The sequence below is a fragment of the Paraburkholderia sp. BR10936 genome (assembly GCF_040965735.1).
In the GTDB taxonomy this organism is placed as follows: Bacteria; Pseudomonadota; Gammaproteobacteria; order Burkholderiales; family Burkholderiaceae; genus Paraburkholderia; species Paraburkholderia nodosa_A.
Map to the genome: position 1 here is coordinate 1 of NZ_JBFRCM010000022.1, position 115,343 is coordinate 115,343.

The window sequence follows — 115,343 nt, forward strand, 5'->3', positions numbered from 1 at the left end:
GTGCGCCATGCCTATGACTGGAAATCTGCGATGAACCAGTTTGCCATCCTGTTTGGCGAGCGGTTTACGCGGGCGCGCGGGTAGCGTTTTTTTTAACCGCCTCGCCCACAAAAATGCGGACAGGTTCTCCGCGTCTGTCCGATCTGGCCGCAGACTGCCAAGTTGTTGCAGCGACTCGTCGAAGAACGCCCGTATCCGCTTAATGCAACCACAGCACTGTTGTCAATAATCGCGGCGACAAGCACACCCGCTTCGGGGTGTACTACCTGCTTCGCAAGCATCTGGTCGCCGCCGGAGCGACCGTACCTACCCTCCGGGAGAAACGCATCCACCCTCATTCTCTGAGGCATACGACAGCGCTCTCCTTGTTAAAGTCAGGTGTAGACTTCCCAGCGATTAGCCAATGGCTTGGTCACGCGAGTCTCGATACAACGATGCGCTATGCGCAATCAGACATCGACATGAAGCGCCAGGCACTCCCTCAAGTGTTTCCAGACATATTGACGAAGGTATCGGCCGACCGAGGAACATTCGGACGCTTGCCGATTATCGACTGGTTGAAGCGGCTCTGATACTTATGTGGAGTTCGAATCACGGCTTCCGACTATCACTATGCCTTGACCCACCGGACTCCACATAACGGTGCACTACACATAGATCGAGTAACGTTATGCAAAACGTTACTGGACGACCTGTCGTATGCTCGCAAGGATCAGGCCGAGGCCAGCGTTCTGTTCGAGCGGATTGCAGAGAGGTATGAGCGAAAAAGTCTTCCGATAACTGCAAACGAAACATTCTCGGACTGGAATGACGTGCTCCCCGACCCCGGCATGACATCGCCGCCATCGACCGGCTTGTGCATCACTCGACGACCTTCGAACTCAACGTCGAAAGCTACCGCCGCCGCAAGGCCGGCGACAAACAAAATGCACTGCGGCGTCAATTGCACGACGACAACCCTGCCAATCCGTTCAGCGCCCAGTTGCCTGACCACGACAACGTTGTCGCAGTAACGATGTGTGTCAACTACACGATCACGCAACGACAACTACGAAGGAGAAACGTCAAATATGAGCTGATATCGAACGACAACTACCCCGTTGACCGGCCAAAATAGTTGTCGCTGACCGGCCGTGCTGGTTGATGCTCTCTAACGCAAGGAATCCAGTACACCTGTCGCGGGACGTTGAGGGCTTCGAGCTGGAGTGTGAAGAATTGAACAAATAGGCGCACGCCTTGGAAACGAACTGCTCGCGACGGGTGCCCAGCCGGTCCAGCAGCGCGAGATTGAGCAGCCGTAGGGCGCTGAGCATGCGCTGGCGGCACTCGGCCGGTTCAAAAGGGTCTTTCGGGCGTGCCTGTCGATGGCGGCTTAATTCCAGGCTCGGGTGCCGTGAAATACGCATTGATGGCGCCGCGTTTCGCGAATCCATGCCATGCTGCGCGGCAACGCCGTGCGGAAAATTTAAGATGTGCTAACCTCCATGAGGTCGATGTTTTGGGCCACCTTGACCGGCGGGTCTTTTCCCAGATACAGGCATCAATGAAAAATGCAGCGACCATGAAAGACAAACCGTATTTAAAGCATCCTTCGCAGCACGTCGTTACGCGAGATCAGTTGGTGCTTGATTACCGCTACCACGTGCAACATGACCAGTCCAACCAGCAGTGCGCAACTTGCGCGATGCACCGCGAACAATTCGTCGGTTAGCGGGCCTTTCTGGAACGGAGTATGGATTTCAACCAGTCCGAAAAACGGATAGCCATTCGGCACCATCAGGAAGCCACTCGCCAGCACTGCAAAGATCATGACGTAAATCAAGAGATGTACTACGCGTGCCAGTAGTTGCTGTTCGACGGACACATCGGGCAGCGCAGGTGGCGCGATTCTGACCAGCTTCCAACCCACCCTCAGCGGAAAAAGCACAATCAGAACCGTTGCTATCGACATGTTCAGTCGCGACAGGAAATCATGCACAGGTCCATTGGCGACCCGGGTGAGCGAGTAACCCGCTACACTGGCGTAAATAATCCAGACAGCAAATGTCCAATGGAAAAATCGTGCGATACCGTCGTAGCGGCCCCGCTCGATCCCGGCCGCCAGCTCTGACCAGTCGCGCAGGCCAGATTGGCCGTCTTGCGGGATCGCGGTTAGCGGCTCACCGGCACGCGAACTGGATCGCTTAGCCGCTCGTGACATCCGGTTCATAACCTCTTCCAGTCCGAAGTCGTTAGGCTGTATCGGGACGCCGCCACGCGTTCCGCCCTTTGCTGATTCAATGCCGGGGTCGGGCGGGTTCTGTCGCAGTAAGACCGAGAGGCCGTCCAAGACCGGTATGGTATGGATTTCCTTATCCAACCAGCGAACATAACTGCTGTGCGGGAGTTTGTACCAACGCCGCCATCGTTCAATTTCCCTTGACGATCATGTGTATGACTTCGATGCCACCCAGGAGAATGCGGACGCAACGAGATTCTTAAACCCGAGCATCGGGCGGGTCCCGCGCTTGATCGCGCGGTGGTCCTGCTCGACGATGTTATTCAGATACTTCGACTGACGGATACTGATCGGCGTCTCCCGCCCGGCGTTGATAGACTCAAACGCAGCGAGATTTGCCCCACTCTTGTCGTTCGGTCTCCGCCTCGGGTGCGCCGTTGCGCTCGATCGATTTTTCAAAGTGGCGCTTCGCGGCAGCCTTGTCAGAAATCGATCGCGTCTCCCGCTTTGTCCACGGCCCGGTACAAGTACTTCCACTGTCCTTTGACCTTGATATCAGTCTCATCCACGCGCCAACTCCTGACGACTTCGCGCTTGCGACGCCAAATGGCTTTTCCCGAACGGGCAGCAACTTGACCGCCCACCGGTGCACGGTTGAATGATCGACATCGGTGCCGCACTCAGCCATCATCTTTTCCAGATTTCGCAGGCTCAGTCCATAGTCCACATACGAGGGCACGCACATCAGCAGCATGACATCGAGCGGATGGTGCAGTCGCTTCAGAACCTTCGCAACTTCTGGGGCAAGGGCCGTTCGTGGCGTCAGTGCCTTCTTATTCATCGGGTCAGTACCAGTTCGTCAGACGCGCATTCTAGCGTTCCGGCACTAACGCGACACAACCATATTCGCGTCGACAACGCCAATTGCGTTCAGGCAGGTCATGAAAATTTGCATTCGTGACGCCCAGTACATCGCCGAACGCACTATGCGGCATTTCCATGTCGACTAAAAATCGATTGTTTGGATAACACAGATCCACGTAACGAATGCATGCGTGCGAGAAATATGCGCGCTGATGGCTTCGCCAAATCAGCTTTCAGCCGGTAGCTTCAGCAATGTCACGTTGCTGACAGCGGCGTCGGGTGACAACTTGCAATGCAAAATACCGAACTGCTTTTATCACGGCGATCGCTTCTCCGCGACGGTAGGGTGCAATTTGGGTGCGCTGGTCTGTTACGCTCGGGATTTTGACGAGCACGAGCCAATGCGTAAGCTAAAAGACATTGACGGATTGCTCAACGGGCGCCACTTCGCTCGCGAAGTTATTGTCCTCTGTGTGCGCTGGTACCTGCGTTACAATCTCAGACTTCACCTCGCTGAAATGATTGCCAAGCGTGTCTGTCGATGTCGCACACGACGATCATGCGCTGGGCCCAGCGCTTCACGCCGGAATTCGTCAAACGCTGGAATCGGCTGGCCTTGAAAGCCGGTCAGTCAATCGACGAGACCTATGTGAAGATCCCTGCCAAATGTGTCTATCTTTACCGCGGCTTGACCGGGCGGGAAAACGATCGACTTTGACTCCCGCCAAGCGAAATGTGGCTGCGGCCCAGGCGTTCTTTGCGAAGACGATCAGAAGTCAGGGGCGCCCTCGGGCTACGATCACGCTGGACGGTTACGCGCCTCACCGCGCGGTGTGCGAAATGAATGCCGATGGGACCTTGCCTAAAGACGCGACGTTGCGGTCCTTGAGATACTTGAATGATCTGATCGAGCAAGATCAGCGCAACATCAAGTCCAGGGTCAACGCGATGCTCGGCTTCAAATGCTTCAGAAACGCGACCGTCACGATCTCGGGCATCGAGTTGATGCATCGCATTCGGAAGGCGCAATTTGACCTTACGAACCTGCGCCTCGAAGATACAAATGCGCCCGCTATTTGGAAGGCAGTTCTTTCTGCTCAATGAGGTCGCCGCAAACACGCTGCTTCTCACTGCTATTAAAATTGCACCAAAGCCGGAGTGTAAGGCCAACGCGCCTCAGGCGTCCGCGATCGAGCCGCGCGACACGCAGCTTTAATCGGCGACCGCCCGGCGTCGGACCACGGTGCTGCGGATCGAGAGCACTCGTCACAGGGTTCGCCAAAAATCGCTGCCGCAGCCGATAGGCAGTTGTCCGGACGTCAAGCAACTGTCCAGCGCGCTTAGACTGAACTCGAGTCAGCGGCCCCCTCCGAGCGGTCGCAACACCTAACACCGCCGCCACCTTCGCGGCACGGCTGTCTATCTCGTCAGAGGACGCCATGGTGCCCCCTCGCCCGCGCTCTTGATCGCGCTAGCTGAATTAGGGGGAGCGGACGAGGCCGGCGGGAGTCGACGGCAACGACTACACTGGACCGTTGAGCGGCGCTGGGGAGACGGTCATGGAACTACGTTGGAAAATCTATCTGGAGCGGCGGGGAAAGGGAGAAAGGGGCACTGTTGGTATACCGGCAGTTACGACGCCGTGAAGCGCATGCTGCGCCGGCTTGCGGCAGAACGCGTCGTCAAGGCAACGACGACCCTCGAATTCGCGCCCGCCGAAGCCACCCAGGTTGATTTCGGCGCCGGCCCCGTGCTCACGCACGAGTCCGGCATCCCGCTCAAGACGTGGATCTTCGTCATGACCCTGTGCTGGTCCCGGTATCAGTATGCCGAGGTTGTGCTTGACCAGACCGTCGAGACGTGGCTGGCCTGTCATCGCCGCGCCTTCGAATGGTTCAGGGGTTGTCCTTCCCGGGTGACGATCGACAACGCCAAGTGCGCGATCATCCGGCACTGCATGCATAGCCCCGAAGTCCAGCGTTCCTACGCGGGGGTCGCCGAAACGTATGGTTTCCGCATCGAACCATGTCCGCCGCACGACCCAGCCAAGAAGGGAATCGTTGAATCCGGAGTCAAGTACGCCAAGAAGTCCTTCGTACCACTACGCGAGTTCCGCGATCTGGCCGACGCGAACCGTCAGTTGCGCGAGCGGATCCTGCAGCAGGCCGGCGTGCGCGATCACGGCACCACGCACGAGCGGCCGCTCACGCGCTTTGCGATCGAGCGGCCGCTGCCCACGCGCCTGCCCGATGTGCCGCCAGTACTGGCCGTGTGGTCCGAGGTCAAGGTGTATACGGACGGCCACGTTGTCTACAAGAAGGCGCTGTACTCAGTGCCCTTCACGCTGGTCGGCAAGCAGCTATGGCTCAAGGCCACCGACACGGTCGTGCAGGCGTTCCACCGGCACGAGCTCGTCGCAACCCATCCACGGCTACGCAAACCGGGGGACCGCCACACCGTGCGCGACCACCAGCCGCCCGAGGCACAGGCCTGGCTCAAGCACGATCCCCAGTGGTGCCTCGCGCGCGCGAAGGACATCGGGCCAGCCCGCCACGCCGTCATCCTCGCGATGTTCAACAACACGGTGCTGGAAAACCTGCGCGGCGCAAAGGGCATCGTGCGCCTACGCGAGAAGGTGGGCGATGAGCGCCTGAACCCCGCATGCGAGCGCGCGCTCGCGTTCTCCGGTCCCCACTATCGCACCATCAAGACGATCCTCGACAAGGGGCTCGACAGCGAGGCTGCGGCGCCATCTACCGCAACGGCGCCCACCGATACCAACCTGAATGGTGGCCGATTCGGCCGCGACCTTCAATCCCTTCTGATCCATTAAGCCAGCCATGAATCCGAGTCCCGAACTGAACCCCATCCTCAAGCAGCTGCGCCTCTCGGGCATCCTTGACTCGCTCGAGCAGCGCAACCGCGAAGCCATTGACGGGCAGCTTGCCTACACCGAGTTCCTCGCAATGCTGCTGCATGACGAGATCGCTCGACGCGACACGAAGAAGTTGGGCGTGCGGCTTGCCCGTGCCGGCTCGAGACGTTCAACTTCGATCTGGGGCCCAAGCTCAACCGAGCCTATATCCACGATCTCGCTACCGGTCGCTCCATCGACGAGAAGGTCTGTGTCTTGCTGGTCGGCGGAACAGGCGTCGGCAAGTCACACCTGGCGCAGGCATTGGGCCACTGCGCGGCCCGGCAAGGGCGTGACGTGTTGTTCATCTCACAGACTGATCTGCTCAAGAAACTGCACGCAGCTCGCGCCACAGACCTGGACGAGCGTAAGTTCCAGCAGTTCGTACGTGTGCCGCTGCTCATCATCGACGACTTCGCAGTCAAACCGCTGCACCCACCCCACGACGAAGACTTCCACGACCTGATCGCCGCCAGGTACGAGCGAGCGGCTTTGACCGTCACGTCAAATTTAGATCTGAGTGAATGGGGCGACGCGTTCCCCGACAACCGCATTCTGGGCGCCGTGATGTGGACCGGCTACGACACGGTGCCTATCGCGTCGTAATCGAGGGAGAGAGCTTCCGCAAGCCCAAACCGATGCCGGCGAGCAGTGAAAACGCGGTTGCCAAATCGGGCAAAAAACGGCATTCTTGAAGCCGTTCGAATCTGCGCTTTACCCCCGCTTCCGCTGGCTCCATTACGCCGCCCATCCCCGGCTCGATTACGCCGCCCCGTGACAGCGAGCACCGGACGCCGACATTAGCGATTTGCTGCCGTTCAACTACGCGAAACGGCAAGCCGAAACGAGCGCGAACTGATCGGCCAATTGCGCGCCACCCATGAAGTCGGCGCGCAATACCCGAGTGCAGTCGTGGACATCGTCGGCCATGCCAGGCCGCCGCGATGCGGCCACGCTCGCCTCTCGGTTGCGAACGATTCTCCATCGGGTGTGGTGAATTTAGCGCTTACGGTTATCCCGCGTCGCCATCCCTCCAGCTTACTGCTCGGTTACGCGTGGAATTCGCGCTCGGGCAGGCGTGGAGTCAGCGTTCGGTTTGGCGTGGAATACGCCCTCATGGCCCATGGCAGGAGGTGCAATATGACTGCCGTCCAAGATTTTTTATGATCCTGGCGGGCGCGGCCATAATGGCTGAAAGTGAGCAGGCGTATGGAGGATATGCACAAGCCGGCCTTGCTGACCAAGAACCGGATGAGCTGTGACCCGCCCACTCTGATCGACCTCAATGGTCTGGATGCGTATGTCAAGGCTGCGCGCGAGCCTGTCCCCGGCCGCGTAGATGTCGATGAAGTCATGCTCATCGGCCAGGCCATCCGCGATCAGCCCACTTCGCAATGCCTGCGCCTCGAGTTCCCTCGTCTGCTCCGTTTCCACCCCGGGCTGTCGCCTGATGTTGCGCACGAACTGAAGAACTGTATCCAGCAGGCAGTTGTTTCCCACCCCGCTGGCCCCCCTTCTCCGCGCTCGATTGCGCCAGAAACTCGTCAAGACTGCCATAGCTGCGAGCAAACTCGAACTGCTGCAGGACGGGCGCCTAGGCCGGCGCGGCACCCGCCAGGGGGCGGGGAGGCGGCTGGGCACGTGCGGCGCGCGCAGGGGGCGCGGGGCCCAGCTACTGCGAAGCGCGTGGCCGGGATCCAGGGCCCGGGGCGCTACCGCAGGCGCGCTTCGCGTGGCGTTGTGCGGCCCGGACGGTGCGGCGTGCCGTTGTAGCTCGCGATCGCGTATTCGACCAGTTCCTCGAGCTCGTCGAGGGAAACATACAAACGCAGGCTACCCTTCGGATCAGCCAGCGCCCGCCGCAGATCGCGCGGATGCGAGCCGGTGTAGCCTAGCAGGCGCGACGACAGGCGGCTTGCGACGGTCCCGAAAAAACGCTCGATGTAGGGTCGCTCGTCCGGGCTGTGGCGCGGCCCCGCATCGACAAGGCACCCAACGAATTCACAAAGTGCCCTGATCGTGTCGTCGGCCAGGTTCGCTTTTGCGTTGTCGAGCTTCATACGTTCCCACACGGCATACGCGAGCTCCGGCATACGCTGCGACGCGAAACCCTCTTGCGCACCGTAGCCGAGTCCGGCGATCGTGAAGTCCTTCACGCGACGAGGCTCAAGCGCGTTTTCGATGGTCTTGATGACATCGTAGCGGCTGTACTCGCTCGCCAGCACGATGTGATAGCCCAGCACGACGCGCGTGTACACGTCGATGATCACCAGCAGCCAGACACGTTCCATTTCGAATTCGTGTTCAAATCACAGCGGATCGCGCACCACGGACTTGGGGCAGATATCGAGCCGGTGGCCGTCGAATTCGACGACCTGACAGGGACGAGTCGCCGGCACCTTCACGTCGTCATCAAAGCGCGGCCCCCCCTTTCAGGTGCGATGCACCGGCGGCGCGCGCGGCTGTACCAAAACTGCGCAGCATTTCCGCCTTCAGCCGGCACGACAGGGAACGGATCGCATGCCCCGCGATGTTGAACGGATAATCCGCTGCAGTCAGGCCCACCGAGCGGCACTGGCGCAGGAACTCGTCATGCATCGCCGGCAGGCACGCGAAGACGCGTGCGCAGGTGTTACGGTCGGGATTCGAAGTTTAGGAGGCGAAGTGACGAATTTAATGCGGACTTATGCGAATTGACGCTTTTATTACGATTCAAAGGTAAATAAAACCGTCACGAGGGGCGCGCTTTGGCTCTTGGTTACAGGGAACGGGTAGTGTCAAATTTATTGCGTCCTACGTCGAGCGTGCCACGTATGTCGACCTGCTCGATAAAGATGCGAAGCAGATCGGTTTCCGCGGCAGGGCGGCTCGTGACCCCATTGATCACCACGACGCCGCCACGTTTGACAGCCCTCAGGCTGTCCGCCCAGGTCACGGCCCCGATGTTGTCACGACTGCATCAGTGCGGCGCGGCAACTGATCGGCGTGGCGGAATATCCGGTTGGCGCCGAGGCGCTCGGCGATCGCGGCACCCTCGTCATTGTGCGACGTGGCCACGAAGCCGGCAGCACAATCCATCTGAATGAGCGCAGTCGACATGCCGCCCGAAGCGGCTTGCACCAGCAAGGACGGCGGACGCTGCGCTCATACTCCGCCGTTGACCGGGGCACTCTCGCGCACTTTTATCAGGTATCACATAAGAGTCAACGTGCCACGAGGGCTGGCTCTCGCAGGAACGGTGTACGTCAGCCAGAAGCCTGGCGTCGATGCGAGCCGGCCGATGGATAGCGTGACGTCGATCCAGGTCTGTCACAAATCCGGAAACAGGGGCAACCATCACCGCGTGCCAAGTCAAATTCTGGATGCTGGAAGACGTCGTGCTTCCCAAACCTAGTGCCCCTTCTTCCATCGCACTCGGGAGACCTGTCATGCAAACCGGACTCACCACTGGTTTTTCTCACGTCAAGCCGCAGGACACGTCACTCACGCGCGGTGGGCTGCGCGATTTCTTTGTCTATCGTGATCTGGAAATCGTCAGGGGCACAAGGTGGTCGCGCAATATTAGGGCAAATCTTGCGCCAAAGTCGGGCGCGGGCTGGCACCCGCATGAAGCAGATTTTCATATCGTCAGCATGCTCTAAGTCGGGGCGAGCTTCGTGTACACCGACAAGGAAACGCTCGTCGAAGCGGGTGATTGCGTGCATCAGGCGCCGTCCGTTTCGAACACGCGCCTGACATGGAGTACATCGAAATCGTGAGCCCTGCCGAATTTAAATCGGTAGACGCGGAAGCGCCGTGCCGGCGCCCAAGTAAGTATAAAGCGGCAGCAAGCGACACCCTGACGCATGCACAAGCTTGCCGCTGCACCTACAGTTGATATGTCCGTCGATTACTGTGGCGGGTCACGAAGCCACGAACACGACCGGAGAAATTCATGCGCATCACGCTCCATCTCAGCACCTTCGACCGCCTTGACCCGAATGCCTATGCGATCCTTTGGCTCGACAACGACACCCACAAGTGGTCGCGCGAAGGTCATGCCGGTCTCCAATTCCCCGACTGGGGAAAGCTGCGGGTCGATGCTCGCGGCACGCTGGTGTGCGACCAGCAGAATGCGCGCCCCCTGTTCATCCTCGACGGTCTCGCCGTGGAAGCCCAAACTGGCCCGTTCGAGGGGGAATCAGGCGAGGCACTCTGGTGCTGCACTGAATGCGAGAGCGGATCGGTCGTTGCAGGGCACTGGCATGTGCAGTGCGTCGACAAGGACACCGTGCTTGCCGAGCACAGCGTGTTTGCTGGGGACGAGGTCTGACCTCGGACGCGCCTTCGCCTCGTTGCATGCGAATCTTCGGTGAATCCCTGAAAGCCCGTGTCAGCGGGCTCGAACTATTCCAGTTCCGGAATGATGCGTCTGGTTAGGGACAAAGGATGCCGACGTCCAAATCGACCAACCGCTGCCGATGACACGAACTGGCTTTTCGAGCATCGTGTTCAACAACGGCCTCACCCCGGCGCAAGCTGGGTATTCGTACTTTTGGTGCAATTTCTGGCGATCTGATCGAAAAACCTTAAATACCACCACCTTGCACTCCTTCGGCTAGTCAGCAAAGCCTTGTAGCGTGGGGCTTTGAGGAACGCAAGCGCCAAAAATTGCACCAAAGATCGTGTCAGAGTGCAAGTCCTGCGGGCACAATTCTTTTACCCTCATCCCTGACCGACGGAGATACGACCACGTTTAAAGCTCCCACACGCCCACTTAGACGACCCCTGCATCGCTTGCAACGGGAGCCACACTCTGGTCAGCGGCCCTACGCTGCCAAACGACTTTTGCAATCGAGATATCGCTATACACCGCCCCCTTGAGCGCTCCGTTTGCGGAATTAAGGGTCGCCTCCGTACGCTTGCCGCCGGCGAGGAATCTGTACGGGGCGTCTTCACCGAGACCTGCGAGCTGTCCTTTGATGCCTGCGAAGCGCGCCGTCTTGCGATTTGACTCGTAGAAGCTCGTCTTCCTATCGATTACTCGCAAGAGGTGTCGAATGGCAAGCGACTTGGGTCGCCGCGTCCCTGCACCGATTTCAGCTGATCGGTACTGACCTTAAACCTCGGAAACTTCATTTCCACTCCCGTACGAAACTCCGCCGCTTCATCAGCCCAAATTTTCGGCAGATCAATGTCGGGATCCAGTGTTCTGTCCCAGAAATAATTTTGCATAGCCGAGCCACTTTCTGGAATTGAATCGGCGGTCTCGGTCCACACGAACGGCCGGCCGTGTTGGTTGTACTGCTCGATATATCGCTCGCTGGTGATGAGTTGCCGCACGTTCTTGAACGACCCTCGACGGATCGCCTGCTGTGTAATCAGGCCAAACCAGCGTTCAACCTGATTCAGCCAGCTTGAGTAAGTCGGCGTGAAGTGTATGTAGTAGCGCGTATGCCTGGCCAGCCACGCCCTGACCTTGGGATGCTTGTGTGTCGCATAGTTGTCGACGATCAGATGCACATCGAGATCGGCAGGCACCGCCTGATCCACATGCCTGAGAAACGCCAGGAATTCCTGATGTCGGTGGCGCGGCTTACATTGCGCAATAACTTCACCCGTTGCCGTATTGAGCGCGGCGAACAACGACAGATATCGGGCCACCGAACTCTTCGAAATCCCTGTCTGCGCAGCAGCGGAGCGCACGCTCCAGTGCGTTGCCCCATCCGGCTTCTCATGCAGCATCCTCGCAAGCAATTCCGCGACTGCTTCATCATCATGCGTGCGAGGCCGGCCTGGACGGGCTTCATCATGCAGACCGGCAAGTCCGTGGGCAACAAAGCGCTTCTTCCAGTGCGTAATTGCAGGCGGTGTTACTTCGCACTGCGTCGCAATCTCTTGACCGGTATGACCGTCAGCGGCCATCAAGATAATCTTTGCCCGGCGCACGAGAGAGTGAGGCAGCGAACGCGAGCGGCTCATTGAGAGCAATTGCTCTCGGCTCCAGCTCCGACACGACAAGCTCGATTCCTTTGCGTCCCATGATCGCCCCCAACTCACCGTGATTCGATCATAGAACAATCTGAATTTACGTAAAGTTATTTCTGGGACAGAACACTAGATCCTTCCAAATACCCGTGCAATATCCCGCGCGAAACTTCGTGTCAGGATTCTGAGGCGGCTATGTGATGGAGCCTGGGATCGACTACGACGAGATCGAGACCTTCGTGGTGCCGAAAAACACCACGTATATCGTCCGCGCCGAAATGGACCACTACGACGAAGACCCGGAGGACGAAGTCGGCGCTTCCTGCATCGTTGCGGTCACCATGCAGCCTCAAAGAAATGATAAGTATTGCCGTAGACGTGAACGACTTGATACCGGGGCCGGCGGCGACGTAGTCGATAGCCCTCATCGAGCCCCTTCAGGTTCCGCCGTTGGAAGGGACGGCTGTGTCGACCAAGGCCGCGCCACATGGGCTAGCCAGCCAATAAATGAAAGTACTGATTCGGCTCCAGCACGGCCGATTTGAGGCGGTTCTAGAGAAGAACGCCTGGCTCTACACGCGTTGCTGACTCCACAGATGTTGCCGTGTAGTGTGCTTGAAGGGCACGTCCGCCGCTGTATGAGCAGACGAATGAGTTGCCTCTCTTGATTGACGGGCACGAGCGCGACGATAAACTACGTCAGATGGACTCCCTACACGGTACCGACGTAAATCGCAGCGCCAGCATACTGCGCGAGGATGGCGAGTTCACGCTCTACCGGGTCCAGCCCACCGGCAGCACCGGCAGTGTGCTGGTGGTACGTCCCGCCGACGAACATCCCCCAACCGCCCTTCTCGAACGCCTCGCTCACGAGTTCGCGCTGAAGGACGTACTCAACAGTCAGTGGGCAGCGCGCCCTTTGAAGCTGGTGCGCGATGACGCACGGATGGTACTAGTGCTCGAGGATCCGCTTGGCGAACTGCTCGAGCGGCAAATCGGCGGACCTGGCGAGGTGGGACATGTGTTGTCCCTCGCTGTGGGCATTGCAGCGGCGCTGGGTAAAGTCCATCAGCACGGCCTCGTGCATAAGGACATCAAACCTGCGCATATTCTGGTGGACTGCGTCGACGGCCACGTGCGGCTCACTGGCTTTGGAAGCGCCTCTCGACGCACGTATGAACGGCAATCGCCGGAACCGCCGGAAACGATCGTCGGTACCCTCGCCTATATGGCGCCTGAGCAGACTGGGCGGATGAGCCGCTCGATCGATTCGCGCAGCGACCTCTACGCATTCGGAGTCACGCTCTATCAGATGCTCACAGGGACCCTGCCGTTCACCGCGGCCGACCCGATGGAGTGGGTACATTGCCATGTTGCACGCAACCCGGATCAGCAGATCCGCGGCAGTTGCTCGCCCGAAAGCCAGTCGGCAATGCGCCGGCCACCGAATTTCGTCTCAATCTGAACGAAGCCATGCGCGTCCTCGACCACTTCGCCGATGCGCGCCGCCGCCACGCCCAACGGATGCGCGCGCATCGCCGCGAGCAGTTGCGGCGCGTCGCCGCTTGCGCAGATCGCGACCAACTTGCCTTCGTTGGCGACATAGAGCGGATCGAGGCCCAGCAGCTCACACGCCGCATCGACTTGCGGCAGCACGGGAATCGCGCGCTCCTGAATGCGCATCCCGACGCGCGACTGGCCGGCGATCTCGTTGAGGGTCGTGGCAAGCCCGCCGCGCGTGGGGTCGCGCAGCACGCGCACGCGAGGCGTGACGGCAAGCATGTCCGCCACGAGCGTGTGCAGCGCGGCGCTGTCCGAGCGGATCTGCGTTTCGAAGCCCAGGTCCTCGCGCTGCGACATGATCGCCACGCCATGTTCGCCGATCGTGCCCGAGAGCAGCACGACATCGCCGGGCCGCGCCTGCGAGCCGTCGATATGAATGCCCGCGGGCACGACGCCGATGCCGTTCGTGGTGATGAACACACCGTCGCCCTTGCCGCGCTCGACGACCTTGGTGTCGCCCGTCACGATCGGCACGCCGCACGCGTGCGACGCCGCGGCCATCGACTCGACGATGCGGCGAAGATCCGCCAGCGGGAAGCTCTCCTCCAGGATGAAGCTCGCGCTGAGATACGAAGGCCGCGCGCCCGCCATCGCGACGTCGTTGACGGTGCCGTGCACGGCGAGGCTGCCGATGTCGCCACCTGGAAAGAACAGTGGCGAGACGACGTGCGCGTCGGTGGCCATCACCATGCGCTCGCCTGGGCCTTGCGCAAGCGGCGCGAACGCGGCCTGGTCGTTGCCCTGGCGCAGCCATTCGTTGTCGAAGGCCGCGACGAACAGCTCGCGGATCAGTTGCGCCGACGCGCGGCCGCCCGCGCCGTGGCCCATGTCGATGCGGCCGTCGCGAAAGTTCAGGGGCCGCACGAAGGCGGGCTTGACCGAAGATGGGTGGGCTGGGCTCATGCTGCGACAACCGGAATATCCTTGAAACGACCATAAGAGTAATGCGCGGCGCACGCGCCTTCGCTCGACACCATGCACGAGCCGATCGGATTCTCGGGCGTGCAGACCGTGCCGAACAGCGTGCAGTCGCGCGGGTGCTTGAGACCGCGAAGGATCGCCCCGCACTCGCACTTGCGATGATCGGCGACGGGCCGGTAGACGAGTTCGTAGCGGCTTTCCGCGTCGTAGCGCGCGTACTTCGGGCGAATGCGCAGCGCGCTCGCCGGGACCTCGCCCAGGCCACGCCACTCGAACGACTCGCGCGTTTCGAACACGTCCTGCATTAGCGCCTGCGCGGCCGCATTGCCCGCGCGCGTGACGGCGCGTGCGAATTCGTTCTCCACCTCGGCGCGGCCGTCGTTGACCTGGCACACGAGCAAGAGGATCGCCTGCAACACGTCGAGCGGCTCGAACCCGGCGATCACGACCGGCTTGCGATACCCCTGCGCGAAGGCCTCGTAAGGCGCGGAGCCGATCACGATGCTCACGTGCGCGGGGCCGACGAAGCCGTCGAGCGGCACCGCGTTCGCGTCGACGGACGGCGCGGCGAGCAGCTGAGTGATGGCGGCGGGCGTGAGCACGTGGCAGCACAGCACGCTGAAGTTCTCCGCGCCGCTGGCCGCCGCCTCGCGCACGACGAGCGCGGTGGGCGGCGTGGTGGTCTCGAAGCCGATTGCGAAAAAGACCAACTCACGCTCGGGATGCTCGCGCGCGATGCGCAGCGCGTCGCGCGGCGAATACACCATGCGAATGTCCGCACCGCGCGCCTTGGCACGCTGGAGCGACAGGCCGTCCGAGGCCGGCACGCGCATCGTGTCGCCATAGGTGCAGAGGATCACGCCGCGTTCGAGCGCGAGGCGAATCGCCAGATCGATGCGCCCGATCGGCAGCACGCAAACCGGGCAGCCGGGACCGTGGATCATCCGCACGTTTTGAGGCAGGAGATCGGCCACGCCGTAGCGGGAAATCGCGTGCGTGTGACCGCCGCAGAACTCCATGAACTGGTAGCGGCGCTCGATCTGCGTCTGCGCCTGGATGCGCCCGGCAATGCGCGCGGCGAGTTCGCCGTCGCGGAATTCGTCGACGTATTTCATTGCGCGGCTCCGGGTTGCGCGATGGGCGCGTCATGCGCCTCGCCAAGCGACTGGGCGACTTCGCCGAACAGCGCGAGCGTGCGCTCGGCCTCTTCCGGGTCGATCACGCCCAGCGCGAAGCCGACATGCACGATCACGTAATCGCCCGGGCGCGCGTCTGGCACGAGCGCGAGCGAGACCGTCTTGCGCACGCCCCCGAGATCGACGACGGCCGTTTCGGCGTCAGACCATTCGATGAGCCGTGCGGGAATAGCTAAACACATGGGCTAACTCCTGATTCTTGGCGCAGTCGCGAGCATCGCGCGTAACTGCGGATCGTATGCGGCAACCCAAGCTTGGCCAAGCGCGAGGCCGGCGTCACCACAGGGTACTGTGCCGGGCATGTGGGTGCGCACCCCGCGCGTCGCGAGAGACGTGCGCAGATGCGCGGCGAGCAGCCGGTTTGCGAAGCAACCGCCGCCAAGGAGCACGGAGCGACCTTGCGCGGCGAGCGTGGCCCAGTGGGCGAGCGCCGCAGCCAGTGCGAGATGAAAGACGGCGGCGCCGCGCGCGGCTTCGCCCGCGTCCGCGAGCGTCAGCAACTCGGCGAGGAGCGGACGGAGGTCAAGCTCGCCGTTGTCCGTGACTTGCCACAGGTCCGCCACATTGGGGGCCTCGTGCGCGTCGAGGTAGCCGCTCGCGAGCCTTTCGAGTGCGATGGCCGCCTCGGCTTCGGCGCGCTGGCGCAGGCACACGCCGAGCAGTCCCGCCGCAGCGTCGAACCACCGTCCCGCGCCGGTGCTCGGCGGGCAATTGCGGCTGCGCGCGAGCATGACGCCGACCGTGCGCGCGGCGCTATCGCCCACGGCGGCCGCGAAGCGCTGGTCGATTTCGTCGCTCCGCCCGAGCGCGTGCAGGGCGGCGGCGGCCATGCGCCAAGGCTCGCGCGCCGCGACGTCGCCGCCGGGCAGCGCGAGCGGCGTGAGACTGCCCAGGCGCCGCCAGCCGGCGGGCGCCACTTCCAGCAGTTCGCCGCCCCAAGCGGCGCCGTCCGTGCCGAGACCCACGCCGTCGAGCGCGAGGCCGACAACGTGCTCGCTCAACCCGTGCTCGGCCGCGACCGCGCCGATGTGCGCGTGATGATGCTGAACGGCGACGGTCGGCACGCCGAGCCGCTCGCCCCATTCGAGCGCGACGCGCGTGCTGTAGAAGTCGGGATGCAGATCGTGCGCGATCGCGCGCACGGGCCGCCCCGCGCGCGCGGCGGCCTCGACGAGCGCGGCCACCGACGTATCGAGCGCCACGCAGTGCGCCGGGTCGTCGAGATTGCCGTGCAGCGGCGACCAGTGCACCTCGCCGCCGATGCACACGCACGCGGCGTTCTTCAGCCACGCGCCGGTGGCGAGCACCGTATGATCGCCGAGGGCATGCGGCAGGTGCTGCACATGCGCCGTCATACGGCGTCTCCGGCGCGCCGCTGCTCAGCGCGCAACGCCGCAAGCTCGCTCTCCAGCACGCCGATGCGCTCGACAATCGGGTCGCGCGCACGCGCGATCCAGTCGAGCCACGCATCGAGGCCTTCGCCGGTCGTGGCCGAGAGCCGGATCACTTCGATCGACGGATTCACGCGGCGCGCATACGCGATGCACTGCTCGACGTCGAACTGCACATAAGGGAGCAGGTCAATCTTGTTGACGATCATGAGGCGCGCGGCTGCGAACATGTCGGGATACTTGAGCGGCTTGTCCTCACCCTCCGTCACCGAGAGGATCGCGACCTTCGCCTCCTCGCCGAGATCCCACACCGCGGGGCAGACGAGATTGCCGACGTTCTCGATGAACAGCACGCTGCGCGGTGCGTGGGACGCGAGGGACGCGTGCTCGTGAGCATGGTCGTGCAGCGACAGCCGCCCGAAGGCCGCCGTGACCATCGCCGCGTCGAGATGGCAGCCCTTGCCCGTGTTCACCTGGATCGCGGGCGCACCGGCCGCGCGAATGCGCTCGGCGTCGTTCGCCGTCTGCTGGTCGCCCTCGATCACGCCGACGGGCAGACCCGGCATCCGCTCGCGCAGCGCGGCGATCGACGCGCACAGCAGCGTCGTTTTCCCCGAGCCCGGGCTCGACACGAGATTCAGCGCACGCACGTCGTGTGCCGCGAATTGCCGCCGGTTGGCGGCGGCATGGCGATTGTTCTCGCCCAGCACATCCTGCTCGAGCTTGATGGTGCGCCCTTGGTCGAGGCCGGGCACCGTCACGCCCGCTGGCCCGAGGCCGTAGTCCAGGTCTTGGCCCGATGCGCCCGGGTGGGCGTGGGAATGAGAGCCGGAGTGGCCGTGCGCCTGCGCGCCCTCGTGCCCCTGAGCGGCGTTTTGCCGATCGCCGGGGCTGTCGCACCCGCATACCACGCACATGTTGCTTCTCCTTGCGCTAATCCGATGATTGTCAGGCATCGTCGACTGTCAGGTCGACGATGCGCAGCTCCGTGCCGCCGTTCGGCTGGAGCCAGTAGCCGCCGCAGTGTGCGCAGGGGTCGCCGCGCACGGCCAGCGGCACGGTCGCGTTGCAGGTCATGCACCACGCGCTGCCCGATGGTTCCTCGACCTCGACGCGCGCGCCGGCAAGGCAAGTGCCAGTGGCGATTGCTTCGAGGGCGAAGCGCAGCGCCTCGACCTCGACGCCCGCGAGTCGCCCGACTTCGAGCCTCAGCACCTTCACGCGGACAAAGCGCTCGCGCTTGGCGGCCGCTTCGACCGATGCCAGCACGTCGCCGGCCAGGCTTACTTCATGCATATCGTCGGTTCCGCCCGGTCGAGCGCATAGGCGATACACGGATCGAACGCGCCCATCCACACGCCTGCGTGCGCGGCGAACGCTCCATCGCCGGGCGCGGGGTCGAGTCGCGACAAGGCTTGCGCGAGCGTGCCCTGGCGGTGAAAATTCCACTCGGTCGGCGCGACCACGCGGTAGTCCTCGATGCGCGCCGTATCGTCCGGCGCGAGTCGCACCCAATGGACCAGCACGCCGCGCGCCATCTCGCACCAGCCGAGCGCCTCACCGGGCGCGCACGTCAGCGCGCCAAAGCGCAGCGCACGCGCGCCGTCGGCCGCCGCTAGCCGCACCACGTCCGCGACGCGCGCGCCAAGCCGCAGCCAGGGCGTATCGTAGTCCAGCGCGCACGGATCGTCGCTACGCGTCCACACGCCGGTCTCCGCGGGCTGACCGCGTTGCAGGGGAGCGTGCGCGAAAGCCGGACTCCCGGCAATCGCTGTGGCCAGTTCGCTCAACCGCGCTTCGTCGATCACGAGTGGCCGCGGCGTGGCACGGGTTGTATCGGCGTATGGACGGCAGTCTGCCAGCAACCGGGCCGGGAACGTCTTGGCCCGCGCGCTCCAGGCGCTAAGGCAGCCACGCGGATCGTCCGCCCAGTGTGCGAGCCATTTGCACCCAGGCATGCCGAGAACATGCCGCTCCACCCAGTCGGGCGAGCCTGCCGCTTCGACATCGGGCAGCCTATGCGGCGCGGCGGCGGCAAGCCTCACGGGCCAGTCGGTCCAGATGCAGCGCAGCTGCACGGCGAGCGTTTCGCGCGTAAGCATCGAGGTATGAGCCGCTTTGACGGCATCCTCCCGCTCGTGCACCGCTGAGCCGCCCGCCGCGCCGACGGCAAGTTCCGCGCAGAGTCGGTGCGCGAGTCCGCACAGCGCGAACAGCGCCGAAAGCCGCGACGCGGCGGTTGCCGCCGGTTGCCCGCGCAGCAGCGTGGCGGCGAGCGGCGGGCGGCCGCCCGCGATGCTGTCCTGCCGGCCGGGGCGCACCCGGTATTGCCCGGCCAGCGTCGCCGCATTCATGCAGCGCTCCCGAACGCGCCCGGCCGCAACAGGAACGCGCGCCGCGACGCGCGCGGCGCAATGCCCGCTGGGTCGCCGTTCCCATCGCCCTTCGCGCCGACTTCCCCGCCGCGCAACTGCGCGAGGACGGCCTGCGCGGTGGCGACGGCGCTCTCCTGGCCGGCGAATTCGAACATTGGCGAAAAGAGCGAACAGCACGCATACGCGCCCACGCCTTGCACGTGCGCGCCGATCCATTCGACGTTGCCTACGCGCAAGCGTGCCTTGCCGCACGGCCGCGGACATGGCACCGAATCCTGCATCGCGCCGGGCGGCCTGAGGAGATTCATGGACCACGGCGTGATCAGCACGCCGAGCCAGGCACCTCGCGCCCCGGCCTCCCCGGGCATCGGCGCGAAGCCGATTGCCTCGACGGGCAAGGCGCGATTCACGACCGGCAGATCGCGCATCGCACCGTTGGCGACCGTCTCGAAGTGCGCGACCAGCGCCGCCACCCGTGGCTCGCCGCGCGGGGTGTCTCGCACGATGGCGCGCGCGGTCAAGCCGCGTCCCCCACCACCATGAACTGGTCCGCCGCGCCGTCGCAAACGGGGCAGCGCCAGTGCGCGGGAAGCGCCGCGAACGGCACGTGGGGCGGAATCTGCCAGACCGGGTCGCCTTGTTCGGGATCGTAGATCCACCAGCAGATCTTGCATTCGAGGCGCGTATGAGCCGCGATGCGGCTGCTATCGCCGAGATAGCTGCCCTCGAATTGCATCATGCGATCGTTCATCGTCACGCTTCGCCTACCCACTCGATCAACTGGGCAAGGCGCTCGCACGAATCGGCGATGTCTTCCGGCGCGGCGCGCACGACCTCCGGCAGATCGGTGATCTCGATCGTGTTCAGGATCAGCGTATCCTGCGAGTTGAAATACGCAACGCGCCAGCAGTTTGCGATCGCCGTGCTGCCCACGCGGCAATTTCCGTAGCCGCGCGCGAGCACCTGCACGGAGCCCTCGCCCAGCATGGCGTCGATCAGTTGTTCATCCCCCGGCGACAACGGCAGGAGCGTCAAATTGACGACATGGGGCGCGTCCCCGGCACGCCAGCGCGCAACATGATCGCGCGCCTCGCTCAGGACCGACGGCGCGTTCATCACGCCCGGTGGCAACGACCCCGGCAACGGCGCCATCGGCTGCGTCCCCTCTGCGGGCCGCGCGAGGAGCGCCGGTGCTGCACCGATTTCGAGGCGGTCGGCCGCGCTCGCGCCACCGGGCTCGACCACGCGCCACAGCCCGGTTAACACCGTCTCCTGGATCAGGACGCTGCACCGCTGCGCATTGTCGATGCGCGCGCTGACCTCGCCCTCGCCCAACACGTCGTTGAGAATGCGCAGCGCCACCGCGTCGCAGGTCGTCAGGTCGATCGCTTCGGGCGGCGTGCCGGGTTCGTATGCCGCCAGCACGCGCAGTACATCGCGCAGCACGCCGCGCGCGGCGTCGAGCGCCCGCGCGTCGGCGCGCTCGGGCAGCGGCGGCGCTACATAGGTGCGCATGCCTTGCGGCATCGGCAGATAGTCGAGCACCGCATCGCCCTCGTCCTGGCTGCCGTGGCCGAATGGCACGACGGGAACGGGAAACGGAGTCATGGACATGGTTGGCAATCCCGATGATTGATCGATGTTCAATCGACGCTTGGTAACGGATAGTGACAATCCGCCGAAGCGCCGGCGGCGTTGACGGGAATGCCAACCGAAGGCACCCGCGTAGTCGGCTGCGCGAGCGCATGGGCGACGTTGGCCACGTAATCGTCCCAGTCCATCATGCCCGCGAGCGTCGTGACATAGCCGCCGTCGCGCAGCCACAGCAATGCGGGCCAGCGCTGAGAGCCGACGCGGCGCACGATCGCGTCCTCGCCTTCGCGCGTCGCCACAGCCACGCGCAATGGGCGGCCAAAGCGGCCCTCCGCGAGGCGCGCGAGTTCGGGCAGCACCACGGCCACGTCGAGGGATTCGGGAAAGCGCACCGGGTCGCCCGCAAGCAGCACGACGCATTCGCCGCTATCCGCCAGCCAGTCGTCGAGTGTGCGTTCGTCCACGAACTCGGCGTGTCCGTCGTCGATCAGCCGCTGCACCACGGGCGCCACCTCATGCGCGGCGCCGCCCGTATTTGTCACGTCGATTCCTTGGTGGACCGGTGAGTGCCGCGCGCCGCCAGTCAGCCGGATCAGGTCGTCCACGCCGAGCGCGGACGGCAATTCAAAATGCGCGCTCGCGCGGGCCATGGCGGCATCGCCCGCCAGCGCCCGCTCGACAAGCGAGAGCGTCGCGTCGATCTCCGCCGCGCGCGTCGCGTCGAGCTTCTCGCGCGCCGCGTCCAGAAAGACCAGCAGCCATTCACCGGCGCTGCACGGGCCAACCAGCGACGTGTCGATGCGGCGGCGCTCGCAGCGCCCGTCGCAGGACGCCTGCAAGCCCTGCACCTCGATTACCCGCATCGGCACGCCTACGCACACGACGGCGGCTCCTCGCGGCGCGTGCGCAGCAGCACGCGCTCGTCGCCGGTGCGGCACGCATCGGCTTCGCTCGGCCGCTCGCCTTCGTAGCGCGCGAGCGCGAGATGCGGCAGCGTGACCGCCTCGTCGGCGCGCAGCGGGGTGCGGCGCGGCGAGGGTTCACCGCACCATGCGGCAAGGCGCTCGACGCCCAGTTCGAGCGCGCGCTCCAGCGACGCCTTCATGGCGGGCCGCAAGCTGCCGCCGTAATCGTCCACTTCGTCGGGCTGGCAGCCGACCAGCAGCACGCGGCGCGGATACCGGCCGGTCAGGCGCGCGAGCATCAGCACCTCCTGGAAGCCGGTCTGGTGCAGGCTCATCTTGCGCACCCCGAGAAACGCCGGAACGTCGTCATCCTCAACGATCTTCAGCGTGCCGGGCGCGAGACCGTAATCGACCGCGTCGAAAATCAACAGGCTGTCGGCGGCCTGGACGTACTGGACCAGATACAGCCCTTGCGTGCCGCCGTCCATGAGGCTCACGTGCGGGGCGAATTCGAAGCGCTGCTGGAGCGCCTCGATGCAGCGCACGCCAAAGCCCTCGTCGGCCCACAGCACGTTGCCGATGCCGAGCACGACGATGGCGGGCGCGCCGCTTTGCGGGGAAGTCAGCATCGCGGCCTCACTTCTTGAACGTGCGGTGGCCCGAGATCATCGAGCCGACCACGCTCTGGCGGCCCATGATGTCCTCGCGAATCGCCGCATAGACATGCAGGATCACGAAGATCATGATCGCCCACATGCCGAGGTGATGCGTGGTGTGCACGCCTTGCGACTGGCCGAACAGCGGACGCACCCAGCCAAACGCAATCTGCTGCCACGAACCCGCCTGCGCGCCTTCGCCGTACAGCGCGAAGCCGGTCACGATCATGAACAGGGAGACCAGTAGGAACACGAAGAACATTGCGAGTCGCGACAACGGATTGTGCCCGCTGAACTGGCACGGCGTGGGCCCGACAAACGCGTAGTAACGCAGCATGGCGAACATGGCGAGCCAGTACTCGCGCGAGAACACCGGCACCCAGAACATCTCGCGCGCATGGTGATTGCCGACAATGGCCCAATAAGCGCGGCCCGCGAGTCCGATGGCGAACAGGTAGGCGGCGGTGAAATGCGCGAAGCGGATATAGCCCATCAGTAAATGCGCGCTTGCCTCGCCGGGCTGCGTGGGAAGCGGCGAGCCGATCAGGTAGCCGGTCACCGCGAGCACCACGATCGATGCCGCGTTGATCCAGTGCCAGACGCGCACCGGCGCTTCGTACACGTAAATCGCCTCGGCGGGCGGAACGGTGTCGCGCGCCTCTTCGCGTCGGGAATACGATTGCATCGTCATCATCCTTTCTTGGCCGCCACTGCGTCGGCGAGCGCAGGCGTCGCAGCGGCCTAGTGTTAGCGCACGGTCACGGCGGTCATTTCAGCGCCGTCCTCGCTCATCACGTGCGTCGAGCACGCCATGCAAGGATCGAACGAATGCAGCGAGCGCAGGATCTCGACAGGCTGCTCGGGGTTCGCAATGGGCGTGTTCATGAGGCTCGCCTCGAATGCGCCGATCTGCCCTTTAGCGTCGCGTGGGCCGCCGTTCCAGGTGCTCGGCACGACGCACTGGTAATTCTCGATGCGGCCATCCTTGATCCTGATCCAGTGGCCGAGCGCGCCGCGCGGCGCGGCGACCGCGCCCACGCCCTTCGCTTCGGCGGGCCACATCGACGGGTCCCACTTGTCGACGTTCGCGGTCGAGGTGTCGCCGTTGCGGATGTTGTCGATGAGGCTTTGCCAGTCGTCCGCCATCATCTCGGCGCAATACTCCGCTTCGAGCGCGCGGGCGAGCGTGCGGCCGATGGTGGTCGGCAACAGTTGTTTCGCGCCGTGCGAGGTTTCGGGCAAGCCGAGCAGCTTCGGCATGCCTTGGTTCACGGCGACGAGCGAGGTTTCGATCTGCTCCTTCGTGCGCCCGCAATGCGCATTGCCCTGCTGCGCGTGCGCGTAGCCCAGGATGTAGCGCGCGAGCGGTCCGACCTCCATTGCGTGCCCGCGCCAGCGCGGCGACTTGACCCACGAGTATTTCGCGCTCTCGTCGATCGACTCGATCGCGGTGCGCGTGCCCTTCGTGTTGGGCCCCAGTTCGTAATGCGGCTCGGTAATCCCGTCCCAGGGATGCAGCCCGCGGTCGTTGTCCGGGTATTGATACCAGGAGTGCGCAACGAACTCCTGCACTTGCTCGGGGTCGCGCGGATCGACCGGCAGGATCGTGTTCCAGTCGCCGTTGAGGATCGCGCCGCCCGGCATCTGGTTGGTGGATGGGTTGTAGTTGACGAGCGGATACGCGCCGTAGTCCATCACGTTGGTCGCGGCGAGGCCGCCGCCATACAGCCAGCCGCGCGCCTTGTAGATCGTGCCGATTGCAAGCAGATCGGGCACGTAGACGTTGCGACAGAACGTGATCGCTTCGTCGATGAGCGACTTGACGAAGTTCAGGCGCTCCATGTTAATCGGTGCACCGGCGGCGAGATCGCCGTCGATATTGATCGCGCACGGCACGCCGCCCACTAGGTAGTTCGGGTGCGGATTCTTGCCGCCGAAGATCGTATGAATCTTGACCCACTCCTTTTGCAGGTCGAGCGCTTCGAGGTAGTGTGTGACGGCCATCAGGTTAGCTTCCGGCGGCAGCACGTAGGCGGGGTTGCCCCAGTAGCCGTTCATGAACGGCCCGAGCTGGCCGCTTTCAACGAACTTGCGCAGGCGCGTCTGCACGTCGCGGAAATAGCCCCGCGACGACATCGGATGCACGGGCGAGACGCGTTGCTGCAACTCGGACGTGGGCTTGGGGTCGGCCTTCAGCGCCGATACCACATCGACCCAGTCGAGCGCGTGCAGGTGGTAGAAGTGCACCACGTGGTCGTGCACCTGCAATGTCTTCGCCATGATTTCGCGGATCAGGTGCGCGTTCGGCGGAATGCGGATGTCGAGCGCGTCCTCGACGGCGCGCACGGAGGCGAGTGCGTGACATCCCGTGCACACGCCGCAAATGCGCTCGACGAATGCCCACGCGTCGCGCGGATCGCGCCCCTTGAGAATGACTTCGAGCCCGCGCCACATGGTGCCGGTGGAGACGGCGTTGCGGATCACGTTGTTCGAATCGACATTGACCTCGACGCGCATGTGGCCTTCGATGCGCGTGACCGGATCGACGACGATGCGCCGCCCGCTGTTGTCGAGCTGAAACCCCTGGGTGGAAATGGCTGTCATGCTTGTTTTTTCCTGTATTGCTTCCTATGCTTGTCGGCGGCGCCCCCGCGCGGGGCGCTAGATGCGGCTATCGGCCGTCGCGGTCTTGCCTCGCGTCGCGCTTCGATTTGGCGCGCTGAATCGCCGAAGCGGCCGCATGCGCCGCGGCAGCGGCGCCCACCACGACGGCCGCGGTGCCACCAATTTTGTCGGCGTTCGCTTCGACGCCGAACTGGTTGATCTGGGTGAGCCGGTCGTAGAAGGAGCCCTTGTCCCAGAAGCCGTCCTCGGAGCAGCCGATGCAGCCGTGGCCCGCCTGAATGGGGAAGCTCGTGCCGCCGTTCCAGCGCACGGTCGAGCAGGCGTTGTAGGTCGTCGGGCCCTTGCAGCCGACCTTGTAGAGGCAGTAGCCGCGCCGTGCCGCATCGTCGTCCCACGACTCGACGAACTGGCCAGCGTCGAAATGGGGACGGCGGTAGCACTTGTCGTGAATGCGCTGGCTGTAGAACAGCTTCGGGCGCCCCTGGCGGTCCAGCTCCGGCATGCGGTCGAACGTGAGCATGTAGGTCATCACGCCCGTCATCACCTCGGCGATCGGCGGGCAGCCGGGCACCTTGATGATCGGCTTGTCGGTGATGACCTTATGGATCGGCACCGCCCGCGTCGGGTTCGGCTTCGCCGCCTGCACGCAGCCCCACGACGCGCACGAGCCCCACGAGATCACGGCCTTCGCGTCCTTCGACACACGGCGCAACTGATCGATGAACGGCTTGCCGCCGATAATGCAGCTCATGCCGTCCTGGTTCAGCGGCGGATTGCCTTCGACCGCGAGGATGTAGTTGCCGCGGTACTTCGTCATCACTTCTTCGAGGATCGCCTCGGCCTGATGCCCCGCGGAAGCCATCAACAGGTCGTCGTAGTCGAGCGAGATCATCGAGAGCACGACGTCCTTCGCCAGCGGGTGCGCCGAACGGATGAACGACTCCGAGCAGCACGTGCATTCGAGCCCATGCTGCCAGAGCACCGGCGTGCGCGGCTTGGTCTCCATCGCGTGGGCGATCTTCACCATGAATGCGGGGCCGAGACCGAGCGACGTCGCCGTCAGCGAGCAGAATTTGAGGAAGCTGCGGCGCGAAATCCCTTGACGTCGCATGACTTCATAAAACGTTTCGATCACTGTGTGGTTCCTTGATGGCCATCGGGTCAGCGACGCCGACATGCGGTTGCGTCTCGGGGCGCCCATTGTCGGCGTTTAGCGTTCTCAAATACAAGATTCGTGCCAGCTTCGTGCGCACCCGGTCCAAACCGGCCTCAGACATGGCGTTGATCTAGATATGCCGTTCACGTCATCAATTTTCAGTCGTCGCAAAACCAGTTGGGGGTCGCCTTCTTAGCACGTCCAGCTTCTCTGGCAACGAGCCTCAAACACCGTGTGGTTAGTGGTTATTGCCCACGCAGTACGCGCCAGTTTGTTGGCAAGCGCGCAAGCTACGACATTCGAGTGTCGCCTTGTCATCATTGATCGCACCCAGTCGGCCAGACGACCCGTTTGCTTATCGAGCCGGATCATGTAGGCGCGCACGAGTAACCGACGGATGTTTTTGTCGCCGCGACGACTGATGCCGAGCAGGTTATTTCGGCCGCCCGTACCGTGTTGCCGTGGTACGAGTCCAATCGCCGCCGCGAAATCACGACCACATCGGTACTGCTTGCCGTCACCCATTTCTGAGGACAACACACTTGCCGTGATGACGCCAATGCCGGGAATGGTCATCAGCCGTTGACCAACCTCATCGTCCGAGACTTGGCGCGCGATGTCTCTTTCGAACTGACCAATCTGCTCTTCGAGATACTTAACGTGAAGACGCAAACGCTCAATGATCGCTACGAGCTTTGGCGGCAACGGATGCTCCGCAAGGACAGCCGGTAGACGCCTGATCGTTGCAGATCCAATGGGCAAGCTAACGCCGAACTCGAGCAGGAACCCATGTATCTGGTTGACGGCCTTGGTACGATCCCTGACCAGCGATTCACGAACACGATGCAGCGTCGAAAGCGTTTGCTGGGATTCAGTCTTCGGTGTCACAAATGCATCGCTGGTCGGCAAGCGGCCTCACAGATAGCTTCTGCGTCGACGAAATCATTCTTGTTCGATTTGACGAACGGGCGCACGAATTGCGGCGAGATCAGCTTGACGTTATGGCCGAAAGAGGCGAGTAGGCGAGCAGTATGATGAGCGCCGGCGCAAGTCTCCATTGCCTCGGTGCACGGGTGAAACGTGGAGAAGAACTCAACCAGCTGCTTCCGGCTCAACTTCTTGCGGAACACGGCTTTCCCACGTTTGTCCTGCCCATGCAAGTGGAATCTGTGTTTGCCGAGATCTATTCCAACCAGCGTCACCGTGTCCATGATGGTATCCAAACGGTTTGGGATTTCGAAAGCTTACGCGCTCGAGGGGGCAGGAGGGACCATCCCATTAGTGTCACAACTTCGACGGTAAATGTGTCATCAACAACCACACCCGTCGCGGGGAAATCAACAAGATTCCGGATGAAATCCGTAGCTTGGCGCCTGCGAACTGAAAGTGTCACCTGAGAAACCGCGCGAACTGTCACCAAGGTGGTCCGGCCGCGGTGGTGCCGATAAGCGCCCCTTTCCTGGCCGCAAGGTAGCGCAATGCAAACTCTTGTTATTGGATGTTGAAGCGATCCGGGGCAAGCCGCCCGACGAGCCCCGCGCGCATCGCCATGAACACGCGCTGGCTCTATTCGATCGACTCCATGCGCGACTCACAACCGCGCTGGAAATGCTCTCGCACAAACCGACACCAGGACTACCCCTGCACCTTTAGAACCATGACCCCGAGCATTTCCGCCCGCTTGCTCGCATCCTCAGGCGTTGCGCAACAGTCAATCCAGAAGTCGGTTCCTTCCACGCGAATCGCATAGGGCGGCACATCGTCACGGCATTCGTCCTGTCTTTAAATGACCACTTGAGCAGAACCTTCTAGGTAGGGGTAATCGAATGAAAGATCCTATGAAGCCTGGCCGCCTCGACAACCTGGTCGACGCCTAAAATATGTGCGTCGACCCAGGCCGATTGGAGAGAATCATGCGCGCAGAACCAGCGTACACAACGGTTACAGAGCAAATCGTGCTTGCGGTGTCGCTTGAGCTTGCCGCGGCCAAATGGAAGGTCGCGCTACACGACGGGCAGCGTTGTCGGCCATCTGTGCATCTGTGACCGAGCGAGACGCTGCGGGGCGGCTGCAGGCCGTGCTGGACCTCATCGAGCGGCACAAGGCCACGTGGATTCTGGCGCCGGATGTGCGTGTCGTCGTCAGCTACGAAGCCGGCCCGGATGCGTTCTGGATCTATCGCACGCTGCGGGCTCGCGGGATCGAGTGTCATGTGATCGATCCCGCGAGCATCCCTGTTGAGCGCCATAAGAGGCGCGCGAAGACCGACAGGCTCGACGCCATCAAGCTGGTGATCAACCTGCGCGCATGGCTGCGTGCCGCCCGCCCCCGCGCTGCCGACCTCGGCTGGCAGCGCGTTCTTCATGTAGCCGGTCGCGGCAGGAACCGCCGGCGTCCTGAAGTCCGGACCGACCGCGCAGCCTGCGAGCGCAAAGGCCAGCACTGTCGCCGCCCCGCATTTCCCGTAGGGGTGGTTGAATGTGTTAGCCATGGTTATGCCTCTTCTGCGGCCGGTTTGTTCGCCGCGCGTTTTTCGACGAAGCGTTCGAGGACCAGGTAATGGGTAGGCAGGATATAGAGCGTGAGCAGCGTCGCGATCCCGAGGCCGCCGATGACGACTGTCGCAAGACCCCGCTGGACGTCGGTGCCCACCCCGGTGGCGAGCGCAGCCGGCAGCATGCCCACCGTCGCGACCGGCGCGGTCATCAGCACGGGCCGGAACTGTTCGAGCGCCCCGGTCGTCACGCGTTTCGCGTAGTGGCAGGCCCTTGCCCGCGCAACCGGTTGATGTTCGACACCATGATGATCCCGTTCTGCACCGCGACCCCGAACAGTGCGATGAACCCCACAGCGGTCGCGATATTCAGCGTCTCGCCGCGGATGTTCAGTGCGACGAGGCCACCGAGCGTCGCGAGCGGCACGACGCCGAGCACCAGCAGCGCCTGGCGCGAATTGCCGAAGTTCGCGATCAACAGCGTGAGCATCATGCCCATCACGATCAGGAATGAAACCGCGAGACGCTTCCGCGCGCGCTGCTCGTTCTCGAATGTACCCGCCCCATTCGAGGTGGTACTTCTCGTGGTCGAAGTGAACGTTCGCATCGATCTTCCGCTACGCTTCGGCGAGGTAGTCCGACAGCGCGCGGTCGCGGTTGTCGACGCGGATCGTGACCTCGCGTTTGCCGAACTCGTGCGTGATCGTGCTTTCGCCCATCTGCAGCGAGATCTTCGCGACATCACCGAGAGGGACCTTTGCGCCAGACGTCGACGGCAGCGTCAGTTGCTCGAGTGCTCCCCGGTTCGTCACCGAGGCGTTCGGCACGTGCAGTGTCAGGTTGTAGATACCGGAATGGCGGCCGCTATAGCGTCGGCCGGTATCCGCGCGACCTTTATTCTGCATTCCTAATTATCAACAACGACCGGATTGACCAGAACACGGCCAGCCTGCTACTTGCGCAGCGCCCGTCATTATCAATAGAGGCATGACATGAGCGTACCTGTCGCATCTTCCTTCCCTGACTATGCACGCGGTGGTGCCCCCCGTATCCGATGCGCAACAGCCATTGCGCGACCGGTTGATCGCAGCCGGCCTGCTCGTCGACACCGGCGAAAACGGCCTCTATGGACACAACCATATCTACGAAGGCATCGTCGAACGCCTGACTTGGCTGATATCCAGCATGGCTGCGGACCAGCATCCGGAAGTTCTGCGCTTCCCGCTAGCGGTGCCACGCAAGGACTTCGAAGACAGCGAATACTTGAAGAACTTTCCGCACCTCGCCGGCACGATTCACGCGTTCTGCGGTGATGAGCGAGTGACCACCGGCGTCTGTTGCGGGCGCTCAACGACGTGCCATCCGATCCCGGCGACGAGCGAAGCGACGCCTGGCTAGCCCAGCAAAAGCCAACGCGCGCTGTGCTCACACCCGCTGCGCGCTATCCGGTCTATCCGGTCATCGCGCGACGCGGCCCGCTACCAGAAAATGCGCTCACTATAGATGTGCTGTCGTATTGCTTCCGTCACGAATCTTCTCTGGACCCGACGCGCATGCAAATGTTCAGAATGCGCGAGTATGTGCGGATTGGCTCGCCAGAAGATGTTCAGGTTTTTCGCACGACGTGGATCGAACGCGGCCATGCACTTACAGGTATGTTACGCCTGCCCGCCGAATTCGACGTCGCGAACGACCCATTCTTCGGCCGCGGCGGCAAGATCGTCGCGGACAGTCAGCGCGCGCAGCAGTTGAAATTCGAACTGCTGATCCCGGTAACGGACCCGCAGCACAAAACCGCCTGCCTGTCGTTCAACTATCACATGGACCACTTCGGTCGGATATGGAAACTGCGTTGCGCGAATGGCGCCATCGCGCACTCGGCCTGCATCGCATTCGGAATGGAGCGGCTCGCACTTGCGCTGTTGTATCATCACGGGTGCGACGTCGATGCATGGCCCGACGACGTGCGTCAACTACTCTGGGGCGATAGTCACGAGCGCATTGCCGCTAAACTAGAATGCTGGCGACAGCCGGCTGACGCACCCGGAAGTGATGTCAACGGCGACGAAAAACAACGAATCTATTGATGACGCGGAGGCGCTCATCCTGCGGGCAGGTCACGATGATGAAAGCGTCCAGGATGTTCCAGGATCGCCTTCACGCTTGTGGCCGCCGGCGATTTTCGATGACCGAAATTTGTCGGCGAGGACGAATTCGCTCTCTCACAGTCGCCGGTTCCGTGCGGCCGGTCTAATCATGCGCTATTTGTAGGGAATCCAACATCATTGTTCGATAGCCGACGCAGGTGCGCGACGCAATTTGACTGACGCCAATGCGTCATTAGCGTCTGTACTGGCGGTTCCGGGCGTTTGCGCCCCACATGACCTGGAAGGTGCTTGGAGACGAATCGCGCGCAGTGAAAGTGCGGTTCATGGTTGCCTGCCGACAGTGGCGCGAGTCGCAGGACTGAAACCCTGGTAACTTTTCGGAAAGGATCAGGTCTTGTCCAAAATGAAGAAGGTGCTGTGTAACGGTGTGCTGATTGCTATGCTAATCGGGGTGGCGGAAAATGCCGCCGCCGCGCTGGAACATGAGTGCGTTCCGGTCGACGCGTTTAGTGCTGTCTTCTGCTCAATCATTGGGGACGGCGATAAAGGAGAGGCTTTCCGCAGCAAGAAAGTGAGTTACTGCAGTGGCCCCACCTAGCGGATGACGCAACAACCGGGTTCTGGCAAACGTTCGTCATAAAATGTTGGCCGTTCGGAAGGGGCCATGGATCTCTCGAGAAGAGTTCACCGGGGTCTGGTTCGCGCACGATTTCGGATAGCCGCCCAGGAACGCGTTCTCGAAGAAATGCGGAATGATGGCCATGCTACCGACATGACCCGTCCGATGAAGCTGTTATCGGTGGGCTTGCCCGGACGGCTGAAGTCGATCTGTACCTTGTAGTGGTACGCCCACATATCCAGCAGAACGGCCGGAGAACTCGCTGCCGTTATCGGCGAGCAGGCATCGCGGCGCCCGACGTTGGGCCACCAACCGGTTCAGCACGGACACAACGTCCTCTGCACGCAGGCGCTGTCCGACTTCAATGGCAAGTGCCTCACGGCTGAAGACATCCACGATCGTCAAGGCTCGCAGGCAGATGCCATTGGCGAGTTGATCGGCCACGAAATCCAGACTCCAGACCTCGTTGGGGCGCGTCGGCGCGCAACGCTGACGGCGCGACACCACCATCTTGCGTCGTTTGGGCAACTTCGAGCGTAACTGCCGCTGTTCTTCAGCGTAGAGCCGGTAGATCCGGTTGCGGCTCACGCGCCAGCCTTCGGGTTTGAGCAGTCGTGAACGCGTCGGTAGCCATACCGCACGCGGGTCTGGGTCAATCTCACGCATGTGCTGCCGAAGCGCCCTCTGCGGATCCTTGACGCTGCGATAGTAGTGCGTGCTGCGCGCCTGCCGCACCAGACGGCACGCCCGCTGCGTCGGAAGACCGAAGTGATGCATGACGTAGGTCACGGCCTCTCTCTTCAGCGCGTGCAGGGCCACTTTTTTGTGGCGATATCCTGCAGGATCGCCTTGTCCAGACTGAGCTCCGCAGCCAGCTTCTTGAGCCGCGCATTCTCGTCCTGGAGCTGCTTCAGCTCACGCACCCTAGTTCGACTCCTGGCCCAGATCTAGCTTCTTCCAGCGGTAATACGTCTGCTCGGATCTCCCCTGCTGCGGCCACGTTCTGCTCCACCGAATACTGATTGCGTTTCATCGCCAACCTCCCGTGTCATGGGGAAAATTGCTCCGAAACACTAACACTCATTTCTGTCCAGGATTTCGACGGCAGATCAGCCTCCCTGCCGAGGTATATCTCCCTGTCCGCTCGCAAATTCCTGTCAAGGAAGAATGCTCATGAAGATTGTGTTGATTGGCTACGGAACCATTGCATCTGCACTTATGCCAAACTTGCTCAGTGAGTTCGGGGGCGAAATTGAAAGCCTTAAGGTAATAGATCCATATGGCGCCCAGAGGCTCAGCGCTGATTTCGATTTCCCTGTAACTTGGGTGGCGGCGAGCGTCGCTAAGGAAAATCTTGAAGACTTGCTGAGCGACCTAGATTCCGACTCCTTTGTAATCAACCTGTCCGTCAATGTCTCAAGTGTCGACCTGGTTTCATTTTGCCAGCAGAAAGAAACAAAATATATTGATACATGCATTGAACCATGGGCCGGACATTATGTAAATGCAGATGCAGAGCCTGCAGAGCGTACCAACTACGCCCTCAGGGAAGCCATGCTTACGTTGAAGGCTAAATGTCAAGATGGCCCTACAGCTATCGTAGCGCACGGCGCAAATCCGGGTTTGGTGTCTCATTTCGTAAAGCGGGCACTTCTGAATATTCGGGATGATATTTACGGAATAAGCCAGCCAATCCCGCAAACTCGTCAGCAGTGGGCGAAGCTGTCTGCTGATCTAGATGTGAAAATAATCCATATTGCGGAGCATGATACCCAGATTGCAAAACTGCCTAAGCGGCCTGGCGAGTTTGTAAATACCTGGTCAATTGATGGGTTTATTGGCGAAGGTTGCCAGCCTGCTGAGTTAGGCTGGGGGACTCATGAACTTCGCTTACCGCCAGAGGGGCAGCTGCATACTACAGGCTGCAATAGCGCGATCTATTTGAACCGCCCGGGCGCCTCGGTCAGATTGAAAACCTGGACTCCTGCTTTTGGCCCATGCTTAGGCTTTTTGATCACTCATAATGAAGTTGTTTCTCTGTCGGATTATCTAACGTACTTTGAAGGTGAGCGAGCCGCTTATCGGCCTACGGTCACTTATGCTTACCATCCTTGCAATGACGCTATACTTTCCATTCACGAGCTTAGTGGTTGTTCTTGGAATCCACAGGCACAAGGGAGAATTTTGCAAGGACCGGATATCGCCTCGGGAGGGGATTATCTTGGCGTGCTTCTGATGGGGCATAAGAAAAATGCATATTGGTTTGGGTTCTACATGGAGAACTCGGTTGCTCAAAAGCTCAACCCTGAAAGCTCTGCTACCTCTTTGCAAGTCGTGGCCGGTGTTATAGCAGGTATGAAATGGGCAATTGCTAATCCACGTTGCGGGATCATTGAGGCGGAAGAGATGGACTTTATCTTCGTGCTAGATAATGCAAAGCCCTACTTAGGCGAAATGCTGGGGGAATACACTGATTGGAGTCCTGTGGGAGAGGATAAAGGGCTATTTTCCACTGCTTCGTCTGATAAGTGGCAGTTTCAAAACTTCATGGAATAATTGCACGGAGCGCAATCATGAGCTATTTAAAATCGTCAATCGGCTTGAAAAGTTATGACTGGTCTTCAGTTGAGTTACTTAAATATCTGACTCCCGAACGCATCACCGGATCTAGGGATGCCATAAAATCACGGCAAGAACACTTTTGGCATGACATGAGCGCTGAGTTTGATTCCAAGCACTTCTTGATATATCTCATGAATCGAAGTGATTTACAGCTGAGCGATGATTTCTTAGAGTTCGCATGCCTCTGGCATTTGGATGAACAAAACCACTATAGAGGTCTTCGAAAGATCAATAGTGTGTTGTATGGTTTCCGAGAAGAAGATATCGACAAAGAAATCGAATCCAGACAGCCGGAATTTGAATCCATTTCATCCTTCATGGTTGATGAATTCACCATATTGGCGTCAATTGCATTCGATGAAGTTACTAGCACTCGGGCTTATAAGCAGGACTTCAAGCTTTTTGATAGTCTTGGGCCTGATTGTCTGTCCGCATGGATTCGTAATGCTACTAAAGATGAAGCGGCGCACTACGGCAACGCTATGAAGCTTTTGAAGAAAAACCACTCATCTCGGTTTGGCGAGCTTCCAGCAATCCTTGACAAAATAGTCGGCTTCGAAACTTCTGATGGTTTCGGATATAACAATACATTTATTTTTGATCATGTTACCGATGACTTCTCGAATGAGCTATTGAACGATAGCAAAAATACGATTCTCGAGGTTCTCGGGAGCGAGAAATGACCTGGTTATATTTTGCCCTTCTGGCACCGCTGCTTTGGAGTCTCTCATATATTGTTGACAAGTTTGCAATCACTAATATTGCATCCAATTGGATTTCGTTCATTTTCTTGCTGAGTATCGGGAATATTTTTTTTGCGATGGCAATTTATGCCTATTTCCGGCCCGCCGATCTGGACTTATATATGGTGGCGATAAATATATGCTCTGGTCTCGCAATATTTCTACAATATTTTGCATATAGCTACTCCTTGGGGGATATGGATGTATCGGTTGTGATTCCGATTCACCAATCTGAACCAATATTTGTATTGGCCGCATCAGTGCTGATTTTTCATGCCATTCCGACATCTAGGCAACAGACTGGCTTCGCTTTGATCGTCGTTGGTATTCTAATACTATGCATGTCTAGGCAGACGATTGGAGGATTGGGGCATCCACGGCACGTAGTCGTGTTGCTAATTTCTGCTTTTTTGGGAGCTGTCTCGACTGTAATTTCAGATGAGATATTGAAAGTCACGAGCTTGCACTCGGTGCTGATTTTCAACTTTGCTGGCTATGCCCTTGGTGGGATGTTGCTTTTATTGGTTCCGAAATGGAGAAAGCTCATCATTGATGATCTAAAAGTTTTGAACTATAAGCAATTCGGAATTTTCGGGGCGACAAACATCTTTGATGTTGGGGGCTATGTATTCTTCATGGCCGCTCTGGCTGCGGGAGGCGGTGCAGCTTTGGTTTCGGTAGTCGTCAGTATCCACCCGCTGTTCGTTTTGGCTTTTGGGTTCCTGGCAACGAAGCTGTTTCCAAAATTTATCGCCGAGGATATTTCTCCCGGAGGCGTAGTTAGAAAATTTTTCTCAATCATCGTGATCGTGGTAGGAGTAGCAGTGATATCACTCCAGGACATGTGAGAGAGACTCGAAAAAACATCATCTGTTAAGAGTCGCTAACACAAGACATCCACAAAGCATGAACAGACACCTTCAGGCAATTCCTGACCGCTCCCGAGGGAAGCAGTACAGATGCAGTCGCGATTTCGCGGCCTCACTTGGTCTTGTTCCCCGCCAGTACAGTACGGGCGGTAGATCCAACCTTCTAGGAATCAGTCGACGTGGCGACAAGAACATCCGAAGTCTCCTCGTCCAATGCGCCCGGGCCTACATGCGATGTCTGGAAAAGCGAACCGGTCATCTAGCGGGCTGGACGCGTGCGCTTCTGACGCGGCGCCACTCGAACGTGGTGGCATGCGCGCTGGCTAACAAGCTGGCTCGCACCGCCTGGGCGATCGTTGCCCGTCATACCACCTTTGATTCAGAGCGTGCGACAGTGTCGGCTTGAACGAACGCGGACTCACCATCCTCTTCTCTGCTTTTGCGACGACTGAAACGTGATGACGTGAACGGCATACCGGCCTGTGGAACACCCCGGCAAGCAAAGAGGCTCCTGAAGCCGCACAACTTTATGGGGACCGCAGGCGCGAACTTCATCGTGGCGCGGGGAGCAGTCCCCACAACGACGCCGGATAGATTTGAGCAAGCCAACACTGCATCAAGCGTCAGGGGTTGCAAAACTGGGGCGGACCATAGATTTACTTGCGTGAGCGGACTTCATCCACGCGCTTGTGGCACGACGCCTTATCCATTTAGATAAGTATTCTTATCATAAGGCGCCTGTTTGCGATTGAAACTCTGTAAGATCAAAACGCGCCCGTCCTCTTTGCCGGGCAAGCGCGATGGAATATGAGCACGGTTCGTGCGGAAGGCCACAGACGAACACAGTCCTTATCGGTTAAATCACCAGCAAAGATCACAAGAATCCGCTCACCACGTACCGGCATATCCCATGCCACCGCGTTCTCGAGGCCACATCCGCGCACTCGTATCGATGAGCATCGCCATCGTCGTTCACGACACCGGCACCCGCTGCGTTCGGGAGCCTTTCTATTTCGAGCCATGATTGACTAGACTGGGCTCAGGAGTTCAGTCCCGCTCCAACCGCTCGAAAACGTGCACTGCTTCCACTGTTCAACCGATCAGCAGGGGAATAGCGAAGATGAATCAACTGGTCTATGTGCATGGCGTCGATGGTCCGCGCTCGGACGCCGCGGGCGACGCGCAATACGTCGAGTATCAAACGGCGCTCGCAGCCCGCAACCAGATGTTCCAGAACGAGACGTTCGAAAAATCGGTGACGATCCGAAATCCGCTCTGGAGTGTCCATGCCGCCCACCCCGCGTGGAATCTCGCGTGCGTTCCGGGACACGTGCTGAAAGCCGAAGCAGGCAGCGCACCGCTCGCCATCGGCGGCATCCTGGGCGGGACGACGGGCGCGTCGCCGCTTCAGCCCCCCGGCGATACGCTCGCCAGGGCAGCGAAGAGCGATCTGGACGCCGTCGTCGGCTCGCTCTCTTCTATCGCAATCGAGCAAGCGCAAAGCTCCGACCCCGCCGCCGTGGAAAACGCCGTGCGTTTCTGGAGCGCGGCGGCAAGGGCGCTCGAAAATCCGGAAGCGCGCAAAAGCCTGACCGGCGCGACCGACGACAAGGATTTTCTCGACCGCTTGCAGGTTGCCGCGCGCCCCTTCCTGCAGGACCAGTCGCTCTCGCTCTTCGACAGCGTGCGCAGCGCCGCGACGCAGCTAAAGGGCGCGACCACCGACCTCGTGAACAGTCCGGCCGTGCTCGCGGTACGCGGCAAGCTCACTCCGCAGTTGGCCATCTTCATTGGCGACGTTTTTACGTATCTCAAGGCGGGCGCCGCGCGCGATGCCATCCGCGCGGAGATCCGCAAGTATTTGATTCCGGCCGCAAGCGCGGCGAACGCCGCGCACAGCCGGCTCATCGTGTGCGGGCACAGCATGGGGGGCGTCATTTTGTACGACCTTTTAACAGACGTGCCCTTCGTGCAAGGGCTCACCGACGAGCTGGGCGCACCCTTCAAGGCCGATCTCTTCCTCACCGTCGGTTCCCAGGTGGCATTGTTCGAAGAACTGAAGGTCTTCACGGCGTCGAGCGCCGGCTGTGGTGCAAACCAAGGCAACAAGGTGCCGAAGCCCGGCTGCGCGGAACGTTGGTGGAATGTCTATAACCGGCTCGACGTGTTGTCGTTCCTCGCAAAGCCGGTTTTCGAAGACGTCGAGGATCTCGAAGCGAGCACCACCGCCGGCATCACCGACGCCCATAGCGCCTACTTCACGAACCTCGTTTTCTATAGGCGGCTCAACGCACGCATGAAACAAGCGGGGTTTTTGCCATGACTCAGATCTTTCAGCGCGCGCCCGGGGCCGCGCCCGCGACGCATGCCTTCGTGATCGGCTGCGGCCGGTTCCCCGAGCTTGGCGAGGCCGCTACGCGGCAATCGACCGTGGCCGGCGCGCGTGCGATTGTCCGCTATCTGCTCGATCACCAGGACGAATTGACGGCGCCGCTCGCATCGATCGAATGTTTGCTGTCCGATCCGGACGCCGACGCCGGTGCCGATCAACTGGACATCGGCAAGTTCGCCAACGATCCACGCGCCGATGACGGCGTGAGTGCCGCGACGCGCGTCAACGTCGAAACCGCTGGCAACGCATGGCTCGCCCGTTGCCGCCCCAATGACAGCATGTTTTTCTACATGTCGTCGCACGGCGTTGCCGAGGCGGATCTCAGCGTGTCCGGGCTGCTGGAAGACGTGCTCACCAATCCGTTCAACCAGTGGGGCGCCTCGCTCAACATTGGCAACCTCGCGACCAATCTGCCGGTGATCGGCGCGAGCGCGTGCTGGGTCTTTCTCGACGCGTGCCAGGAACTGGTCGATAGCGTGCTGTCCGAGTACGACGGCCTTGACGGCGTCGTACTGGTCAAGGCGAAATTCGGGAAGATAGCGTCAACCCGGGTTAGGTCGCTCGCGCTTGCGGGTTCGCGTTTCGGCCAGCTCGCGTGGGGCCCGGACAGCCACGACCCGCCATACTTCACGCAGGCCTTGCTGCGCAGCTTCGAAGCGTGCGTTGACCGTGACAGCAACGGCGCATGGGTCGTCACCGGCGAACGGTTGCTCTGCAACGTGCCGAAAGTCGCGGACGCGGCCTTCGGCTATTCGACGCTGGACGTGGAGGCGCTCACTAAATTCGCGAACCAGGCGACGCTGGTCACCGTGCCGCATGCCCGCATTCCTGTGGTCGTGCGTACCGACAATCTCGCCGACATGGCGTACCTCACGCTGATCGAAGCCTCGGATGGCCTCACGTTCATCCAGTCCGCGCCACTGCAAACGAACTGCTTTCTCGAAGTCGCGCCAACCGGCACCGAGTTCGAGGCAAGACCCACCTTCAGCGGTGCGCAAGCCTATCGTCCGGCGAAGTTTCACGCCAATCCCTGTGCACAGATAGTCAGGTTACTGCCATGAACGATGAAACGGCGCGCACCGTCGTGATCCAGCCGCCGGGCCAGGGGGCCTATCGCATCACCGTCGTCGGCACGCAGTCGCAGACGGTAAACCGCGTTTTTTCCGCGGCGGGCGAGCCCGTCGAGATCGCGCTCGGACCGGACAGTTACAACGCGACCATCGAAAGCGCGAGCAGCGGCGGCATCACCTCTCAGGCATTCACAGTGGCACCGGCCGGCGAAGGCGATGCGTCCGCCTCGGTCCAGCTTGGCTCAGACCCGGATTTTGCGCCGAGCAGCGCGTTGACCTCGCTGCCAAGACCGCGCCGGAGCGGGCTGCTGAGCGTCCTGAGCGACCTGAGCGAAAGCGCATCGCAACGGGTGGTGTCGCCGCAGGATTGGTCCGGCCTCTCCAGCCCCTCGCCCGAGAATGCGCCCAGCCGGGGCTTGCCGGCCGGCAACTTGCCGCTCTCGTTGCCGGAACACGCCACGCGTTTTCAGGAGCCCGCGCCGTTCCCGCTCAACTTCCCGTTCCTGACCCAAGCGAACCTGGAACAGCGCACCTTCACAGTCAGTCTGTCGAGCGCGGATCTCGCCGATACGGAGCAGCCCGACGTGGTCGAATGGCATGCGGCGCAAGCGCAGATCGAAGTCGCGCAGTCCTGCGACAGCGAAGTCATGTTCAAGCTGGTGCACGGCCAATGGCCGTGCCGCGCGGCGCTGCGGCTGACGATTGCCGTGGAAGGCCGCGCTCCCTGGCGTGTTGGCGTGCCGGTGATGGACGAAGGCGTCTGGCTGACGTTGCGGCCCGCTGTCGCTGCGTCGCGCCCCGATCTCGTCGTGACGATGCGCCCCGTGAACGAACTGACGGCCACGCTGATCGGCGCGGTGCAGCGCGCCCTGCCGAGCGAGGTCGATTCGCTGCTCGTCGCGTCCGCGAAGGCGATTGCCGATAACAATTGGCACAGCGGCGATAAAGACACGGCAGCCGCTCTCGAAGCGTTGATGACGCACGGCGCCGCACCGTGGGCAAGCGTCGCGGCAGCATTGCTCATGGCGCGCACCGGCCAGATCGCCGACGCGGCGCAGATCGCGCAAACGCTCGGTGCGGCGTACGACTGGGTCGCGGATGCCTCCGTTGCCGCGGCCTGGGCCTTCGCAGCGGTCGCCGACAACGACGCCGATAGCGGCAGCGACGATGCCGGCATCGCGGCGCACTGCCTCTCGCTGCTCGCGCATGCGCGCAGAATCGGACCACCCTGCCTTGCTGCTAGCAACACGCTGGCGCTTCAGATGCTCTCGTCGATGGCAATGAACGCCACACGGGAAACCGACGCCAAAGCATGGCGCGATGAACGGCGCCTCTGGAGCACCCGAAGCCGGCGCGCCGTGCCCATCGGCGCCTTTTTTGGCTGGGAAATCGAAGCCGCTTCGCCTCCGCTCGCACTCCAGGCGTCGAGCGATAACGTGATTGCGCAAGGCAGCGTCACCGGCAAAGATCTGCGGTGCACGGTGGCCGAGACGGCATAGGCGCGTGCGATCACGCGTCGAGCGCGGTCGCGATGATGGCTTTCATGAGTGCGCCCTCGCGCCCCGGCGCGAGGCGCGCCATCAACGCACGAAAAGTCACGCCGTCTATTGTCTCGACGATCGCGCACAGTGCGTCGAAATCGCTGGCCAGTACGGCGCTCGCCTGTCCACCGCCTTGGGCGAGGTGCGCTTTCAGCGTCGCCGCGTAGTACCCGGCACGATCGGGATCGTTGGCGGCCCGGATGAGTGCCGCGGCCAGGCGATGCGCCACGCCGATCTCGGACTCCGCGTCCGCGGGGAGATAGCGGTTGGCGAGATTGAAATGGCTGATGGCGACAAGCCGCGCGTCGCCGCCCTGGTATTTGTAGCGCAGCGCCCTGGCCTCGAATTCGCGCGCCTGCTTCATGTGCTTACGCTTCTGTTCGAGGGTGCCGAGCGCCGAATAAAGATTGCCGAGTTCGGCAACTGCATTTTCCGACTCGAACACGTTCTTGCATTCGAGAAGCATCGCGTACGCCTCGGCGTAGCGCCCCAGATCGATCAGCGGGCCATTATCGTTGAATCGGTTGCGCGCCAGTTCGAGCGGCAGGGCGCCACGCCGGCGATGGGCGGCGCGCGCCTTGCCGTTGTACTTCAGGGAAGCGCGCCACGCGGCGCGCGCGCGGGTCTCCCAGTCGAGCGCTTCCGTGCCCTCGTGGCTCATTGCCGCAGCGAGGCAAGCTCTGCCGTATTGAGACGCGGCGTCGCTCGCCGTATCGAAAATCACGTTGCGCACGTTCCAGTCCAGCATGGCTTCCAGCGGCCCCGGCTTGCCCGCCGCGATCATTCGCCGGCGCAATTCGGGCAGGTGCGTCAACACCTCGCCGTACTGTGCCTTTTGCGCGAGCAACTGAAGCTGCTGCCCGAGCGCGGACAACTCGCTCCACGTGCCGGCCCCGGCCAGGCTCGCATAGCGGTGATGCAGCTTCGCATAAGCCTGCGCTTTCTCGATGTCTACGGACTGCCAGGCATTCGCAAGATCTTTGCACACCGGCGCCGCCACCGCGAAGTTGTCCGCGCGCTCGGCCGCATCGAGCACGGCCTCCCAGCGCTCCACGGCTTCGCGCCAAAAGCCGGCCCGATCCAGCACGCTTGCCAGTAGAGTCTGGGTGATCAACGCCTTCGGTGTTTTCGCGGTGGCGGCCGCCATGCGCGTGACGACGGGAAGCAACATCGCGGTCGCGCGCGGCGAGTCGTCCACGCGCATCACCCGCTCGATCATCTGCGAGGCAAGATCCCATTCGCCGTTGCGCAGCAGATAGGGAAACGCGGACCAGCCTGCCAGCGCGACCGTGGCGCCGGCACTCGCCACCCGCGCCGCATTGTCCATGGTCACGCGCATGAGGTGATACCAGTAATTCACCATCACCTCGTCAACGCGCGTCTGGAATTGCACGCCCGCCTCGGCCCGCCCGGCGCGCGCCACCTCCGGGTGAATCGCGAAGGCGGCGTGGGCACGTTGCCCCGCGGCGGCGCGCAGCTCGACGAGCCCGCAGCTTTCGAGCCGTGCGATCGCCGCGCGCATGTCCACATGCTGTGCGCCGTGAGATGTTTCGCGCCATAGCGTCGGCCAATTGGCTTCGACGACCGCCCTGCGCCGGTCGTCCGGCTCCATTGCGCAAAGCAGATGGAACACCGTTCTCACGGACTTCGAGAGCGCGCGAGACAGCGCGCGCGTCCAGCTATCGAGCTGATCGAGGAACGCCTGAACGTCGCGGTGGGTTTCGCCGCGAACCAGGTAAGCGTCGGCTGCGTCCGCATCGGCCTGCCCGGGACCTCCGATGTCTCGCAACCGCCGTGCGAGGCGTTCCGGCTCGGCGGCGAGCCGCTCCGCGAACGCGATCAGCTTCGGGTGGCCCTGCACCGCCCGCAAGGTGTCGCGCAACAATTCGCGGCCGCGCGCGGCACGGACAGTGGGCGAACGGCCTTCGAGCAGCGCCCCCAGATTGGGTAGCTCGCGGATCAGCAGCAAGGTTTCGTCGAGCGGCAAGGCATGCACGGTCAGTAGAACGAAGGAAGCGGGCATGCCGGTGGGGACGATGCGGCTCGACATCGCCACGCGCGACGCACCTCCGTGATCGTGGAAGGCGCGCATCAGCATCGACCAACGCTGGTCACACCAGTGACCACTGGCCGTCAAAAGCGTTTCCACGTTGTCGATCACGATCAGAACGGTGCTCGTCTCCAGCGTTTGCCGAAACACCGGCAGCCATTGGGCCAGCGCGGCCTCGCTCGCCACGGCATGAAGCATGGCGATGCCGGGCAACTGCGTTTCCATCGCGAGCGCGAGCGCGCTCAAGGTCATCGAAGCGTCGGCGTTCAATTCGGGCGCCCTGTACCAGACGACCCGTTCGAAGCGAGCCGCCCGGAGATGATGCCAGGCAAGTTCCACCACGCAGGCGGTCTTTCCCGCTCCCGCCATGCCGTGAAACAGCACGCCCCGGCTGGTGGCATGCTCCGCGAGCGCTTCGCTCGCTTGCGTCATCGCCCGCACGCGGCCAACGAAGTGCCGGGGCTCCGCCGCAAACGGCGGCACCGCAGGCACCGCATCGCGAGCCTCCAGACTCGCGTGCGGGTGCACGGCAAACCTCAAGTCGGCAGCGTGCCTGCCGAGCAACATCGGCATGGTCATGGATAACGGAGGGTCCGGCGCAGAGCCGCTCCGGCCGAGCGCACGCAGCGCGTGTTCCGAAGCGATACTCGCGGCGCGCGGCAGCGCCTCGCCGCGTTCGAGGAGGCGCTGATAGAGCGCGTTGGTCAACAACGCGGCGTATTGATCGTCGACCGCGTAACGCGTGGCGAGCACGGCGCAGTCGAGGCCGCGCTCCAGCACCCACGCGGGCATTTGCGCGAGACCCTGCTCGACGCGGCCGGCGGCCTCTGCATCGGCGTCGGATTCGCCAGGTGTGTCGGGCGCGCCAAGCCAGCTCAGCGTCGCGCCCACGCTCGCCGAAGCGGAATGGCACGCAACGAGCACGACCAGCTTCAAACGCCCGGTGGTCACGCTGAGCATGCGCACGATCGCGTCGGGCGTCACGGGGTCCGGCGCCCCATCGGACCGCTCGAGGAGCAGCGCGCCGCTCGTTCCGTGGCCAGCGAAATGGACGATGTCCCAGCCGCCATCCTCGCCCAGCAGTTGCTCCAGCCGTTTGCGCGTGACGCCGTACTGTAGCGCCCGCAGTTCGACGCGCCGGCCTTGTGCAGCAAGCCGGCTCACGAGCGACTGCAGGTGTTGCCGCTCACCGCGCAGGTTGAGCGGGCTGCCCGCGGGCGGCACGCTGAACAGCGCGAGAATGCGCAGCGACCCGCCAGGCGCCGGCGTGCGCGCGAGCCCCTCTCGCGCGACCTCGAAAACGAAGCTCACGCCACGCTGGCCGAGGGGCCGCCCGCTCGCATGCGCCAACTCCAGCGGCAACGCAAGCAAGGGCGCGGCTACGAGCGGCAAGACGACCCGGACCAGCGCGTCCGGATTGCCATGCGCAACGATATGGCCTGCGATTGCCGGCCCGAGAACGATCTCGCCCAGCCATGCGCCGAACGCCTGGAGATGACGCTGCTCGTCTTCGTCAGCAGTGTCCGGCGCGCAATGGTAGCGAAGCCACGCGGGCAGGTTGAACAGCCCCTCGCGGCGCCAGTCGCTGTGCGCGAGGGTCACGGCGTGCGCAGCCAGCGTGGCGCCCCCGGCATCCTTGAGATGCCAGCTCCAGTGATCAGCGTCGGTGTAGCCGCTAACCTCGAGAACAAGAGGCGGACGGTGCATGGCAAGGGTCTCCGCGCAGAGTGCGGCGTGTGTCGTGCTGCCAGCATAGGTCATGCGCGGCGAGAGGTTCGATTCCTCGCTCTGTCTGACGCTAACCGCGTTTGCGCAGCGGATCGAGCAAACCCTTCAGGTCGTTGTGGTCCATCTCCTGCATCAGTGCGAGCAGGCGGCCGATTTCCCCTTTGGGAAACCCTTCGCGGGCAAACCAGTTGAGGTAATGCCCGGGCAGGTCCGCAATGAGCGTGAGGATGGCGGAGGCGGTTAGTTGCGAAATCTACGATCCCTCGTCCTCGCGTCCACCTGGACACAGACGCCCGGTCGCGCACGGCTGCGCCTTTGCGCAACCAGAATCGTTGGCCGTTTCGCGGTGCCGGGTGCGGGTCAGAAAGAGCGGGGTGCGGAAATTGCTGGGTCTGAGGGGTAGCCGTAAGCCAACCAACTTCCCATGGAAATCGCCCTCATCACGCCTCGCCCTCTCGACACGCTCGCGATACCCGACGACCTGGACGGCCGCCAACGGCGCGAACCGCGCCACCGGACGCCGCCAGATCGGCGCCGATGACGATCTCGACGCCATCAGCGCCTGGCTTGCACGTGTAATACGAGGCGGGTTTTGTGGGGATGACGGTGGACGAGGTCGGTCTCGCCCAGCTCGAGGCAGTCCAGGCGCAAATTCATCATGTTCTGCCACGCGCACTGAGCCAGGCTCACCGCGAATTTCTGCTCTCCCTTGTGTGCCTTGATCCGGACTGGGCGCTGATGCCCAAGACCATTTGCAGGACACGCCCGCGATTCGCGGAAGATGGAAAACATGCGCAAACTCCACACACGCGACAAACAGCGCCTTACCGACCAGGAAGCGCTGTTGTGTGAAGCATTTTCTGCACTCGATCGGGAGAATAAACGCGGATAAGATCGCGTGCGTCGCCGTTTCGTCCGGTAAGGCGCGAACCGGCCCAATTGCTGGCGATCACCTGTGTCGTCCGGCGGTCGCTCGAACGGCCGGATCACTCGGAAAGCCGCTCACCATTAAATGCGCGCATATCGGCCTTTGCGGATGGTCTGGGAACCGGTTCGTGCGACTGCTGCACATACCTTTGCGGACGCTCGCAAACCGGCGTCGACGAATGGCAACTCTCATCACCGTCGAATGGGTCTTAACGACCACCCTTTTCGGCCACTTGCCCGCTTCTCGGGCGCGCATAGTCGATAATACTGCTCAAAGGTGGTCATTCGAGGGCGCGAACTATAGACCCTCGAAATTGGCACCTTTGACAAAATTCAAAGAGTTACACAATTCCGAACCGAGGCAGCTGTTGTGGACTAACGTGAGTCTTTCGTCACGAATGGCAGCACGGCGGCGTTATAAAGATTTGCGCCATTCGATTTCTCCTTTCGGAGTAGCGCGCGCATGTATTTGCTCAGGTAGACGACCCTCTTAAGTTCTTCGTCACGCATCTCACCATACTTCACTACGACGGCCTTTACCGCTGCTTCATCATGGGCAGACAGAGCCTGAATGGGCTCGTTCGTAAGAAAATCAACCTGCCTGGCAAGCCCAAGCATGACCTTGCTGCCGACGGGCCGAATCATGACTCCGGGGACCAACTGCGGCAGCTTTGCCAAGTGCAAGTCTACAAAATATGGACCGTCCTTTTGCCGGACGACATACGCATTCGTAAGACGTTCCCCGGTTGCTTCAAGTGATGCGAGCTCAGCTAGGAAACACAACTTATGAAGCGCGAAGTAACTAAGCCCTTCCGGCTTACCCTGCAATATCCTGCGAGCAACGTGACCGAGCTTTGCTGCATCAGCCCTAGGCTTGCCACTGACCGATCTCTTACGCTGCCGCTTTCGCCTCTTCAGAGTCTCAGCGACGAACTGGTAGTCACTTAGCTGATTTGCGAAACTGCGGTGAACCATGGCTCTTTGCCCCGGGTGATACACAGGTATCAGCGTCCGGCGCAACCACGCGTTGTTCGTTCTAACGTGCTCGCGGAGCGAAAGTGCGTGCGCTTGAAGCAGGCCGCACGCCTTGAGCGCCACAGCGCCAAGTGTAACTACAAGTGAAGGATCGACTATTTCGATCGTTTCCCTCAGGAAAGGCGCGCAGTTTGCGATCTCGACAGGCGTAGGCGTCGCATTGTTGCCACGTTCATCTTTAGGGTTGCACAACACTGCATTAGTCACAAACGTTTCATATCGACTGATTCCTACCTGTTCGATGAGGCTCTCAAAGTTGTGACCGGATTTATCCCCGTGAAAGGGCAAGTGCGACCCATCGGCCCCGAGCCGCCCGGGCGCCTCTCCAACAAACATAAGCGGCGCGTCAAGAGAACCGCAACCGGGTCCGAGAACGCGCGCGCTCCCCGTCATCCGCGGGCATTTCTCGCACGCGGTTACACGTTTAACCAAGTCGAGGAACTTGGTCTCCTTTTCATCGGCGGACGTCATTGAATCAGTGAACGAAGCTGCTGCTGAGAGCAGTCAAAGTAAGCATGAACCGAATGGCAGACAAGCTTTCCGGGCCGCTTGTTCGAGGCCACGCATATGAACCGAAGCAGCCGGCCTAATCCGATGAAATTTCCCAGCACTTTGTTGAAGAAGTCATGGTTCCGGTATACCACGACAAGGTCCAGGGAATCGTCGGCGTTCCAAAGAATTTCTCCAAACTGCCAGCAAGGCCCCCCTCTTGTACGGGGTGCATCTACCGCTGGAGATGAGAGATGAAATACTAGACCGGTGGTGTTCCGCTGTGGCCATGTGCTCAGCTTGTCGATTGCACGCTCTAGCTGATTGACGCCATCCGGCGGAAACCGAACGAGCCGCTCAAAGTACGTGCCCCATGCGTGGCGCCCACGTTGCCATCTACGAGCGCGGTCATGAACTTGCAGGTAGCGGGTATAGAACTCCGATCGCGTTGCTGCTCGGTCGCAGGTCCGCTGCGGAAACAACGTATTGGCGACGTCGCAGGCGTCATCTGCCCCGGCCTTTATGCGAGCCGGCGAATGTTGCTTCAACCAATCGCCCTCTGCTTCGCACGGTTGATCCACCATAGTAATCAGATTGCTGACTTCGCCCCGTGCGTCAAGTAGGAGAGAACAGCCCGCGCGCCAAGCTTCCAGTGCCGTAGGACCTTCAACGACGGGAATCGTCATACTCGTCGTCCCTTTGCGATCGAAGATACCCATTTTGTAGGGGGTGACACACGATATGTAATGCGTTGCTTGTCCAAATCAACAGTCACATCGCCACCGCCATTTCTCTTTAGTTCACGGAACACGGCGTAGCCTTGGCAAATCGCTAGCTGCCACTGCTTTGCTGTACAAGTGCGCACTTCCAAGCCAGTTACCATCCTGCGAATGGTCTTGAGCAGTCCGATGTCGATAGAACTGCGGTCTACATACCATCCTCGCTCTTCTGCCTGATTGAAAACAAGAATTGAGACAGCTTCCTCAATTACAGCGGCGCGCGCACCATCTTCCACTTCGTCAATCTTGGCGTTCGACTTGCGTTTGCACTTGAGCAACGATCGGCAGACGGGAGACCACCCGAGTACGGCCGCATACGCGAGATGAAATACATCGTGATAGCGATAGCCATCGTCCTCGTGTGAATTGTCGGTTAGTGCATCACCGATGACGACATCATTGACGGAGACCTTGACGTATAGGCTTCGCTCCAGTGGTTTCTCGTAGAAGTTGACAACGAAGCGCCGAGGCAGCCTCTCATCTGGCGCAAAGCCGCTATCGAAAACGTTGACACTTCCTTCCGAATACAGCGATTCAGCCTTCTCGGCATTTGCTTTGGCGATCTCCGCCAACGGGATTTCATACAGAGAAGCCAGACTGGTCAGATACCAGAGCAAATCGCCGAACTCTTCTCGCAGCTCTGTTCGAAACAGGGGATTGTCCTTTTGCAGGAGGAGCTTCTTCATCATGCTGTGAAGATCACCAACTTCACCGACGAGACCCATTAGTGAGACTGCGCGGGAGGGACGTTCATTGGTGCGCTCGACCATCGCTTGGTATTCGCTAAACGTTGTCATCGTCGCGCTAGCGCCACTTGTCGAACTTTCCTCGGTTTTCTCAACTGGCGCGCTTCGCGGCATACGCCCTCCCCGAACATGAATTTAAAGCATGCTCCAAATAATTCGTGAACCGTGCGTTTCGGCGCAGCATAGTCGATGTGCCACTACTGCCCGCCCACACTTTCTAATCCGACATAAAGGACGGCTTTCCGGATATTCTCGACGTGGCCGACTATGTTGGCGGTAAGAATGACAGCGATCTGCCAGCGCGCAAAGTAAAATTCAGCTTTTTCCCGCGGTTTATGCGAAATGCATCGAATCGGCTCGATTGATTTTTCGAATTCGCAACAGTCGACAAATGGTCACCGTCCTGTGATGTTGCCGCCGGAGCAATTCAGGGCACCGTCTGCGACCGGCCGCTCAAGTTGACAAGCAGCCAACGACTGTAGCGCCGGATGTCTCCCGGAACTCAATCGCCGTCTTAGCCGCTGCAGTGGCCCAGATGACGGGCTGTAGATCGCGAGTACTCATTCCCAGCACCTGGCATGCGAGGCTACGACGGCGCGAACGGCGGCAAAGCGCCTCTCAACTGCCTAACAGCTCGTGTCGCTCCAACGTCCGCAAAGGCCGAACTGCGATCCACGAGAAATCGAAGTGGGTGAGCGGATGGCCCCGTTAGCTGCCGTGGATGTCTGCCGCCGTCCGGCCGCAACGATTCCGCCCTCTGCCCACGGAAGCAGTTCGAATATGTTCTTGATCTTGTGGGCGATCTCAGTATTGTTTCGCCCATCGATTGAGCCTACGGAGGCGCGATTGAGCGCTTCAAACTGCAACCGCCCGACGTTCCTGGTGCAACTTACCCGGCAGGCACGGGTAAACGCTATTCGCACATTCGGTTAAATTATTCCTACATTAGCTCAGCAGTACAATCACAACCAGTTGAGAGGTGTTTATGGCTACGGGAAAGAAAGACGCCAAGCTCGCTAGCAAGCAGCTTTCGAACAAGAAGAGCACACCCAACCAGAAGTCGGTCGCGGGTTCGGATTTGAGCCAGGCAAGGAAGCAACCGGCACCCCCGCCCAAGAAGAAGTAGCGGCAACCAACGCTTTGCCCACTTACACCCGTCTACATGACGGGTTTTTAATACCACCCCGCAACTCCAATGATGGACATTGAAATGGCCACTGCCCCCCGTGCCTCGTATGCCGACGAGGGTCCGCTTGCGACGGGCACCCAAAATTAGAACGAGGACGACAGGGATCCGCATGAGTCGCAATCGTGCCGCCGTGCGCGTGCTGATCACAGCTCGATGCGGCAGTCTCGTTGCACTGCTGGCGCTCGCAGGCATCGCCCATGCCTACCAGCCATCGTCGCCTGACGAGTCCCAACTACAGGAGCACGGCCACTACGTGAACCACGAAGGGCATATCGTGCATTCGCCTGCGCACTCCCGAAACGGCGCCGTGCCGGTCGGTGCCACGGCAAGATGTGGCGACGGGACATACAGTTTCAGCCAGCACCACTCGGGCACGTGTTCGCGTCATCACGGTGTCGCCGAGTGGGAATAACGAAAAGCCGGGAGCGGACAATGAAACGTGGACTGACGGGTGTCGTCGCGATGCTAACGCTTGGTGCATGCGCCACGGTTCACGAAAGTTTTGCCCCAAATCGGCGACCTGCCTACACGCTGAACTGCAGCGGCTTCGTCCGCGGCTGGGACAAGTGCTTCGAGGCAGCTGGGGAGATCTGCAAGACGGCTGGTTTCGACGTGATCGACCGAAGCGACGAAGACGCGGATGCGGTGGGCGCGAGCCGAAGTGGCCTATTCGGCACGAAGACGAACGAGCGATCGATGGTCATCGCCTGCAAAAAGCCAGCGGCCTGATCCTCGGCGAAGGAATGGCGTTCTGGCTGGCAATGCTCCGCCCTCGCGCGAACTCTCAGGAAGTCCGGCAAGTGCTACCCCTCCAGCACACGATTCGAATGCGCGATTGCCGCGGCGCCGGTCAGATCTATCGCATGTCCGTCGCGAACCTGGTCAACTGACAGGTTAATTGATCGCGCCGATGCGGACGTTGCAGTACCTGACGCGTGTCCGGTGGTCGACCAGTGATGCTTGAAAATGGAGCGCCTAGCATTCGAGCGCGATGCTTCGATTTGCTTGGCGAATTTAAGCGTTCGCTGATTACCTCACCCTTTAGCTTACCAAATACCTTCATAAATGCCTTAACCGAGATCGCTTGATCGAATCCGCGGACCGCTGGCAGCAACCGCCCGCAATAGACATTCAGGTTTGGCGATAGCTGTCGTTAGCCAGCGGCAGGCGCAATCGAACCGAGCCATTTTCCCTTCTGCACACCGAGCATCATTTCGTCCGATTGAGCGAATCACGTAGAAAGCCGGGCGAAAGCCATCGTTAGAGTTCGCCATCAGAAGTTTTTCATTCGGGCCGAACGACGACCCGTTGGGATGGGCACGACATTCATCGCGTCGACCCTTTTGCGTGAACCGATGGTTCGATCGTGCAACGTCGGCCGTCATCAAATATGCGTTTCCGTTCGGTATAAATCGTCCGCCGGTTTTGTCCTGTCGATCGCTGACGCGGATTCCGCAGCCACGTCCGGCAACATTTCTTCGGCCAGCCGCTCCGATCCTCGTCGTGGACGTGAAACGACTCAATAAGACCAGACAAGTAATAACTACCGCATGCAACCGCAGAACCGCTACACAATCCAAGCCGTCACTTCCTCCGACCACGCTGCCCCGTCTTCGCCCTCCCCCGCAATGGCGAAACTCTCGCGCGGACAACGCGCCATGTGGTTTCTGTGGTGCCTGAATCCGAATGGTGCGGAGTACGGCCTGCCCATGGCGTGGTCCATTCACGCTGCGCTCAACGTGGAGGCATTTCGCGGTGCATTGCAGGATCTGGTTGAGCGGCATCCGGTCTTGCGTACGACGTACGCGGCACCCGAAGGCGAACCTGTCCAGTTGATCCATGCGCCCGGTCAACCGGATTTCCAGCACGACGATGCGTCGCAATGGGACGCTGCCGCCTTGCATGCGCGCCTGACCCAAGAGGCTGACACAGGATTCGACCTGAAAAACGGCCCGGTTTTCCGCGCACGCCTTTTTTCACGCGCTGCCGACACGCACGTGCTGTTTCTGAACTGCCACCACATTGCCGCCGACACGTGGTCGCTCATCGTGATGATGGAAGAACTGGGGCTGCTGTACCGGGCGCGCGTTGACGGAAAGACGGCGGAATTGCCGTCCACCGGGCTGTCTTACGTCGACTACGTCGAGTGGCAGCAAAACCTGCTCGCGTCCCCCGCGGGTGAATCGCATGCCGCCTACTGGAAAAAGCAGCTGAGCCAGCTTCCCGTGCTCGACCTGCCCACCGACCGGCCGCGTCCGCGCGTTCAGACTCACGTTGGCGCGGGTCATTCATTCGAGCTGGGTAAAACGCTCACGCAGCAGATCCGCGCCCTCGCGCGCGCGCAGGACGTCACGTTTTACACGGTGCTGCTCGCCACCTTTTACGTGCTGCTCTACCGCTATACGGGACAAGACGATATCGTGGTCGGCTCGCCGCGCTTCGGGCGGCCGCCGCAAGGCTACGCGCGCACGGTCGGCTACTTCGCGAGCCCCTGCGCGCTGCGCGCGCGTGTGGACGGCGAAAACACGTTCAATGCGTTTCTGCAGCACGTGCGGGAGGTGCTGGTCGGCGCGAAGGAACACCAAGACTATCCGTTCCCGTTGCTCGTGGAGCAACTGGGCGTGGTGCGCGATGCGAGCCGCAGCCCCATTTTTCAGGTGTCCTTTACGTACCAGAAAGCCCATCTCGACCATATGCGCGGAGTGGCGGCTGCACGAATGGGGTTGGGTGGCTCGGAACTCGATCTGGCCGGCCTGCCGCTCGCGTCTTATCCGCTCGAGCAGCATGGCGTCAAGTTCGATCTCGACTTCGTGGTCGAAGAGGTGGACGGCTGCCTGCGCGCGGTGTGCTGGTACAACACGGCCCTATGGGACGCGCCGAGCATTCGCTATCTGGTCGATCAATTCCAGACGTTGATCGCGAGCGCCGTCGAAGCGCCGCACACGGAGCTTAGGCATTTGTCGATGCTGAGCGCGCGCGAGCGCGCCGCTTACGCCGTCTGGAATGCAACCGAAAGCCGTTTCCCGCAGACGCCCGCGCACCGGCTCGTCGAAGACTGGGCGCAACGCCGGCCGCAGGCCGCGGCGCTGCTTCACGAAACGCAGACGGTGTCGTATGCCGAACTCAACGCACGCGCCAATCAGCTTGCACATCATCTGCGCCGCGGCGGCTTGAAACCGGGCGAGCTGGTCGGCGTAAGCATGGAGCGCGGCCCCGCGCTGGTGGTCGCGATTCTCGCGGTGCTGAAGGCAGGCGGCGCGTATTTGCCGCTGGACCCGAGCTACCCGCAGGAGCGTCTTGCCTACATGCAGGACGATTCGGGGCTGAGCTTGCTGCTCACGGGCCAGGGCGCCGGCGCGGAGGTGTCGTCCGCAAAGGTACGGCGCGTGTGCGTCGATACGCAAGCCGCTGCCATTGCCGGCGAATCCGTGCACAACCTCGAGATCGCCTCGAAGCCGAACGATCTCGCGTACGTCATCTACACCTCCGGTTCCACCGGACGCCCGAAGGGTGTGATGCTGGAGCACTACGGCCTGTCCAACATGGTCCATACCATGGCCGCGTTGTTCGAAATCGGCCCAGACAGCCGCCTCCTGCAGTTCGCGTCGGCGAGTTTCGACTCGTCGGTCGCGGAAATTTTCAGCACCTTGTGCGCCGGCGCCGCGCTGTGCCTCGCGTCGAAAGCGGACATGATGCCGGGCTCGGCGCTGATTGACACCATCGCGCGCCACGCCGTGACGGTGATCACGCTGCCGCCTTCCGTTCTTGCTTTGCTGCAGCCCGAAGATCTGCCGACACTGCGCACTGTTGCCGCTGCCGGCGAGGCATGCAGCCTCGACATCGTCAAGCGCTGGGCGCCTGGACGCCGCTTTCTCAACGCGTATGGGCCGACCGAAGCGACGGTGTGCGCGACCATTGCGCGCCTGCAGCCGGACGCCGAACGCGTGTCGCTCGGGCGGCCGATCGCGAACACGCGCGTGTACGTGCTCGACGCGCAATTGCAGCAGGTGCCGGTGGGAATTGCGGGCGAGATCCATATTACTGGCTCCGGTCTTGCACGCGGTTACCTGAACCGCCCCGACCTCACGGCCGAGCGATTCATCGCCAATCCGTTCGGAGGCCCGCACGCGCGCATGTATAAAACGGGCGACCTCGCCCGCTTTCTGCCCGACGGGAGCCTCGAATACCTCGGGCGCCTCGACCATCAGGTGAAGATTCGCGGCTTTCGCATCGAGCTGGGCGAAGTGGAGTCGGTGATCGCCGGATGCGCCGGCGTGCGCGAAGCGCTGGTGATCGCGCGGGCGACGAACGGCGGCGCGCCATCGCTGCTGGCTTACGCCATTGCTCACGAAGCGGGCGCCATCACCGCTGCTGACATTCGCGCCCATGCGCAAGGCAAGCTGCCCGACTTCATGCTGCCCTCGGCGATCATGCTGCTCGACGCATGGCCGCTCACCCCAAACGGCAAAATCGATCGCGCGGCATTGCCCGACGCCGAGCGCGTGACCCCGCACAGCGTGCTCGCCCCGCGCGACGCGCTCGAGCAGCAGATTGCCGACGTGTGGAAAGCGGTGTTGAAGCTGGACGCCGTGGGGATTGACGACAATTTCTTCGAAGTCGGCGGTCATTCGCTCGATCTCGTTCGCGTGGAGATCGAACTCGAACAGACACTCAGGCAACACGTGCCGACGATGGACCTGTTCCGCTTTCCGAACATCCGGTCGCTGGCAGATCACCTGCGCGGCGCGTCCGGACCGGCAGCCGTTGCCGCGCCGTCCAACCCTGCGCAATACATCGCGCGAAAAGCGGCGCGCGTGCCGCATGGCGTCGATCATGCAGACACCGACATCGCCATCATCGGCATGGCGGGTCGCTTCCCCGGTGCGCAGAGCGTTGCGGAGTTGTGGCGCAATCTCGTGGCCGGTGTCGAATCGGTCAGGCCACTGAGCGATAGCGAGCTGCTCGCGGCCGGCGTCGATCCCGCCCTGCTTGCCGACCCTCGCTACGTGAAGCGCAAGGGCGTGCTGGACGACGTGGATCGATTCGACGCCGCGTTTTTCGGCTACCCGCCGCGCGAAGCGCTCTTGATGGACCCGCAGCAGCGCCTCTTCCTCGAAACGGGCTGGCAGGCACTGGAACACGCGGGCTATGCGAACGCGGGCTACACCGGCAGGATCGGCGTGGTCGGCGGCACGGGCCGCTCGGGGTATCTGCTCCATTATCTCGACGCGCATCCGGAAAGCGCTGCCGAACTGTTCCAGACCACCATCCTCAACGAGAAGGACTTTCTCTCCACGCGGCTCGCGTACAAGCTCAATTTGCGCGGCCCGGCGCTGACCGTGCAAACGGCGTGCTCGACCTCGCTCGTCGCCGTTCATGTGGCCTGCCAGCAATTGCTGCTCGGCGAATGCGATATCGCGCTGGCAGGCGGCGTGTCGCTCGAAATGCCGCACGGCACCGGTTACCTGCATCAGGAAGGGCACATTCTTTCGGCCGATGGGCGCTGCCGTCCGTTCGACAGCCGCGCGCAAGGCACGGTGCGCGGCAGCGGCGGCGCGATCGTCGTGCTCAAGCGTTTGTCCGCAGCGCTCGCAGACGGCGACCATGTGTGGGCGGTCATCAAGGGCTCCGCGATCAACAACGACGGCAACGCGAAGGTGGGCTTCACCGCCCCGGCCACCGACGGCCAGGCCGACGTGATCGAGCATGCGCTCGCGCGTGCGGACGTCGATCCGGCAAGCATCGGCTTCGTCGAGGCACATGGCACCGCAACGCCGCTGGGCGACCCGATCGAAGTTCATGCGCTCACGCGCGCGTGGCGCCGCCATACGGATGCGCGGCAGTTCTGCGCGCTCGGCTCGCTGAAGTCGAATGTCGGCCACCTCGACGCAGCGGCGGGCGTCACCGGCCTCATCAAGGCTGCGCTATCCGTGCATCACGGCAAGATTCCGGCGACGCTGCATTTCGAGTCGGCCAATCCGAAGCTCGAACTCGAAAAGAGCCCGTTCTGGGTGAACAACACGCTGACCGACTGGCCGCGCACCGCCACGCCGCGGCGCGCCGCCGTGAGTTCGTTCGGCATTGGCGGCACGAATGCGCACGTGATTCTGCAGGAAGCGCCGTCGCAGGCCGCGCGCGAGCGCGAAGGCGATGCGGCGTTTCACGTGCTGGCGTTGTCGGCGAAATCGGAGCGTGCGCTGCAGGCGATGACCGACAACCTGGCCAGCCACCTGCGGGACGATCCTGCCGCCGATCTGGGCGATATCGCCTACACGCTTCAACTGGGACGCACGCACTTCCCGCACCGGCGCGTCGTCGTGTGCGACAGTGCGTCCGCCGCGCTCGAAGCGCTCACTGCACTGCCCGCAACGCGCAGCGGCACGGGCGTGACCGCGCCGTCCGCGCGCGTCACCTACCTGTTCCCCGGACAAGGTCTGCAGCAGGTCAACATGGGCCGCGATCTCTACGCGTCCGAAGTCGTGTTCCGCGATTGTGTCGACCACTGTGCGCAGTTGCTTCAGCCGCTCATGGACCTCGACATCCGCACGGTCCTGTATCCGCCAGTCGATGTACCCGGCGCAACCGATGCCGCACGCGAGCGGCTCATGCAGACGTCCATCACGCAGCCCGCGCTCTTCGTGGTCGAATATGCGCTCGTGCGACAACTGGAACATTGGGGCGTGCGCCCGCACGCGATGATGGGGCACAGCCTCGGCGAATACGTGGCCGCGTGCGTGGCCGGCGTCATGTCGTTGGCCGGTGCGCTGAAGCTCGTCGTCCTGCGCGGCCAGCTAATCCAGGCCTTGCCCGCCGGTTCGATGCTCGCAGTCGAAGCGTCGGCGCAGGAACTGGCGCCCTACGTCGCGAACGGCGTGGATCTCGCTGTGGTCAACGCGGCGCGCTCTAGCGTGCTCGCGGGTCCGGCCGAACAGATCGACGCCGTGCAGGTGCGCCTCGACGACGCCGGCTTGCGCTGCAAGCGCGTGGCAACGTCGCACGCGTTTCATTCCGCGCTGCTCGATCCGGCGCTCGAGTCATTCATGGCGCTCGTCAGCCAGGTCGAGTTGCGTGCTCCGCAGATTCCGTACATCACCAACGTGACCGGAACGTGGGTCACGAACGAGCAGGCCACCGATCCTGCACATTGGGTGCGCCATATGCGCCAGACGGTGCGGTTCGCCGAGGGGCTCGACACGTTGCTTCAGTCACCGGACGGGCTCTTTGTCGAAGTGGGCCCGGGGCACGCGTTCACCTCGATCGTCCGGCGGCATGCGGACAGTGCGAATGCGCGAGTCGCAACGGCCACGCTCTCCGGCGCGCCGGGATGGTCCGATTGCGGCGCGCTGGCGCTGAGCGTGGGGCGCTTGTGGGTGGCTGGCGTCGCGCCGTGCTGGGATAAGCTGCACGAAGGCGCCAAGCGGCGGCGTGCCGCGTTGCCGGGCTATCCGTTCGAGCGTCAACGTTTCTGGCCGCAGGCACGAAGCACGAGCCCGGCGCGTGCTGTGGCTTTGCAGCCTCGCCAATCCGCGACCGAACCGGACGCAGCCGCATCCCACGATGCGTCGACCGCGGCTTCTTCGCACGACACCGTGGAGTCGCAGCTGACCCGCATCTTCGCGGAGGTGCTCGGCATGCCGTCGGTTGCCGTGACCGACAACTTCTTCGAACTCGGCGGCACCTCGCTTTCGGCGCTAAGCGTCATTCTGCAGATTGAGCAGTTGATCGGCCATCAACTGCCGGCGGCGGCGTTGCTCGAAAGCCCCACGGTGCAAGCGCTCGCCGCTTCGTTGCAAACGATGCGCGACCCGCGCCGCCAGCAACTGGTAGGCATGCGCACCACGGGCGCGTTGCCGCCACTCATCTGCATTCACCCGTATGGCGGCCATACGACCAACTACGTCGAACTCACGCGCAGCCTGGGCGGCGACCAGCCCGTGTACGGCATCCAGGCGGGCGGCCTGCTAGGCGAATCGACCCCGCTGCGCAGCATCGAAGCGATGGCTTCGGATTACATCGACCTGATGAAATCGGTGCAGCCCGAGGGCCCATACCGGCTGATCGGGCATTCGATGGGCGGATGCATTGCGTACGAGATGGCGCAGCAGCTTGAGCGACGCGGCGAAAGCGTGGCGCTGCTGGCCCTGCTGGACTCGCGCGCGCAAAACACCAGCGTGCAACCGCTGTACCGCAACGGTACCTACGGCAAGATGGCGGCCCGGCAATGGCTCAGCGACGACGCCGTGATGCTCGGTATTCTCATGCCGAAGCTGTCATTCGATTGGGAGAACTTGCGCGATGTGCCCGCTGACGTGCACTGGCGCCATGTGCTCGAAGCCGCAACGCAACAAGGCTTGCTGCCGGCCGGCACAGGCGAGCGGCAGATCAGGCAGGTGCTGTCGGTGATCGCCGCGAATGACGAAGCGCTTCGCACGTATCGTCCGGCGCCCTTTAGCGGACGCGTGCTGCTGTGCTGTGGCGAGGAAGGTTTCGCGCGGCAGTTCGGCGAACCCGACCTCGGCTGGGGCGCGCTCGCCGAAGCGCTGGACGTCGTGCACGTGCCGGGCGATCACCACAGCATCATGAGTCGCGAAAGCGCGCAGATCATCGCGCGTCATCTGCAAAGGCACGAGCAGGAGTGCCTCGCCTGATGCCCCAGCCCACCTCGCTCGAGCCCGAAACATTGCAAGGACGGTCTGTGTCCCCATCGAAAAAAGTGCGCTTTAGCCGCGATGAAATGAAGGTCGTCGTGGTGGTCACGGCGTTGCTGCTCATTGGTCTGCTCGGCACGGACATTCATCTTTCGTCGCTGCCGGAAATCATGAACGTCATGCACGCCTCGCAGCAATATGTGCAGGCGTCGATCTCCGTCTTTCTCTTCGGGACGGGCGTGGGAGCGCTCGTGTATGGACCGATGAGCGACAAGCATGGCCGCAAGCCCGTCATTCTGATCGGCCTCGCGGTTGCGATCATGGGTAATCTCTGGACCGTGTTCGCTGCGAAGATCACGGGCTTTTTGCTCGCGCGCTTCGTTCAGGGGCTGGGCAGCGGCGTGTGCCTCGCCCTGTCGCGCATCGTGCTGGCCGATATCGTGCAAGGCGATCGTTACGCGATTGCCAGTTCGTACATCACCTTGTTCACGGGGCTTTCGTTCGTGCTCGGCCCGCTGGTGGGCAGCTTCGTGCAAACGTGGTTCGGGTGGCGCGCCAACTTTGTCGTCATGGCGTCGCTGCTCTGCGCGATGTTCGCGGTTTATCTGCGCTGCCGTGAAACGAACGCGCACAAGAATCGCTCGATCACGGCACGCGATGTCTTCGCGGCCTACCGCGTGGTGTTGTCGGATGCGACGTTCGTTTCGTCGACCATTGTGGCCGGTGTCGGCATGACCTGCTTTGTCATGTACACGAGCTCGAGCCCATTCGTGCTGCAGCAGCAGTTCAGCTATTCCGCCACGCAGTACGGATGGGTCAGCGCGCTGGTCGGTAGCGGCCTGGTCGTCAGCCGTTTGCTGTTGCCCAGGTTGATCGGCCGATTCGGGATGCTCCCGACAATGATCGCCGGGCTTTTCATCGCCATCTTCTGCGGCGTTGCGTTGCTGACGCTTTCGACGCTGGGTGGCTTGTCCGCGCGCGGCTTTCTGCTGAGCGTCGCGGGCGTGTCGTTCAGCTACTCGTTTATCGTGCTTTGCGCGTCGGCCATTTGCATGAGCCGCTTTACGGCCCATCGGGGCGGCGCAGGCGCCATTTATTGCTGCTCGCAGATGGGACTGGCGTTCGGTGTGAATAGCCTCGTGTCGTCCGTGTCGAGCGACGTGATTACGCTGCTGGGCGTGAGCTATATCGCGCTTCCCATGTTGGGTCTGCTGCTTTGCGCCAGGCAATCAGCAGCGATAGGCTACCAGGAAAAGCGCGCAGGTTACGACGACCGGCAACCGGGCGCTCCTGCTACAGATTAGGAGGGAACACGCCACCTTACAAGATCTCAGCTCTACGTAGGCTACAGAGCCGAACGACTGCTTTACGCTGAATAACCAGTCAGGGCGCAAAGCGGCTCGCGGACTGATGCCGCTTTGCGTCGTCGAGCCCTCACACGCTTAACTGGCGTTTGAGTGGTTGTACGTCAGCTTCCCAGCCAACTCCGACTGTTGGCCCCGTCCGACATTCGAGCAATTGCTTGCGCTTTTCTTCGGCGATTGCGATGAAGTCGGACAGTTCACGCTCCATGGCCGAATCTCTGGCGCCCGGCTTCCACGTCGCGGCTCCGTGCCGCCGGCGCGTGGTACGAGCCAACGCTAACGCTCCTCTCGCAGCTTTTGCACATTCGATTTCAACCTGACCGCAAAAGTCGAGCGGCTCACCGAATTCGCGGAATGCCTCGACATACTCCCGAGCGGCGTGCGCCGTTGCCGGGTACTCGCGCAACTCCGAGACGAGTCCACGGCTCAGAACGTCCCATCGCAACTTGTCCGGATAGGCAAAGGCGGGAACGGACACGCCCTTGCTGGGCTCACGGATCGCGGGACCGACTGGCTCCGACGCCGCCCAGGCTGCCTTATGCATCACCGTACGACAGGTCCGAGCGTAGCTTTCCAGCGCTAACGCCAGCTCCAAAGAAGTGTCACGTCGGTGGCGCCTGCGTTCTCGGCCATCTCGCGCCGCGATCCAAACTAGCGTTACGACACTGCCGACCGTCGCCGACGTTAGCGCCAAAGTAATAGGAGTATTCCAGCCAAGTCGCGGGAAAAAAAGCCATTCCTGCAGCATACGAAGCGCCTCGGAAAAAGAGGTGCACAGAGTATAAGCAATCGCAAGCCAGCGTATTCAGGAGAGAAATTGTGCTGTGCATTTTCGCCACAAGCGCTCCGATCGTGCGCCGCCAATCTTGACAGATCGGCGCAATAGCCTCACTACCTTTTGACACTACCGGGACTACAAATCCCGACTCGCCATAGCGATCAACATAGATTTGCCTTGGGCGAGCGCGACGCGGATATTGCTGATTCTGAGTGGTTAACGAGGCAGGCTTGGTTCCATGCAGAACTGGGCGGCTTCCGGATCCAGTGAAGAACACCAAGGACACCGTGCTGCTATTAGTTGTCGGGACAGCGGAAGACTATGCTCAGTCGCTATTCGATCTCTTGCGAAAAGGTCGACGGTATTGTCCGATCAGTACTAGTAGAAGCGCGTCACCGATTGTTGCCGAAACCACTTCGTGAGCGAGTCGAAACCCGCTTGCTGCGATGCTACCTGTGCGTGATATTCGCTAACTATTGTTCCTATTTCGCCGGCGGTTTCGGGGGGCGGGATTGGCACTGCGAACACACTTCAGATTCTGTGTCACACGCCCTCGGAACAACGATCAGCGTGAAGGCGACTTCCTCGGCGAGACATAATCAATGGAGCGAAGTTTGCTGTCTCGTGCGACACAACTGACCGCGGGCTCATCGTGCAGAGCTGGATATCTTCCGTTTTCCGGCTCATTAGCCTCACCTACAAATCTTCCGACGAAGGACACCAAATAAAACACGATTCTCCAGCCATTCACAGATCACGGATATTCATCGATCGCAAAGTAAAGATGCCGTCAAATTCTCAGGACCCGGACCAGTCGGCCAAAATCTGGTATGTGAACGCCATTGAAATCGATACGACAAACCTGTCTGTTAAATTCCCGTCACGTTTGGCTCGTGCTGCCCAGAGCCTAATGTGGTCCACCGGGTCCGGTTCCCCCCGAACTAGATCGAACCCGGATTCGCACCGCCAGGCTGGAAATGCCTGGCGGTTTTTTTCGCTCACCAATCGTTCTGACGGCGTTGCTTCAATGCCGAGATGTAGCTCTCTTTGCGCCGAAACTCGACACCGCGTGCTCGGTCCGAAGAACTTTCCGCTTGAACGTTTGATGGACGGTAACCAGCTAGCCGAGACCAATCGAGGATCGACGTTTGTACGTCGGTAGCAGAGGGAATCTCTTGCCGTTTATCGTGTATTTGAGAACTCACTCGTGCCCCCGCTTCTCAGGCCGACGAAAACGCCAATCCGGCGGCTTACCTTCACGCTTAACCGAACAAACCTCTTCCAATATGGTCACGTAGACCAAACTCGCCAAAACATTCCACTTTGCGGCAATCACCCCGACTTACCTTGCAGCACGTGGTAGGTTAGAAGCCTGTCAATCTGCAAGTGAGCGGCCAGTTGGTTGCTTTTCAGCGGCTCCTTGCCACCGTACAGGCGCTGCGACACAGATCCGTGAATCTGCCAGAACAGATCCGCGATCCCCCGGTATGAAGCTCTGAAAATATCTGATGACTCCAGCAAACTCCTTCTCGACGACGAACACCAAAAGCACAATCCTCATCACAGGCGGCGCCGGCTACATCGGCTCACACACCTGCGTGACGCTACTGGAGGCAGGCATCGACGTTGTCGTCGTAGATAATCTCGTCAATAGCCACCGGGCATCGCTCGCGCGCGTCCAGAAGATCACAGGAAAACAACTCACCTTCTACGAAGAAGATGTGCGCGACGCACGGGCGCTTACGCGCATCTTCGAGACACATAAAATCACTGGCGTGATCCACTTTGCGGCACTCAAAGCCGTCGGCGAATCTGCGGCCAAACCGATCGAATACTATCGCAACAACCTGGAATGTCTGCTCACGGTCCTGGACGTGATGCGCAGATACGGCTGCAAGCAGTTTGTGTTCAGTTCTTCGGCGACGGTGTATGGCGCGCCGGAGCGCTCGCCCATCGACGAAACCTACCTGCTCACCGCAACCAACCCATACGGACAATCAAAGCTCATCGCCGAGCAGATCCTGCGTGACGTCGCGATCTCAGATCCGTCATGGCGTATCGCGGTGTTGCGCTATTTCAATCCGGTGGGCGCGCACGAGAGCGGCCTGATTGGCGAAGACCCCGCCGGTATCCCGAACAACCTTATGCCGTTTGTCGCGCAGGTGGCTGTCGGCAAGCTGCCAAAACTGCGCGTGTTCGGCGGCGACTATCCGACGCCAGACGGTACAGGCGTGCGGGACTACATTCACGTTGTGGATCTGGCAAACGGACATCTAAAAGCGCTCGATGCGCTGGCTGCGCGTGACCAGGGTTTCATCGTGAACCTGGGCACCGGACGCGGCTACACCGTCCTCGAAGTCGTGAAGGCCTTCGAGCAGGCGTGCGAACGTACTGTGCCATATGAAATCGTAGACCGCCGTCCCGGCGACATCGCCGAATGTTATGCCAATCCCGCGAGGGCACAATCACTCATCGGTTGGAAGGCAGAATACGGCATCGAGCGCATGTGCATCGATCACTGGCGCTGGCAGGAAAAAAATCCGTACGGGTATGTATAGCATTTCAATGCATGCGTTCACTGTTGCGTCACTGGCACCACACGAATCAATCGGCTTGCGAAAGGCAATGCCGGCGAGAGTTGCATGTGTGCTCCGTGCGCCGCCCTCTCTCGCCTTCGCGCCGACCTCCCCTATGCCAGGTACGCGAAACTGACCGGGAAACTCGCCCCACATGGACGACCCAGCGCTAGCGCGTTGCCCCGCCCCGGCGCCGGCGCCGGGGCCGGGGCCGGGGCCGGGGCCCGGGCCGGGGCCGCGAACCGTGATACCACTCGTGATGATCAAGGTTGCGCATCAGTTCGTCGCGTCGCCGTTGGCGGCGCCGGCGGGCTGCAACCCTGAATGTAGCGATGAACAGCACAACCGTGCCAACAAGCAAACTGGCCAGAATTGGGCGCACGTTAAGATCCTCCCGCTTGCTCAGTCAGTGTCCTATTCTGTCATCCGGACGTTCAATAAATACTCGCGATCTCCTTCAATCGAACCGCACGGAATCCACTTTAACAGGCGCCGTCGAATCCACTTACGCACTTGGTCAACCGCCGGTATTAGAGACCAGAACCGCGAAGTTGCAGTCGCGTTCCAACTAACAGCTCACGAACAAAACACCGAAATGTTCGCTCGACTTTGAGGCACACCAATCTTCACAGCAATACGTTGATGGTATCGATCAGCCAGCCCGTCGGCAACGTGACCGAGATCCGGGCGAAATGTCGCAATCGATCAACAGCCAGATCAGTCATTTATAAAACAGCAAAATTCTAACACTATCACGCTATATGAATAACGATCAACATGATTCACTTGTCGATAGCATCCGTAATCTGGAGAAAGAAGTCCATCAGCTGTTAGATCAGAATGCGGCGCTTGAGCTTAGACTCCACATACACATACTCGCACTTTACGAGATCGTGCAGATAGTTACCAACCGCACAAATCGGAGCGCCTCTGCCAAAACGTTTCGGCGCTCCACGGAGGCGATATTCGCGTCCTCAAAGGGTAGCGATTCGTCCGGGGCGTACTGGATAGCCGCCCAGTCCGAGATGGAAGCACTTGTGTCTGAATTCGATCAGATCAACTGCACAGAAGCACTCGGAGAAGATGAAAATCTATCTTCAAAGCATGGCACACACTCGATCGACGAAGAATCCCGTGGAATTCTGCTGTGTACAATAATTGCAGCCTTCAAATGCCTCTTCGCGCAACATCCAGAGCCTGGAGAGCTCAACGACTTTTGGACCGCACATATTGCTGCATTGGAAACGGTTGTTAGACACGCACCCAATCTGTCTGCATCTTCGATCAAATGGGCAAAAAACCTCCTGAACGAACACTCCGTCATCGATAAACCGACGCTGCTACACTGAGTATTTCTACCGCTCGATACTGATAGCATGATCGAGACGCACCTCAATTGCAGAGCAATCCCGTCAATGCTACCGGTTCGGATCGCCAAATTGGCGTCTCCGGATATTGACCTCCATGAATTGCGTTAACGTTCAAGTCCAGTCGGAGCGCTCACCTCATCCCGAGCTATCGTGAATACCATCGCTTTGCCAGGAAGCGCGCGCGATTCTTCGCCTCCGTGATCCAGGCCGGATCCCCGTCTCTCCCCGACCATGTCGCTCCTGTCTTTGGATAAAGGGACTTCGCTGGTGGCTTACCTTTCGACATCCTGCTCGTGGACACACTATGAGATCCAAAGATGTCGCGCCAGGAATACCCACATTCATTGACCTTTGCGCCGATGTCCGCGAGAACGACTTGAGATTCAGCGCGCCACGCTTCCGCTGGCTGCTCCCTTCAAGCACAGCCAATTGAGCCTTCGAACAGTCGAAAGTTACCACCCTGCCCGTTGCCACAAGAACCTCTCGCGTATCCGCGCCAGATGTGAGCCCCCTACTCACGTCGTCTCACGAGAGCTCTGTCTGCCCAGGAGCGGCCCGAATGTCAGAACGTGGACTCTTGCCGCGTAGGGGGTAAGTTTTCCTCAATGCGCGCAGCGTCAACCCATGAAGGCTTTCGACCGCGTCCGGACCACACGCGACCCGTCTTTGGGTCACGAATTTTCGCAATCAACTGGCGGGATCTACCTCGGACATCATCGACCGTAAGCTGATGTAACTCCAACTTTCTCCGAATTTCCTGAATCACAATCTCTCGCTCATGCTTGAATACCTCGGCGATCTTGAGATCAAGCATTGCGAGCTGTTCACGCAATTCTTTATAGGTGGACATATATCGAAGACTGATCCAGGTTGGGAAAAAAGCCTGCCATGTCCAGAACATGGCAGGCGAAACCAGGACAGCGGGGGACTATCCCAGGGTACCGATTGGCGCAAAGCTGAATGCACTCGAACAAGCAGTTAGCCGATAGCATCGGCCGCTGACGTCCTCAGACAGCGTCCACGCTCTCGCGCGCATCCTCCGCTTCATTTTCGCGCTGATCAACGCGTCGCAATTGCAGGTTCAGGTACTCAGCAAACTCAGCGCCTACCTCGCTGTGCTGGAGCGCAAACTCAACCGTGGCCTTCAGATAGCCGAGCTTGCTACCACAATCGTACCGCGTCCCCCGGTACTTGTAGGCGAGGACCTGTTCGTCGCTGAGCAAGGACTCAATTGCATCTGTGAGTTGCAGTTCGCCGCCCGCACCTGGCTTCAGTGCGCGCAAATGCTTGAAGATCCGCGGCTTGAGTATGTAGCGACCGACAACCCCGAGGTTCGATGGCGCCACGTCGGGGGCGGGTTTTTCGACAATCGCTGAGAGCTTGACGATGTTCTCCTCCCACGTCTTTCCGTCGACAACTCCGTATGAACGCGTGTCTGCTCGCGGGATCTCCTCCACTCCGAGTACTGAACTGTGGTAGTGGTTGAACAGATCCACCATCTGCGATGTCACGGGCGGCTCACCATGAAGCAGGTCATCTGCGAGAATAACCGCAAACGGGTTATCGCCCACGAGTTTCTCAGCGCACAATACAGCATGGCCGAGCCCGAGCGCTTCCGGTTGGCGAACGTAAAAGCAATCGACATGGCTGGGCTTGATACCACGGACCAGTTCCAGCAGTTGCTTCTTTCCACGCGCTTCCAGTTCCGCCTCAATCTCGTACGATTTGTCGAAATGGTCTTCAATCGCCCGTTTGCTACGCCCGGTCACGAAAATCATTTCAGTGATGCCCGCTGCAATAGCTTCTTCCACTGCGTACTGGATCAACGGCTTGTCCACAACAGGCAGCATTTCCTTCGGACTTGCCTTCGTGGCGGGGAGGAAGCGTGTACCGAGACCAGCTACCGGAAAAACGGCCTTCGTGACCTTAAGCATACGAACTCCATGATGAATGCGCTGATATCGGGCGAAAGCATAACGTCGTCCTTCAGCCAGGTGGTGCAAGTGGCCGAATACGTTCCGATTTTGACGGATAGGGATGACATAATCTGGAGGCCTGAGTGTTTAATTCGCCACAACTCGCTCAAAACGAACGTCGGAGACACAAAATAGGTGGGAATTCCGCGCGCTTCCAACACTTCGGCTCTCTTTCGCAAACACCCAAACGCCGTGCGACATCGAAAGGGATCACACGTTCCACCTCAGCTCCGACCGACCCGGCTTCCGAACTCTTTTATGTGAGAGTCGACGGCCAATCGCCTCTCCCATCGATTCGATGGCTCGATACGTTGCGAACTGGGAGCAAGCCAACATCGCCTGATATAGTGGGCACCTTTCTTCTTTCGGAATACAGCATGTGGTCCGCTATCAGTAATCTGGGCGACGCAGCGTTGACGATCCCGCTTGCCATTGTCTGCTTCGTGTGGCTAACGCGTTCGCCGACCGGCGCGCGCGTTGCCATATCATGGGCCGCGCTTCTTTCGGCAGCAATGCTGCTCGTTGGCGTGACAAAGATCTTGTACGCAGGATGCGGAATACAGATTCGCTCGCTGGATTTTCGCATGATCAGCGGACACACAATGCTCGCTTCTGCAATTTGGCCGATGTCATGGCTGATCGTCCTGAACGACGGCTCGCGCATCAAACCTGGCGCTGCCATCTGGCCAGGCATCGGGTTCGCGACGGCTATCGGTATCTCGCGCGTTTTCGACGAGGCTCATACAGTTTCAGAAGTGGTCTCCGGATGGACGCTTGGCATGCTCGTGACGATACTTCTGATTCGATGGAGCGGCGCTCCTGTCGTTCCGCGACGCCTGCGTCCGATTGCTGCTGCCTCGCTGTTTGCCGTCTCGGCAGTCGCGTACGGACATCATGCACCAATTCAGGGGGCGATCGATATGTATTCACCGTGGCTTTGCGAACACTGGGCCTAGTCGGTCGAGTGTAACTCGTACCCGCGCGATGAACCTTCCTTCGATGGGGAAGGGTGAATACTGGACCGGATGCGTGGCGTCTCCCATCACTTCAAAAAAGCTACAAATCCCCTCGGCAGCTTGCCGACTGCCAGTCGTTAGCCGACATAAGCTTGACTGGATCGGACGAGGGCAGCGCGACGCGCCAGCGTCCATTTATCCTCTGCGGGCGCCCACGGAATAAATCTCCTGAAACCACCAGGACACCGATCCATGGACTGCGATTAAAACGTCGGCGCCGGACGGATTGGCGACCTGCGTGGCGTGCCTGAACGTCAACTGCTATGCAAGGTACAGCTTCCGATCCGAAATTCCCTTATGTCGACCTTTCTGTTCACCGCAAGTGTATTCTTTTTCTCCCTGAACGCATTCAGCGTTCGAGCAACCTTTGCAGCGTATTTCTTCGCGTGCGCCCTGTTATTCCTGCGGACCCCCTCCCTTCTTGAGAAAGGAGCCAATGCCCACGGGATGCTGACATACTGGCTTGGGTGTATCACCATCTCGTTTATTTTTTCTGCATTCGGTGATTTTTATCTCAACTTTTTCATCAAATTTGTACTGATCCAGACTTACATCGTGCTGCTCTACTGGATGTTCAGCAGCGGCGTCCTTTCGCTCAAGTCGATCGAGTCAGCATGCACGGCGTTGATCTATATTCATGGTGCATTTTTTCTTTTCCAGCTCCTGTACTATCTGGCCACTGGTGTATTCGTTGACTTTGATAGCTATATTCGCGAGTCCGACGCCGACGCCCTCTATGCAACGAAAGCACTGAGTGACAGCCTGATCTCCATCCGCGCGCTTGGCCTCTACTCTGAACCGTCCTTCTACGCAATGACGGTGATTCCGTGCGGCGTTCTCTTACTTCTGGTGAAACGTCGGATTACGCTCGCCTCGGTCATTGCATTCGGCACCGCGCTGATCAGTTTCTCGGTAGCGTCGATGGTAGTTTGTGCAGTGCTTGGATTCGTCCATGTGATGTTCGAACGCGGGAACCTGCGTCTCAAGCTGTTCGTCATTCTGGCCGCGTTATTGTGCGCGCCCGCGATGTACAACGTCTACGACCAACGTGTAAACCAGTCGGTCGACTATGACGCCGTGGGCAGCCGGACACTAATTCTGACCGAACTCCAGGATCGTGATCTCACTGCGGGTGCCTTCGGAAGCGGTCTATTCTGGGACGACCGGAATAACGTCGGCAAAACACACATGCGTGGATATCAGGCACGAGACAGTTCCTTCTACGTCTACGTTCTATTCAGTGTAGGCGTTGTCGGGTCCGCTGTGTTCTTTGGTACGATTGGGGTGATGTTCCGCAATCGCAACAAGTGGCGATATCTCGCTTACCTGTTGCCAATCATGCTCTTCAAGTATCACGTGCTCTATGGGATGCTTTGGATGACGCTGCTGCTCTTCGTCGTCCTCGCCGAGCAAAACACCGCACCTTCGCCCCCCAACCGCCGCCTCTCGACCCAGCGTCCTGGCACTCGTGCCATCGCGGCGAATTCCCGTATCTAAATGTCAATCATGCCAATGACGCCCACTCGAGCTATGTGCACGCGTAAATCGAGCCTGCCAGATCGGAGTCGCCAGGCCGGCAGGCACCTTGCCCGCCTCAGTTGCAGGCTTTCGCTCATGCTTGTCAGCGTCCTTTGCGCCTGCGGGGTGGCCGCCTCCGCAAAAGGGCGAACGAATGTCGGTCCCCCAGGTCGCGTAATCGCCCATAGTGCTGCATCCACGCACGTATTCCTTGGATCCCCGGCATTGGCGGTGCTACCCGATGGCACCTATGTCGCTTCCTACGACACGTTTGGGCCCGGTTCGTCGGAAGACTACGTGACCGTCATGGCGTCGCGTGACAAAGGTCAGAGCTGGACTAGACAGAGCACGGTCTCCGGCCAGTACTGGTCATCGCTGTTCGTCCTGGACAACGCGTTATATTTGATGGGAACTGATCGGGCAATGGGCACACCCACCATTCGCAGATCCGTTGACGGCGGCGCTACGTGGACTGATGCAACCGACGCGTCTACGGGACGATTCAATCTGCCGGGGCGTTACATCACGGGTGCAGTTCCTGTCGTGGTGAGCCAGGGTCGCGTCTGGCGCGCCTACGACGTGGTCGAAGGCGGAGATTTGCGCTCACTCGTCATGTCCGCCCCGCAACACTCGAACCTCCTGGATACGCAGAACTGGACCGTATCAAAACATCAAGCCTCGAACCCTGCATGGCTGCGTGGAAAGTTCATTTCCTGGGAGGAAGGCAGCGTAGTTCTTTTCAAGAACGGACCGCCAGGAATCCTGCTTCGCGTCAATACCCGGAACGGGGTTGAGAAAGCAGCGATCGTCCACGGCGGGTCCGATGAGACGACGCTGAGTTTCGATCCGACGCGCGACTTCGTCGACATGCCTGGTGGAGGCAAGAAGTTCACCGTTCGGTTTGACCCAACCTCACAACGGTACTGGTCTTTGACAAACGCTGTACTTGCGAACGACGGACATGAAAGCCTCGAACGCGTTCGCAATACCCTTGCATTGATTTCGTCCCCCGACCTGCACAACTGGTCTGTTTCCTCTGTCGTCATGCGGCATCCTGACGTGAAGCGACACGGCTTTCAATACGTGGATTGGGAATTTAGCGGTGACGATATCATTGCGGTGATACGCACGTCCTTCGACGATCCCGAAGGCGGTGCGCAAAGTCAACATAATTCCAACTACATCACGTTTGCGAGGTTCCCCGATTTTCGCCGGGACGCACATTAACGGCAAATCTTTGTCGCTATAAACGCGGACGACGCCAGTCGTCGCACTTGATCGCCGCACCTTGCGGTCCCATATCAACACTATCACCTATGATTTTGAAGCCCACGGCCGGCGCTTCCGGTCGTCGCTGACTGGACCACACCTCGATATCAGATGGTCTTGCGCCGCGGTTCGCTCCGGAGTCTCACAGAAGGCGGCCTGCTGCGGACGTCCTGCCGGCGATCGCAGGGCGCACCGTCTTCTTCCATGCGGGGGGGAAAGCACCAGTCTTCATCAGGTGATACCACTGACTGCGTCGCAGAGGCATGTGCGACATGAACCACATAGACCTCGTGCGTGCCGATGACTCACATTTCGGCGCGAGCCTGGCTAACGCCGTACCGCCGCTGCCGCGCATGCCATCTAACCTGCACGGTATCCCTACCGAAGGGCGCTCCGGAATTCACATCAAAGAACGCCTTCCCTCAAGCCTGGTCGCCTGCCCCATTACTTAGGGACCGCCACCACGTGCCCCGCTCACGAAGAATGTGAACTGCTGCGTCTCTGGAACATCGTCGATATGACGCACCGCACCCGCCCCATCGGAACGGAAAGCCGCCAGTCGCCTGCTGAGGCACCCTTAGTGGGTCGCTGCCAATCGATGGATCTGCCTCGAGGTCGCTGACCGTCGAAAACGATGACCCGAACTTCGGAAACCGCTACGGGACAGGGGGCTGAGGTTCGCGCCCACCTCAGTCGCCTCCTGACAATCGGTTGCTTACTTCCCTGCTGATGATCCGACCGATTTGCCTGATCGCAGATTGCCTCGTCAGATCTCTCATCCAGTGCAGTGCAAACTGGCTGCCGTCCTGCAGCCTTCACCTCAGCGCGAATCCACGAGACAGAAGCTGCTTCAATCTCGCCTTGTTCTCAACCAGAGTCGACGCAACGCGTGCGATGCAGACCCCCAACGCGAACGTCCCGATCCCAATCAGAATCCGGCTTGTCGGTGACCCTCTAAGCACCGCTTGGGTCACGCCAAACACAAAAAGCAGGATTGGAAAATGAATGATATAAAGCGTGTAAGAATATTCTGCACTCTTCGAAAGGAGCGCGTTGGATGGCGATCGCCGATCCAGGACCAACGCTATCACGCAAGTAAATAGTAAGCCTATGAAGAAGTTGAAAGCTACGATGTAGTGCCAGTTTGCTCCCGCCTGCCCTCCAGCTGCGTTAAAGCTGTGAACAAAGCAGCCTGCGAACTCGATCGATGCCCCACCGAACAGGACTACGCCGGCACAAACGAGCCATCGTAGTTTTCGCGATCTGGTGCCGGAATTGTGGTGCACGCAACGCAGGAATCCGGCAGCCCAAACCGCACCATACGCAACGAACTTCATGTCCCGAAAGCCAAGCAGGGCAATGAACGCAAGCAATACCGGCCAATATCTGGGCGCCTGTCTGAAGGCCACCGCTGCACCTGCGATCGCATACAGCCACACCTCAAACGACAAGCTCCATAGCGGCCCGTTCACACGTGGCGTATGGGTGACAAAACCGTTCAGAAACAAGGCTGCTCCCAATAGTTCTTCTGGGACGAGCTGAAAGCCATCGGCAACGAGGTATCTTTCCGGCGAGAAATGGCTTGACCCGGAACTGAATACCGCCGGACTCAGAAGGCTAAGGGCCAGTATCAGGAGAAGCGAAAGCACCAGAGGCGGAACGATGCGCCAGGCACGGGCAGCGGCATAGTCGAGAACGCGATAATCGCCCTCAGATATCCTGGATGTTATTGATTTGCAGATCAGGAATCCGCTCAATACAAAGAACAACATGACAGAGCCCTGGCCGAGGATGAGCGAATACGCGTGAATCCCGGACCAGTACGGTGCGACAAACACCTGCTCGATATGCGTTGCCACCACCATGAGTGCTGCCAGACCACGGCACGAGTGGATAAATCCGGAATTCTCTTCCGATAGCCGGGAGAAGCCACTCAATGACAAACCGCTCATACATCCTCCGACAAACGAATCATGTCTCGCGTGGCGTTCCCGTCTGAAAAGGGCAACGCCGCGCGCTCGCGCCTCTCTCTCACTTCTTGAACACCCCGACGACATCGGCTCCATCGAACACAAGCAGCGCGTTGATCTTCTTCTGCTCCATCACCAGCAGCGCATCCTCAATCCGCGTCTCTGGAGAGACCATTGCTGGCTCAACAGACATCATGTTCGCCGCAGTGGTTCGTAAAACCTCGTTGCCGTGCCGCTCGATGGCACGACGCACGTCTCCGTCGGTCACGACGCCCCAGCCGATATCGAGCCGCACAATCGCGAGCCCAAGACGTCCACGTGTCATAGCTTGCAGTACGTCGATCGCAGGCGTGTCGTGGCTGACGAAAGGCAGATCCCTATGGGCCATCTCGTCACTTACTGTGCGGAGCAACCGCCGACCGAGCGATCCACCCGGATGAAAGCGCGCAAAGTTTTCCGGTTGAAACCCCCGGACTCTCATCAGCGTGATCGCCAACGCGTCGCCCATGGCGAGCGTTGCAGTTGTCGATGCCGTGGGGGCGAGCTGGAAGGGACAGGCCTCTGCATCTACGCCGATGTCAAGGTGAATGTGTGCCGCGCTCGCAAGCGTTGACGCTCGATTACCGGTCAGTGCAATCAGCCGGTTTCCATTGTTTCGCAAGAATGGAATCAGCTTGATCACCTCGTCAGTTTCGCCCGAGTTCGAGATCGCAAAAAACGTATCTGCCGGCACGACCATTCCCAGATCGCCGTGATAGGCCTCTCCTGGGTGCATGTAGAAGCTCGGCGTGCCGGTGCTGGCGAATGTCGCCGCTATCTTCCGACCAATGATCCCCGATTTGCCCATCCCACAAACCACGACGCGCCCACTGGATGCCAGGATGGTCTCGACCGCGCGCGAGAAGCCTTCGTCAAGTCGACCTGCCAGTGCTGAAAGCGCACGCGCCTCGATGCCCAGCACTTCACGGGCGGACTCAATATAGTTCAATTGATTCATGACCTTGCCGTTTCAACATAGTAAGAATGCGCTCAACGTCTTCGGGCGTATCTACGCCGTGAGGCGGCGTCTCAGGCCAATGCATGACGTGAATCTGCAGTCCAAGCCACAATGCACGTAGCTGCTCAAGCTTTTCGAGCGATTCGAGTTCACACGGCTCATTAGTCGCCAGCCGTTGCAGCGCAGCGTTCTGATATCCGTATATTCCGACGTGACGGCGGAAGACGCCCTCCACCGCCGCGGGCCGACCGTCCCGGCAAAGCGGAATCGGTGCCCGGGAAAAGTACAGAGCGCGCCCCTCCCTGTCGACGACCAGCTTCACGATATTTGGGTCATCAATCTGGATAGCGTCCTTGACAGGGCAAGCGACCGTCGCCATCTCAAAGCGGGGAACGCTTTCACAGAACACAGCAAACTCCTGCAGCAGAGCGACTGGCACCAGCGGCTCATCACCCTGCACATTGATGACGATGTCGTCCGGTCGCCATCCGGAGGCCCTGGCGACTTCCGCTACGCGGTCGGTACCAGACTGATGTCCGGAGTCAGTCATCGCAAACGCTATCTGTCGTCTCCTCAACACGTCAGCGATACGCTCATCATCGATCGCTACCACAACCTCCGTTTCCGGAAGAGCACGGCGAACCCGCGAGTACACACGCACGATCATCGGCTCACCGGCCAGATCGATGAGAGGTTTTCCCGGCAAACGCGTAGACCCGAAGCGCGAGGGGATCACGATCCGCAGGGCTCGGCGTTCACTGGGTGACATCATGACGACTCCAGAGTTGAAAGAGCGGCCGATACGCGTCCTCCAGCGACAGCCCTCCACACGTAAGAATATGATCGGCCACCTCGCGAGCGACTCCTTCACCGCCCGCACGTGACGTCACGTGGCTGACACGCGAGCGAACCAGTGCATGCGCGTCTGCAGGCGCATACGACACACCCACGCGCTCGATCACGCAGAGATCGTTCACATCGTCTCCGACATACGCAGTCTGCATGTCGTCGACGCGGAGTTGCTGCTTGATCGATTCGAATCCTGTACGCTTGTCGTGACACCCGGTGACCACAGCGTCCACACGCAGTTGCGTCACGCGCCAGGTGAGCGCCTCGCTGTGCTTACCAGACAGGATCGCGGAACGGATCCCATGCGCACGCAACAACGCGATCGCGACCCCGTCGTGTGCGTGAAAGCTCTTTACGCGTTCGCCGTCAGCGCTTACATGGAGACGACCGTCAGTCAGGACACCATCGACGTCGAACACGACGACTGATATTCCACCGGAGTAGACAACGGCACTCATCGGATGTCGAGCGGCTCAAACCGCTTTACAAGATCATCGATGGCCTTCACCTGTGCAAGAAACGGCTCGAGCAGGTTCAATGGCAACGCGCTCGGCCCGTCACAGCGCGCACGATCGGGATCAGGATGGGCTTCGAGGAACAGGCCGGCAATGCCAAGTGCGATGCCGGCGCGCGCCAGGTCGAGCACCTGGCTGCGCCGCCCGCCAGACGCCTCGCCGTGCGGATCGCGGCATTGGAGGCTATGGGTAACGTCAAATATTACCGGGCAGTCTCCCGACGCCTCCCGCATCTGGCGAAAGCCCAGCATGTCCACGACCAGATTGTCGTAGCCAAACGCCACGCCACGTTCACACAGGATGACTTTGTCGTTACCAGCCTCGCGGCACTTCGCCACCACGTGCTTGACCTGAGCGGGGCTCATGAACTGCGGCTTCTTGACGTTGATGACGCGCCCAGTTTTTGCGATCGAGACCACGAGATCGGTCTGACGAGCGAGAAACGCCGGTACCTGAAGCACATCAACGACGTCAGCAACCGCTTCAGCCTGCGCCACTTCGTGTACGTCGGTTATGACGGGCACCCCGAAGCGGTCTTTGACGATCGCCAGAATGGAAAGTCCTTCTTCCATTCCGACGCCGCGGTATGAGTGGATTGACGAACGGTTTGCCTTGTCGAAAGAAGCCTTGAAGACGAGGGGAACTCCAAGCTTCCTGGTGACATCGACGAAAACTTCGCAAGCTTCAAGTGTGAACTCAAGACTCTCCAGAACATTCAGGCCGCCAAATAACACAAACGGCAACTGATTTCCGACTTCAACGTTGGCGCTGATCGATACGCTCATTTACATTTCCCCCGAGGAATTACGATGTGTGCTGCCGCAAAATTGTGCGGTCGACGTTGTGGTGCCTTGATCGCTGCCGGCGCTTCAACTCGTCCTCATATACGGGCGCGAGCTGTTGAAAGAATCGCTTCTCCGTGAACCGGTCTTTTGCCTCGATGCGCGCGCGCGACGCGAGGCCCGCACGGAACTCCGGATCATCAATAACCCGTCCAAGCAATTCCGCTCCTTCCGCGGCGCTCGAGAAAATGGCGCCCGTTTCGAGATGCCTAACGACATCGACATTCCCTGCGCAATCAGACACAATCGCGGCGCTTCCCGCCATCATTGCCTCGACGACTGAAACCGGCATGCCTTCCCATGACGAGGTCGACAGATACGCATCGGCACGTTCAAGCCACGACCGTACGTCACGGCGGGAGAGCCACCCCGTTATGATCACCCCGGCAGCACGTAGCTCCTGCTTCAGGGCGTCGTCCCCGTCTCCAATCCACACGAAGCGGGCGTGAGGACGGTCAAGCCGCCGGGCAATCTCCGCGAACAGGCCCGGATTCTTCTGGGGCCGCACGCCGCCGACCGTCACGACACAAAAACCAACGCTATCTTTCTGCTCTTCGTTCTCACCTGGTTTCGCCGCATGCGCCTTTACCGCATTCTCGACAAGCCTCACGGGCTGCCGCAACCAACGACGCACAACTTGCTGCTCGCTCTCCGAACAAGCGACGTATACGCAACGTCGCAGTGCGGCGACGCGCTCGAGACCCACAAATAGCAACCGCTTCGGAGTTGAGATGTCGCGCCGCATGAACGAGATGCAGTGAGGACTATAGAAGAACGCCGTCCGACGCAGTGCGAGGAGTGTGGAGATACGCCCAAGAAATCCGGCAAAGGACGAATGCAGATGCACGATGTCCGGATTCAGGCCGATCAACTTCGAGCGCAGCGCCGGGACAGAGCGCATAAGCGAGACATCCTTCATCTGCACATGGTGCAATCTGACATTCCTGGCGAACAAGCCAGGTAACGCTGCGGGGGTATCGGGACGGATTGAATAAATCACATCGACCTTGTGGCCCTCGCGCGCAAGCCCGTTCGCGATCAAACAAACCATCGACAATGTGCCGGTTGCAGTCGACTCCAGAATATGTACGATCCTCATCGCGTTTGCCCTCCCTCGTTGACCCTCTCCCGTTGATGCGTCATCAGGGGCGCTTGTCCTGTAGCCGCGCCGATGCGTTCAAGCACCCCAGAGCGCTCAATAACCCGACTCCATTCGAGCGATACGATTTTTCTCGGGTCGTTCCGCTGCAGAGCTATCGGAGCGCGTGAAAACAGTTCATCGAATATCCGCGGTCCGGTTACATGGCACCGAATATCGAGTTCGCGCGCAGCGAGCACATTCGACGGAGCGTCGTTGCAGATGATTGATTTTCCGAGCGCGGCGTACTCGAGAAGCTTCGTCGGCGTCTGGAAACAATGCGGCCGGTGATAGGGGAAATAGCAGATCGCGTGGTCGGAGCGTCGGACGATACGCAGTGCATCCTGCTGCGGCACGCGACCCGTGAACACGATCCCCGGGACGGCCCGAAACTCATCAAGAATCGATGGCTCCGGTCGCCCGACCAGAATCAATGCTTCAGATGGATCGCGACGAGCGTCGCGGAATGCCCCCAGCACCTTATGAAATCCGCGTTCGCGGCTCATTTCGCCTATGTAGCAAAACTTTCCAGCCGGCATTGATGTCGCATCGTCGTCGGTGACATCAAAGATCCAGTCCGGAACACCCATAGGGAGCAGCAAGGATGGAACACCGTCGCTGAAGCCCATAGCATCCCGCATCCGCACATTCTGAAAAATGCGGAGATTCGGCCTGGCGTTCAGTGCGCGTTTGATCCAGTCTTTGACGAACGCCATCCGGCCGACAGAAAGAGACCGATAGTCGTGAACCACAAATTTAGCGGGCGGCAGCGCACGATAGAGCCCCATGATGCACCAAAGGACTGCTCGACGATCCTCCGCTACGCGATTGAGCGCGCCCAGATCCCCGTGCTCGACTGGGATGCCTCGTTGCGTCAGGCAATCGCTATATGCCTCGATCTCGGGATAGTTCGCTTTACCTGGATGAAGGATAAATACGCTCACTGGATGCAATCCCCCGTATTGAGTATCCGCGCCGGCACGCCAACGGCGACAGCGCGCGCCGGCACGTCAGTAAGCACCACTGCCCCTGCACCTATGCGCGCATGATCCCCAACCAACACATCTCCAACCACGACACAGTGGGCGCCGAACTCCACGTGGTCGCCAATCTTCGGCACGCCGCTAATCGAGCCATCGCGCTGGATAGTGTTTCCGAGTGTGACGCCGTGGCGCAGCGTGCAGTATTCACCGATGACGACGTATCCGTTGATCACCATTCCAGTTCCGTGAAACAAGGCGAGCCCTTTTCCAATCCTCGTTTTAACTGGTATCTCGATTCCCATTAGCCAATCGCAAATGAAGATGTACAGAACGATGAGGGGAGCCCCGCATATGAGCGTCACGATACTTCTGCAGGCGAGATAATTGACAATCCGGAAGAAGATCATCACAAATCGCGTCTTGAAATACGGATTCCTTTTGTAGTCCAATACGACTGCATCAAGTGTTTTTCTGAGCGTAACTGTCATTTCAATGCTCAATAGAAAATACCTTGCGGGCGGCCTCCGGAGAAATCCCGCCCGAAGAGAAGTAGTCAACTCCGTCGATCAGGAACGAATGTATGTATTTCAGCAGCCGCGTCCGGTCGAAGTTCTTGTAGAAGCATTGCCCCAGTGAAATCACGCGCTTTCCGTACAGCAATCCCTCGAGTCCTACCGTCGAGTTGATCGTGACGACTGCCTGCGCATGCTTGATAAGATCAGTCGTCGGCGACGACACCAGAGTAAACTGACACCTATCCCGCATAGCCTCTATTGCACTGATCGCAGACTCGTCATTTTCGGCCGGATGAAGTTTTACCAGCAATGCAGCATCCTGCGTGACGGCGAACTCCAACGCATGCCGGATCGCCCCCAGGTTATCGATCTCTGAGTGCAGCTTGATCTGTGTATCGCCCGATACCTGAAGAGGCAGAAACACGTAGCGCTGCGTCGACAGCTCGGAGGCGACGTAGTTCTTGATGTCAACTGGTCTCCGACCGCCATTTCGTGCACGTACGGTTGCAAGACGCTTACGCCCAACACCCGAGCTCGCGAACTTCAGAACGTAATTCACTCCCGAGACGACCTTTCGCTTCAGCGAAGTTCGAGCCTGGGGCAACGGCCTAGACTTGGCGCTTTCGTAATGCATCAGCCAACGCCGGTGCGTCTCCTCGTCCGGCAACGAGAGCCGATCAATCACAGCCGGATCCCGACAGATGATGGAAAGTGCATTGACACCCGACGAATCCACGAAGAGCTTGCCGGGGAGATTGGATATCTCAAGGAACCTCTGTGGAACCCCATGTACCAGGCACGCGTGAGAAACAGCCCTGCAGACCAGTTGCTGACCGTTCCACATAAAACACTGGGTCACGCTAAACCGTGTCAGGAGCGACGACACACGACGCACCACCGCGCAGGATTCTACGCGTGCGCGTTCCCGGCTCACCTGCCCGTTTAGCACCTCAATCGAGCGATCGTAAGGATATTCTGTGCAGGATTCGTCCACTTCCAGTGTGGGGTTTCTGACCTTGCGTAGGTAGTATGAACGGTACCCCGCACACTTCAGGCGAAGATGCGCAACTGGCTCACTCGTCAGGAACAGGAAGTCATACTCACCTCTAACGGCATGCACGAGCCTCGCGGCGAAGTAGTATCTCTCGAGAGAGTCAACGACTATCAGAATCATCGGTAAATCTCCGTTTCCCTTTCTCGATTAGGCAGCGGGGCTCAACCGCACCAGATTCGCGTTGAGCACGCGATACGTAATTCCTATTCCGCCTGCCATTAGTGCTGCACCTGCAAGCGAAAATGTGAATACGCTTGCTTCTGCTGACAGGTCGAACCATCTCGCAATACATAGAGCAGTCAACAGGGAGATGCCAGACAGGAGCTGAAACATGAAGTCGGTCCGCTGCGCACGGGTCGCGAGGAAGATCTGGGAAAGCGGGACGTAGACGAGTTGCAGCGCGAATAGCGGTACGAGGCTATTGAAAAATCGAACGGCACCGTACCACTTCGATCCAAAGACCCATGTCACGACCGGGTCGAATAGCACAAGGCCGCCAATTGCGTAGAGGGCTGCTATTCCAACCAGCGAGCGCGCGTAGATGCGGTAGACGTTAAGCAACGCACTTCGTGCATCTTCGCGAGCGATCGCACCGATAGCATCACGCCTAAAGACCCCTCCGATACTCTGGCCAATCAGCGAGACGGGGAAGAATCCCAGCCGGTACGCGAGGGCGAAATACCCAGCAACGTGCGCGCCATACCAATGCGGTATCACAATTGCCAACGCGTAAGTCAACACGGACGCACAGATCGTCGACGGCAGGATGTACGCAGCAAATCGCCTGTTGTCCGCAAAGAATCCGGGCGACAGCTTGAAAGCGTATCCGCTTCGGCTGCCGATCACTGCGATCCCCGCTACCATCACAATCGCGACGCTGGCCGTCGAAACCATGTACGCGTCAAAGAGACCAACCTTTGCACAAGCCGTACAGACTTGACCGAGTAGCAGGTACGCGAGAAAGCCGCAATTTGTGACCACCCTCGAGACTGTGATCCAGCCGTACCACCGCATGCTGTTCAGGAATGCGCCAGCGGCGATCTGCGCGAACGCGGCGAATGCGTAGCCCACGAGCGCATAGTATTCTGCGCGCCCAGCGACAGCGACGACCCCTGCGAGCAGCGTTGCCAATACAAGCGCAAGACCCATTACGTTGACAAGTGCGCCAAAGGACTCGCGCGGACTGTCGCTGACGCACGCGAGCTCGTACCTTAGCCCTAGCAGCGCCCCGCCGAACGTCGCAAGTGCAAGCTGGTAGTTGAACTCCCCCAGAGCGCCAGGGCCGTCCCAGCGGCCAATCAGGAAGATGCATGCGAACAATGCCGCTTGCCCGGACACGACACCTAGGAGCGATATGAGCGAGTCCCTCGGGTTGACCATTAAATTACCTCCGGGGTGAGAACCGGCAAAGTCGACCCGACAGGCCGGACTCGATGCGCGTTGAGGCGTGCACGCGTCACTCTTCCGCAGCCGTACCGTACTGGTACGCCACATAACGATAGCCGCCATACTTGTAGCCATACTGGCCGAGACGGGGGTTGACGCCGTTGAATATCACGCCACTGACCTTGACGCCGTTCTGCGAGAAGCGCTTGGTCGACTCCGCGATCTCCCCGAGACGCGTCAGCCCCGCGCGTGCCACAACAAAGGTGATACCAGCGAAACCGCCGAGAATACCCGCTTCAGGCGCCGCCAGAATCGGTGCAGTATCCATGATCACGATGTCATACTGCTTCGACAGATCGTCGAGCACAGTCGGCAACCGGCGCTTAAGTAGCAGTTCCGCCGGGTTCTTCGGAATCGTCCCGGTTGTAATGAAATCAAGCCCGTCTACGACATTACGGTGGACAACATCGTCGAGCCCCGCTTGACCGGCGATCAGATCGGTCAACCCACCGGCACGCGCAACGCCGAAGTAATCGTGCACGCGACCGCGTCGAATGTCGCCGTCAATAAGCAGGACGCGCTTGCCACCGCTCGCAATGACCGCCGCGAGATTTGTCGAAATAAAGGTCTTCCCTACACCTGGCGTTGGGCCTGCAATCAGCACGATATTGTTCTTCGCCTCGAGCATTGCAAACTGCACTGCGGTTCTCAGGCTGCGCACGCACTCGACAGCGGGTTCACCAGGAAAGTCAACTGACAACAGTGTCGCCTTGCCCCGCCTCTGCATTCTCTTTCCGTCGCCAGGATCGTTCTGGTGCTCGCTATACGGCAACGTCGCGTACACACTGAGGCCGAGACGGCGCTCTATCTCGTTATGGTCGGTGATTCCGTGAAACAACATCGAACGTGCGATCGCCGTTCCGCACCCCACGAGCAGTCCCAACAGGAGCGATGCGATTACGACGAGGGGCGTCTTCGGCTTGACAGGGAGCTCCGGAATTGCAGCGACGTCAACGAGGCGGACATTGCCGACCTTGCCTGCCTGCACAAGTTGCAGTTGCTGGACATTGTTCAGCAATGCCGTGTAAAGGTCCGTATTGACCTTTACGTCGAGCATGAGCCGGACAAAATCCTGCTGAAGATCGGGAAGTCGACGCATCTCCTGCTCAGTCGAGCTCGCATATCCGTCGAGCGCTGCGATCTCCCTGTTGATGGCAATCACGCTCGGATGGGTCGCGGTATAGTGCGTCAAAAGTTCAGCGCGCTTTTGCTCGAGCTCCAGCAAACGAGTCTTCGCATCCGAAGACTGCGCGAGCGCGACTTTGGCTTCCTCGGTAAGGTCAACCGTACCGCGCTCATTCCGGAATTTGGTCAGCCTCGCCTCAGAATCAGCAAGCTGCTGCTTCAAGGCAGGAAGTTGACCCGTCAGGAAGTCAAGTGACTGCGCGGCCTCGGCAGACTTCCGCTCGATATTCTGGCGGATGTACTGGTGGCCGATCTCGTTCATCGTGGAACTCACCCACAACGGATCGGTATCCTGGATCGTCGCGACGACGACATCCGACTGCTTGACCTTCTCCTGCACATCCAGCCGGTCCTGGATATCGTCAATGGTCCGTTCCCTCGAATTTCGGACCAGCACGAATACCGCGCCGGCGTTCGCATCAATGAAATTGACGTGAAGCACGATGGGGCCGCGCGGCGTCGTGATGACTTCCTTGCGGCCGATCTGGCCGATGAAGTCCTGGTCGAGGTCACTTCCGCTCAGGGAGTACCGGTTTGCGTCGAGGACGATCAACTTGAACCTGTCCTGCTCGTATTTCCGGGGGACGTCGAACTGCGATACTGCGATGCGCTCTCCTCCCCAGGCAAAGCCTCCAATGCCAGCGATGCCAGGCTGCGAAAGACCGTCATAGTGTCGTGAGATAAAGCTTCCGATCACAGGGAAGCGCTTCGGTTGGGCATCGATATAGAGCTTCAAGGCATCGACCGTTCGCGAAACTACAAGGCGCGAAGCGACGATCTGGGTTTCTGCCGCAGCTGAGGATTTCACGTCGAAGAGCGATGAGATGTCACCGAGCAAACTCTTCGCCGCGGAAGTATCGGGACTGTCCTCGACCTGGACCATGATGCTCGCTTCAAACACTGGCTTTGCGAGAAGCGCATACGCGACACCGGCCAGCAGGAAGCACGCGGTTATTGTCGCGATGAGCCATCGGTTCTCAAGCAGGGTATCGAGCACCACAACAAGGTCTCGATCACCATCGTCTGCGGTCTGTGGCGTTGGCACAGGAGTATTAGTCATGTCTTTTTAACGTACGACGGGGTTGCCCCCGGATATCTCGGATCACAGCGCACTAAAGCGAGCCGTCCACTCAGTCAGGCAGACTGAAATCAGTTCGGCGCAACGCTCGAATTCCGATTTCGGTCGGCGGTATGGATCTTCGACATCAATGTCCAAAAACTCACCGAGGCGAAACACCCTGCCCCGTGTAAAGGAGAACTGGCTTTCGATCTGACGTTTTTGCGCTCCATCCATTGCAAGAATTACGTCGGCCGAGGAACACAGGGAGCGCGCAATCTGCGTCGCACGATGACCAGTGATATCGTGGCCACGTTCGCGCATCACATCACACGCGTATTGCGCAGCGGGCATCCCGACGAGTGCGTTCAGCCCTGCTGAGGCTACCTGTTGCCCCTTGAGAAGCGAACCAAGCATTGCGGCAGCCATCGGGCTACGACAGAGATTCCCTTCACAAACAACCAGGATTGAGTTCATTATTTCGTGACGATCGCGGCGGTCAGACCAGCGTTGATGGCTGGCAACAGGAGGCTCAACACGCGGCTAAAGCGCACCAGGCCATTGCCATCGACATACACAACGTCCTTCGGATGCAGCTCAAACTGATTGGCGAGAATCATGGCGACCGGAGACGCGGCGTCCAGATGGAAAATTTCCGGTTGCTTTTTTACTCCACCACGAATCACATAAACCTGTGCCGCATCCGCAGTGTTTGAATTGATACTGCCGGCCTGAAGGATTGCCTCGCTGAGCGTCAACCGCCCGTCGCGCATAGGCAAAGCCGTAACAGGCTTGTTCACCTCCCCCATGACATATACGCCGCTGTCTTCGCGCGGTAGCACACGGAGCAGGTCCCCATCCTGAAGAAGGATGCGCGAGGGGTTCTGCCCCCGAACCGCCATTTCCGTCAGGTTTATGCGCTCCGATACGCCGTTGCGCACCAGGACGACGCGACTCTGATCAGCGGTTGACTCGAACCCACCTGCGCGGCTGACAGCATCGTAGAACGTCATGGGAATATCGTTCAGCGGCTGTGAGCCGGGCGTATGTACTTCGCCTTCGATATAGATTTGCTTCGCACGGTAGGACGCGACCCGCACACTGACCTGTGGGTCCTGGAAGCTCTTGCTGAGCCGCTGCGTCAACAGCACCTGTATCTGCTCCGGCTGCAAACCGGCAACGCGTACTCTGCCCGCATAAGGGAACTGCAACGTCCCGTCCTGGTCAACGACGAAGCCCGGCGGCGCGTCGGCCGCGCGCGTTGTCGCCTGCGGTTGCGCGCCGGCCGCGACCGCGAGTTCAGGGTGATCCCAAACCGTTATCTGTAGTACATCGCCTCGACCGATTGTGTACGGGCGCGGGACCACCGAGACGGCCGAGGTGCCGTCCGGGGAAGTCGCCTGCGCGTCCCTCAACTTCTGGATCAACGCAATGTCGATATTCGTAACGGGTACACCCAGGGCCGCCGTCTGCTCATTCTTTCCGTCAGGTCCGATCTGACTGGCAGCTGCAAGCGTCGCCGGCTGCTCCATGCGCATACCCGGCGAAAGTGAGCACGCGGACAGCGCGGCCGCCACCGACAAAACCATTAGTGTCAAACCGCTCCGCCCCCGGCGGAGCTTATCAGGGGAATAGCACGCCCCTTGCGACACACTTCGCATTCGTCTTTCGTACACTCGTCCACTCGTATCTGTTGTGTTGAAGTTCTGGCATGCTCGCGATCCGATAATGCGAATACGGCGAGCGGACCAGAGATCAGACTTGTAATGCACCTGCCCCGCCCCCCGACGAAAGCGCGACGCCTCTGAGCGAAGAAACGCACCACTCCCGCTAGCTTCCGCCGGTTGGCACGGAACCAGGATCGGACCAACGGTGGTCAGCTGTTGACATCAGTACGCCCCCGAACCACGCAGTACGACGCTGAATGTTCTGGCGAGAATCGATACATCGCGCCATATCGACCAGTTCTTGACGTAGGCAACGTCTAGTGCCACGCGCGTCGCATAATCGGTGTCATTGCGCCCGCTGACCTGCCAAAGTCCGGTCATTCCGGGGCTGGACATCAGGTAGTAGCCAACATCGGCCCCATAGCGGGTGAGTTCGGCTTCGACGATTGGTCGCGGACCCACCAGGCTCATCTCGCCCTTCAGGACATTCACCAGCTGTGGCAACTCGTCGAGACTGGTCTTGCGGAGAAAGTGGCCGATTGACGTGATTCGAATGTCATTTTTGAGCTTGAATTCTCTGTCCCATTCGGCACGGGCATCGGCGTCCCGCGCGAGAAGTTCTTTAAGGACCAGGTCCGCGTTCGGAATCATCGAGCGGAACTTCAGGCACTTAAAGCGTCGTCCGTTTCTGCCAACCCGCACATGACCGAATATTGCACTTCCCCCGTCACGCCTGACCAACCACGCGAGTCCGAGCAGCGCGGGGGAAAGCAGAATCAGCAGTGCCGCGGCACCAAGGATGTCCACACCACGCTTTATCACCCGGTTTACGACCGCCCCAACCGTGCCCTGTCTCTTATGAGCAGGATCCCTACCATCTGCCACAGCGGGGCGGCGGCGTGCGACGCGCTCGATCTTTCCATAGATCGCGAGCGTAAGCGCGCGGAAAATGAGAAGCCCGATGCCGCTCGTAACCGTCCAGTATGCAAACCACAGACTCGACAGGATTTGCGCCTTGTGCAAGACATACAGCAACAACGTTGTCGCTCCCTGAACAACGATCCACGCGAGAACCGTTCGGCTGAACAGGTTGAGCGGCGAATATCTCGAGCCAGAGTCGTAGATGCCGCAAGCTGGAAATACGGATAACGCCAGCGCCGCGGCGAACGCAACAAGCGAGCCATCAAATACGTGGTGTTCAGGTCCTTCCAGCGTACCGTTGAAAAGCGGGACAACTGATCCGAGAACGATCAATCCGACATCTACGGCTCTTCTGAATATCGAGTTCATAATTTCGGTATCCTAATCTAACGCAAGCGAGCGCTAGCGATCCGTAGATCACCAGATCAATTCATACACGACATGGAAGGAGGTACATCACATGATTGCTGCGTCAGGTGTGGCACCCCACCTGGTCACACTTCAGACTTAAGTTGTACGTGGGTCGTTTCTACCGCACCTGCTTGCGTTGGGCAGTTGAACAAGCCGCCTGTTGTGCTGCGCACCCCAGCGCGATATTCAGTCGGAGTGGTCGCAAGGTGACGGCGAAACAGGTTCGCCATGCAATTTCGCCCGACAAATCCCGCCTGACGCGCAATTTTCTCTATTGACAGGTCCGTTTGTGCGAGCAGCGAGCGCGCCCTCTCAAGACGAGCACGTCGCAAGAATTCCCGTGGAGACACCCCTAATGGTTGCTTGAAACGCCTCAGGAAGGTCCGCTCACTCATGGCCGCGCGCTGTGCCGCTTCCGCTGTTGACACTCGATTTCCACAGGCCAATTCGAGATTTCTAGCGGATACCCGCATCAGTCATTCAATTCGTGCCTCCCGCTGTGCCTTTCTCGCTGGACGATTTCGATAATTCAAAAAGATGTCGGTTGTGGTCGCTCGCATCGCATTGCTTCCATCGCCGCCTGATACAGACATCAGTGCGGAGTCTTTGATAGCCGCCACGCTGCTCACCCGAGTACTCATATGGATCCCCTGTCGATCACTGACGCATCGGAGCGCTTCCCAGACGGGTTAAGCCTTTCCTGGGTGCCTTGCACTTATTCGCACCGCCAAATGCAATTTGAAGCGAGCTATCGACAACACGCGCCACCACGCGGCTCGAAGGTGCTGGTCCGATCACAATAAATCCGCACACCTTCGAGACGAGGTGAGAAATTCCTTGAACACTGAGACCGGCAAGTGCGCACTTTGCGATCGTCAATCTTAATCGATCCGACAGCTCATCTTTCGGATCAAAATTATCCGTGGGTGAATCATCGTCGTTGCGTCGCATCATAACTTCTTTCTCGAATGGCGCAATAACCCTGTCTGAACCCGCCAATGAATTGGCCGTCTGATGCGCATCTGTAAATCTTGATCTGCGATATCAGCATATATTCTATTCATCGAAATTTGGTTCGCGATACTACGTTATCTTTTCATCCAAAGACGCGACTTCCCATTTCCGGTAGCAAATCACTCAGGGCGAACGAAAGAGGACGGACAGGTGAGAAGCAGAGTGACACAAAAAAAGGCGCCGGGAGGCGCCTTGATCTTTCGAAGAAACTGCGAGGTCTAGAACCGATGGCGCATGCCGATCGTGACCGTGCCTTGCTTCTGTGTGTTCGAGTCCGCGCTCAGCCCGTTCAGATATGCCGACACGTGGCCGGAATTCCGGCTGACGTGCTGGAGGTTTCCTTGCAGATAAACATCGGTGCGTTTGGACAGCGCATAGTCTGCCTGTGCTGATACGGTGTTGTAGATCGGATTCACGCCACCGCCAAGGTCAGTACGCGTATAGGTGTACGCCCCGGCGAAGCTAATAGCCGGCGACAACGCGTAACGCACGTTACCTTCAAAATTCTGGAAGCGCGCACTATTAGCGCGGAAAGCTATGCCGCCGGACGCACCGGATTGGCGCGAGGAGATTCCGCCGCCGAGCGCATCTGACAGGTTGGTTTGCGTATAGACCAAGCCGGCGACAACTGGACCAAATGCGTAGCTCAACCCACCACCGAAGGTACGTTGCCGACCAGCAAGGAAGGTCCACTCACCGGTCTGTGCGCCGCTTGCGCTGGAACTCGGCCCGCTATTCCCGAACACGGTCGAGGTAATGTCGTTGTTCAACTGGAGGTAGCCGGCGGCTACGGTAAGGCCACTCCACGCGTAGGACGCGCCAAAGCTATAGGCCCGATTGTTCGCGAACTGCGAGCTGTTCGAGAATGAATAGGTAGCGCCAAATTTGAATCCTGCGTAGTTGAGGCTGGTGTATTTGACCGTATTATTGAATCTGACTGAGTTGTTCAGATTGTCGTTATCGAATGGATGCGCGGCGATCGTGCCGCCGTATTGGCTACCTGTGATTGAGAGAGGCGCGAGGTAGTCAACCACGCTATCGTACTGCCGGCCAATCGTCACTGCCCCATACTGATCACTCGCGAGACCGACAAACGCTTGTCTTCCGAACATGCGCCCGGATTGCCCGGCAGTACCATTCGCGATACTAAAGCACCGTTCTCCAGAGTGAAGATTGCCTTCAGGCCACCGCCAAGGTCCTCCGAACCACGCAACCCCCAGCGACTGCCATTGACCGTTCCACTCTTCACCTGCCACGTATTGGCGCCCCCCGTACATATGTGAAGCCGGCGTCGATTAGGCCATACAGGGTGACGCTACTTTGCGCCTGGGCTGCCGTCGTCAAAGTAGCAGATAGAACTGCTGCGGCAGCGATCTTGTATTTCATCTTGCAACCCTATGAATGTACGACTCTATAAAAATCCGTCCACCTGGACTGACTTTGGGTTTGGCAGAAGGTCTCTTCCGATACGTTCCCGGCTCGATCCAGTCTATGAAGAGGAAAAGGCCGGACAGCCGGCCAGTTTATTGTCTCTGTATGCTGCGCGACTATATCATCGGGAATACTTCCCCCACATCGCCAAAACGTTCTTCAATTCCGCCATTCTCCTGATTGAAACGTCGGATATCGCTCAGCGACCGCATCGCTACAGCCACTTGCACGTTCGACTTGCGCAGTTATAGTCGAAGCTATCGGTCGGTATGTTAGACCACGGGACGATAGCGATTGAATTGTCGAAAACAGATAAAACTGCGACTGATCTCGCCACAGTCGCGTTTCGATAATTTTCGCTAAGTAGGATGATCCGGTCGTGAGGCCGAAGGTCGGATCGGTCATAAAGATTTTCAATAAAATGGGATGAAGATGGGGCCTTTGATCGGGAATTCCGGGACGTTGCAGCCGGGCAAATACCAAGGTGGGGAGCAAAGGCAAATCGGTCTTGTCTTATGCGATCGATTTGCACTGGCCGATATGGCTATCATTGTCGAAGCTTTCCGTGCCTTGAACGCGGCCATGATGAGGCATGAGACACACGCTGTCCGGTACGACGTACGACTCCTCTCTTCGGCGGGCGGCAGGATAACCAGTTCGTCTTCGGTATGTGTCTGGACGGATAGCGTTGAGAGCCTCGTTGCCGCGGACTCGTTCCGCGCGATTATGCTTTCCGGTGGTAGTGGAATCCGCGACTTACTGCGAGACAATCAATTTTCGAGGTGGTTGCATCGCGTGCAGGAGAACTGCGATCTGCTCGTCGCGATTGGCGAGAGCAGCGTTGCCCTCGCACAGATGGGAAGATTGACACACGATATCGCGCTTGCAAGCCTGAACAGTCATCCCTGCAAGAATCGCCAGACTCAGGTGATTTCCGCCGACGGTGCGATTTCGGCTGCGGTCGCGGTCATCAAAGGCGAACACGGCGATGTTATTGCCACGCAAATTGCGAAGTCCATAGATCCACAGTTCAGCCCGGGTTTGACGGATGACATCCGACGCGGTATCGCAGCGACACTCAGTCAACCGATTCAGGATGCAGCACATTGGATCTGTGCGAATGGCAATCGGGATATCTCGCTGGACGAGGTAGCGCAAATCGCCGCTATGAGCAGTCGTAATTTCCTGCGGCGGTTTAAGCAGGAGGTGGGAATGAAGCCTTCGGAGTATCTACTGAAAGTCCGCCTCGACATGGCATGTCGGCTTCTTGCGCAGACCCGTCTTCCGGTCGAAAAGATTGCGCGACGCAGCGGGATAAACGGCGGGGGCAGACTATCGAAACTCTTTCGCGAACATCTTCAACTCACGCCAACCGAGTACCGTGTGGCGCATTCGGATATGGAGCATGACCGGAAGCGATCAGGAGGTTGAACGACGATCGACCGCACCTTTTCCTGTGCGAAAATCCTCACCGGACTCCCGGCGCGCATCGGTCTCGAAGACGAGCCGGAAATTCAACAAGCTGCAGCGAACCGTCAAAAAAAGCGACGCATACCAACACCGCCCGCAAAGCGAGTCGCTGCGTCACGCCAGTTTCTTTTTCTCTCGGTATTCAGTTGGCGTCAGTGAAAAGTGCTTTCGGAAAAGCTTTGAGAGAGAGCCACCACCACTCAATCCGCAGCGGCGGGCAATCTTTTCAACCGGCAAGTCGGTTTCGACCAGCAGCTGGCAGCAGAGCTCCAATCTGGAGTACATGAGGTACTCGGAAGGGGTTATGCCGATTTCGATCTTGAACCGGCGCAGAAAGTTGCGCTCGCTCATCGCTGCGATTTGCGCGACCTCTGCAATCGAGACTGATCTTTCGCCGTTTTCTTCGATCCATCGGGCAGACTCGAGTATGCGTTCGCTCGCACTGTTTGACGCGCGCTCACGCGCTGCTGACATCAATCCGATCTCTTGACGACCGGGCACCGTGATATCGGTAATCGCCCTTGGAATAGTTGCGCCAAGGTCTTGCCTGATGAGTTGTAGCGCACGCTGGACTGGCCCGTTGAATGGTTCGATATAGGCGTGAGCGGGCCTGCGCGCGATACCGTCGTCGGCCTTTCTGCCGGCGGCCCACTGGCCCAACTGATCCGAAACCCCCGCGATTGTCAGCAGCACCTTCGAGTCTGCCATGGGGATCACGTTGGCTGCCTGGCTGCTGACAAACCGGATGCGTTCCAACGTCGTCTCGTTGCCGGACAGCGCACTGCTTCCGGGTCCGGCAATGAACAGGGCATCAATTGGCCCAACCTCATCCATTTGTTCGAGAGGTTCGGTCCAGACAGACACCGCCGATGAACTCTCGAGTCGTCCGCCCTGGAGGGACGTTAGTTGAACGTCGTAGAGCGGATGGACGCTCCTCGCATCATGGGGTAAGGAGTTGCGATTGGCTGCATGGAATACCTCAAGGACCGTCGCAACCTCGGAGAGGCGGAATCCTGAGAAGAGAAGAAAAATTATCCTCTTTCTCAACCCCGGAACTGGAACTTCGCCTGAGTGGCCACCGCGAGCAATACTGTGACTAACGAAATTCACCATCGCACACCCCGATATTAGACCTATTTTCGGCTTTCATTGAGCCGAATTCCTCGAAGGCACTATCGTACCTAACTTACAGTCATTTCCCGCCATCGGTGGCGAAATAGTTACACGTCTTGTCGGACTAGAACTAATCGACAAGAAAGCCAAAGTTTTCGAGATCACGTAAAAGCATTTAAATACAGTGTGTTAGCGATTACTTCGCGTAGGCCTTGAGGAGATTTTCAGTATTTTTTACCTGTCGAATGCTAACTGATGCCCTTCCATTTAATTTCGATCGTCACACACATGCTTTCTGCATTTTATGCAATGCTGCTATCCTTTTAGCCGGGCAGTCCGCGATATGCTATTAGCATATCCCCAAATTAATGTGCGGCCAGCGATCGTGGCTTTATCACATTGTCCGGGGCTGGCGAGAATAAGAAAGACAGGGCGCGCTATCACGGCCACGTGTCCCCAGAGACGAATCATCGACTACGCGGTGCACTTGTATCGTTGGCTCAAGTCGGTTTGCGCGACATCAAGCAACTGCGGCTTGAGCGCGAGGTAGCCATGGCCTGCGATACGGCCCGCCGCTGGCACACGAAACTCAGTGCCGGCATCGCGCAGTGCGCCGGGGTTGCCCGGCGCGAGCCAAGGCAGCATGCAGCGCCTGGAAGAGGCGTTCGTGGCGCTGCACGGCGAGCAGCACGTGTGGTGGCGCCGCGGACGAAATGGCAGTGAGGCTGGACATGCTGCGGCAAGAGCGCCGCGAGAAGGCTGTGTCAAAGCTTCCTGCAGCGGACGTCAGCATTCGAATCCAACGCTGCGCAGGAGCGCCACGGAAGGTTTTCGCAGTTATCCGGGCAGCGAAGGCGAAAAGTCCGGAGTGTTCCGGCGTGGAGCAAGTGCTCGTTAATGCTTCGAGCGCGTGTAATCGGAACGAAATCAGTCCACAACCCATGCTCGGGCGCGAACGGCAGTTGCGGAGCAAGCCGCAGCGCATGCGGTCCTTTCTGTGCTACCCGATCCAATCCGGCCGCACTTTGCCTTGCAATGCCACCGAATGACGGCCTCTGTCAACGCGCCCAACTCGAGGCGAGCGGCTGACGCCGCGCGAGATTGAACAATCGGCGAAGCAGCAGCCGGCAGCCCACATTCGTAAGGATGCCGATGCGACATCAGATAAACCGCCCCTCTCCAACAACGCGGCAAACCTGAGATGAGTCTTCTTCAATACGGAGAGGAGCGCGCCATGGAATATCGGTGCAGGGGCAATAGGTTCCCGCGTGCGAGATTGTCCGCGATGCTCGGTGCCGGACATTCCCAGATTATGAGAAATAGCGAACCCTGCTTGTTACGACAAACGGGCATCGGTGTGCTATCGGCATCCGGAGATAAAAATTTAGGGTTTTCGGGAGTGCCCCAGGACAATTCCCAGGAATTATTAATTCTGACACTTTTTACGGTCGAGATCGCGTAGACTCCCTGGTATTCAATTGCGCGCGGTCCTTCCGGAAGGGCATCATCAAGTGGGTCCGTGTGGCGGTTGATGAAACACCGCCTTACGTTTCACCTGTGGGTGCCAATGACCTATGAAAATCGCAATCCTTGAATCCGATGTCGAAGAGTTAGACAGAACCCTCGAAATGCTTTCTGCCTCCGGGCATTTGTGTTTCGGAGTGGGGAGCGATGACGGCGTGCGGCGGGTGCTTGACGATGTGTCGGTCGATCTGTTTCTTATCGACTGGACGGATCCCGACGGTGTGCGCTACGAGACGCTTACCCACCTCTCGCAGTGCGCGCCCGGTGTACCCGTCGTGTTGTGCGTTGCACCGCATACTCCTGATTCCGTGATCAACTCCGGCATGCAGTGTGGTGCAAGCCTAGTGCTCGAAAAACCGGTACGCGGCGTGGACTCACTCACGTGCCTGCACACCTTGAGCAACGACAGCTTCCCATCGGTTTTCGCCGCAGGCACTCACGTCATGTGAGCGCCGATGGTAGGAACGCGCTCCCGCAGAGACACCCGCCCCCTCAACGATGATGTAAGGCCGTTCCCGTTTGCCCAGCCAGCGTTGCTGATCTTCCGTAGTTTGCCCGAAGCCCGTCATGCGCTCACGGACGTGCCGAGCGTGTGCGTGGCTTCGCCCCCGGGTGGACACTTCCCTTGATGAGCTCATACAGGTGGCTTTCAGCGCTATGCCAGAGAGCCTGTAACTGCCTTGCCACCGCATCGGCAAGTGTAAGTGGTCGTGCCGGTAACAGATGACCACAGCGAGCGCACTCGCATGCGGCCGGAATGAGTTGCCGCGATATTTGCGATTCTGGATACTTTTCGCGCTTCACTCGCAATAAGGTATTTCAACACCTTGACTGTTGGGTGGGCCACATTTCCCGAAAGATATCGAGCAATAGTGGCGAATAGCATATTTATTGCTTATGATCCGATCTCAGTTCAAAATAGATACATAAATAATTTCTGAATCTGCGCAGTGCGTTCAGCATGCGGCGAATGCCGCCAGACACTTCACGAACGTGTGGTGATTCTTCTTCTTTTTCCATTGGCTTGGGTATTCGACTCAACGTAAGCCAATACGACCATTGAAAAGCGGGGTACTGATGGAGTGCGGAGGTGGCGGTCAACGAAGTCGCGTCGTGGAGTTTTGTGCCTCGCCCGAACCGGGCACAGCCAGGAAGATTGGAGCATTCCTCTGTAGCGGCTTTTCGCTTTCCGGACTGGCGTCCGTGCTTGAGTTGTTTCAGTCAGCCAATGCGCTGGCACACGCGAACTATGCCGGCAATGGACATGCCGAATACGATGTTTCCCTGCTATCCATTACCGGCGGGCGTGTCGAAAGTTCATCCTCCGTGTCTGTCTGGACGGACAGGGTTGAGGATCGGCATCATGCCGGAAAATTTCACACGCTGTTCATTGCTGGCGGAGTTGCACTGCGACACGTGCTGCGCGATGAGCGCGTGTTACGCTGGCTGCGCCTCGAATGCTCGCGCTGCGAGGCTGTCGTTCCGATCGGGGAAGGCAAAGCGCTGCTAGAAGCGGCAGGAATCGAGTGGGCCGGCAGCGCGTTAGATTGCGCGATGCGAACAAACGCTCGGGACCGCCTTATCGAAAACGAGTTCGCGGACACGAACACTGCCCCCCTGCGAGAGGCACTCTTGCTGATCGAACTGGACCTCGGAAGCGATCTTGCACGTGAGGTGGCACGCCAGGTCATGCCGCGTCACCCGCGGACCGGTCCTACCGCGGCGATCCGCACGAATGTCTCAGGCCGGGTGAGCCTGCGCATCCAGGCATCCGTACATTGGTTGGAAGCCCAATGGTGATCGCCAGGTGACGATAGAAGACGCGGCACAGGTCGCCGCAATGAGCGAACGCAACTTTTTGCGTCGCTTCAAGATCGAAATGGGCATCACTCCCTCGGACTACCTGCTCCACATGCGGATCAATATGAGTTGTCGCTTGCTGGTCGATACCGACCTACCCGTCGACAAGATTGCGCGACGATGCGGGCTTGGCACTGGCGGACGGCTCGCGAAACTGTTCCGCAAACATCTCTCCACGACACCGACGGAGTATCGGACCAGACGCGGTCATACGGTTGGGTAGCATCCCTTTTGCCGGAATCCTGCGGCAGATGGGGCCCGCCAACATAAATGCCGGTTCGGCGCCGGTCTGTGCCGTGCAACGCGAAACGGGAGATTCCCCCGTCGTTTGCGGAAATGAAGACACTCGCGAATGCCAGGAGAGTGGCGGAAATCAGGTAGAGATTGACGTACCGGTTTCGAGGATTTTCGCTTATCTTATGCGTTGTGGTTGAAATCGGGACCCTCGTTTTGTGAGTCCCATTGGGGGCGCCTGACGGAGCGTTTCCGTGTGCTTGCGGGTGAAAGCTGCCTGGGCGCCATGGGTCCGGTGCGACTGATCAATCCTGCACTATGCCGGTACAGCGGGCCCCACCCAGATGCCCTCTTTCGACTATCCACAAAGTCGCACCGGCTATCAACGTCTGCCAAGATAATTGCAATCCTCGAGCCAGACATTGGCGAACTTGACCATACCCTTCAAATACTTTCTTCCGTGGGGCACCTATGTTTCGGGACGAGGAGTGATGAAGGGCTGCGACGCTTGCTTGAAGACGTTTCAATTGACCTCTTCCTGCTTGATTGGAGTGAACCGGACCGCAGACGATATGAAACACTGCGATATCTCGCCCGACGCGAATTCGTCGGGCCTATCGTCTTGCTCACTTCGGCTCAGACCGCGTGCGGTGTAATTAACTCAGGTCTGGAATGCGGAGCGGACGTCCACGTGAACAAGCCGCTCTCCGAAGGAGCGTCTCTCGCTCCCTTGCATGCGCTGAGCAGCGGTCCGTGCTACGCGATGCGTGCTCCGAGCAGTCAAATGATGTGATTCCATACAGCACGGCGCGTTCGCCTAGAAGTGCCGTGACGGCTATGGAAGGTCGCTTGCCAGGAGATCACCAGTCCATGTTGGCGAGTCCAGGTCGAACTCCCGCCATGAGCTACCGGCCGACTCAAACACCCCATCCCTAATTCCCTGTCCGATCGCGGTTCTCACAAGTGCTTCACTTGACAACCGACGACTCCTCGCCAGTTTGACTCTCGGTATCTCGAAGGCGACTACCATTGCTTCCGAGTCCATGCGAGAGAGCAAGACGTAGAGATCTCTCGAATAGTGAGCCACATAGACTGAATCGTCGAATTCATTTTCGGGAATACGGAAGCTGAAGGAAGAGTTTTTTCCTGAAATTTCCATTGCGTTCGGTCTCCCCGGTATCGAGCAACTTTCGGGGAAAGGGGTTGATCAAACATCATTTCTTACGTACACGCTTCAATCGGGTCCGAGATTTGGTATGGTATGCCGCCCAGAGACGCGTGATAGCGCCTAGTCAAAGCCTCCTGCCATGCGTGCCTCTAATACCTGACCGACGTTAAATATCTAACACAGCTTGAACCGACAAGAGTGTAATATTAATCAGCATCTTGTCCTCGACGTCGAGAACGTTTGCGTGTCCGCGCAAGAGTTCCGCCATCGAGTCGCCGACCTGTCGAATCTCCAGGTCTGTTGGTCTAGCGATCGGCCATACGTGCATCAGATACGCAAGTGGAATCACATTACGCTCCGTACACCAACGCTCAAAGAGTGCCGCGCAAGAGACCTCTACAGCGCTGAATTTATCGAACTGCGCGTCGCGTGCGACTTCAGGACACGCGCCTGCACCCGATCGCGAGTCATGGTTGGCTATTTTCGCGATATCGATTGAATGGCTCATATCGTAGAGCTTGTAGTCATGGATGAGTGATCGCTTAACGATCGCTTTCCAACGGGAACGCACCGTCCAGGAATTGGCAGCTTAAACACGCCTTTGTACCGATCGGTCGTCACGCGCTGCGGACTCATTGTGCTAAAAGTACTCCGCAACATTAAAGTCAACACAATTGCGCTGCCTCCTGTCTGTGACAGGCAATCCCGCAATACGCCAATCGATGTTGAGATCTGCGTCATCCCAGCAAATCGTGCGCTCCGAATCAGGCAGACGCGCCGAGGATGCCTTTGAAAGCACCTCCGCGACGTCTGATCGAACGATGTACCCATGCGCGAATCCTGGCGGTATCCAGAGCTGGCGACAGTTTGATGCTGACAGGGACTCGCCCGCCCATCGCCCAAAAGCAACTGACGTACGACGCAGATCGAGAGCCACGGCGTATATTTCGCCGGAGAGCACTCTCAAAACAACGCCGCGCGGATTTTGAACCTGGTAGGTCAGTCCGATCAACGCATTATGGGGGCAAACAGCCTGCTCATCATGAGTGAAAAGATACCCGTAGGAGACGTTCGCATTGAACCAGTCCTGATCAAAGCTTCTAAAGAACGCGCCTGTTGATCGGGCTTCAATCTGGGGCTCGAATACTTTAACGTCACGAAGGCCAGTATTCCCAAGGCGAAAGGACATCCTTTTTCTCTGTGTGTTCCTGATGGTCTTCTACGATTCCAACTTTCCGATTCTTCTCTGACTATGCCATGAAATCCACCGAGGCACGTGATTCATACCAGCCAATACGTTATCCGTTTCCGCCAAAACTATGCAGTTTCGTCATGCACATCGCATGGCACACTGTTGTGCAGACAGTAGATATTCCAGCGAGATAGCACCCGTTGCAATGCATGTGGTTTAAACCGCCAATATATTGGTCTGATCGGCCAAGCATCCGACGAATTTAGTAGCCCATGTATGATGCATCGCGATGAAAATTAAGTCATCGTCACAGGTTATATCAATTTCAAGCACCTGATAACAGTAGAGGGATGAAGATGGGCGACATCGGTGCCGGGGGTGCTGAGAGGGGAAATGTCGTTTCTGGCGCGAGAGGGCCGAAATCCGGAGCCACGAGAAGCATCGGCGTGCTGCTCTACAGAGGCTTTTCCCTACTCTCGATCGGAGTCGTTCCTGAGATCTTTCAGCTCGCCAATGAAATCGCGAAGCAACAATGCAATGGCGGATTACTCTATGACGTCAAGCTATATTCCGCACAGGGTGGCGATGTTGAGTGCTCGTCCTCTGTCAACGTGTGGACACAGGAATGCGACACGACGAAAAGTGTGGGCTTTGATGCACTATTTATCGCGGACGGCAGCGACTTGACCGAAGTGACGCGCGACGAGCGTGTCCGACAATGGCTTCGGGTCACCATTCCGGCAACGAAAATCGTTTCCGGAATTGGAAAGGCGGCGGATCTGATCGACATGATGCAGCTCCGTCCCGACTCGTACCACAGCGGTCTGCTTCAACTCGATTCTGATGCGTCTCCCACAAAAATTCCGACCAGCCGGGGAAATCGCTATGAACCGACCAAGACGGCTCTTGCGCTTATCGGATGGGATCTCGGTCCGGAAGCAGTGAGAGACATCTCACGCAAGCTCTCTGGAAATGGTTTTGCAACGCTTACCCCTCTAATAGCTGACGCGCGAGCTGACACTGCAATTGAGAAGGTCCGTGCATCCGCTCGCTGGCTTAAGGAGAACTGCAATCGGCCGATATCTGTAAGCGACGCGGTCAACATCTCGGCTATGAGCGAGCGCAATTTCCTTCGATGCTTCAAACAGGAGATAGGCGTCACGCCTTCCGAGTACCTGCTGCAGGCACGACTTGATCTGACCTCGCGCATGCTGGCAGAGACCGATTTCTCAATCGACAGAATCGCGAAAAGTTGCGGCTGGACAAACGGGGATCGTCTCGCAAAGATCTTCCGGCGGCGATTCTCCCTGACACCTTCTGAGTTTCGGCAACGTGAACGACGCAATTCGTAATGCGAGTAGAAGGTGCGTCTACAACGAATGACGCTCAAGGTTCCCCTTCCCCCCCCGGGGGTAAGATCAGTTCGTCGCACCATAGAGGAAGATCTTGAGGATTCTTCTTTCCCTGCGCGCGTCTCCTCGCGCGGATGCTTGCTTCGAGCACCCTGCTTCTGCCCAGATCGGATCATTCTCTGGAAATTCAGGCTGTTCGTGCGCCATGCATCGATTTCGCCCAAATGACGGCTCTGCTGCATGGGCAAGTGACAGCAGCTATTTCTTGAGTGGATGCGTATCCCCCACTACGGGGAAAAACGCGTTCCACACCGCTCGTACGCCCTGTGCGGCGGCAGCCTGCGCGTCCATGTGCTCGCTGTCGGCCGAGTCCCCCGGATCCGCACTCAGACCACGCCAGTGCGTGAACAGAACCACGGGTTGCTCCGTCCAATGTCCGTCGATAAAGCGGGAGAATGCCGTATCTCCGGTCGTGAGCCTGACTTCGTACCAGCCCTCACGGGCCGGCGCATAGTCGTCCAATGGGAACCATCCTGTGGTATCGATTTCCATTTGCGCCCCAGATTCGAAGCCATTACGCATGCATGACAGCACGCGGCGTACCTGTTTCCTCCAACGACACGCAGCATGCTGTGGCCGCGAATACCATCATGATAGAACCCTGCGGACTGCGTAATCACCGGCATGATGATAACCATGCCATCCGCGATGATGCCCCTCCTCTCGCGCAACTCCCCGATGTTGTCTCTGGTTGCGATGACTTCACGCGTCGCGAGATTCGCAGCGGTCAGCATAGCGACCCGGGCACTAACCTTCAGTTTGCGCATAGACTGTTGGAGATGCATTTCGCAGAACCACACGCGGGCGCTATGATTGGCCAGTCATAGTCCGAAGGGAAAGGGAGTTCATCGTAATGTTGAGCTTACGTATACATTTCTGGTCGATCGCGGCAACCCTGATAGCGTTTGTGGCGTCACTCTGGATCAATCAGGAGGTGTTTGCGCATACGTCGTTTGTAAGGGGCATCAACTGGATATTCCTTCCTTCCGGCATACGGCTTTTGAGCACGCTACTGGTTGGTGCCGACGGTTTCCTTGGCTTGCTGCTTGCTGGTCTGTTAACGGATTTTCTTTACTGGTTCCCGCATGACCCTGTGAGAGCGATCGCTGGCGCGATACTTGGGTCAGCCGCTCCGTATCTGGTCTACAGGTTCGCGAGAGAGTATTACGGCTTGCGCGCATCGTTGACGAATCTCACGCCGACCCGGCTTCTTGTGCTCGCCGTCGCGTATTCGGTCGCGAATCCGCTGTTACATCACCTCTGGTTTGCGTTGACCGGTGCGACGGAGCATTTCTTCGAAAGCCTGTTCAGCATGTTTGTGGGCGACCTCGCCGGCACGCTAATCATGCTGTATGCGATGAAGGGATTGCTGGCTTTGCTCCCGAAACGGCCAGGCGATTCCCGCCTCACGAACGGGATGTTCAGCATTCACGTTGCACTAACGAATGCACATAACAATCAGGCTCCACGCTAGCGTGACGAAGGGGTTGCGATGAGGCGCAATCGCAGCCCGTCTCGTGGCGCTATGTACGATTGTCGCCATCGTGCGTCTCGACGTTGTGTTGCACCCAGGCTGCAGTGTCGCGATTCGCGACGACCGCTAGGCGCACTCAATGCTGGGCGGCCTGCCCCGACTCACGCCCTCAATCCCGCAAGTGTGAGAGCCTTCAACGGCCCTGTTCGAGCCCGGACGGGCCGTGCGCCCCATATCTGCCGTCAAGCCAGGCGGTTGTTGTAGGCGAGATCAAGGGCTAGCCGGATCCTGAACATGCCGTCGGTCATGCGTGAGGACTGGCTGGGATGCCTGGGCAGCAGGGCAAGCGTGCCCTTCACGATATAGACGAGAATCAGCGCGCCCAGCAGATCGCCCACAAACATCGTGAAGAAACTCTGCAGGATGTCCTGCGTACTGCCCGTCATTGCGAACCAGAGATGATGCAGCGTCGAGTTCGTGAGTGCGACAGCAAACGCGAGCACTATACGGCGCCTTGGCGTGAGATTCGTCAGCGACGCCTTCAGGCCATAGCGTTCCAGGGCGAGGCGACGGACCGCGTACGGGCCGGCCGAACTGAAGATCACGCCCGCGATTGCCCGCACGGGGTCGTTCGGGAAGTAATGAAAGAAATCGACCAGCAAGGCGGAGACCAGCAGCCCGATCGCGCCGTCCGCGCCCAGCAACAGCGTACTCAAAAGCCGGATGCCAGTCGGAAGATAGGTCCACTTCCACCCAACGCGGAAACGCGGCATGCAGGAAGATCAGTTCATCGACCCAGAGCGTCAGCACATAGACAAACACAGTCCCAGCCATCCGTTGCGAGTCGATTTCGGCATCCTCGTCGTTGAGCCGCGCACCTGCATATGTCATATTGCGAAATATTATTTATGGGAGCCTTACGGTGACCGGTACTCCGGTGGATGACAGTCTACGCAGAGACAGACGCGATTCACGTGGGCGGCGCATGGCCTTGAGGGAACTGCACCTGGTCCCGACCGACGCAATCCGGGCATCGTGAAGGCCTTGGCGGGGTCACGCGAGGGGATGGGACCGCGATCTCCGACGACAGTGCAACGCGATCGCACACGACCATCGCCGAACACATACCCGGTTCCAACATCCGGGAGCAATACGATGTTTGCCACCCCGATGTTTCTCGTCGCCCTTTTCGCTTTAATTGTGGCCATGCACCGCGGCGTGACCCGCAAGGCAGACGCGAGCCTTCGCGCACAATTCGATGCGCAAGGCTCTGGCAGCGCAGTGTCGCGCCAGATGAGGCGAGTTGCGGGATTTAGCGTCTGAGGACGGAAGCAGACCATCGCGTCCGGGTAGCTCACGCGAAAGGGAGAAAACGCGGGGCGCCTCGGCCCCGCGGTTGCGCTACTGGCGCGGCGCCAGCCATTTAGGTCCGCTCTAACATCTCTACTGCGAGCACGGCGGTGGCGCGGCGTTCGCTACAGCGGCCACAGGATCGAACCGCCTGAATCCAGAGCCTCGGCTCGTCCTGATAACCGGAGATCTCACGGACGAGGGTCTCCCGGAAGAATACGAAATGCTGCAACTGCTGGCGCAGTTGACGCACCCCAATATGGTCTTACCCGGCAACCAACGATGACCGCAGATGTCTGCGCGGCGCGCTCGACAATCAACCGCGGCTAACATGCGCGGGTGGACTCAATTTTCGGCGTCGATGTCGGCTATGTGCGCATCCTTGCGATAGACACAAGAGTCCCAGGCTCCCGCCACGGTGAAACCGGTCCGGCGGCGCAGTTGTGGCTGGAACGCGAGCTCGTCGAATACGTGAACCGACCGGTTGTCATCCATGCGTCATCCGCCGTTTCGCACCGGCATCCCCCATCTCGAACTTTTCGGCATGCAGACGACTGACGCCTTGCGACTTCTTCTATCCGGACATCACAACGTTGAGCGCATCGTCACCGGGCACGTTCATCGCGCGTTGCACGCGCGTCCTGGCGCCGTACCCGTGTTGACCTGCCCAAGTTACGACAACGCAGATTGCATTGCGACTCCAGCCAAATGCGAATCCCGCGTCGTTGCTCGAACCTCCGGCCATCCAGTTGCACTGCTGGCAGGATGGCGCGAGTAGTGGTGCATCGCATCTTTGCCATATCGGCGAATTCGGTGAACAGTTTCCCTTCGCATGACTGAAGTTGCGCTGTTCGACACAGTGCTTTCCGTAACAGTTGCAAACTTCGAGAGCGCGATCAGTCGCCGGACCAGGCGGTGACGCGTCGCCGCAGACATCACCCGCGGCGTTTAGCGGTTTTCGATGCAGCGGGCGCACGCACAGTGGGCTTTGGTGATGCAGCCGAACGAGTCGCCTTCGAAACACCGGGGTCGGTTTTACCCTTTGGCTTCTTCACGGCGGAAGCACTGGCTTTCACGTCTGGCAGCGCGACCTTGCCTTTTTGTGTCGATTTCGCAATCGTAGACGACTTCAACGCCGTCGACCTCGGTGTGCGTTCTGTTTGCGAGGCGGCTTCCTTGCGCGTGCGCTTGCTCCGGACCGGGGGCGCATCGGCAAAGGGCTCCGTATTGATATCGATTCCGAACACATCCCCCAGGTCCACGTTGTCGAGTACCTTGCCGGACACCGGGCCGGCTCCTGCACCGGAGGGGTTCGCACCGGTGCTGCTAACGAGATCGCCAGGGTCGACACCACGTAACGTAAAGAGCAATTCTGGCTGCTGGTCGAGCCGCGCGCCGACGCCATAGAGTACGGCGGCGACGTGCTTGCACATCGCCGCCCAGTCCAGGCAGTTGCAGCCGAGTTTGATCTCCTTCGGCGCGGGGAAGAGCCCGCTGCCCGGCTTGCAGATGCGGCCCATCACCGCAGCCGACAGCTTGCCCTGCAGCAGTTCGACCATGGAGTCAACCGACGATGCGCACTCGACACTCAACGCCCGCCACTGTTTTTCCGGGCAGGCTGTGACATCGATTTCGATCTCGTACACGCTGGACCCCATGACCTGTGCGCGGATCCTGCCCGTCGAAATCTGAAGATCGATCACGGAACCATTGCGCACATAGGTGCGACCGCGTGGCAGGCGACTGGCGTAGTCACTGTAGTGCTCAAGGTTATCGCACCATGCCTTGCCCCAGAAGGTCTTCGCAATGGCCCCTCGATAGGGTGCGATGGGCGACAGCGTCTTGCCGGACTTGATCGCTTTCGCAACCAGTTGCTCCGCCTGCTTTCTGCGCTCGGCCACCGGGACGTAGGGTTTCCATCCACCGTAGTCAGCCATCGGCGTTCCTCTCCCTGATCAGTTTGCCTGCGCGGAATGGATATCGAGCCTGACCAGATCGAGCAGTTCGCGGTCACTCATCTCGGTCAGCAGCAGCTCCGCGCCGCCCTCAAGCACATCCTTCACCAGCTGCTGCTTTGTTTCGATTAACTGATCGATCCGGTCCTCGACCGTACCCCGGCAAACGAACTTGTGTACCAGAACATTCCTGCGCTGGCCAATGCGGAATGCCCGGTCCGTCGCCTGATTCTCGACCGCCGGATTCCACCAGCGATCGAAGTGGATCACGTGGGAGGCGGCAGTGAGATTCAACCCCGCGCCGCCCGCCTTGAGCGAAAGCACAAAGAACGGAACCGATTCATCTTCCTGGAATTGCCGGACGAGTTCGCGGCGTTTGGCGACGGGCGTTCCACCGTGGAGAATCAGACCTTCCCGGCCAAAAAGCGAGCCGAGGTGGGCAGCCAGGGGCTCCGTGGTTTCGCGGAACTGCGTAAACACGAGCACCTTTTCCTGTTTCGCTGCGATCACGTCGACCAGTTCGCGCAACCGCGCGAATTTGCCGCTGGCTTCCGGCTGCCACGCCGCATCGCCAAGCCACTGGGACGGATGGTTGCAGATCTGCTTGAACCGCATCAGGTAGCTTAATACGATCCCTTTACGTTCAATGCCCTCGGTACCATCGAGCGCCGCAGCCAGGTCCTTGACCGCGCGTTCGTACAGGGCGGCCTGGATGGGGCTCAGGTGACACCACGCCTTGAGTTCGGTTTTTTCCGGGAGATCGGTAATGACACGCCGGTCTGTTTTCAGGCGACGAAGGATGTAGGGCCGCACAAGAGTGCGAAGCGGGCCGAAATGTTCGGCTTTTGCCAGACGCCGGGTCAGACCGGCAAAGTCCTTCGCCGAGCCCAGCAGGCCGGGATGCGTGAAATCGAAAATGGACCACAGATCCGACAGGCGATTTTCCACCGGGGTGCCCGTCAGGGCGATGCGTGAGCGGGCCTGAAGCTTCTTCACCTGTTTCGTCTGCCGCGCGCCGGGGTTCTTGATCGCCTGGGCCTCGTCGACAATGGCGACGCGCCATTGCATTGTTTCCAGAACGGGCTGGCGCAGCAGCGAGCCGAAGCTGGTAATAACGAGGTCCGTCTGCGCGAGCCGGGCGCTGTCCAGGGCGCGCAGTTCGTCGGCAGGCGTCATGGACGGGTGCACCACCAGCACGCGCAGGCCCGGCGCGAAACGCTCCGCTTCCGCGGCCCAGTTTGCCAGCAGGGACGCCGGGGCGACCAGCAGGCTCGGGCGCGGGTCGACCGGGTCGCGCCTGAGGATCAGTAGCAGGGAGAGGACCTGCATCGTCTTTCCGAGACCCATATCGTCGGCAAGACACGCTCCGAGCCCGAGCTGGCTGAGCAGGTAGAGCCAGCGCACACCGGCCTGCTGGTACGGTCGAAGCTGCGCTTTCAGATCGGGACCCGGATCGACCTGCGCCAGCCCTTCCGGCTGGCGCAACTGCTGCAGCATCTGTGAGAGCCAGTCGCCAGCCACGACCTGCGACCAGTCGCGCTCGCCGAACGCGTCATCTTCATCACCGGAGACGCCCGCCAGAAGACGCAGCGCATCGTTCAGCGGCAGTCCCGCCTGCGCGGCGTTTTCCAGACCTTCAAAGCGCTGAAGCAGGCGGCCCAGCCTCTTCGTGTCCACCTCGATCCAGCGCCCGCGAATCCACTGAAGGCCGTCGGCCCCCTTGAGCAGACTCCGGATCTCGGCCGGACTCAACGCTTCGCCATCGAGCGACACCTCCATCCTGAAGTCGAGCAGTGCTTCCCTGCCCAGGCGTGACGGAGGCCGCGTCCCGACGCTCGCCCTGACCGCGGGCCGCGCGGGGCGTCCCGCGGCCCAGCTCGCCGGTAGTCGAACCATGATGCCGGCCGATTCCAGGGCCGGCAAATCGGAGAGCAGGCGAAACGCGTCGGCCGGCATCCAGCGCAACGGGTGGTAGATTTCGCGCGATTCAACCATCGCGCGCAACCAGTCGCAGCGTTCAGCGGCACGCTGGACCGGCATCAGGAGGGAGAGAAGCTGTGCCTTGTTGCGCGCACCGGAGAACTCTTCGAGCGCCCGCGAAAGGGGTTGATGCTGCGTCTTGCCATGGGCCGACAGGCGCGCAGCGTATGTAGCCAGGAACGCGAAAGGTGCTTCGGGATCCTTGCGGTTTTCGGCAAGGTTGAAGTGAACCCGGCCCACCAGATTCCATGCAGGATGACGCGACCTGAGGAATGCCTGAAGTGACTCTCCCGATTCAGCGAGCTCGTCGCGCAGGGCGCCATCGATTTCGCTCCACAGTGCCGCCAGAACATCCGGCGTGAGATATTCAGCGCCCGTCATGGGTGGCGCGTCGTCGATCAGTGTGCCGAGCTCCGTTGGGTCTGGCTCTGCGACCGCGATTTCCCCACTTTCCGTCGTAGTGCACAGGGCCGTGACATAGCGGGCTCCTAGTTCTCGCCACCACGCCCAGGCGGGCGGCAATGCCCGCCCGATGGTAGAGCTTCCCAGATAGAGCAGCCCGTGACCGGCGCCGCGCGCGAAAACCACGCCCAGCGGTACGTCATCGGGCAGCACAGGCGCCTCGACGTCCGGCGCGGCAAGCAGGTGGCCAGCAGGTGTGATTCTTGGCGAAAGGCGATCGGTATCGGTCAAGGACATGACAGTTGATGGGGAAGGCCCGGTTTCAAATGTAGACGGAAACGATCACGTATCTGCTGCGCCGTGGGAAAAATGACCGGTCCTGGTCCTGGGACGGATTGTTTCGCAGCACGTCACATGACATCGCCGGGCAACGCATCCGTTCACGGCGCGCAACGCCAGGCCCGTCCGGGTGCGGGCGCGCTCAGCGTTACGACGCGGGCACGGTCCGTCACCGGCTGCCGGGGGCGATGTCGTGCATGTTGATCGTGCTCAATGCTTCGGCCAGCGCGGCCCCATCTGTCGGGAACGGCTCGTCCCAGACGGTGGACGTCCCGGACGCGTCGATGATTTCCAGTATCCAGCCGTCGCGACCTTCATCGCCGGCGCGATAGATGTGCGCATCGACAGACGTGCCGCCACGCGTGATGCGCGTAGCCAGCGGGGACAATGCCAGCGGGTGAAACGCGTCGTCCGTCAGTCGACCGATCGAATCCACGAGGAACACATCTTTGGACACGCTCCCGTCCCGCGCGGCCCGATTCCTCGCGGTGATCTGCGTCGCCGGCTTGGCTTTCGACAACGAACCCGCCGGAATCGCACCTGGCTGCTCGCCCTGCTCCAGCGATCTCCGACATTCCTCACACACGTAGCGATGGATATTGAGTACCGATGCTGCGAGCTGGAGGACAAACGACCGGCGTTGCCCGACCGTGTAGTCCCGTCGCGCCACCTCCTCGTATCCGGAGGCGGTGCCGAACAGCAGGATGATATTGAACCACCAGGGGTGCCGTTCGATCAGCGGCTCCCAGGCCTCCCGGTCGATGTCGATGCCCTTGCAATACCCCTCGCACCATTCGTCGAGGACAGGAACCTCTTCGCCCTCGTATACGCTCGCGTGCAGCGGGAGTTCGAACAGGTCCGGGCATTGATTCAGGGTGTCGTTGATGTCGTTCCAGTATTGAAAAATCAGTCCTGTGACCTTGCGAGCCCGGCCTGCCGACAGGAATCTGGGTTGACGGGTTGCGTGCCTGGCATCCCAGATCCACGGAAGGATCGCGCCCGGCATGATCGCGTTCGGTCCGGAGATGACGGCAGTCAGAAATCCATGCAACATGACCGCACCCATCGCGTCGTCGCAGACGGCATTGCCCGAAAGAAAGCGTTCGAGGAATTCCAGTTCTTCGTCAGTCAACGGATTGTTGAGTTCGGGATCGGGATGATCGAATTTCATGGTATGTCCGTGCGGTATGCGGCAACCGCGATGCAGTTCTTCCGCGCCGCCGTTGCCGTCGACGTTCAGCGCTACGCCGCGCTCGTGAGGCATTTCGGCCAGTGTCGCAGTCCCGGCATTTTATCCGAGGCGCGATGCATGGACCGGACGCCGGGCGACACGCGATGAATGCTTTGGCTGCCCTGTCGGCGGTTTGTTTGCTAGGGTGTACCCGTCACCATGGCAGGCGCGCGCGGCTCAGTCCGAACCGCACGTGCTGGCTGGAACGCATCCAAGCCGGCCAGGCATCGCGGATGCCCGCGGTGCGGCGGCGCATTGTCATCACGCCACCGGTCAGCCAACCAGGGCTGTTGGGGCGACGTCGTCGCAGCAGTGTCGGCCCGCGCCCGGTTCGCAGCGGTCGCGGGGTAGCCCCATTGCTTACCGACAGTCGTACGGCGAACTGCTGGTCTCGGCCAGAAACAGACCTTAGCTCTGCCTGCCTGACCGTCAGCTTTGGTAGCGTTCGCGGCCTTTCGACCCGAGGCCGCAAACAGTTACTCCGCCGCCTGGCGGCGAACGAGCGCGCAGGTAGCGTCCCGTTTCGTGCCACTAGGCCTGACCGGTCGGCCGGGAATCTGGACGAGCACTTGTGGGCGCGGGTCGCAGTACCAGTACCATCGTCCCCGAAATCGCGCCGGGCTTGACATGGCAGTTCGGCAATTCAATGCGAGCGGTCGACCATTCACGAGCGACCGCCGTGAGCGTCCCCACTTCAGCTTCTATTAGCAAATTCCGCGATGCTGGCATCGTATCGACCACCCTTGCCGCCGAGCGCAACGGTCGCGCGTTTTGCACTGACAAGTAAGGCCGCAACGGCCGCGTCGAGGGTCGAAGGAGTACCAAATCTCTCTTTCGGTCCCGACAGCGTGAGCGCACCCACCAACTCGCCAGTCGAGTCGAACACGGGGACGGACGTCGAAGCGGTTTCGGGATCGCGTTCACCAAAAGACGCCGCCCAAAGAGCGTCGCGCACTTCGCTCCAGCGAGGATCCTGTGCCTCAGTGAAAGCGAGCAGCACCTTGCCGGAGGCACCTTTGTCGATCGGGAACTCTTCGCCGACGCGAATTGACACACGCACGCTCCTCGTCGGCTCGACACGATACAGCACCAGTCGATGATCGCCCTGCCGCACATAGAACGACGCCGTTTCCCCCAGGTCGCGGCTCAATTGCTGAAGCAACGGCTCGATAACGGGACCGACCTGGAAGGATCGCTGATAGAGCGCGGCGAGCCGTAGTGGCTGGTGGCCGACGCCGTACTGCCCGTCACTCATTTTTCGGATGAAGCCTCCATGCTCCAGCGCGCCCAGCAGGCGCAAGGCCGTGCTTTTGTACAACCCCGTGCGCCGCGAGAGTTCGGTAAGCGTCAACTGGTCGTCGGTCGGCCCGAACGCGTTGAGGATGGCGAACGCACGGTCGAGCACAGCTACGCCGCTGGAACTGTCATTGGCAGTGTCGGATGGCTCAGGCGTTGAAAGGGCATCAGCGGTCACGGCGTGTTTGGTCGTCTTGATCATAAGTGGCATCGTATCGTTCTATCTGACAGAACTCAAGTTCTATCCGTGGGTTTACCCCGCTTTCGCGGGTGTTTGGATGCGCCTATAGTTCTCTCTAACGAAACATTGGTCTGTCTGACAGAACTAAGGGCCGAATATGAGCACTTCAAGTCCGAAGGTGCTGATCAGCGAGGTCGGGCCGCGCGACGGTCTGCAAAGCATCAAGAGCGTCATGCCCACTGCTGCGAAGCTGCGATGGATTTCCGCACTCGCGGCTGCGGGAATCAAGGAAATCGAAGTGGGATCGTTCGTGCCGGCGAAGTTGCTGCCGCAGATGGCTGACATCCGCGAAGTCGTGGTGCATGCCCTCTCAATCCCGGATCTGCACGTCGCGGTTCTCGCACCAAATCTTCGTGGAAGCCAGAGCGCCTTCGAAGCGGGTGTGCATAAGGTGACGCTTCCCGTTTCGGTGACCAACGAACATTCGCTGGCCAATATCCGGAAAACCAATGAGCAGATGATCGAAGAAGTCCGCAATATCGTCGCGCTTCGCAACGAACAGTTTCCGGGCGTGCAAATCGAGGCAGGCATTTCCGTTGCCTTCGGCTGCACGATTGCGGGCACCGTGAGCGACGATCAAACGATGCGCATGTGCCAGGCAATGGCCAAGAGCGGCGTCGACGAAATTGGCCTCTCCGATACCAGCGGCTATGCGAATCCGGCACAGGTTCGCCGGCTGTTCCGTCGGTTGCAATCGGAATTCGGCGCGAAGGCTGGCGGCGCACATTTCCATAACACGCGCGGACAGGGTTTAGCGAACGTCGTCGCCGCGCTCGAGGTCGGTGTGACGACAATTGATTCGAGTCAGGCCGGCCTGGGCGGCTGTCCTTATGCGCCAGGCGCCACCGGCAACATCGTGACCGAGGATCTGGCGTTTCTGCTCGAAGCGATGGGCTACGACACCGGTGTGGACATCGACAGGCTCATTGCCGCGCGCGCCATTCTCGCGGAGGCACTGCCTGGCGAAGCGTTATATGGGCACGTGCAGGACGCGGGTCTTCCAAAGGGATTCGCGTATGCCGATGGCCGCGCGCCCAGCGCGCCGCAACCGGAAGGCTGCCTGACTGGAGTAGCGCAATGAGCGACGTGCAAGCAAACCAGAATCTCCCGTATGGCAGCGTACGCGTCGTCGAGATGACGCACATGGTGATGGGGCCGACATGCGGCATGGTGCTGGCGGACCTGGGCGCGGAAGTGATCAAGGTCGAGCCTGTTTCCGGCGACAGCACACGTCTTTTGCGCGGTTCCGGTGCGGGCTTCTTCAGCACGTTCAACCGCAACAAGAAGAGTATCGCGGTCGACGTAAAAGATCCCCGCGGCGTGGAGATCGTTCACAAGCTTCTTGCCGGGGCGGACGTGTTCAGCGAAAACTTCAAGAGCGGCACGATGGATAAGCTCGGCCTCGGTTACGCCGCGCTGTCCAGGCTCAATCCGCGTCTTGTCTACGTGTCGCATAAGGGCTTTCTGCCCGGCCCGTACGATCATCGCACCGCGCTCGACGAGGTCGTGCAGATGATGGGCGGCCTCGCTTATATGACCGGACCCGACGGCAGACCGTTGCGAGCAGGGACGAGTGTCAACGACATCATGGGTGGAATGTTCGGCGCGATCGGTGCGATGGCAGCGCTGGCTCAACGCGAACGCACGGGACGTGGTCAGGAAGTACAGAGCGCACTGTTCGAGAACAATGTATTTCTCGTCGCCCAGCACATGATGCAGTACGCGGTGACCGGTAAGGCCGCGGCACCGATGCCGAGCCGCATTTCAGCATGGGCGGTCTATGACGTGTTCTCGGTCAAAAACGGCGAGCAGATCTTCCTCGCGGTTGTCTCGGATACGCAATGGCAACTGTTTTGCGACGCTTTCGGGCTTGCAGAACTCAAGGCTGACGAGCGGATCGCTTCCAACAATCAGCGTGTGCAGGCCCGTGAACGGTTGTTGCCGCAGCTTCGAAAACATATGGAAGCGTTCTCGGCTGCCGAGATCAGCGCAATCTTCGAGCGCTGCGGACTGCCGTATGCGCCGATCACGAAACCGCAGGATCTGTTCGATGATCCGCACCTGCTCGCTACCGGCGGACTCGCCGAGGTGACTTTGCCGCCCGACGCAAGCGGCGCAGGGCAGGCTATTGCGACGCGGACTGCGCTGCTGCCTTTGACGCTTGGCGGTGAGCGTCTGCACCTGCGTGCGGCGCCGCCTTCGCTGGGTCAGGATACCCAGGCGCTGCTGACGGGTCTCGGCTACACGCCGGAGGATCTCAGGCAGTTGACCGAGGCCGGGATCGTCAAGTGTCAGGACGCTCAGCCTGGCGATGCGTCGAACCCATCGGCGAACGAACTCGCCAGCGCCTGACGTTGCAACACCCACAAAGAATCACCGAGCCGCAGAGGCCACTGAGCCTTCTGCGCGCCTTGATTCGTCTGGAGACGAGACATGACATCCATTTCATCGAACACCACGACAGGCAGCGTGGTGGCTTCCACCGTCGAGCAGTCTGCGGTTAGAAAAGCCGCGTGGCGGTTCATTCCGCTACTCGCGCTTGCGTATTTCTTCAATTATCTTGATCGCACCAGCGTCGGTTTCGCGGCGTTGACGATGAATCACGATCTTGGCTTGAGCGCCACCCAATTCGGCTGGGGTGCGGGCATCATGTTCGCCGGGTACTGTGTGTTCGAGGTTCCGAGCAACCTGGCGCTATACCGCTTCGGCGCGCGACGCTGGCTTGCCCGCATCATGATCACGTGGGGCTTTTTCGCAGCGGCAACCGCGCTCGCCGTGGGGCCAAAAAGCTTCTACGTGATCCGGCTGCTGCTCGGTATCGGTGAGGCCGGCTTCTTTCCGGGTGTGATCTTTTTTCTCGCGGTCTGGTTTCCGGCTAGCTATCGCACTCGCGTGCTCGCATGGTTCACCGTCTCCACGCCGCTGTCGTCGCTCGTCGGTGGTCCGCTGTCCGCGGGACTGCTCCATATGGACGGTGTCCTGGGACTGGCGGGCTGGCGGTGGATGTTCATCGTTCAAGGACTGCCCGCGTGTGTCCTCGGTTTTCTGGTACTGAAAATGTTGGCGGACAAACCCGCCGATGCGAAGTGGTTGTCCCAGGAGGAACGGCAAGCTCTTCAAGGCGCGTTCGATCGGGAAGGCGCGTCCGGTCAGAAAAAGAAAAATTTCGTCGCAGCGTTGAAGGACGTACGCACCTACATTCTTGCGATGATCTCCTTCGGCTTCACGATGGGCTCTTACGGCATCGGTATCTGGCTGCCTCAGATGCTGAGGGCTCACGGGATGAGCGTGACGCAGACCGGCTGGATGTCGGCCGTGCCTTATTTCTTTGCCACAATCGCATTGCTCTGGTGGGCAAAGCGGGTCGATCGTCGCGGCGGCCCGATCGCCAATCTCGCCGCAGGGCTTTTGATTGGTGCGATTGCGCTGGGTGTCTCGACGTATTTCCATCAACTGGTTCCGGCCATGACCGGTATTACGCTGGCGTTGATCGGCACGATTGCGGGCCGCACGATCTTCTATACACTGCCGGCCCGGTTCCTTTCCGGACAGGCGGCTGCGGGTGGCCTCGCCTTCATTAACTCCATTGGTGCGCTCGGCGGATTTGCGGGACCGTACCTGGTGGGTTATCTGAAGGACAGTTTCCGTACGTTCTCGGCCGGCATGATTGGTCTTTCGATCGTGCTAGGCATCACGACTTTGCTGACCTTGTCGCTTTATGCCTTTGGCCGCGGGGAACAGGAATGAACAAATGCCCTTCGCCGCGGCGCCGGCAGCTGATTGGCGCTGCCGCAGCATCATTGATTTTCCCCGCTGTCACTCTGCGTCAAGCATTCGCAAAAGAGGAAACGCATTCCGTGAGTACAACCAGCAACTATCTTTCCGTTCGGGCTGACTGGCTCGCTTCCGGCACCGAAGCGGCGCTTGAGCCCGACCTGCCGATCGTCGACGCGCATCATCACTTTTATGATCGTCCGGGCTGGACCTATCTTCTCGATGAGTATCTTCAGGACGCGCAAACGGGCCATAACATCACCGCGTCGGTGTTCATGCAGGGGCTGACACGATATCGCCCGTCTGGTCCTGAGTCGCTGCGCCCGGTCGGAGAAATCGAGTATGTTGCTGGCGTCACGGCGCCTTTGCAAAAAAGCAAGCCGGAGGTTGCGAAGGGTATGGTCGGCTATGCAGATCTTCGCAGGGGAGCGGCGGTTCGCGATGTTCTCGAAGCAGAACTGCATGCCGGAGATGGTCGGTTCCGTGGCGTTCGACATCTCGTTACCTGGGATGCTGACCAGACGCTCGTCAATCCATTGTCGGCGGCGCCTCGAGGGCTGCTGCTCGACTCCGGCTACCGGGCAGGCGTCGCACAACTGGCTCCGCTGGGCCTGTCGTACGACGCATGGCTATTCTTCCCGCAGTTGCCGGAGCTGTTCGACCTGGCGAAGGCCTATCCTGATACGCCTTTCATCATCAACCATTGCGGAGGCGTGGTCCGGATTGCCAGCTATGCAAATCAGCGCGCAGAAGTGTTTGATGCCTGGTCCCGCTCGATGCGTACGCTCGCCCAGTTGCCGAATGTCTTTGTGAAGGTGGGCGGCCTCGGCATGCGCATTAATGGCTTCGAGTTTGAAAAGGGCGAACGTCCGTCGTCCTCGGACGATTTGGCCAAAACATGGAAGCCATGGATGTACACATGTATCGAGGCGTTCGGTGCAGAGCGCTGCATGTTCGAGAGCAACTTCCCGGTGGACAAGGGTTCCTATCCATTCAGCAACGGTTGGAACGCCTTCAAGAAGTTGACTGCGCACGCTAGCGCTGGCGAACGCGAGGCTTTGTTCCGCGGGACCGCGCGCAAGGTTTATCGCCTTACGTGAGCGCGTCGCATGGAGCGGCGGCAGGCGGCAAGCCTGGAATGACCGCTGTCCTTCCGACAGCTGCCTTCGGGCAATCCGTTGCGTATGACCGGATGGGGTCGGCTGCTGCCGAACGTCTGGACTTCGTCAAACGCTGAACTCCTATACCTTTTCCCAAATTCGGCGTAAGGCGCCGACGAACGACCCTGGCGAAGTGTGCCCACACGTCGTCAACGCTTACGTCGGGGGCAACAGATCAGAAAACCGCATCCGTTGTCATTGCTCGCCAGACCGCCAGGCGGCGACGTGACCTGCCCGAGGAAAAGCCCCATGTCGGACGTGCCGTCGCCGAAGTCCGGCGCCGGCGATGGAGCGCCCGTTGGCAGCGATCCACCGCAAAGTGACGAACCGGGCCAAGTGTCGATATATCCCCCTCCCTGTCTAGCAGCCCACCTGCGGTCGGTGTATGAGCCAGGAGGCGGCTCCAGAAGAACCCGGCTAAGGATCTGCTAAGTCTGAGCGATCAGACTGCAGGTCCGTCACCCGATTTCCGAGGAGTCGCCGTATGACCTACACGTCCGATCGACCGGCGACACGCTGGCTCAACAAGGTTCCCGCGATCACTTTCGCGTTCTGGATCATCAAGATCATGTCGACCACGGTCGGCGAGACGGGTGCCGACTTTCTCGCGGTCAACGCGGGATGGGGACAAGGCGCAACGCGCGCGCTGATGACGTCGCTGCTTGCGATCGCGCTCATCCTGCAGATGCGCACGCGCAGGTACACACCATGGATCTACTGGCTTACGGTCGTGCTCGTGAGCGTCGTCGGCACGCAGATCACCGATCTGCTCACCGACGGCCTCGGTATCAGCCTCTACATCAGCACGGGCGTATTCGCCGTTGTGCTCGCGGCATTCTTCGCGATCTGGTATCGCGTCGAGGGCACCCTGGCGATCGACGCGATCGACACGGCGCGTCGCGAAGGGTTCTACTGGGCCGCGATCCTCTGCACGTTCGCGCTCGGCACGGCCGCCGGCGATCTCGCGACCGAAGCGCTGGGTCTCGGCTTCTCGCTCGGCGCGGTGTCGTTCGGCATCCTGCTGGCTGCGGCCTACACAGCATGGCGAATCGGCGCGAACGCGGTTCTCACGTTCTGGATCGCGTACATCCTGACGCGACCATTCGGGGCCTCGCTCGGCGACCTGCTCACGCAGTCGCGCAGCTACGGCGGGTTCGGCATGGGGGCCGCTTCGACGAGCCTGCTGTTCCTCACCGTGATCGTCGTGCTCGTCGCCGTCGCGCAGATCGGCGCGAGTAGCCGCGCGCGCGTCGAGACCGCCGAGTGACCGTCACGTTTCTTTCACCATCGAATCGAGGATTTTTCATGCGTTATCCCACCACGCTTTCGCGTCTGCTCGTTGCCGTTTCCGTGTGCGCTGCGCTCGGCCTCGCTGCCGGTTGCTCCAGACAGACCGGCAGCGCCGCCGCATCGACCACGGCGTCCGCCGCCGCACAGGGCGGTTCGCCCGCAAGCGCGTCGAAGCTCGGCGACCTCTCCCAGTTCCGCAGGATCGCGACCGATGTGTCCGTTCTCGTTGCCAGGGGCGACCTGGCTGGCGGCAAGACACGCATCAAGGATCTCGAGATCGCATGGGACGAGGCTGAAGCTGGCCTGAAGCCACGCGCGGCCGGCGACTGGCACGTACTCGACAAGGCGATCGACCGCGCGCTCGAAGCGCTGCGCGCCGACCACCCGCAGCAGAGCGACTGCACTGCCGCGATGGACGACCTCCTGCACACGTTCGACACGCTCGCCGGCAAGACCTCGTGACGCGCATGCGAAAATCACAGACGCTGATTCCGGCTATCGCTCGTGGAGTGGAGGCATGCGAATACTGCTTGTCGAAGACGACCCGATGATTGGCGAAGCTGTCCAGGCTGCGCTGAAGGACGCGTCGTACGCGGCGGATCGCGTCACGGACGGCGCGCTCG

At 60.0% G+C, this 115,343-nt stretch carries 92 protein-coding genes and 16 pseudogenes (1 of these 108 running past the window's edge); 44 read left to right on the forward strand and 64 right to left on the reverse strand.

What is annotated here, in order from left to right; all coding sequences use genetic code 11:
• Positions 1 to 257: 257 nt before the first annotated feature.
• On the forward strand, positions 258 to 572 hold the full coding sequence (locus AB4Y36_RS33825; RefSeq protein WP_368618925.1) for a tyrosine-type recombinase/integrase: 315 nt from the start codon (positions 258 to 260) through the stop codon (positions 570 to 572).
• Between the two features lie 108 nt (positions 573 to 680).
• Positions 681 to 931, forward strand: a pseudogene (locus tag AB4Y36_RS33830) (ATP-binding protein); the annotation flags it as partial.
• A gap of 648 nt (positions 932 to 1,579) precedes the next feature.
• Here AB4Y36_RS33830 and AB4Y36_RS33835 read toward each other — a convergent pair.
• Positions 1,580 to 2,329, reverse strand: a complete 750-nt coding sequence (locus AB4Y36_RS33835; protein WP_368685327.1) for a cytochrome b — start codon at positions 2,327 to 2,329, stop codon at positions 1,580 to 1,582.
• 96 nt (positions 2,330 to 2,425) lie between these two features.
• Positions 2,426 to 2,898 (reverse strand): annotated as a pseudogene (locus AB4Y36_RS33840) (DDE-type integrase/transposase/recombinase).
• 725 nt (positions 2,899 to 3,623) lie between these two features.
• Here AB4Y36_RS33840 and AB4Y36_RS33845 point away from each other — a divergent pair.
• From AB4Y36_RS33845 to istB, 4 genes and pseudogenes are all read left to right on the forward strand, one after another.
• Positions 3,624 to 3,800, forward strand: coding sequence for a hypothetical protein (locus AB4Y36_RS33845; RefSeq protein WP_342922278.1), 177 nt, complete (start codon positions 3,624 to 3,626; stop codon positions 3,798 to 3,800).
• Positions 3,797 to 4,186 carry a DDE-type integrase/transposase/recombinase gene (locus AB4Y36_RS33850; RefSeq protein WP_368618927.1) on the forward strand — a complete coding sequence of 130 codons (390 nt, stop codon included), beginning with the start codon at positions 3,797 to 3,799 and terminating at the stop codon, positions 4,184 to 4,186. The genes AB4Y36_RS33845 and AB4Y36_RS33850 overlap by 4 nt, the downstream gene beginning before the upstream one ends.
• A gap of 517 nt (positions 4,187 to 4,703) precedes the next feature.
• Positions 4,704 to 5,915: pseudogene (istA, locus tag AB4Y36_RS33855) on the forward strand (IS21 family transposase); the annotation flags it as partial.
• A gap of 7 nt (positions 5,916 to 5,922) precedes the next feature.
• A pseudogene (gene istB, locus AB4Y36_RS33860) lies at positions 5,923 to 6,691 on the forward strand (IS21-like element helper ATPase IstB).
• Between the two features lie 466 nt (positions 6,692 to 7,157).
• Here istB and AB4Y36_RS33865 read toward each other — a convergent pair.
• The 3 genes and pseudogenes from AB4Y36_RS33865 to AB4Y36_RS33875 all read right to left on the reverse strand — a co-directional run bounded on the left by AB4Y36_RS33865 (position 7,158) and on the right by AB4Y36_RS33875 (position 9,095).
• Complete coding sequence (locus AB4Y36_RS33865; protein ID WP_368685328.1) at positions 7,158 to 7,430, reverse strand: hypothetical protein; 273 nt, start codon at positions 7,428 to 7,430, stop codon at positions 7,158 to 7,160.
• A 320-nt stretch (positions 7,431 to 7,750) separates the two neighbouring features.
• Positions 7,751 to 8,625 (reverse strand): annotated as a pseudogene (locus tag AB4Y36_RS33870) (integrase); the annotation flags it as partial.
• Between the two features lie 302 nt (positions 8,626 to 8,927).
• Positions 8,928 to 9,095 carry a hypothetical protein gene (locus tag AB4Y36_RS33875; protein WP_218108692.1) on the reverse strand — a complete coding sequence of 56 codons (168 nt, stop codon included), beginning with the start codon at positions 9,093 to 9,095 and terminating at the stop codon, positions 8,928 to 8,930.
• A gap of 329 nt (positions 9,096 to 9,424) precedes the next feature.
• On the opposite strand from AB4Y36_RS33875, the pseudogene AB4Y36_RS33880 reads away from it, so the two are divergent.
• Both AB4Y36_RS33880 and AB4Y36_RS33885 read left to right on the forward strand, forming a co-directional pair.
• Positions 9,425 to 9,873: pseudogene (locus AB4Y36_RS33880) on the forward strand (cupin).
• A 57-nt stretch (positions 9,874 to 9,930) separates the two neighbouring features.
• Positions 9,931 to 10,308, forward strand: coding sequence for a DUF3564 family protein (locus AB4Y36_RS33885; RefSeq protein WP_342922276.1), 378 nt, complete (start codon positions 9,931 to 9,933; stop codon positions 10,306 to 10,308).
• Positions 10,309 to 11,228: 920 nt separating this feature from the next.
• Here AB4Y36_RS33885 and AB4Y36_RS33890 read toward each other — a convergent pair.
• Together AB4Y36_RS33890 and AB4Y36_RS33895 are read right to left on the reverse strand one after the other, a co-directional pair.
• Positions 11,229 to 12,018, reverse strand: a pseudogene (locus tag AB4Y36_RS33890) (IS630 family transposase); the annotation flags it as partial.
• Between the two features lie 121 nt (positions 12,019 to 12,139).
• Complete coding sequence (locus tag AB4Y36_RS33895; RefSeq protein WP_368618928.1) at positions 12,140 to 12,391, reverse strand: hypothetical protein; 252 nt, start codon at positions 12,389 to 12,391, stop codon at positions 12,140 to 12,142.
• 275 nt (positions 12,392 to 12,666) lie between these two features.
• Between AB4Y36_RS33895 and AB4Y36_RS33900 the strand changes: the two are divergent.
• A pseudogene (locus AB4Y36_RS33900) lies at positions 12,667 to 13,344 on the forward strand (serine/threonine protein kinase); the annotation flags it as partial.
• A gap of 8 nt (positions 13,345 to 13,352) precedes the next feature.
• Here AB4Y36_RS33900 and hypE read toward each other — a convergent pair.
• From hypE to AB4Y36_RS33980, 16 genes and pseudogenes are all read right to left on the reverse strand, one after another.
• The gene (gene hypE, locus AB4Y36_RS33905; RefSeq protein ID WP_368618929.1) at positions 13,353 to 14,429 is read right to left on the reverse strand and encodes a hydrogenase expression/formation protein HypE; all 1,077 of its coding nucleotides are present in this window, start codon (positions 14,427 to 14,429) and stop codon (positions 13,353 to 13,355) included.
• Positions 14,426 to 15,562, reverse strand: coding sequence for a hydrogenase formation protein HypD (gene hypD / locus AB4Y36_RS33910; RefSeq protein ID WP_069269198.1), 1,137 nt, complete (start codon positions 15,560 to 15,562; stop codon positions 14,426 to 14,428). Before hypD ends, hypE begins: the two co-directional genes overlap by 4 nt.
• Positions 15,559 to 15,825 (reverse strand): HypC/HybG/HupF family hydrogenase formation chaperone, encoded by a 267-nt coding sequence (locus tag AB4Y36_RS33915; RefSeq protein WP_069269199.1) that lies wholly within the window; start codon positions 15,823 to 15,825, stop codon positions 15,559 to 15,561. The genes hypD and AB4Y36_RS33915 overlap by 4 nt, the downstream gene beginning before the upstream one ends.
• A gap of 3 nt (positions 15,826 to 15,828) precedes the next feature.
• The gene (locus tag AB4Y36_RS33920) at positions 15,829 to 16,998 is read right to left on the reverse strand and encodes a carbamoyltransferase HypF (protein WP_368618930.1); all 1,170 of its coding nucleotides are present in this window, start codon (positions 16,996 to 16,998) and stop codon (positions 15,829 to 15,831) included.
• The gene (gene hypB, locus AB4Y36_RS33925; protein WP_069269201.1) at positions 16,995 to 17,951 is read right to left on the reverse strand and encodes a hydrogenase nickel incorporation protein HypB; all 957 of its coding nucleotides are present in this window, start codon (positions 17,949 to 17,951) and stop codon (positions 16,995 to 16,997) included. Before hypB ends, AB4Y36_RS33920 begins: the two co-directional genes overlap by 4 nt.
• Before the next feature lie 31 nt (positions 17,952 to 17,982).
• Positions 17,983 to 18,330 carry a hydrogenase maturation nickel metallochaperone HypA gene (locus AB4Y36_RS33930; protein ID WP_368685329.1) on the reverse strand — a complete coding sequence of 116 codons (348 nt, stop codon included), beginning with the start codon at positions 18,328 to 18,330 and terminating at the stop codon, positions 17,983 to 17,985.
• Complete coding sequence (locus AB4Y36_RS33935; RefSeq protein WP_069269203.1) at positions 18,318 to 19,388, reverse strand: hydrogenase maturation factor HoxV/HupK; 1,071 nt, start codon at positions 19,386 to 19,388, stop codon at positions 18,318 to 18,320. Before AB4Y36_RS33935 ends, AB4Y36_RS33930 begins: the two co-directional genes overlap by 13 nt.
• Entirely contained in the window at positions 19,385 to 19,912 is a 528-nt protein-coding gene (gene hybE, locus AB4Y36_RS33940) for a [NiFe]-hydrogenase assembly chaperone HybE (protein WP_141710942.1), read from the reverse strand. Before hybE ends, AB4Y36_RS33935 begins: the two co-directional genes overlap by 4 nt.
• A gap of 14 nt (positions 19,913 to 19,926) precedes the next feature.
• Positions 19,927 to 20,160 carry a rubredoxin gene (locus AB4Y36_RS33945; RefSeq protein WP_069269204.1) on the reverse strand — a complete coding sequence of 78 codons (234 nt, stop codon included), beginning with the start codon at positions 20,158 to 20,160 and terminating at the stop codon, positions 19,927 to 19,929.
• 2 nt (positions 20,161 to 20,162) lie between these two features.
• Positions 20,163 to 21,023: a hydrogenase expression/formation protein gene (locus AB4Y36_RS33950; RefSeq protein ID WP_342922267.1), complete on the reverse strand. Its 861-nt coding sequence runs from the start codon at positions 21,021 to 21,023 to the stop codon at positions 20,163 to 20,165.
• Between the two features lie 29 nt (positions 21,024 to 21,052).
• Positions 21,053 to 21,865 carry a HypC/HybG/HupF family hydrogenase formation chaperone gene (locus AB4Y36_RS33955; RefSeq protein WP_368685330.1) on the reverse strand — a complete coding sequence of 271 codons (813 nt, stop codon included), beginning with the start codon at positions 21,863 to 21,865 and terminating at the stop codon, positions 21,053 to 21,055.
• Positions 21,866 to 21,873: 8 nt separating this feature from the next.
• A complete protein-coding gene (locus AB4Y36_RS33960; RefSeq protein ID WP_342952718.1) occupies positions 21,874 to 22,536 on the reverse strand; it encodes a HyaD/HybD family hydrogenase maturation endopeptidase in 663 nt (220 codons plus the stop codon).
• 7 nt (positions 22,537 to 22,543) lie between these two features.
• Positions 22,544 to 23,254, reverse strand: a complete 711-nt coding sequence (cybH, locus tag AB4Y36_RS33965) for a Ni/Fe-hydrogenase, b-type cytochrome subunit (RefSeq protein ID WP_069269207.1) — start codon at positions 23,252 to 23,254, stop codon at positions 22,544 to 22,546.
• Positions 23,255 to 23,310: 56 nt separating this feature from the next.
• Positions 23,311 to 25,167, reverse strand: a complete 1,857-nt coding sequence (locus AB4Y36_RS33970) for a nickel-dependent hydrogenase large subunit (RefSeq protein WP_368618932.1) — start codon at positions 25,165 to 25,167, stop codon at positions 23,311 to 23,313.
• A 67-nt stretch (positions 25,168 to 25,234) separates the two neighbouring features.
• Positions 25,235 to 26,323, reverse strand: coding sequence for a hydrogenase small subunit (locus tag AB4Y36_RS33975; RefSeq protein ID WP_256095090.1), 1,089 nt, complete (start codon positions 26,321 to 26,323; stop codon positions 25,235 to 25,237).
• 213 nt (positions 26,324 to 26,536) lie between these two features.
• Positions 26,537 to 27,555 (reverse strand): annotated as a pseudogene (locus AB4Y36_RS33980) (IS110 family transposase).
• A gap of 878 nt (positions 27,556 to 28,433) precedes the next feature.
• Between AB4Y36_RS33980 and AB4Y36_RS33985 the strand changes: the two are divergent.
• Positions 28,434 to 28,622 (forward strand): annotated as a pseudogene (locus AB4Y36_RS33985) (IS110 family transposase); the annotation flags it as partial.
• Between the two features lie 215 nt (positions 28,623 to 28,837).
• Here AB4Y36_RS33985 and AB4Y36_RS33990 read toward each other — a convergent pair.
• From AB4Y36_RS33990 to AB4Y36_RS34000, 3 genes are read right to left on the reverse strand one after another with little or no spacing between them, the layout of a single operon-like run.
• Positions 28,838 to 29,089 (reverse strand): efflux RND transporter permease subunit, encoded by a 252-nt coding sequence (locus AB4Y36_RS33990; RefSeq protein ID WP_069269210.1) that lies wholly within the window; start codon positions 29,087 to 29,089, stop codon positions 28,838 to 28,840.
• The gene (locus tag AB4Y36_RS33995) at positions 29,086 to 29,445 is read right to left on the reverse strand and encodes an efflux RND transporter permease subunit (RefSeq protein WP_368618933.1); all 360 of its coding nucleotides are present in this window, start codon (positions 29,443 to 29,445) and stop codon (positions 29,086 to 29,088) included. Before AB4Y36_RS33995 ends, AB4Y36_RS33990 begins: the two co-directional genes overlap by 4 nt.
• Before the next feature lie 10 nt (positions 29,446 to 29,455).
• Complete coding sequence (locus AB4Y36_RS34000; protein ID WP_368619016.1) at positions 29,456 to 29,743, reverse strand: hypothetical protein; 288 nt, start codon at positions 29,741 to 29,743, stop codon at positions 29,456 to 29,458.
• On the opposite strand from AB4Y36_RS34000, the pseudogene AB4Y36_RS34005 reads away from it, so the two are divergent.
• The 3 genes and pseudogenes from AB4Y36_RS34005 to AB4Y36_RS34015 form a co-directional block, all read left to right on the forward strand.
• Positions 29,686 to 29,829: pseudogene (locus tag AB4Y36_RS34005) on the forward strand (acyl-CoA dehydrogenase); the annotation flags it as partial. The gene AB4Y36_RS34000 and the pseudogene AB4Y36_RS34005 sit on opposite strands and share 58 nt — an antisense overlap.
• A 35-nt stretch (positions 29,830 to 29,864) precedes the next feature.
• A pseudogene (locus AB4Y36_RS34010) lies at positions 29,865 to 30,925 on the forward strand (amino acid--[acyl-carrier-protein] ligase).
• A 415-nt stretch (positions 30,926 to 31,340) separates the two neighbouring features.
• Entirely contained in the window at positions 31,341 to 31,544 is a 204-nt protein-coding gene (locus tag AB4Y36_RS34015) for a hypothetical protein (protein WP_141710944.1), read from the forward strand.
• Positions 31,545 to 31,729: 185 nt separating this feature from the next.
• Here AB4Y36_RS34015 and AB4Y36_RS34020 read toward each other — a convergent pair.
• Positions 31,730 to 32,598, reverse strand: a pseudogene (locus tag AB4Y36_RS34020) (IS3 family transposase); the annotation flags it as partial.
• Positions 32,599 to 32,738: 140 nt separating this feature from the next.
• On the opposite strand from AB4Y36_RS34020, the gene AB4Y36_RS34025 reads away from it, so the two are divergent.
• From AB4Y36_RS34025 to AB4Y36_RS34055, 7 genes and pseudogenes are all read left to right on the forward strand, one after another.
• Complete coding sequence (locus tag AB4Y36_RS34025; RefSeq protein WP_368618934.1) at positions 32,739 to 34,121, forward strand: saccharopine dehydrogenase C-terminal domain-containing protein; 1,383 nt, start codon at positions 32,739 to 32,741, stop codon at positions 34,119 to 34,121.
• Positions 34,122 to 34,138: 17 nt separating this feature from the next.
• On the forward strand, positions 34,139 to 34,870 hold the full coding sequence (locus tag AB4Y36_RS34030) for a hypothetical protein (RefSeq protein ID WP_368618935.1): 732 nt from the start codon (positions 34,139 to 34,141) through the stop codon (positions 34,868 to 34,870).
• Positions 34,867 to 35,778 carry an EamA family transporter gene (locus AB4Y36_RS34035; RefSeq protein ID WP_368618936.1) on the forward strand — a complete coding sequence of 304 codons (912 nt, stop codon included), beginning with the start codon at positions 34,867 to 34,869 and terminating at the stop codon, positions 35,776 to 35,778. Before AB4Y36_RS34030 ends, AB4Y36_RS34035 begins: the two co-directional genes overlap by 4 nt.
• 97 nt (positions 35,779 to 35,875) lie before the next feature.
• Positions 35,876 to 36,205: pseudogene (locus tag AB4Y36_RS34040) on the forward strand (transposase); the annotation flags it as partial.
• Positions 36,206 to 36,919: 714 nt separating this feature from the next.
• Positions 36,920 to 38,122, forward strand: a complete 1,203-nt coding sequence (locus AB4Y36_RS34045) for a hypothetical protein (RefSeq protein WP_368618937.1) — start codon at positions 36,920 to 36,922, stop codon at positions 38,120 to 38,122.
• Positions 38,119 to 39,252 (forward strand): hypothetical protein, encoded by a 1,134-nt coding sequence (locus AB4Y36_RS34050; protein WP_368618938.1) that lies wholly within the window; start codon positions 38,119 to 38,121, stop codon positions 39,250 to 39,252. Before AB4Y36_RS34045 ends, AB4Y36_RS34050 begins: the two co-directional genes overlap by 4 nt.
• Complete coding sequence (locus tag AB4Y36_RS34055; RefSeq protein WP_368685331.1) at positions 39,249 to 40,760, forward strand: hypothetical protein; 1,512 nt, start codon at positions 39,249 to 39,251, stop codon at positions 40,758 to 40,760. The genes AB4Y36_RS34050 and AB4Y36_RS34055 overlap by 4 nt, the downstream gene beginning before the upstream one ends.
• 10 nt (positions 40,761 to 40,770) lie before the next feature.
• Here the strand turns inward: AB4Y36_RS34055 and AB4Y36_RS34060 are convergent, their stop codons facing one another.
• From AB4Y36_RS34060 to AB4Y36_RS34080, 5 genes are all read right to left on the reverse strand, one after another.
• Complete coding sequence (locus AB4Y36_RS34060; protein ID WP_368685332.1) at positions 40,771 to 44,559, reverse strand: hypothetical protein; 3,789 nt, start codon at positions 44,557 to 44,559, stop codon at positions 40,771 to 40,773.
• A gap of 91 nt (positions 44,560 to 44,650) precedes the next feature.
• Positions 44,651 to 44,833, reverse strand: a complete 183-nt coding sequence (locus AB4Y36_RS34065; RefSeq protein ID WP_368619012.1) for a DUF3820 family protein — start codon at positions 44,831 to 44,833, stop codon at positions 44,651 to 44,653.
• A 302-nt stretch (positions 44,834 to 45,135) separates the two neighbouring features.
• On the reverse strand, positions 45,136 to 45,372 hold the full coding sequence (locus tag AB4Y36_RS34070; protein WP_368618942.1) for a hypothetical protein: 237 nt from the start codon (positions 45,370 to 45,372) through the stop codon (positions 45,136 to 45,138).
• Positions 45,373 to 45,882: 510 nt separating this feature from the next.
• Positions 45,883 to 47,013: a uracil-DNA glycosylase family protein gene (locus AB4Y36_RS34075; protein WP_368618943.1), complete on the reverse strand. Its 1,131-nt coding sequence runs from the start codon at positions 47,011 to 47,013 to the stop codon at positions 45,883 to 45,885.
• A 700-nt stretch (positions 47,014 to 47,713) separates the two neighbouring features.
• Positions 47,714 to 48,670 carry a nucleoside triphosphate pyrophosphohydrolase family protein gene (locus tag AB4Y36_RS34080; protein ID WP_368618945.1) on the reverse strand — a complete coding sequence of 319 codons (957 nt, stop codon included), beginning with the start codon at positions 48,668 to 48,670 and terminating at the stop codon, positions 47,714 to 47,716.
• Positions 48,671 to 49,854: 1,184 nt separating this feature from the next.
• Here AB4Y36_RS34080 and AB4Y36_RS34085 point away from each other — a divergent pair.
• The 4 genes from AB4Y36_RS34085 (at position 49,855) to AB4Y36_RS34100 (ending at position 59,697) form a co-directional block, all read left to right on the forward strand.
• Entirely contained in the window at positions 49,855 to 50,157 is a 303-nt protein-coding gene (locus AB4Y36_RS34085) for a DUF3761 domain-containing protein (protein WP_368618946.1), read from the forward strand.
• Positions 50,158 to 50,177: 20 nt separating this feature from the next.
• Complete coding sequence (locus tag AB4Y36_RS34090) at positions 50,178 to 50,474, forward strand: hypothetical protein (RefSeq protein WP_368618947.1); 297 nt, start codon at positions 50,178 to 50,180, stop codon at positions 50,472 to 50,474.
• Positions 50,475 to 51,373: 899 nt separating this feature from the next.
• Positions 51,374 to 58,393 (forward strand): amino acid adenylation domain-containing protein, encoded by a 7,020-nt coding sequence (locus AB4Y36_RS34095; protein WP_368685333.1) that lies wholly within the window; start codon positions 51,374 to 51,376, stop codon positions 58,391 to 58,393.
• Between the two features lie 47 nt (positions 58,394 to 58,440).
• Positions 58,441 to 59,697 (forward strand): MFS transporter, encoded by a 1,257-nt coding sequence (locus tag AB4Y36_RS34100; RefSeq protein ID WP_368685334.1) that lies wholly within the window; start codon positions 58,441 to 58,443, stop codon positions 59,695 to 59,697.
• A 130-nt stretch (positions 59,698 to 59,827) separates the two neighbouring features.
• Here AB4Y36_RS34100 and AB4Y36_RS34105 read toward each other — a convergent pair whose 3' ends face one another.
• The gene (locus AB4Y36_RS34105; RefSeq protein ID WP_368618950.1) at positions 59,828 to 60,505 is read right to left on the reverse strand and encodes a hypothetical protein; all 678 of its coding nucleotides are present in this window, start codon (positions 60,503 to 60,505) and stop codon (positions 59,828 to 59,830) included.
• A 1,538-nt stretch (positions 60,506 to 62,043) separates the two neighbouring features.
• On the opposite strand from AB4Y36_RS34105, the gene galE reads away from it, so the two are divergent.
• Together galE and AB4Y36_RS34115 are read left to right on the forward strand one after the other, a co-directional pair.
• Positions 62,044 to 63,093, forward strand: coding sequence for a UDP-glucose 4-epimerase GalE (galE, locus tag AB4Y36_RS34110; RefSeq protein ID WP_368618951.1), 1,050 nt, complete (start codon positions 62,044 to 62,046; stop codon positions 63,091 to 63,093).
• A 779-nt stretch (positions 63,094 to 63,872) separates the two neighbouring features.
• Positions 63,873 to 64,460 carry a hypothetical protein gene (locus tag AB4Y36_RS34115; RefSeq protein WP_368618952.1) on the forward strand — a complete coding sequence of 196 codons (588 nt, stop codon included), beginning with the start codon at positions 63,873 to 63,875 and terminating at the stop codon, positions 64,458 to 64,460.
• 166 nt (positions 64,461 to 64,626) lie between these two features.
• Here AB4Y36_RS34115 and AB4Y36_RS34120 read toward each other — a convergent pair.
• The 3 genes and pseudogenes from AB4Y36_RS34120 to galU form a co-directional block, all read right to left on the reverse strand.
• Positions 64,627 to 64,881: pseudogene (locus AB4Y36_RS34120) on the reverse strand (H-NS family nucleoid-associated regulatory protein); the annotation flags it as partial.
• Between the two features lie 162 nt (positions 64,882 to 65,043).
• Positions 65,044 to 65,382, reverse strand: a complete 339-nt coding sequence (locus AB4Y36_RS34125) for an H-NS family nucleoid-associated regulatory protein (RefSeq protein ID WP_368618953.1) — start codon at positions 65,380 to 65,382, stop codon at positions 65,044 to 65,046.
• A gap of 106 nt (positions 65,383 to 65,488) precedes the next feature.
• Positions 65,489 to 66,415, reverse strand: coding sequence for a UTP--glucose-1-phosphate uridylyltransferase GalU (gene galU, locus AB4Y36_RS34130; RefSeq protein WP_368618954.1), 927 nt, complete (start codon positions 66,413 to 66,415; stop codon positions 65,489 to 65,491).
• A 419-nt stretch (positions 66,416 to 66,834) separates the two neighbouring features.
• Between galU and AB4Y36_RS34135 the strand changes: the two genes are divergently transcribed.
• The 3 genes from AB4Y36_RS34135 to AB4Y36_RS34145 all read left to right on the forward strand — a co-directional run bounded on the left by AB4Y36_RS34135 (position 66,835) and on the right by AB4Y36_RS34145 (position 70,218).
• On the forward strand, positions 66,835 to 67,413 hold the full coding sequence (locus AB4Y36_RS34135) for a phosphatase PAP2 family protein (protein ID WP_368618955.1): 579 nt from the start codon (positions 66,835 to 66,837) through the stop codon (positions 67,411 to 67,413).
• 357 nt (positions 67,414 to 67,770) lie between these two features.
• Positions 67,771 to 68,970, forward strand: coding sequence for a hypothetical protein (locus tag AB4Y36_RS34140; protein ID WP_368618956.1), 1,200 nt, complete (start codon positions 67,771 to 67,773; stop codon positions 68,968 to 68,970).
• A gap of 117 nt (positions 68,971 to 69,087) precedes the next feature.
• Entirely contained in the window at positions 69,088 to 70,218 is a 1,131-nt protein-coding gene (locus AB4Y36_RS34145) for a sialidase family protein (protein WP_368618957.1), read from the forward strand.
• An 857-nt stretch (positions 70,219 to 71,075) separates the two neighbouring features.
• Here AB4Y36_RS34145 and AB4Y36_RS34150 read toward each other — a convergent pair.
• The 17 genes and pseudogenes from AB4Y36_RS34150 to AB4Y36_RS34230 all read right to left on the reverse strand — a co-directional run bounded on the left by AB4Y36_RS34150 (position 71,076) and on the right by AB4Y36_RS34230 (position 88,210).
• Positions 71,076 to 72,212, reverse strand: coding sequence for an acyltransferase family protein (locus AB4Y36_RS34150; RefSeq protein WP_368685335.1), 1,137 nt, complete (start codon positions 72,210 to 72,212; stop codon positions 71,076 to 71,078).
• 79 nt (positions 72,213 to 72,291) lie between these two features.
• A complete protein-coding gene (locus AB4Y36_RS34155; protein ID WP_368618959.1) occupies positions 72,292 to 73,227 on the reverse strand; it encodes an SIS domain-containing protein in 936 nt (311 codons plus the stop codon).
• The gene (gene kdsB, locus AB4Y36_RS34160) at positions 73,205 to 73,999 is read right to left on the reverse strand and encodes a 3-deoxy-manno-octulosonate cytidylyltransferase (RefSeq protein ID WP_368618960.1); all 795 of its coding nucleotides are present in this window, start codon (positions 73,997 to 73,999) and stop codon (positions 73,205 to 73,207) included. Before kdsB ends, AB4Y36_RS34155 begins: the two co-directional genes overlap by 23 nt.
• Positions 73,983 to 74,534, reverse strand: coding sequence for a KdsC family phosphatase (locus AB4Y36_RS34165; protein ID WP_368618961.1), 552 nt, complete (start codon positions 74,532 to 74,534; stop codon positions 73,983 to 73,985). The genes kdsB and AB4Y36_RS34165 overlap by 17 nt, the downstream gene beginning before the upstream one ends.
• Positions 74,531 to 75,376, reverse strand: coding sequence for a 3-deoxy-8-phosphooctulonate synthase (gene kdsA, locus AB4Y36_RS34170; RefSeq protein WP_069268926.1), 846 nt, complete (start codon positions 75,374 to 75,376; stop codon positions 74,531 to 74,533). The genes AB4Y36_RS34165 and kdsA overlap by 4 nt, the downstream gene beginning before the upstream one ends.
• A 19-nt stretch (positions 75,377 to 75,395) precedes the next feature.
• Positions 75,396 to 76,532: a glycosyltransferase gene (locus AB4Y36_RS34175; RefSeq protein ID WP_342922203.1), complete on the reverse strand. Its 1,137-nt coding sequence runs from the start codon at positions 76,530 to 76,532 to the stop codon at positions 75,396 to 75,398.
• Positions 76,529 to 77,515: a glycosyltransferase gene (locus AB4Y36_RS34180; RefSeq protein WP_368618962.1), complete on the reverse strand. Its 987-nt coding sequence runs from the start codon at positions 77,513 to 77,515 to the stop codon at positions 76,529 to 76,531. Before AB4Y36_RS34180 ends, AB4Y36_RS34175 begins: the two co-directional genes overlap by 4 nt.
• Positions 77,512 to 78,042 carry a serine acetyltransferase gene (locus AB4Y36_RS34185; RefSeq protein WP_368618963.1) on the reverse strand — a complete coding sequence of 177 codons (531 nt, stop codon included), beginning with the start codon at positions 78,040 to 78,042 and terminating at the stop codon, positions 77,512 to 77,514. The genes AB4Y36_RS34180 and AB4Y36_RS34185 overlap by 4 nt, the downstream gene beginning before the upstream one ends.
• Position 78,043: 1 nt before the next feature.
• Positions 78,044 to 79,243 carry a capsular biosynthesis protein gene (locus tag AB4Y36_RS34190; protein WP_368618964.1) on the reverse strand — a complete coding sequence of 400 codons (1,200 nt, stop codon included), beginning with the start codon at positions 79,241 to 79,243 and terminating at the stop codon, positions 78,044 to 78,046.
• Between the two features lie 27 nt (positions 79,244 to 79,270).
• Positions 79,271 to 80,503: an oligosaccharide flippase family protein gene (locus AB4Y36_RS34195; protein WP_368618965.1), complete on the reverse strand. Its 1,233-nt coding sequence runs from the start codon at positions 80,501 to 80,503 to the stop codon at positions 79,271 to 79,273.
• Between the two features lie 76 nt (positions 80,504 to 80,579).
• A complete protein-coding gene (locus AB4Y36_RS34200; RefSeq protein WP_368685336.1) occupies positions 80,580 to 82,814 on the reverse strand; it encodes a polysaccharide biosynthesis tyrosine autokinase in 2,235 nt (744 codons plus the stop codon).
• Positions 82,815 to 82,856: 42 nt separating this feature from the next.
• Positions 82,857 to 83,291: a low molecular weight protein-tyrosine-phosphatase gene (locus AB4Y36_RS34205; RefSeq protein ID WP_342922299.1), complete on the reverse strand. Its 435-nt coding sequence runs from the start codon at positions 83,289 to 83,291 to the stop codon at positions 82,857 to 82,859.
• Positions 83,288 to 84,400: a polysaccharide biosynthesis/export family protein gene (locus AB4Y36_RS34210; RefSeq protein WP_368607012.1), complete on the reverse strand. Its 1,113-nt coding sequence runs from the start codon at positions 84,398 to 84,400 to the stop codon at positions 83,288 to 83,290. Before AB4Y36_RS34210 ends, AB4Y36_RS34205 begins: the two co-directional genes overlap by 4 nt.
• Positions 84,401 to 84,700: 300 nt before the next feature.
• Positions 84,701 to 85,768, reverse strand: a complete 1,068-nt coding sequence (locus AB4Y36_RS34215) for a sugar transferase (RefSeq protein WP_368607010.1) — start codon at positions 85,766 to 85,768, stop codon at positions 84,701 to 84,703.
• Positions 85,769 to 85,893: 125 nt separating this feature from the next.
• Entirely contained in the window at positions 85,894 to 86,283 is a 390-nt protein-coding gene (locus tag AB4Y36_RS34220; protein WP_368685337.1) for a helix-turn-helix domain-containing protein, read from the reverse strand.
• 184 nt (positions 86,284 to 86,467) lie between these two features.
• Positions 86,468 to 86,764 (reverse strand): hypothetical protein, encoded by a 297-nt coding sequence (locus tag AB4Y36_RS34225; protein ID WP_368618968.1) that lies wholly within the window; start codon positions 86,762 to 86,764, stop codon positions 86,468 to 86,470.
• Positions 86,765 to 87,042: 278 nt separating this feature from the next.
• Positions 87,043 to 88,210 (reverse strand): annotated as a pseudogene (locus tag AB4Y36_RS34230) (porin).
• Between the two features lie 471 nt (positions 88,211 to 88,681).
• Between AB4Y36_RS34230 and AB4Y36_RS34235 the strand changes: the two are divergent.
• The gene (locus tag AB4Y36_RS34235) at positions 88,682 to 89,686 is read left to right on the forward strand and encodes a GlxA family transcriptional regulator (RefSeq protein WP_368685338.1); all 1,005 of its coding nucleotides are present in this window, start codon (positions 88,682 to 88,684) and stop codon (positions 89,684 to 89,686) included.
• A 153-nt stretch (positions 89,687 to 89,839) separates the two neighbouring features.
• On the opposite strand, the gene AB4Y36_RS34240 is transcribed toward AB4Y36_RS34235, so the two are convergent.
• Together AB4Y36_RS34240 and AB4Y36_RS34245 are read right to left on the reverse strand one after the other, a co-directional pair.
• Positions 89,840 to 90,838 carry a GlxA family transcriptional regulator gene (locus AB4Y36_RS34240; RefSeq protein WP_368618970.1) on the reverse strand — a complete coding sequence of 333 codons (999 nt, stop codon included), beginning with the start codon at positions 90,836 to 90,838 and terminating at the stop codon, positions 89,840 to 89,842.
• A gap of 474 nt (positions 90,839 to 91,312) precedes the next feature.
• Positions 91,313 to 91,483: a hypothetical protein gene (locus tag AB4Y36_RS34245; protein ID WP_176733004.1), complete on the reverse strand. Its 171-nt coding sequence runs from the start codon at positions 91,481 to 91,483 to the stop codon at positions 91,313 to 91,315.
• Positions 91,484 to 92,412: 929 nt separating this feature from the next.
• Between AB4Y36_RS34245 and AB4Y36_RS34250 the strand changes: the two genes are divergently transcribed.
• The 3 genes from AB4Y36_RS34250 to AB4Y36_RS34260 all read left to right on the forward strand — a co-directional run bounded on the left by AB4Y36_RS34250 (position 92,413) and on the right by AB4Y36_RS34260 (position 94,445).
• Positions 92,413 to 92,811, forward strand: coding sequence for a response regulator (locus AB4Y36_RS34250; RefSeq protein WP_069268914.1), 399 nt, complete (start codon positions 92,413 to 92,415; stop codon positions 92,809 to 92,811).
• A 754-nt stretch (positions 92,812 to 93,565) separates the two neighbouring features.
• Entirely contained in the window at positions 93,566 to 94,162 is a 597-nt protein-coding gene (locus tag AB4Y36_RS34255) for a hypothetical protein (RefSeq protein WP_368685339.1), read from the forward strand.
• Between the two features lie 7 nt (positions 94,163 to 94,169).
• The gene (locus tag AB4Y36_RS34260; RefSeq protein ID WP_368685340.1) at positions 94,170 to 94,445 is read left to right on the forward strand and encodes a helix-turn-helix domain-containing protein; all 276 of its coding nucleotides are present in this window, start codon (positions 94,170 to 94,172) and stop codon (positions 94,443 to 94,445) included.
• Positions 94,446 to 95,790: 1,345 nt separating this feature from the next.
• On the opposite strand, the gene AB4Y36_RS34265 is transcribed toward AB4Y36_RS34260, so the two are convergent.
• Together AB4Y36_RS34265 and AB4Y36_RS34270 are read right to left on the reverse strand one after the other, a co-directional pair.
• Positions 95,791 to 96,132, reverse strand: a complete 342-nt coding sequence (locus AB4Y36_RS34265) for a hypothetical protein (RefSeq protein ID WP_141710911.1) — start codon at positions 96,130 to 96,132, stop codon at positions 95,791 to 95,793.
• Positions 96,133 to 96,264: 132 nt separating this feature from the next.
• Positions 96,265 to 96,813 (reverse strand): dTDP-4-dehydrorhamnose 3,5-epimerase family protein, encoded by a 549-nt coding sequence (locus AB4Y36_RS34270; RefSeq protein WP_368618972.1) that lies wholly within the window; start codon positions 96,811 to 96,813, stop codon positions 96,265 to 96,267.
• A 353-nt stretch (positions 96,814 to 97,166) separates the two neighbouring features.
• Between AB4Y36_RS34270 and AB4Y36_RS34275 the strand changes: the two genes are divergently transcribed.
• Positions 97,167 to 98,168: a helix-turn-helix domain-containing protein gene (locus AB4Y36_RS34275; protein WP_342949649.1), complete on the forward strand. Its 1,002-nt coding sequence runs from the start codon at positions 97,167 to 97,169 to the stop codon at positions 98,166 to 98,168.
• Positions 98,169 to 98,426: 258 nt separating this feature from the next.
• Here AB4Y36_RS34275 and AB4Y36_RS34280 read toward each other — a convergent pair whose 3' ends face one another.
• A complete protein-coding gene (locus AB4Y36_RS34280; protein WP_368618973.1) occupies positions 98,427 to 98,720 on the reverse strand; it encodes a hypothetical protein in 294 nt (97 codons plus the stop codon).
• 361 nt (positions 98,721 to 99,081) lie between these two features.
• Between AB4Y36_RS34280 and AB4Y36_RS34285 the strand changes: the two genes are divergently transcribed.
• Positions 99,082 to 99,702 (forward strand): hypothetical protein, encoded by a 621-nt coding sequence (locus AB4Y36_RS34285; protein ID WP_368618974.1) that lies wholly within the window; start codon positions 99,082 to 99,084, stop codon positions 99,700 to 99,702.
• Between the two features lie 242 nt (positions 99,703 to 99,944).
• On the opposite strand, the gene AB4Y36_RS34290 is transcribed toward AB4Y36_RS34285, so the two are convergent.
• Positions 99,945 to 100,418, reverse strand: coding sequence for a hypothetical protein (locus AB4Y36_RS34290; RefSeq protein ID WP_368685341.1), 474 nt, complete (start codon positions 100,416 to 100,418; stop codon positions 99,945 to 99,947).
• Between the two features lie 439 nt (positions 100,419 to 100,857).
• Between AB4Y36_RS34290 and AB4Y36_RS34295 the strand changes: the two genes are divergently transcribed.
• Positions 100,858 to 101,025 (forward strand): hypothetical protein, encoded by a 168-nt coding sequence (locus AB4Y36_RS34295; protein WP_368618976.1) that lies wholly within the window; start codon positions 100,858 to 100,860, stop codon positions 101,023 to 101,025.
• Positions 101,026 to 101,203: 178 nt separating this feature from the next.
• Positions 101,204 to 101,338 carry a metallophosphoesterase gene (locus AB4Y36_RS34300; RefSeq protein ID WP_176732992.1) on the forward strand — a complete coding sequence of 45 codons (135 nt, stop codon included), beginning with the start codon at positions 101,204 to 101,206 and terminating at the stop codon, positions 101,336 to 101,338.
• A gap of 59 nt (positions 101,339 to 101,397) precedes the next feature.
• Here AB4Y36_RS34300 and AB4Y36_RS34305 read toward each other — a convergent pair whose 3' ends face one another.
• The 5 genes from AB4Y36_RS34305 to AB4Y36_RS34325 all read right to left on the reverse strand — a co-directional run bounded on the left by AB4Y36_RS34305 (position 101,398) and on the right by AB4Y36_RS34325 (position 108,457).
• On the reverse strand, positions 101,398 to 101,547 hold the full coding sequence (locus tag AB4Y36_RS34305; RefSeq protein ID WP_176732990.1) for a hypothetical protein: 150 nt from the start codon (positions 101,545 to 101,547) through the stop codon (positions 101,398 to 101,400).
• Positions 101,548 to 101,987: 440 nt separating this feature from the next.
• Complete coding sequence (locus AB4Y36_RS34310; RefSeq protein ID WP_368618978.1) at positions 101,988 to 102,989, reverse strand: hypothetical protein; 1,002 nt, start codon at positions 102,987 to 102,989, stop codon at positions 101,988 to 101,990.
• A gap of 18 nt (positions 102,990 to 103,007) precedes the next feature.
• Positions 103,008 to 105,686 carry a DEAD/DEAH box helicase gene (locus AB4Y36_RS34315; RefSeq protein ID WP_368618979.1) on the reverse strand — a complete coding sequence of 893 codons (2,679 nt, stop codon included), beginning with the start codon at positions 105,684 to 105,686 and terminating at the stop codon, positions 103,008 to 103,010.
• A 211-nt stretch (positions 105,687 to 105,897) separates the two neighbouring features.
• Entirely contained in the window at positions 105,898 to 106,899 is a 1,002-nt protein-coding gene (locus AB4Y36_RS34320) for a UPF0149 family protein (protein WP_368685342.1), read from the reverse strand.
• Between the two features lie 754 nt (positions 106,900 to 107,653).
• A complete protein-coding gene (locus tag AB4Y36_RS34325) occupies positions 107,654 to 108,457 on the reverse strand; it encodes an IclR family transcriptional regulator (protein WP_368618982.1) in 804 nt (267 codons plus the stop codon).
• A 136-nt stretch (positions 108,458 to 108,593) separates the two neighbouring features.
• On the opposite strand from AB4Y36_RS34325, the gene AB4Y36_RS34330 reads away from it, so the two are divergent.
• From AB4Y36_RS34330 to AB4Y36_RS34360, 7 genes are all read left to right on the forward strand, one after another.
• On the forward strand, positions 108,594 to 109,577 hold the full coding sequence (locus tag AB4Y36_RS34330) for a hydroxymethylglutaryl-CoA lyase (RefSeq protein WP_368618983.1): 984 nt from the start codon (positions 108,594 to 108,596) through the stop codon (positions 109,575 to 109,577).
• The gene (locus AB4Y36_RS34335) at positions 109,574 to 110,848 is read left to right on the forward strand and encodes a CaiB/BaiF CoA transferase family protein (protein WP_368685343.1); all 1,275 of its coding nucleotides are present in this window, start codon (positions 109,574 to 109,576) and stop codon (positions 110,846 to 110,848) included. Before AB4Y36_RS34330 ends, AB4Y36_RS34335 begins: the two co-directional genes overlap by 4 nt.
• Before the next feature lie 81 nt (positions 110,849 to 110,929).
• Positions 110,930 to 112,243, forward strand: coding sequence for an MFS transporter (locus tag AB4Y36_RS34340; protein ID WP_368685344.1), 1,314 nt, complete (start codon positions 110,930 to 110,932; stop codon positions 112,241 to 112,243).
• Positions 112,240 to 113,370: an amidohydrolase gene (locus AB4Y36_RS34345; RefSeq protein ID WP_368618985.1), complete on the forward strand. Its 1,131-nt coding sequence runs from the start codon at positions 112,240 to 112,242 to the stop codon at positions 113,368 to 113,370. Before AB4Y36_RS34340 ends, AB4Y36_RS34345 begins: the two co-directional genes overlap by 4 nt.
• A 544-nt stretch (positions 113,371 to 113,914) precedes the next feature.
• Positions 113,915 to 114,697 carry a hypothetical protein gene (locus AB4Y36_RS34350; RefSeq protein ID WP_368685345.1) on the forward strand — a complete coding sequence of 261 codons (783 nt, stop codon included), beginning with the start codon at positions 113,915 to 113,917 and terminating at the stop codon, positions 114,695 to 114,697.
• 38 nt (positions 114,698 to 114,735) lie between these two features.
• On the forward strand, positions 114,736 to 115,182 hold the full coding sequence (locus tag AB4Y36_RS34355) for a hypothetical protein (protein WP_069268398.1): 447 nt from the start codon (positions 114,736 to 114,738) through the stop codon (positions 115,180 to 115,182).
• 55 nt (positions 115,183 to 115,237) lie between these two features.
• Positions 115,238 to 115,343, forward strand: the beginning of a protein-coding gene (locus AB4Y36_RS34360; RefSeq protein ID WP_069268397.1) for a response regulator transcription factor. 560 nt of this gene lie beyond the right edge of the window; the window shows 106 of its 666 coding nt (coding positions 1-106); it begins with the start codon at positions 115,238 to 115,240; its stop codon lies beyond the right edge, outside the window.

What these genes read in the sequence shown, in the direction of transcription:
- AB4Y36_RS33845 (WP_342922278.1), top strand. Translation starts at nt 3,624, where the DNA reads ATGTCGCACACGACGATCATGCGCTGGGCCCAGCGCTTCACGCCGGAA.
- AB4Y36_RS33875 (WP_218108692.1), bottom strand. Translation starts at nt 9,095, where the DNA reads ATGTCGACTGCGCTCATTCAGATGGATTGTGCTGCCGGCTTCGTGGCC.
- AB4Y36_RS33885 (WP_342922276.1), top strand. Translation starts at nt 9,931, where the DNA reads ATGCGCATCACGCTCCATCTCAGCACCTTCGACCGCCTTGACCCGAAT.
- AB4Y36_RS33895 (WP_368618928.1), bottom strand. Translation starts at nt 12,391, where the DNA reads ATGAGGGCTATCGACTACGTCGCCGCCGGCCCCGGTATCAAGTCGTTC.
- hypE (WP_368618929.1), bottom strand. Translation starts at nt 14,429, where the DNA reads ATGAGCCCAGCCCACCCATCTTCGGTCAAGCCCGCCTTCGTGCGGCCC.
- hypD (WP_069269198.1), bottom strand. Translation starts at nt 15,562, where the DNA reads ATGAAATACGTCGACGAATTCCGCGACGGCGAACTCGCCGCGCGCATT.
- AB4Y36_RS33915 (WP_069269199.1), bottom strand. Translation starts at nt 15,825, where the DNA reads ATGTGTTTAGCTATTCCCGCACGGCTCATCGAATGGTCTGACGCCGAA.
- AB4Y36_RS33920 (WP_368618930.1), bottom strand. Translation starts at nt 16,998, where the DNA reads ATGACGGCGCATGTGCAGCACCTGCCGCATGCCCTCGGCGATCATACG.
- hypB (WP_069269201.1), bottom strand. Translation starts at nt 17,951, where the DNA reads ATGTGCGTGGTATGCGGGTGCGACAGCCCCGGCGATCGGCAAAACGCC.
- AB4Y36_RS33930 (WP_368685329.1), bottom strand. Translation starts at nt 18,330, where the DNA reads ATGCATGAAGTAAGCCTGGCCGGCGACGTGCTGGCATCGGTCGAAGCG.
- AB4Y36_RS33935 (WP_069269203.1), bottom strand. Translation starts at nt 19,388, where the DNA reads ATGAATGCGGCGACGCTGGCCGGGCAATACCGGGTGCGCCCCGGCCGG.
- AB4Y36_RS33945 (WP_069269204.1), bottom strand. Translation starts at nt 20,160, where the DNA reads ATGAACGATCGCATGATGCAATTCGAGGGCAGCTATCTCGGCGATAGC.
- AB4Y36_RS33950 (WP_342922267.1), bottom strand. Translation starts at nt 21,023, where the DNA reads ATGTCCATGACTCCGTTTCCCGTTCCCGTCGTGCCATTCGGCCACGGC.
- AB4Y36_RS33955 (WP_368685330.1), bottom strand. Translation starts at nt 21,865, where the DNA reads ATGCGGGTAATCGAGGTGCAGGGCTTGCAGGCGTCCTGCGACGGGCGC.
- AB4Y36_RS33960 (WP_342952718.1), bottom strand. Translation starts at nt 22,536, where the DNA reads ATGCTGACTTCCCCGCAAAGCGGCGCGCCCGCCATCGTCGTGCTCGGC.
- cybH (WP_069269207.1), bottom strand. Translation starts at nt 23,254, where the DNA reads ATGACGATGCAATCGTATTCCCGACGCGAAGAGGCGCGCGACACCGTT.
- AB4Y36_RS33970 (WP_368618932.1), bottom strand. Translation starts at nt 25,167, where the DNA reads ATGACAGCCATTTCCACCCAGGGGTTTCAGCTCGACAACAGCGGGCGG.
- AB4Y36_RS33995 (WP_368618933.1), bottom strand. Translation starts at nt 29,445, where the DNA reads ATGCGAACGTTCACTTCGACCACGAGAAGTACCACCTCGAATGGGGCG.
- AB4Y36_RS34000 (WP_368619016.1), bottom strand. Translation starts at nt 29,743, where the DNA reads ATGCAGAATAAAGGTCGCGCGGATACCGGCCGACGCTATAGCGGCCGC.
- AB4Y36_RS34025 (WP_368618934.1), top strand. Translation starts at nt 32,739, where the DNA reads ATGAAGATTGTGTTGATTGGCTACGGAACCATTGCATCTGCACTTATG.
- AB4Y36_RS34030 (WP_368618935.1), top strand. Translation starts at nt 34,139, where the DNA reads ATGAGCTATTTAAAATCGTCAATCGGCTTGAAAAGTTATGACTGGTCT.
- AB4Y36_RS34035 (WP_368618936.1), top strand. Translation starts at nt 34,867, where the DNA reads ATGACCTGGTTATATTTTGCCCTTCTGGCACCGCTGCTTTGGAGTCTC.
- AB4Y36_RS34045 (WP_368618937.1), top strand. Translation starts at nt 36,920, where the DNA reads ATGAATCAACTGGTCTATGTGCATGGCGTCGATGGTCCGCGCTCGGAC.
- AB4Y36_RS34050 (WP_368618938.1), top strand. Translation starts at nt 38,119, where the DNA reads ATGACTCAGATCTTTCAGCGCGCGCCCGGGGCCGCGCCCGCGACGCAT.
- AB4Y36_RS34055 (WP_368685331.1), top strand. Translation starts at nt 39,249, where the DNA reads ATGAACGATGAAACGGCGCGCACCGTCGTGATCCAGCCGCCGGGCCAG.
- AB4Y36_RS34060 (WP_368685332.1), bottom strand. Translation starts at nt 44,559, where the DNA reads ATGCACCGTCCGCCTCTTGTTCTCGAGGTTAGCGGCTACACCGACGCT.
- AB4Y36_RS34070 (WP_368618942.1), bottom strand. Translation starts at nt 45,372, where the DNA reads ATGTTTTCCATCTTCCGCGAATCGCGGGCGTGTCCTGCAAATGGTCTT.
- AB4Y36_RS34075 (WP_368618943.1), bottom strand. Translation starts at nt 47,013, where the DNA reads ATGACGTCCGCCGATGAAAAGGAGACCAAGTTCCTCGACTTGGTTAAA.
- AB4Y36_RS34080 (WP_368618945.1), bottom strand. Translation starts at nt 48,670, where the DNA reads ATGCCGCGAAGCGCGCCAGTTGAGAAAACCGAGGAAAGTTCGACAAGT.
- AB4Y36_RS34085 (WP_368618946.1), top strand. Translation starts at nt 49,855, where the DNA reads ATGAGTCGCAATCGTGCCGCCGTGCGCGTGCTGATCACAGCTCGATGC.
- AB4Y36_RS34090 (WP_368618947.1), top strand. Translation starts at nt 50,178, where the DNA reads ATGAAACGTGGACTGACGGGTGTCGTCGCGATGCTAACGCTTGGTGCA.
- AB4Y36_RS34095 (WP_368685333.1), top strand. Translation starts at nt 51,374, where the DNA reads ATGGCGAAACTCTCGCGCGGACAACGCGCCATGTGGTTTCTGTGGTGC.
- AB4Y36_RS34105 (WP_368618950.1), bottom strand. Translation starts at nt 60,505, where the DNA reads ATGCTGCAGGAATGGCTTTTTTTCCCGCGACTTGGCTGGAATACTCCT.
- galE (WP_368618951.1), top strand. Translation starts at nt 62,044, where the DNA reads ATGACTCCAGCAAACTCCTTCTCGACGACGAACACCAAAAGCACAATC.
- AB4Y36_RS34115 (WP_368618952.1), top strand. Translation starts at nt 63,873, where the DNA reads ATGAATAACGATCAACATGATTCACTTGTCGATAGCATCCGTAATCTG.
- AB4Y36_RS34125 (WP_368618953.1), bottom strand. Translation starts at nt 65,382, where the DNA reads ATGTTCTGGACATGGCAGGCTTTTTTCCCAACCTGGATCAGTCTTCGA.
- galU (WP_368618954.1), bottom strand. Translation starts at nt 66,415, where the DNA reads ATGCTTAAGGTCACGAAGGCCGTTTTTCCGGTAGCTGGTCTCGGTACA.
- AB4Y36_RS34135 (WP_368618955.1), top strand. Translation starts at nt 66,835, where the DNA reads ATGTGGTCCGCTATCAGTAATCTGGGCGACGCAGCGTTGACGATCCCG.
- AB4Y36_RS34140 (WP_368618956.1), top strand. Translation starts at nt 67,771, where the DNA reads ATGTCGACCTTTCTGTTCACCGCAAGTGTATTCTTTTTCTCCCTGAAC.
- AB4Y36_RS34145 (WP_368618957.1), top strand. Translation starts at nt 69,088, where the DNA reads ATGCTTGTCAGCGTCCTTTGCGCCTGCGGGGTGGCCGCCTCCGCAAAA.
- AB4Y36_RS34150 (WP_368685335.1), bottom strand. Translation starts at nt 72,212, where the DNA reads ATGAGCGGTTTGTCATTGAGTGGCTTCTCCCGGCTATCGGAAGAGAAT.
- AB4Y36_RS34155 (WP_368618959.1), bottom strand. Translation starts at nt 73,227, where the DNA reads ATGAATCAATTGAACTATATTGAGTCCGCCCGTGAAGTGCTGGGCATC.
- kdsB (WP_368618960.1), bottom strand. Translation starts at nt 73,999, where the DNA reads ATGATGTCACCCAGTGAACGCCGAGCCCTGCGGATCGTGATCCCCTCG.
- AB4Y36_RS34165 (WP_368618961.1), bottom strand. Translation starts at nt 74,534, where the DNA reads ATGAGTGCCGTTGTCTACTCCGGTGGAATATCAGTCGTCGTGTTCGAC.
- kdsA (WP_069268926.1), bottom strand. Translation starts at nt 75,376, where the DNA reads ATGAGCGTATCGATCAGCGCCAACGTTGAAGTCGGAAATCAGTTGCCG.
- AB4Y36_RS34175 (WP_342922203.1), bottom strand. Translation starts at nt 76,532, where the DNA reads ATGAGGATCGTACATATTCTGGAGTCGACTGCAACCGGCACATTGTCG.
- AB4Y36_RS34185 (WP_368618963.1), bottom strand. Translation starts at nt 78,042, where the DNA reads ATGACAGTTACGCTCAGAAAAACACTTGATGCAGTCGTATTGGACTAC.
- AB4Y36_RS34190 (WP_368618964.1), bottom strand. Translation starts at nt 79,243, where the DNA reads ATGATTCTGATAGTCGTTGACTCTCTCGAGAGATACTACTTCGCCGCG.
- AB4Y36_RS34195 (WP_368618965.1), bottom strand. Translation starts at nt 80,503, where the DNA reads ATGGTCAACCCGAGGGACTCGCTCATATCGCTCCTAGGTGTCGTGTCC.
- AB4Y36_RS34200 (WP_368685336.1), bottom strand. Translation starts at nt 82,814, where the DNA reads ATGACTAATACTCCTGTGCCAACGCCACAGACCGCAGACGATGGTGAT.
- AB4Y36_RS34210 (WP_368607012.1), bottom strand. Translation starts at nt 84,400, where the DNA reads ATGGTTTTGTCGGTGGCGGCCGCGCTGTCCGCGTGCTCACTTTCGCCG.
- AB4Y36_RS34215 (WP_368607010.1), bottom strand. Translation starts at nt 85,768, where the DNA reads ATGAACTCGATATTCAGAAGAGCCGTAGATGTCGGATTGATCGTTCTC.
- AB4Y36_RS34220 (WP_368685337.1), bottom strand. Translation starts at nt 86,283, where the DNA reads ATGCGGGTATCCGCTAGAAATCTCGAATTGGCCTGTGGAAATCGAGTG.
- AB4Y36_RS34225 (WP_368618968.1), bottom strand. Translation starts at nt 86,764, where the DNA reads ATGATGCGACGCAACGACGATGATTCACCCACGGATAATTTTGATCCG.
- AB4Y36_RS34235 (WP_368685338.1), top strand. Translation starts at nt 88,682, where the DNA reads ATGAAGATGGGGCCTTTGATCGGGAATTCCGGGACGTTGCAGCCGGGC.
- AB4Y36_RS34240 (WP_368618970.1), bottom strand. Translation starts at nt 90,838, where the DNA reads ATGGTGAATTTCGTTAGTCACAGTATTGCTCGCGGTGGCCACTCAGGC.
- AB4Y36_RS34245 (WP_176733004.1), bottom strand. Translation starts at nt 91,483, where the DNA reads ATGCTGCCTTGGCTCGCGCCGGGCAACCCCGGCGCACTGCGCGATGCC.
- AB4Y36_RS34250 (WP_069268914.1), top strand. Translation starts at nt 92,413, where the DNA reads ATGAAAATCGCAATCCTTGAATCCGATGTCGAAGAGTTAGACAGAACC.
- AB4Y36_RS34265 (WP_141710911.1), bottom strand. Translation starts at nt 96,132, where the DNA reads ATGAGCCATTCAATCGATATCGCGAAAATAGCCAACCATGACTCGCGA.
- AB4Y36_RS34270 (WP_368618972.1), bottom strand. Translation starts at nt 96,813, where the DNA reads ATGTCCTTTCGCCTTGGGAATACTGGCCTTCGTGACGTTAAAGTATTC.
- AB4Y36_RS34275 (WP_342949649.1), top strand. Translation starts at nt 97,167, where the DNA reads ATGAAGATGGGCGACATCGGTGCCGGGGGTGCTGAGAGGGGAAATGTC.
- AB4Y36_RS34280 (WP_368618973.1), bottom strand. Translation starts at nt 98,720, where the DNA reads ATGGAAATCGATACCACAGGATGGTTCCCATTGGACGACTATGCGCCG.
- AB4Y36_RS34285 (WP_368618974.1), top strand. Translation starts at nt 99,082, where the DNA reads ATGTTGAGCTTACGTATACATTTCTGGTCGATCGCGGCAACCCTGATA.
- AB4Y36_RS34295 (WP_368618976.1), top strand. Translation starts at nt 100,858, where the DNA reads ATGTTTGCCACCCCGATGTTTCTCGTCGCCCTTTTCGCTTTAATTGTG.
- AB4Y36_RS34305 (WP_176732990.1), bottom strand. Translation starts at nt 101,547, where the DNA reads ATGGATGACAACCGGTCGGTTCACGTATTCGACGAGCTCGCGTTCCAG.
- AB4Y36_RS34310 (WP_368618978.1), bottom strand. Translation starts at nt 102,989, where the DNA reads ATGGCTGACTACGGTGGATGGAAACCCTACGTCCCGGTGGCCGAGCGC.
- AB4Y36_RS34315 (WP_368618979.1), bottom strand. Translation starts at nt 105,686, where the DNA reads ATGTCCTTGACCGATACCGATCGCCTTTCGCCAAGAATCACACCTGCT.
- AB4Y36_RS34320 (WP_368685342.1), bottom strand. Translation starts at nt 106,899, where the DNA reads ATGAAATTCGATCATCCCGATCCCGAACTCAACAATCCGTTGACTGAC.
- AB4Y36_RS34325 (WP_368618982.1), bottom strand. Translation starts at nt 108,457, where the DNA reads ATGATCAAGACGACCAAACACGCCGTGACCGCTGATGCCCTTTCAACG.
- AB4Y36_RS34330 (WP_368618983.1), top strand. Translation starts at nt 108,594, where the DNA reads ATGAGCACTTCAAGTCCGAAGGTGCTGATCAGCGAGGTCGGGCCGCGC.
- AB4Y36_RS34335 (WP_368685343.1), top strand. Translation starts at nt 109,574, where the DNA reads ATGAGCGACGTGCAAGCAAACCAGAATCTCCCGTATGGCAGCGTACGC.
- AB4Y36_RS34340 (WP_368685344.1), top strand. Translation starts at nt 110,930, where the DNA reads ATGACATCCATTTCATCGAACACCACGACAGGCAGCGTGGTGGCTTCC.
- AB4Y36_RS34345 (WP_368618985.1), top strand. Translation starts at nt 112,240, where the DNA reads ATGAACAAATGCCCTTCGCCGCGGCGCCGGCAGCTGATTGGCGCTGCC.
- AB4Y36_RS34350 (WP_368685345.1), top strand. Translation starts at nt 113,915, where the DNA reads ATGACCTACACGTCCGATCGACCGGCGACACGCTGGCTCAACAAGGTT.
- AB4Y36_RS34355 (WP_069268398.1), top strand. Translation starts at nt 114,736, where the DNA reads ATGCGTTATCCCACCACGCTTTCGCGTCTGCTCGTTGCCGTTTCCGTG.